The sequence below is a fragment of the Thioclava sp. PTB-PU3-1 genome (assembly GCF_055666785.1).
Map to the genome: position 1 here is coordinate 333,735 of NZ_JBVNVL010000003.1, position 109,858 is coordinate 443,592.

Genomic DNA, 109,858 nt, shown 5'->3' on the forward strand with positions numbered 1-109,858 from the left:
CGGGCGGGGCGCAGCATCTGCTCAAACGCGCTGGCGTCAGCCTGATCGCGGTGGACGAGGCGCATTGCGTCAGCCAGTGGGGCCATGATTTCCGCCCCGACTACCTGCGTATCGGTGAGCTGCGCCGCAGCCTTGGCGTGCCGCTCGCGGCCTTCACCGCGACCGCCGACGAAGAAACCCGGACCGAGATCGTCACGCGCCTGTTCGACGGGCAGCCTCCCGAGAGCTTCCTGCGCGGCTTCGACCGGCCGAATATTCATCTGGCGTTCTCGCCCAAGGATCAGCCGCGCCAACAGATTCTGCGCTTCGCCTCGGCGCGCAAAGGGCAGTCGGGCATCGTCTATTGCGGCACGAGGGCGAAGACCGAGGCTCTGGCCAAGGCGCTGAGCGAGGCCGGGCATCTGGCCTGTCACTATCACGGCGGGATGGAGGCCGATGACCGCCGCGCCGTGGAGACCCGTTTTCAGCAGGAAGACGGGCTGATCGTGGTGGCGACGGTGGCCTTCGGGATGGGCGTCGACAAGCCCGATATCCGCTGGGTCGCCCATGCCGATCTGCCCAAAAGCATCGAGGCTTACTATCAGGAGATCGGCCGCGCCGGTCGCGATGGCGCTGCCGCCGAGACGCTAACGCTTTACGGGCCCGACGACATCAAGCTGCGCCGGAGCCAGATCGACGAAGGGCTCGCCCCGCCCGAGCGCAAGGAGGCCGATCACGGACGTCTGAACGCGCTGCTGGGTCTGGCCGAGGCGACCGAATGCCGCCGGGTGAAACTGCTGCGTTATTTCGGCGAAGAGGCCGCGCCCTGTGGCCATTGCGATCTGTGCGATACGCCGCCCGAGCTGTTCGACGGGACCGAGGCCGTGCGCAAGGCGCTGTCGGCTGCGCTGCGCTCGGAAGAGCGGTTCGGCGCGGGGCATCTGATCGAGATTCTGCTGGGCTCGCAGACCGACAAGATCAAGCAATGGGGCCATGACAAGCTGCCGACCTACGGGGTCGGGCGCGATCTGAGCCGCCCGCAATGGCAGGCGGTGTTCCGGCAGATGATGGGGCATGACCTGATCCGCCCCGACGCGGCGCGGCACGGCGCGCTGGTGATGACCCAGACCGCCCATCCGATCCTGCGCGGCGAGCAGTCGATCACCCTGCGCCGCGATCTGGTGGCGAAGGCGAAGACCAAGCATGTCGTGCGGACGCTGGTGAGCGACGACGACGCGCCGCTTCTCTCGGCGCTGAAGGCGAAGCGGCGCGCGCTGGCCGAGGCGCAGGGCGTGCCCGCCTATGTCGTTTTCACCGACCGCACCCTGATCGAGATGGCCGAGAAACGCCCCGGAACGCTCGACGAGATGGCCGGGATCAGCGGTGTCGGTGCGAAGAAGCTGGAAAGCTACGGCACCGAGTTTCTGGAGGTGATCGCGGGCGCGGTGGAAGAGATGCACCCGCTGCGCCGCAAGCTGGCAGGCTCGACCGAGGGGGAGATTTACGACCGTCTGGCCGACGCGCAGCGAAATCTCGAACGCGGCGCGGACGGCTATGATCGCCCGCTCTCCTGTTCGGCCTCGACGATCCGCAAGATCGCCGAGACGAAGCCGCGCTCGCGCGATGACCTCGCCCGGATTTCGAACCTGCCCGAGGCGAAGCTCGACCGCTTTGCCGAGGCGTTTCTGGCGGTGCTGGCCGACTACCGCTAAACAAGTTGGTCGATCGCGGGGGGGCGCGCATCTGCGGGGCGGTCCGACAGGATGCGTTCAGTAATCTCACGCTTTTTCAGTGGTTTGGTCAGGTAGTGGTCGATCCCGGCGGCAAGGATGCCCTCGCTGTCGCCCTCCATCGCATGGGCGGTAAGCGCGCAGATCGGCACGTGGTCGGCCCCTTCCGCGGCCCGGATTTTGCGCGCCGCCTCGCGCCCGTCCATGCCGGGCATCGAGATGTCCATGAAGATCAGATCGGGTTGGAAGCTGCGCCACAGCGCGACCGCCTCGTGGCCGTTATTGGCGAAGCGCAGATCGATATCGAGATCTTTCACCATCTTGGAAAAGACCAGCTGATTGGTGCGGTTATCCTCGGCGGCGAGAACGCGCATCGCGCGCCGCTCGGTCAGCTCTGGTGGCGGGCCGGGGGGCGGCGGATCAGGCGTGGCCTCGGCCGCCCGCGACAGGTCCTGCAATGCACAGAACAGTTCCGAGCGCAGCACCGGTTTTTGCAGGCAGCCGGTGATACCCTCGGCCATCGCGGTCTTCGCAGCCTCGGGATCGGAGCTGAGCAGCAGGATCGGCACGTCGCCCCCATCCGCCCGCAGCCTCTGCGCCAGCGCGACCCCGTCGAGCGCGGGCATTTGGTGATCGGTCAGGATCACGTCGAAGGCGCTGCCATCCTCGATCACCTGCAACGCCTCCTCGCCGGAGCGGCAAAGCGTCACCTCCAGCCCGTAGGTCTGCAACTGCCGCTCCAGAATGACGCGATTGACCAGAAGATCGTCGACCACCAGCGCCGCGCGCAGCGTGATCGGCGGGGAGGGGGCGTCGATCGGCTCGACCGGTTCGGCGCGGGGCAGTACGATCTTCAGGCCGAAACACGAGCCTTCGCCAAGCGCGCTGTCCACCCAGACCTCGCCGCCCATCAGCTCCACCAGTTGGCGGGTGATCGCGAGGCCGAGGCCTGTGCCTTCGAATTTTCGATTGGTCTCGGCCTCGACCTGATTGAACTCGCCGAAGACGTGATCGAGCAGCTCGGGCGCGATGCCGATGCCGGTGTCTTCGACGGTGATGTGCAGCTCGTAATGACCGGCCTCGCGTTCGACCCCCACGACGCGGGCAAGGACGTGACCGGCATCGGTGAATTTCACCGCATTGCCCAGAAGGTTGGTCAGGATCTGCCGCATCCGCCCGGGATCGGCCTCGAACCGGGTGGGCAGGAACAGATCGTAATCCACCAGCAGCTTCACCTCGCGGTCCTTGGCGGAGGGCTGCAACAGCACCATTACCTCGTGCAGGCAGCGTTCGAGATCGAAGGGTTCGGGGTAAAGCCGCATCCGCTCCGCCTCGATCTTCGAGTAATCCAGCACGTCGTTGATGATGGTCAGAAGCGCCTCGCCCGAAGACCGGATGGTCTCGGCGAACAGGCGCTGTTCCTCGGTCAGATCGGTCTCGGCCAGCAGGTCTGCCATGCCCACGACACCGTTCATCGGCGTACGGATCTCGTGGCTCATATTGGCGAGGAAGGCGGATTTCGCGCGGTTCGCCGCCTCCGCCCGGTCGCGGGCCTCGCGCAGTTCGACCTCGCGCGCGACGGCGCCGGTGATGTCCTGCGCGAAGGTGACCAGATCGCCCTGCGCGCCCCATGTGTCGTTGAGCCGGAACCAGCGGCCATCCTGCGTGCGCAGCTCCATCGGGGGGATCTCGGTGCGGCGGATGCGTTCGCACATCTCGAAATGCCAATCGAGCGGGTCGCGCCCCTGCAGGTCGAAGAAGCCGCTTTCTGCCGCGATGCGCGTCACCTCGTCATAGGAGACGCCGGGACCGATCGCGATTTCCCCTTCGAAGAAGGCCAGAAACAGTTCGTTGGCGGCGACGAGGCGCAGGTCGCTGTCGAAGACCGCGAAGCCGTCCGAGATCGAATTGACCGCATGCCAGAGCCGCGCCTGCGCGATCTGGGCGAGCGAATTGGCCCGCTCGAGATCGTTGCGCACGCGGCTGTTCTCGCCCAGCAGGGTTTCGCGTTCGCTGAGCGCACGGGCGAGGCCCTCGCGCTGCTCCACCACCTGATCAGAGAGCATTCGCGCGTGCTGGGCCAGCTTCTGGTTGGCGGCGAAAAGCTCCTGGCGCTTCTGCTCCAACAGCTTTTCCGCCGCGAGCCGTCCGCGGCGTTCCTGTGCCAGTTTCTCTGCGATCGCCTTGTGCATGGACGCGGCAAAGCCCCCCGTATGGTCCGGGAGGCAGAGTTGCAGTGCTGCGTGAAAGGCGGGTTAACCGCGATGAGGGGCGGGCGGGAAAATCCCTAAATTGCTATGGATTGCCCGCTCGCTTGACCCTCAAAGACCGGGTCTCAGAGACGCTCGATCGACAGCGCGATGCCTTGGCCGCCACCGATGCACATGGTGACGAGGCCGTGCTTGCCGCCGGTGCGCTCCAGCGCGTGCAGCGCCTTCACGATCAGGATCGCGCCGGTCGCGCCGACCGGGTGACCGAGCGCGATCGCTCCGCCATCGGGGTTCACCTTCGACGCATCCAGCCCCAGCTCGCGCGAGACGGCCAGCGCCTGCGAGGCGAAGGCTTCGTTGCTCTCGATCCAGTCGAAATCGGAGGCCTGCATGCCGGTCTTTTCCAGCAGCGCGCGCACGGCGGGGATCGGGCCAAGGCCCATCACCTCGGGGCGCACGCCCGCGATGGCGTAGCCGGTGATCTTGGCGCGCGGGGTCAGACCCGCCTCTTTCGCGGCCTCTTCGCGGGCCAGAACCAGCGCCGCCGCACCGTCATTGATGCCCGAGGCGTTGCCCGCCGTGACCGAGCCGTCCTTCTGGAAGACCGGCTTGAGCGAGGCGAGCTTCTCGAGGCTCGTCTGTTTCGGGTGCTCGTCGGTGTCGAAGACGGTCGTGCCCTTGCGCGTGGTGATCTCGACGGGGGCGATCTCTTCCTTGAAGTGACCCTCGGAGATCGCTTTCGCCGCGCGCTCCTGGCTTTCCATCGCGAAGGCGTCCTGCTCTTCGCGCGAGATCGAACACTCGGCGGCCACGTTCTCGGCGGTCACGCCCATATGGCCGGTGCCGAAGGGGCACGACAGCGCGCCGGTCATCATGTCGAGCATCTTCGCGTCGCCCATCTTCTGACCGAAGCGCGCGGCGGGCAGGATATAGGGCGATTTGCTCATCACCTCAGCGCCGCCGGCCAGGGCGAAATCGGCATCGCCCATCATCAGCATCTGCGCCGCCGAGATGACCGCCTGCACGCCGGAGCCGCAAAGGCGGTTCACGTTCATCGCGGGCGTGCCGACCGGGACGCCTGCATTCACCGCCGCCACGCGGCTGAGATACATATCGCGCGGTTCGGTGTTGATGATATGGCCGAAGACCACCTGACCGATCTTGTCCGCCGAGACGCCCGCCCGCGAGATCGCCTCTTTCGAGACATGGGTGGCGAGGTCGATCGGCGCGAAGCCGGACAGCGTGCCGCCGAACGTGCCGATAGGCGTGCGGGCGCCGGAGAGAATGACGATACCGGTCATGGGTAGCCTCCAATGTTTGGGTCGGCGCGAGGGTAGCGAATGGGCTGAACCCGCGCCAGCAGGGCCAAGCGGTTATGACGAGACGTCATTTGGCCGGGCGGTGGGTTGAAACTCTCGGCCAAGGGGACACATTCTAGAAAACGAATATGACTAGGAGGCCGACATGACTGCCAACCCGATCGTCAAAGGGTTCTGGGATAAACCCACCGGAAGCTGGCAATACGTCTTTCACGACCCCGATACGATGAAGGGGGCCGTGGTCGATCCGGTCTGGGATTATGACCATCAGGCGGGTGCCACGACGCTGGGCAACGCCGAGAAAATCCTCGATTACGTCAAGGCCGAGGGGATCGACGTGGAGTGGGTGCTCGATACGCATCCCCATGCCGACCACTTTTCTTCCGCCGTCTGGCTGGCCGAGAAACTGGGCGCGAAGCGCGGCATCGGCGAGCGCGTGCGCAAGGTGCAAAGCCTCTGGGCCGAGATCTACAACACGCCCGAGCTGCCGCAGGACGGGCGGCAATGGGATCACCTGTTCGCCGAGGGCGAGACGTTCAGGATCGGCAATCTCGATGTGAAGGTGATGCTGTCGACCGGGCACACGCTGGCCTCGATCACCTATGTCGTGGGCGATGCGGCCTTCGTGCATGATACGCTGATGCAGCCCGAAAGCGGCACGAGCCGGGCGGATTTCCCGGGCGGCTCTGCGGCCGAGCTGTGGGATTCGATCCGGGCGATCCTCGATCTGCCCGCCGAGACGCGGCTGTTCATCGGGCACGACTATCCCGGCGAGGGCAAGGAGCCGCAGACTGGCGCGACCGTGGCCGATCACCGCAAGCGCAACAAGCACGTCAAGGACGGCATCACCCGCGAGGAGTACATCAAGACGCGTGAAGAGCGCGATGCGACCCTGCCGCTGCCGAAGCTGATGCTGGCTGCGTTGCAGGTGAATATCCGCGGCGGGCGCAAGCCCGAGGCCGAGGGGGACGGGCGGTCCTACCTGAAAATCCCGCTCGACTATTTCGAGCCGCGGTAACGCTCAGCCGCGCGGCAGCTCCGCCCGGCCTTCGGGCGTCAGAAGCCACGCGTCGCGGCCTTCGATGACTGCTGTCGAGAGCGGGTGGCCATAGCCCGCACCGGAATCGAGATTGAGGCGGTTTCCGTAATGGGTGGCCGCCTTGATATTTGTATGGCCATGCACGATCAGCGCCCCGTGGTCGCGTGGATCGGTCAGGAAGGGTTTGCGGATCCACAGGAGGTCATCCTCCACCTGATCCTCCATAGCCACGCCGGGGCGAATACCCGCATGAACGAAGATCGCCTCGCCGCGGGGGAAATAGGCGGGCTGTCCCGCGAGCCAGTCGCGATGGGCCTGCGGGATGGCGGAAAGTTCCTTCGCGACCTCGTCGAGGGGGCGGGTGAACGCGTCGGAGATGCCGTAGCTTTCCAGCGTCGCCTCGCCGCCGACGCGCGGATTGAGATAGGAGACCTCCGCGCTCAGGATCGGATCTTCGGTATAGGGATCGTCGAGGAAACCGAGGAACATCCGGTCGTGATTGCCGCGCAGCACGATCCAGTTCTCGCCGTTTTGCTGACCTTTCATCAGGTAGTCGATCACTCCGGCAGAATCCGGCCCGCGATCGACCAGATCGCCGACATGCACGATCGGGGCCTCTGTTTCGCCGCAGGCCGCGCGATCCGCTGCGATCAGCTCATGCGCGTGCTTGAGCTTGTCGAGATGTCCGTGAATGTCGCCGATCGCATAGGTGCGCATGCCTGTCCCTTCCAATGAAAAGGCCCCCCGCGCGCGGCGGAGGGCCCGGATTCAACCGTTCAGCTAGATCAGCCGAGGACGAATTCCAGCGGTTTGACCTGCTTGAAGCCACCCGAGGTTTTCAGCGCGTCGACCACGTCCTGGCCGACGGCCTCGTCGACATAGGCGATCGCGATCGCTTCGCCGCCCTGCTTCGAACGACCCAGAGTGAAGTTCGCGAGGTTCACGCCCTTCTCGCCGAGGATCGTGCCGAGTTTGCCGATGATGCCGGGCACGTCGTCATTGGTGGTGTAGAGCATGTGCTCGCCCACTTCGGCGTCGATGTTGATGCCCTTGATCTGGATGAAGCGCGGCTTGCCATCCGAGAACACGGTGCCCGCGATCGAGCGTTCCTTGCTTTCCGAGACGACGGTGACCTTGATGTAGCCCTCGAAGATACCGGTCTGGTCCTGAGAGGTGGTCGAGATCTGGATGCCGCGCTCTTTCGCGATGACCGGGGCGGAGACCATGTTCACGTCCGGCTGGCTGGCTTTCAGGATGCCCGAAACCACGGCGGCGTCGAGCGCCTTGAGGTTCATCTCGGACGCCACACCGTCGAAGGTGATGTTGATCGCCTTGATCGCATCCTCGGTCATCTGACCGATGAAGCCGCCGAGGTGCTGGGCGAGTTTCACCCACGGGCCCATGACTTTCGCCTCTTCGGCGGTCATCGAGGGCATGTTGAGCGCATTCTCGACCGCACCGTCCAGCAGGTAGTTCGACATCTGCTCTGCGACTTGCAGGGCGACGTTTTCCTGCGCTTCGGTGGTCGAGGCGCCGAGGTGCGGCGTGCAGACCACGTTCGGCAGGCCGAAGAGGACGTTATCCGTCGCCGGTTCCTCGGCGAAGACGTCGAAGGCCGCGCCCGCGACATGGCCCGACTTGATGAGATCGGCCAGCGCCTGCTCGTCTACCAGACCGCCACGCGCACAGTTAATGATACGCACACCGGGCTTGGTTTTCTGCAGGTTCTCTTTCGAGAGGATGTTGCGGGTCGAATCCGTCAGCGGCACGTGCAGCGTGATGAAATCGGCGCGGCGCAGCAGCTCGTCCAGCTCGACCTTCTCGACGCCCATGTTGGCCGCCTTCTCTTCGCTCAGGAAGGGGTCATAGGCCACGACCTTCATCTTCAGGCCGCGCGCGCGGTCGCAGACGATGCCACCGATATTGCCCGCACCGATCACGCCGAGGGTCTTGGCGGTCAGTTCGACCCCCATGAATTTCGACTTCTCCCATTTGCCGGCCTGCGTCGAGGCATCGGCTTCGGGGATCTGGCGCGCGACCGCGAACATCATCGCGATGGCGTGCTCGGCGGTGGTGATCATGTTGCCGAAGGGCGTGTTCATCACGATCACGCCTTTCTTGCTCGAGGCTTCCTTGTCGACATTGTCGGTGCCGATACCGGCGCGGCCGACGACTTTCAGGTTGGTCGCGCTTTCGAGCAGTTTCGCCGTGACCTTGGTGGCCGAGCGGATGGCGAGACCGTCATACTTGCCGATCACCTCGGCGAGCTTTTCCTTGTCCTTGCCGAGCGAGGGTTCGAAATCGACCTCGATGCCACGGTCGCGGAAGATCTGGACGGCGGTTTCCGAGAGCTTGTCGGAGACGAGAACCTTGGGGGCCATGTCTGGGCTCCTTGAATTTTCAGAATATCGGGAAAGGACGGGCCCGGAGGCCCGCCAATCTGTTACGGATCACGCGTGCGCGGCGATCTCGGCCTCGAAGGCGTATTCGACCCAAGGCATCAGCGCCTCGACATCCGCCGTCTCGACGGTGGAGCCGCACCAGATGCGCAGGCCCGCCGGGGCGTCGCGATAGGCGCCGAGATCGAGGCCCACGCCTTCGGCCTCAAGCCGCTTCGCGACGGCTTTGGCGAAGGCTGCGCCGTCCTTGATGCGATCGTCGGTGAACTTCACGCAGACCGAGGTGGTCGATGCGGTCGCCGGATCATTGGCGAGGTTCGCGATCCACGGCTTCGCGGCGCAGAAATCCCAGACGACTTTCGCGTTGGCATCGGCGCGGTCGATCAGGCCTTTCAGCCCGCCCACCGATTTCGCCCAGTTCAGCGACACGAGGTAATCTTCGACGCAGAGCATCGAGGGGGTGTTGATCGTCTCGCCCTTGAAGATGCCTTCGTTCAGCTTGCCGCCCTTGGTCATGCGGAAGATTTTCGGCAGCGGCCAGGCGGGGGTGTAGTTTTCCAGACGCTCGACAGCGCGGGGCGACAGGATCAGCACGCCGTGACCGCCTTCGCCGCCCAGCACTTTCTGCCAGGAGAAGGTGGTGACATCGAGCTTGTCCCACGGCAGGTCCATCGCGAAAGCGGCCGAGGTGGCGTCGCAGATGGTCAGGCCTTCACGGTCCGCCGGGATCGCATCGCCATTGGGAACGCGCACGCCCGAGGTGGTGCCGTTCCACGTGAAAACCACGTCGGTGTTGAAGTCGATGGTGGAGAAATCGACGATATCGCCATAGTCGGCGGTCTTTGTCTCGGCCTCGATCTTGAGCTGCTTGACCACGTCGGTCACCCAGCCCGCGCCAAAGCTTTCCCAAGCGACCATCGTCGCCTTGCGCTCGCCCAACAGCGACCACATCGCCATTTCGACGGCGCCGGTGTCGGAGGCGGGGACGATCCCGATGCGGTAATCGGCGGGCACGCCCAGAATTTCGCGGGTGGTGTCGATCGCCTCTTTCAGCTTCGCCTTGCCGATAGCGGCACGGTGCGAACGGCCCAGCGGCGCGTCATTGAGCATGTCGAGGGAGAAACCGGGGATCTTCGTGCAGGGGCCCGAAGAAAAACGCGGGTTTGCCGGCCGCGTAGCCGGAGCTTGAATAGCCATTGCTGGTATCCTTCCAGATATATGCCCTTCGTTGGGGAAGGGTGTCCCGCCGCCGCAGATACGCTCGCGCCCGCTCTGGTGCAAGGAGAATTTTTGGTCTAATGCGCCGCATCAGGTCACGGATACGACATTTGAACCGACATTCCCCAAGGAGCGCGCATGTTTACCGCCACGCTGATCGCTGACCCAAAAGAGGCCAATCTGGATCAAGGCACGCTGGATGCGCTTTGCGGTGCATGGGGCGGTGGCGCGGCGCGTTGGCTCAATCCGAATGTCGCGGCCGAGTTCATGGTGGACCGCGTGCCGTCGAATCGTTGGGAGGCCTGGGAGGGCCTGCAGGGGCTGGGCGTCGATCTGGTCGTGCAGCCCACCGAGGGACGTCGCAAGCAGATGCTGCTGGCCGATATGGACTCGACGATGATCCAGCAGGAATGCATCGACGAGCTGGCCGATGTGGCGGGCGTGGGCGAGCGGGTGAAAGAGATCACCGCGCGGGCGATGAATGGCGAGCTGGACTTCGAAGGCGCGCTGACCGAGCGGGTGGGCCTGCTGAAAGGTCTGCCCGAGAGCGTGATTTCCGAGGTGATCGAGAAGCGCATCAGCTTCATGCCGGGCGGGCACGATCTGGTTGCGACGATGAAGGCCAACGGCGCCTATTGCGCGCTGGTCTCGGGCGGATTTACGGCGTTCACCGGCTATGTCGCAAAGACGCTTGGGTTCGATGAGAACCGCGCGAACCTGCTGCTGGTCGAGGACGGCAAACTGACGGGCGTGCCCTCGCAGCCGATCCTCGGGCGCGAGGCCAAGGTTCAGGCTTTGCTGGAAATTTCGGAAAAGCTGAAACTAGATCACGCGCAGGTTATGGCGGTGGGCGACGGCGCGAATGATCTGGGGATGCTGAAGCTCGCCGGTGCGGGCGTCGCGCTGCATGCCAAGCCCTCGGTCGCCGCGGAATGCGACATCCGGATCAACTTCGGCGATCTAAGCGCGCTGCTCTACATTCAGGGCTACGCGGTCGAGGATTTCGCCTGACCACCCTGCCAGACTTCGGTCAGGCGCCAGTCGTCATCGAAATGCACCAGATCCCCGGCGAAGCCCGGCGCGATCCGACCCACCGGCGCGCCGATTGCCTCTGCCGGGATGCGGCTTGCCATCGCGAGCGCCTGTTCCGGTGATACGCCGACGGTCTCGATCATGAAACGCACCGCCTGCGGCAGCGACAGATCGGCCCCGGCAAGCGTGCCATCCTCCAGCCGCAGCGCCCCGTCACGGCGCAGGATGCGGCGGCCGGCGAGATCGAACTCCATCAGATCGGACCCGGCGCAGGCCATCGCGTCGGAGACGAGGAAGACCTCGCCCTGCCGTTTCGCCGCCAGAGCCAGCCGGATCGTCTCGGGATGCACATGGATTCCATCCGCGATCAACCCGACGGAGACCGGCTGCGACAGCGCCGCGCCGACGAGGCCCGGCTCGCGACTGCCCAGCTGGCTCATCGCGTTGAAAAGATGCGTGACCATCCGCGTGCCCGCCGCGATGGCCTCCTGAGCCTCCGCAAAGCTGCACTCGGAATGGCCGAGGCTGACGACGATCCCGGCCTCGGACAGCCGCGCGATCTGCTCGGGCGTCGCATTGGCGGGCGAGAGCGTCACGATCAGCGTAGGCAGCCCGGTCTTCGCCTCGAGCAGCGTCTCGATGTCTTCCTCGTCCAGCGGGCGGATGCAACCGGGCGGATGGCATCCCGGACGCTTGGGGTCGAGATGCGGGCCTTCCAGATGCAGCCCGCCGAATCCCGGAACGCGCGTCACGGCGGCGATGCCTGCCGCCAGCACCGTCTGGGTCGCGGCGCGGGTATCGGTGATCAGCGTCGGAAGGATCGTGGTCGCGCCGAGATGGGCATGCGCGGCGCAGATGGTGGAGATCGTCTCGAGCGTCGCGTGCCCGCCGAGCATCACGCCGCCCCCGCCATTCACCTGCAGATCGACGAGGCCGGGCGCGAGCGTGCCGCCCGGAAACTCGACAACCTCGCCCTCGGGCATCTCCGCGATCGGACACAGCGCCGAAATTCGACCCTGTTTCAGCACAATCGCATGGTTTTCATGGAAGGCGGTGCCGTCGAAAACGCGCGCGCCCGTCAGGATCAGCTTGTCCAAAACGCATCCTCCATCGCCAATGCCAAGGCGCCGTCGAGCGCGTTTCCTTTCGCGGCCCGCTGCGGCCAGTCACTCAGCGCAAGACCTTGCCCAAGCCCGCCGAGCCACGTCACCGGAAGCGGCTCCTCGGGCTGTAACAGCGCAATCGCCGCGCGGATCTCGGCCTGCGCCGCATCGCGCACGGCCACGGCGGCGGGGTCGGTCGATTGCAGGATACGCGGCGCGAAGCGCGCCCAATCGGCGGGGGTCGCGTCGAGGCTGAAAGCGATCAACCCGTTTCGCCCATCCATCTCTTCGAGCAGTTCGCGCAGGAGCGGCGTCACCGGGCAGAACCCGTCGAGCGCACGCCCCGCCCGCATCCCAAGCGCCCGGCCGATCCACGCGCCCGAGCCCTCATCGCCCAGCCGCAAGCCCCAGCCGCCGATGGCGTGCTGCTGCCCGTCCACCTGCCGCGCGAAGAACGAGCCGGTGCCGATGGCCGCGACGATCCCGTCCTCGGGCCCCAGAGCACCGCGCACCGAGGTCGTCACGTCCTGCACGACGCGGGCCGGGAAAGGCAGTTCGGCGGCCAAGGCCTCTGCGGCGGGCGCATGGTTCGCCCCCGCCAGCCCCAGCACCGCGCGAATCTCGCGCGCGTCGATAGTGCCCATCGCGGTTTCGATGGCGGTGAAGATGTGATGGCGCGCCTCGTCATAGTCCGAGGCGATATTCGCAGGGCCTGACTCGCCACGCCCGATGACGCGGCCAGAACCGTCGGCAAATACCGCCCGGCACCCGCTGCCTCCGCCATCGACTGCAATGAAATGCATCCCCGCCTCCGTTTTGTGCGTAACAGTGCCAAATAGCGGCCCCGAGAGAAAGCGCGTAACGAAATCCGCGCGCGAAACGACTTGGGGAAAGATCGCATCGCCTCTATCACTGGGGCGTGACCCACGGGAGGACCATGCGCAAACCTCTGATATTCCTTGGCCTGATCGCTTTGGCGGTGATCGCGGCCTTTCTGGTGGCCGATCCCGACCCCGAGCGGCTGCGCGCCCTGCGCGACAGTCTCGCCGCGTGGCGCGAGGCGCATCCGCTGGCGTTGCCCATCGGGTTCTTCGTCACTTACGTCGTGGTGACGGCGCTGTCGCTGCCCTTCGCGGTCTGGCTGACGCTGCTGGGTGCCGCGCTTTTGGGGTTCTGGCAGGGGCTGGTGCTGATCTCTTTCGCGTCTTCCATCGGGGCGCTGCTGGCCTTTCTGGTCGCGCGCTACCTGATGCGCGACTGGGTGCGCGGGCGGCTTGGCCCGCGGCTCGCGAAGATCGAGAAAGGGGCGGCGCGCGACGGCGAGTTCTACCTGTTCTCGCTGCGCCTGATCCCGGTCGTGCCGTTCTTTGTCATCAACCTCGCCTTCGGGCTGACCCGGATGAAGGCGTGGAAATTCTATGCCGTCTCGCAGCTCGGCATGCTGCCGGGTACCGCCGTCTATGTCGCGGCGGGCGCGCAACTGGGCGATCTGAACAGCCTGTCGGGGATCGTCTCGCCGGGGCTGCTCGGTGCCTTCGCGGCGCTGGCGGTGTTTCCCTGGGTCGCGCGCGCGGCGCTGCGGGTCTGGGCACGCAAGCGGGCCTATCGCGGCTATGAACGCCCGGCCAAGTTCGACCGCAACCTGATCGTGATCGGCGCAGGCGCGGCGGGGCTGGTGGCCTCTTATGTCGCGGCGCAGGCGAAGGCGAAGGTGACGCTGGTGCAGGAAGGCCCGATGGGCGGCGATTGCCTGAATTTCGGCTGCGTGCCGTCGAAGGCGCTGATCGCCTCGGCTCGGGCCGCGGGCGTGGCGCGCGGCTCCGAGGCGCTTGGCGTGCGCGCGGATGTCTCGGTCGATTGGCCGGTCGTTACGCAGCGGATCTCCGAGGTGATCGCGCAGATCGCGCCGAATGATTCCGTGGAGCGCTATGAGGGCTTGGGCGTCGAGGTGATCGAAGGTCATGCGCGGCTGGAAGACCCGTGGACCGTGCGTGTCGGCGATGAGCACCTGACGACGCGCGGGGTGGTTCTCGCGACCGGCGCGGCCCCGGTGATCCCGCCGATCGAGGGGATCGGATCGGTCGAGCCGCTGACCTCGGACACGCTTTGGGAGACGCTCGCCGCGATGCCTGCGCCGCCCGAGAGAATGGTGATCCTCGGCGGTGGCCCGATTGGCTGCGAGATCGCGCAGGCGTTGGCACGGCTTGGCGCGGGCGTCACCGTGGTCGAGGCGGCGGAGCGGCTGTTGATCCGTGAAGATACGGAGGCCTCGGACGCCATCGCGGCCGCGTTGAGCGCCGATGGGGTCGACCTGAAGCTTGGGGCGAAGGCGATCCGTTTCGGGCAGGATGATAGCAAGTGGCTGGAACTGGAGGACGGCTCGAAGATCGAATTCGACACGCTTCTGGTCGCGGTCGGGCGAAAGGCGCGGCTCGAAGGGTTCGGGCTGGAGGAACTGGGCATTCCAGAGAACAAGGTGATCGAGACGAACGACTACCTCGAAACCCTCATGCCCAATATCTACGCCGCAGGCGATGCGGCAGGGCCGTTGCAGCTGACCAATGCCGCAGGTCATCAGGGCTGGATCGCGGCGGCGAATTCGCTGGCCTCCCCCTTCTGGCGATTCAAGGCTCATTCCGCGCCGATCCCGCATGCGGTCTTCACCTCGCCCGAACTGGCACGGGTGGGGATGACGGCTGCGGAAGCCGAGTCCGAGGGCGTGCATCACGAGGTCACGACCTATCCGCTTGGCGATCTCGACCGCGCACTTGCCGAAGGGGCGGGGAACGGCTTCGTGCGGATCGTCACCGTGAAGGGCTCCGACAAGATCCTTGGCGCGACGGTCTGCGGGGCGCATGCGGCGGAGGTGCTGGCGGAGTTCGCGCTGGCGATGCGGCACGGGCTGGGCTTGGGCAAGATCCTCTCGACGCCGCATATCTACCCGAGTTGGTCCGAGGCCGCGAAGAACGCCGCCGGGCGCTGGCGGCAGGCCCATGTGAACCCGCGCACGCTGCGAATCGCCGAGCGCTTCATGGCATGGAGGCGCGGATGATCGACGCTGCTCTCCTGCCGCTGCAACGTGCAATGATGCAGCCCCCCGCCGAGGCGCTGGCCGCGCGCGGTATCCGCGCCGATCAGGTGACGGTGGCGGGTTTCGCGCTGGGCCTTCTGGCGATCCCGGCGCTGGCGTTCCATGCCTATTGGCTGGCGCTGGCGCTGATCCTTATCAACCGGATCGCGGACGGGCTCGACGGGGCCATCGCGCGGATCAAGGGGCCGACCGATCGCGGGGCGTTCCTCGATATCGCGCTCGATTTTCTGTTCTACGCGCTGATCCCGGTGGGCTTCGCGCTGGCCGATCCTGCGCGCAACGCGCTGGCGGCGACCATCCTGATCGCGGCCTTCGTCGGCACCGGGTCGAGCTTCCTCGCCTTCGCCTCCATCGCCGCCAAGCGCGGGATGAGCACCGATGCCTATCCGACCAAAGGCATCTACTACCTCGGCGGGCTCACTGAGGGGGCCGAGACGATCCTGTTCTTCTCGGCGATCTGCCTGTTTCCGCAGGCCTTCCCGATCCTCGCGGGCCTCTTCGCCGTCGCCTGTTTCGTGACCACCGTGACCCGCTGGCTTATGGGCTGGCGGGCGTTTTCCTGAAATTGGAGAAAGTATGAAATCCCTGTTTGTCGCCCTCGCCGTCGCGCTGCCGCTCGCATCCCCCGCCTTCGCCGACTGGGCGCAGACGAAGGCCGAGGCGAAGGGCCAGACGGTCTATTTCAATGCCTGGGGTGGCGATCCGCGCACCAACGCGTTTATCGATTGGGTCTCGGATCAGATGCAGGAGAAATACGGCGTCACGGTCGAGCAGGTGAAGCTGTCCGACACCGCCGAGGCGGTCTCGCGCGTGCAGGCCGAGAAGGCGGCGGGTCAGGATGAGGGTGGGGCGGTGGACCTCATCTGGATCAACGGGCCGAACTTTCTGGCGATGAAAGATGCGGGGTTGCTGCACGGGCCGTTCGTTTCCGATCTGCCCAATGCGAAATATCTCGACCTGTCCGAAGGCTCGGCGGCGACGACCGATTTCACCGTCCCGACGGAAGGGTACGAGAGCCCGTGGCGGCTTGCGAAATTCGCCTTCGCCTATGATGCGGAGCGGGTGAGCGATCCGCCGAAGGATATGGCGGGGCTTCTGGACTGGGCAAAGGCGCATCCGGGCCGCTTCACCCACCCCAACCCGTCGAATTTCATGGGGGCGAGCTTCCTCAAGCAGGCTTTGGTCGAGCTGGCGCCCGACCCGGCGGCGCTGTCGCAGCCCGTGACGGATGAGGCTTATGCCAAGGAAACCGCGCCGCTCTGGGCGTGGTATGATGCGCTGCGCCCGCTGATGTGGCGTGAAGGCAAATCCTTCCCCGAGAATGAGAGCGCGCAGGCGCAACTGCTGGCCGATGGCGAGGTCGATTTCGCGATGTTCTTCGATCCCGCCGCGCCGGCTGCGATGATCGAGCAGGGCGTTCTGCCGCCTTCGGTCCGCGTCTGGGTGCCTGAAGGCGGCACGATCGGGAATATCTCCTACGTCGCGATTCCCTATAATGCCGCGCATCAGGCGGGGGCGGAACTGGTCGCGAATTTCCTGCTCGATCCGGCCACGCAGGCGCATATGCAGGATATCCGCGTGCTGGGCAGTTTTTCGGTGCTCGATCCGGCAAAGCTGGATGCCGATGCGAAACAGGCCTTCGCCGATCTGCCCACCGCGCCCGCGCTGCCGACGCTGGAGGAGTTGGGCCCGACGCTCCCCGAGCCGCATCCGAGCTGGATGACCAAGCTCACCGAGGACTGGGCGCAGCGCTACACGAAGTGAGGTTCCGATGCGGCTCGCCGGGGCGATCCTGACGCTGGTGATCGGCGCGCCGGTATTGCTCGGCGCGGCGCTGACGCTGGCGACCGGTTTCGGCTGGCAGCCGGGGCTGGGGCGGGTCGCGCTGGGCCTTGGCGGGTTTGTTGAGGCACTGGCCGCGCCTGGTATCCTCACCTCGCTGCGGCTGACATTGGTGACCGGCCTAGGGGCGGCGATGCTGTCGCTCGCGGCCTCGATCCCGCTGGCACGTTGGCTGGTGACGCGGCAATCGGCGTCGCGATGGCTGACGCCGCTGCTGGCGGTGCCGCATGCGGCGCTGGCGATCGGGCTGGCCTTTCTGATCGCGCCCTCGGGCTGGGTCGCGCGGTTGATCTCGCCCTGGGCGACTGGCTGGGATCTGCCGCCGCAGATCGTGACGTTGGGCGATCCGTGGGGGCTGTCGCTGATCCTCGGGCTGATGCTGAAAGAGGTGCCGTTCCTGACCTTGATGACGCTGGTGGCCGCGGCGCAGCGCCCGGTTGTCGAGCAGATGGCGGCAGGGCGTGCGCTTGGCTACGCGCCGGGCCGCGTCTGGGCGCGGATCGTCTGGCCGCAGCTGTACCCGGCGCTGCGGTTGCCGGTGCTGATCGTGCTGGCCTTCTCGCTGTCGGTCGTCGACATGGCGCTGATTCTCGGGCCGTCGAACCCGCCGACGCTGGCGGTGCGCATCCTGCGGCTCTACGGCGCGCCCGATCCCGCGCAGGCGGTGCCCGCCTCGGCGCTGGCGGTGATCTTGCTGGCAGTGATGGGGGTGAGTGCGGCGCTTTGGATAGGGGGCGAGCGCGCGGTGGCACGGCTGGGCAAGGCAATGATCCGCAACGGGCATCGCGGCGTGTCGCGGCGAAACTGGAGCGGCGCTGGCCTGATCGGGGCGGGAGGGCTGCTGGCGCTTGGATCGCTTGGCGCGTTGATCCTGTGGAGCCTCGCGAGCTTCTGGCGTTTTCCCGATGCGCTGCCCGCTGATCTGACCTTCAAACGCTGGGCGAGCGCCGACTGGGCGGGGCCCGCGCTGACCAGCCTGACGCTTGCGCTCGTCTCGACCGCGCTGGCGCTGATCCTCGCGATGCTCTGGCTGGAAAGCGAAGATCGCTCCGGCAAGCGCCTGCCGCTTGGCGCGCTGATCGTACTGCCGCTTCTGTTGCCGCAGATCGGGTTTCTGCAGGGGTTGACCACCGGGTTTCTCTGGCTTGGCCTGCCGCCGGGGCCGGTCGCGGTGACATGGGCCGAGCTGCTCTTCGTCTTTCCCTACGTGATGATCGCACTCTCCGGGCCGTGGCGCGCGCTCGACCGGGCGCATCTCGCCAGTGCGGCGAGCCTCGGGGCTGGGCCGACGCGCCGGCTGCTGCGGATCAAGTTGCCGATGCTGCTGGGTCCGATCTGTGCGGCGGCGGCGATCGGGGTCGCGGTGTCGGTCGCGCAATATCTGGCCGTTCTGCTGCCCGGCGCGGGGCGCGTGCAGGCGCTGGCCACGGAGGCCGTGGCGCTAGCGTCCGGGGCGGATCGACGGCTGGCCGCGATCCTTGCGCTGATGCAGGCGGCGCTGCCATGGGTGGGTTTCGCGCTGGCGCTCGCGGTCCCGGCATGGTGGCATCGCAACCGGCGCGGCTTGCGCGGAGGAGTGGCATGAGCCTTGAGTTGATCGATCTGAGCCTGACCGCGCCCGGCGCCTCCGCCCCGCTCTTCGCGACGCTGTCGCTGGTCGTGGCGCCCGGAGAGACCGTCTGCCTGATGGGGCCCTCCGGGATCGGCAAGTCGAGCCTGCTCGCTCATATCGGCGGCCATCTGCCGCGTGAGTTCACGGCTTCGGGCGATGTCCGGCTCGATGGCGAAAGCGTCACGCATCTGCCCGCCGAGAAGCGCGGCATCGGGATGCTCTTCCAGCAGGCACAGCTTTTCCCGCATCTCTCGGTGGGCGACAATCTGACCTTCGGGCTGTCGGTGCAGGTGAAGGGCAAGGCGGCCCGGCGCGCGGCGGTGGAGGCCGCGCTGGAACAGGCCGGGCTTGCAGGCATGGCGGATCGCGACCCGGCGACGCTATCGGGCGGGCAGCGCACCCGCGCGGCGCTGATGCGCACGCTGCTGGCGCGGCCCCGTGCGGTTCTGATCGACGAACCCTTCGCCGCGCTCGATGCGGAGTTGCGGGCCGAGATCCGCAGCTTCACGCTGCAGCATCTCCAAGCCGAGCGTATCCCCTGCCTCATGGTCAGCCACGATCCGGATGACGGCGCGGCTGCGGCGCGCCGGATCGCGTTGGGCTGAACCCCGCGCAGCCGCAATGCGGCGAAACCCGGCAGACTTGCGCGATGAGGGCGCTGAGGCTATTTCCAAGCGCATGATTTTTGCTGTCGGACACCGCTCGTCACGTCTTTTGAAGCCCCTCGCCCTCGCGCTGGGGATGACCGGTTTGCTGGCCGCCTGCCAGCCGACGGCCTTCGGCACGGTGCAGGTCGCCAAGGCTCGCACCACGCTGGCCAATGGCGCGTTGACGGTGGCGGCGCCGAAAGGCTGGTGCATCGATCCGAAAAGCCTGCGCAATTCCGGCGCGGGGGGCTTTGCGCTCTTTGGCAATTGCGCGGCGATCTCCGGCAATGCCGAGGATGCCCATGCACCCGAACCCGCGCTGCTGAGCGTCACGGTCGGGCCGCCCGCCTTGGAGGATGGCTCCGGCAAGCTGTCGCAGGACCGGCTCAAGAAGATTGGTGATTTCTTCCATTCCGAAATCGGGCGCGCGGCGCTGTCGCGCTCCGGCGAAGCCGCTGACGTGACGATCAAGGGCACCGATATCTCGAATGGTACATTGCTGCTGCGGGTCGAGGATCGCTCCGGCACGGGCGGACCGCCGATTGCGAAGACCTACCTGCGGGGCGTCACGGCGCTTGGCGGGCGGATCACGGCGCTGTCGGTGATGCCGCTGAAGGAAGGCGAAATGAGTTATGTCCAGCAGCGGCAATTGCTCGAGACATTCATCGCCGCGATCCGCGCCGCGAATTGACGTCTCCAGACGACGCGCAGTTACCTTCCCGGTCGAAACCCGGAACGTGATGAGTTCGTGCGGAAATTCCCCCTTTCTCGCAACCCGATGATAAGGAATAACTGCTGTGATGCCGCAAGTGGCACCGGCAGGCGGGAAAGAAGGGCAGCACATGGCAGGACGGAACGGCGGATCGCTGTTGCAACGGATTGCCGAGCGACGCAGCTTGCGGCGCTGGCGCGATGCGGCGTCCAAGGTCCCTGCATTGGATCCGGAGGGGCTTCGCGGTTTGCGCGCACGGGCGCGTGCCCTGCGCAACGAAGTCGACACGGTGCTGCGCGCGACCGAGCAGCGGCTGACGGCCTTTCCCGGCGATAGCTCTGTGCGCAAACCATCGGGCAGCGATTGGGCGTGGCGACCGACGCTGTGGCGCGTGAAGGCGCATCCGCATGGCATCGCGGGGGCGCAAAGCCGCGCCAAGCTCGGCGATGACCTCACCCTGTTCCATGACTGTCCGCGCTCCGAGATCACGCTGCGCCAGATCCGCAATACGAAAGGCGAGACGCTCGCGCCGTTCGGGCTGCGGCTCGATGTGCTGCGGTTCGAAGGGTCGTTCCTGTCGCTGGTGCTCGACCTGCCCGACGCGGCGCTTGGCGGGCTGCAGCTCAACCATCTCATCCGGCTGGAGATGCAACTGGAGTGCGAGCGGGAGCTGGAAGTGTTCTGCCGCCTCAACATCAAGCACGGCCCCAATTCGGAGCAGCTGGTGCGCGAACTGCCCCATGGCGACGGCGCGCGCTCTGTCGAATTCGATTTGGCCTATACGCGGATGAACGAACGGCGGCTGGAGAAGGCGTGGGTCGATCTGATTTTTGAAAACCCACGGATGAACGAGGTGGTGATCCGCGATCTCACCTTCGCGCGCTACCCGCGCGCCGAACTGTGACGGAGGCGAGGATGCTGGACAGCACGCGGATCAAGGCAGGGCGCTGGGAAGCGGTGAGCCATGAGAAAGAGGCGCCCGATCTGGAGGTGCGCCATCAGGGCGAGGTGCTCGAAGGGTTGTCGGTCAGCGGCGCGCCCGGCGACTGGCGCATCGCGCAGCCGATCCCGGCGGAGTTGCTGAGCGAGGGGGTGCTAACCTTCCTCGTCTGCCGCAAATCGGATGGCGAGGTGATCGACCGCTTCTCGCTGGTCGCGGGCGCGCCGCTCGCGGGTGATCTGCGCGCCGAGATCGACCTGCTGCGCGCCGAGCTGGACATGCTGTCGCGCGCCTTCCGCCAGCATTGCGCCGAGAGCGAAAGCTGAGCATTTCACGCGCGCCCCTCGCGCGCGGGCGCGCGCACGCGTAGAAAGAAGACCTAATCGTCGAGCAGTTTGGCGACCGCCCGCAGCTCGAATTTCTGGATCTTGCCGGTCGACGTCTTCGGCAGTTCCGAGAACACCACGCGCTTGGGCGTCTTGAAGCCTGCGAGCCGCGCGCGGCAGAACTTGATCAGTTCTTCTTCGGTCGCCTCCTTGCTCTCCTTCAACTCGACGAAGGCGCAGGGCACCTCGCCCCAGGTCTCGTCCGGCTTGGCCACGACCGAGGCGAGCGACACCGCCGGATGGGCGCAGATCACGCCCTCCACCTCGACCGAGGAGACGTTCTCGCCGCCCGAGATGATGATGTCCTTCGCGCGGTCGGTGATCTTGATGTAGCCGTCGGGATGCATGAAGGCGATGTCGCCCGAATGGAACACGCCGCCCTCGAAGGCCTCGCGCGTCGCCTGCGGGTTCTTGAAATAGCCCTTCATCACCATGTTGCCGCGGAAGACGATCTCGCCCAGATGCTGCGCGTCGCGCGCGACCTCCTTGCCCTGATCGTAGACGGTGACTTTCTCGAGCATCGGCATCGAAACCCCGGTGCGCGCCTTCAGGTCGGCACGCGCCTCGCCTTCGGTTCCCTCCCAGGAAGGCTTCCAGGTGCATTCCACCGCGGGGCCGTAGGTTTCGGTCAGGCCGTAGACCTGCGTGACGTTGAAGCCCAGCGGCTCGATCGCGGCCAGCGTCGAGGCGGGCGGGGGCGCACCGGCGGTGAAGACCTCCACCACATGATCGAAAGCGCGGCGATGTTCGTCCTTGGCGTTGATGATGGTGTTCAGCACGATCGGGGCGCCGCCGAAATGCGTCACGCCATGATCGGCAATCGCGTCGTAGATATTCTTCGCAGTTACGTCCCGGCAGCCGACGACCGTGCCGCCCATCATCGGGATCATCCAGCTATGGGTCCACGAGTTGCAATGGAACAGCGGCACGATGGTCAGCAGCACCGGATAGAGCTGCATGCGCCACGAGATCGCATTGGCCTGAGTCGAGAGATAGGCGCCCCGGTGATGATAGACGACGCCCTTGGGCTTGCCGGTCGTGCCGGAGGTGTAGTTGAGCGCGATGCTCTCCCATTCGTCCTCGGGCATGATCCAGGTGAACATCGGATCGCCCTCGGCCACCAGCGCCTCGTATTCGAGGTAATGCCCGGTCGGCTCGAACCCGTGCTCGGGGTCGGCGACCTCGATGATCTGGGGCGCGGAGCCCTTCATTTTCTTCACGGCTTCTTCGGCCACCGGCAGGAAGGCCACGTCGCAGAGCACGACCTTCGCGCCGCCATGCTCGAAGATATAGGCGACGGTATCGACATCGAGCCGGGTGTTGATCGCGTTGAGCACCGCACCACAGGCGGGCACGCCGAAATGCGCCTCGATCTGGGGCAGGGTGTTGGGCAGGATCGTCGCCACCACGTCGCCGGGCTTCACGCCGCGTGCCTTGAGGGCGGAGGCCAGCTGACTCACGCGCGCGTGGTAATCAACGTAATTATAAGAGCGGCTGCCGTAGATCACCGCCGGTCGCTCGGGGAAGACCTCCAGCGCGCGGTTGAGATGCGACAAAGGTGTAAGCGGTGCGTAATTCGCCGCGCATTTCTCCAGACCCGTCTCGTCGGCAAGCCAGCCCATGAAATCCTCCACGTAAATTGTCCGGGCATCTTCAGGCGGCATCGCGAGAAAGGAAAGAGGATTTGCATCATCTTTCGTCACAGCTAGTGTCGCGCGCATGATCGTTTCGCATGGCCGTCGCTACATCTTCGTTCATATCCCGAAGACGGGCGGCACGGCGCTGACGCTCGCGCTGGAGAACCGCGCGATGGCGGATGATCTGCTGATCGGCGATACGCCCAAGGCGCGGCGGCGCAAACGCAGGCTGGAAGGGTGCGAGACCCGGGGGCGGCTTTGGAAGCATTCCACGCTGTGCGACGGGCTGGGGCTCTATAGCGAAGACGAGGCGCGCGCCTATTTCACCTTCACGCTGGTGCGGAACCCGTGGGACCGGGTTGTCAGCTACTACCATTGGTTGCGCGAGCAGCGGATGGCGCATCCCGCCGTGGCGTTAGCAAAGTCGCTCAGCTTTTCGGACTTCCTTAACCATCCGCACACGCAGGCCTCGCTCGCGGCGGCCCCCTATGGCAGCTACATGCGGTTGCCGGACGGGGAGGAGATTTGTGACCTCTATATTCGCCTCGAAGATGTAGAGGCCGATGCCGCCCCCCTCGCGTCACATCTCGGTTTTTCCGTGACTCCCCTCGCGAGATGCAACATCTCCGAGCGGAAGCGCAACTGGCGCGGGTATTTTTCAGATTTCGACGCTGAAGTGGTTTCGAAACTCTGTGCCGAGGACATCGCGCGGTTCGGTTACCGATTCTAAATTTTCGCGCAATTGCAATTTGCGACGCAATTTGGGCGATTCTCACGGGTCTGTGAGCGCACCCCTATCCAAAAAGATAGGTCAAACGCGCGAACCCCTATCCAAAAAGATAGGTCAATCACGGGTCCGTGAGCAACTTACTGTCCGAAAGTATAGGTTTGCCACATTTCGGTCACCTTTCGGCCCCGGAAACTCCCCAGGAATCAATTGATCTAGGTAGGACGAAGAAATGGCCTCGCCGACTTTCAGAAGGAAGACCGACATGACCCGCAGTGCAACGACGACTTGGAACGACGATTGCGCCTTTGATTCCGCTCTGGCGGGCGCAACCTCCGGGCGAGTGCTCGATAACGGGGCTGCTTCGGGGATCGTTGCCGGAACGCGAATCGCGACCGCTATGGGCTGGCGCCCGGTGGAAGCAATTGCGGTTGGCGACATGGTCATGACCTTCGACAGTGGCCTGCGTCCCGTCGTGGACGTCAAGCGAACTCAACTCTGGCTCGGTCACGGGCGTTGCCCGGACCATCGCAAGCCGCTCGCCGTGCCGGTCGGCGCGTTGGGCAACAAAACCCCGATGCTGCTTTTGCCTGAACAGAACATGATGGTGGAAAGCGACATGGCTGAGGCAATTTACGGTGACCCCTTCGCCGTAATCCCTGCCTCTGCTCTTGAAGGCTATCGTGGGATCGATCGGATTACACCCCACCGTCCGATCGACGTGATCGTGCTGGAGTTTGAGGAGGAGGAGATCGTCTACGCAAATGGTTCTGGCATGGTCCATTGCGGTTCGGTCAACAGCCACCGGCTTGAAGCACTCTTCGACGATGATGCAGGCCCGAACTACGAGACGCTGTCGCTTGAAATGGCACGCTCGATCGTTGCAGGGCTCATCGACGAAGATCTGACCGCGCACGCTTACGCGGCAGAGTGATAGCCCGGCCTGATTCCCTCCTGATCAACTGACAGGCCGAACGCCGCACCCATGACCAGGGTGCGGCGTTTTCCTTTGTCTTGGAGACAGGTGGGAGGCGGGCGTTGAAGTGCCTCCCGGCCATAGAAAAACGCCGGGGCCTTTCGGTCCCGGCGTTCTGGTTTCTCTGGCGCTGTGGGATCAGGCGGCTTTCGCGGCCTGACCTTCGCCGTAGCGACCGTAGAAGGTCTCGCCCGAGGCTGCGATGTCGCGCAGCAGAGCCGGGGCCTCGAAGCGCGGGCCGTATTGTGCGGTGAGCGCCTCGCAGATCGTGACGGCCTTGCCTGCGCCGAGGATGTCGAGCCAGCTGAACGGGCCACCCGACCACGGGGCGAAGCCCCAGCCGAGGATCGCGCCCACGTCACCCTCGCGGATGTCTTCCAGCACGCCCTGCTCGAAGGCACGGACCGCTTCCAGCACCTGCGCCATCAGCAGGCGATGCTGGACGTGATGCACGTCGGGCTGCTCGTCGGCGCGCGGGAACTTGGCGTCGAGACCTTCCCAGAGGCCCTGACGTTTGCCCTTCTCGTCATAGTCGTAGAAGCCCGCGTTCGACTTGCGGCCCATCCGGCCTTCGTCGGCCATCCAGAACAGCACGTCATCGACCGCCTCATCGGGATAGGCATCGCCCATCGCCGCCTTGGTGGCCTTCGCGATCTTCACGCCGAGGTCGATCGAGGTCTCGTCCACCAGCTGCAGCGGCCCCAGCGGCATACCGACCATCGTCGCGGCATGTTCGACCAGCGTCGGGTTCACCCCCTCGGCGACCATGCGGATGCCCTCGTTGATGTAAGGGATGATGCAGCGGTTGGCGTAGAAGAAGCGCGCGTCGTTGACCACGATCGGGGTCTTGCGGATCTGGCGCACGAAATCGAGCGCTTTCGCCACGGCGACCGGGCCGGTCCCGGCGCCCTTGATGATCTCCACCAGCATCATCTTGTCGACGGGCGAGAAGAAGTGGATGCCTATGAACTGCTCGGGGCGCGCGCTGGCCTTGGCCAGTTCGGTGATCGGCAGGGTCGAGGTGTTGGTCGCGAAGATCGCGCCCTGCGGGATCACGGCTTCGGCCTTCTTGGTGACCTCGGCTTTGACGCCCGGATCTTCGAACACCGCTTCCACGATCAGGTCGCAGCCCTCAAGCGCGGCGTAATCCGTGGTCGCGTTGATCAGGCCCAGCGTCTTCGCCTTGCCTTCCTCGGTGACCTTCTTGCGCGAGATGCCCTTGTCGAGGATGCCCTCGGAATAGGATTTCCCGCGATCGGCGGCCTCCTGGCTGTTGTCGATCAGAACGACCTCGATACCGGCCTTGGCCGAGACATAGGCAATGCCTGCGCCCATCATGCCGGCGCCGAGGATACCGACCTTCTTCACCTTCTGGTCCGACACGTCGGGACGGTTCGCGCCCTTCTCCAGCGCGCCCTTGTTGATGAAGAGCGAGCGGATCATCGAGGTCGACGACGGGTTCAGCAGCACATTGGTGAACCAGCGCGCCTCGATCTTGATCGCCTGATCGAAGGGCACGAGCGCGCCTTCATAGACCGCCGACAGAAGCGCCTTGGCCGCCGGATAGACGCCTGCGGTCTTGCCATGCACCATCGCGGAGGCCCCCACGAAGGTCATGAAGCCCGCCGGGTGATAGGGCGCGCCGCCGGGCATCTTGAAGCCCTTCGCGTCCCACGGTTTCACCAGATCGGCGTCTTTGGCGTTCAGCACCCATTCCTTCGCGGCGGCCAGCGGATCCTCGACGACCTCGTCGATCAGGCCTGCGGCTTTCGCCTTCTTGGGGTCCGAGAGCTTGCCTTCCAGCAGGAAGGGCGCCGCCGCCATCGCACCGAGCTTGCGCGAGACACGGGTGGTGCCGCCGCCGCCGGGGAAGATGCCGACCATGATCTCGGGCAGGCCGATCTTGGCCTTCGGATTGTCCGCGACGAAGGTGCGGTGCGTCGACAGCGGCAGCTCCAGACCGATGCCGAGCGCGGTGCCGGGGATCGCGGTTGCGATCGGCTTGCCGCCCTTGTTGGTCTTCGGGTCCATGCCGGCGCGCTCGATCTTGCGCAGGACATGGTGCATCTGCATCACGCCGTCGAAGATCGCCTGAGCGCCGCCTTCGCGCATCTCCGCGATGACGTTGAGATCCATGCCGCCCGCGAAATCGGGCTTGCCGGAGGTGATGACGACGCCTTTGCATTTGTCATCCGCCAGCGCCTTGTCGATGAAGCTGTCGAGGAGCGCGAAGCCCTCCATGCTCATCACGTTCATCGACTTCTCGGGCACGTCCCAAGTGATGACGGCAACGCCGTCGCTGCCAAGTTCGTATTTGAAATCAGCCATTTGTTCCTCCCTCACACGCGCTCGATGATGGTCGCGGCGCCCATGCCGGACGCAACGCAAAGCGTGGCCAGACCGGTGTTCAGGTCGCGGCGTTCCAGCTCGTCCAGCAGCGTGCCGATGATGATCGCGCCGGTGGCGCCGAGCGGGTGGCCAAGCGCGATCGCGCCGCCATTGACGTTGACCTTGTCGGCATCGACCTGGAAGGCCTGCATGAAGCGCAGCACGACCGCGGCGAATGCCTCGTTCACCTCGAACAAGTCGATATCCGAGATCGACATGCCCGAATCGGCGAGGATCTTCTCGGTCACCGGAACCGGGCCGGTCAGCATGATCGTCGGATCGGTGCCGATCTTCGCGGTGGCACGGATGCGCGCGCGGGGCTTGAGGCCATGCGCTTCACCGAATTCCTTGTTGCCGATCAGCACGGCGGCGGCACCGTCCACGATACCCGAGGAGTTGCCGGCGTGGTGGACGTGGTTGATGTGATCGAGATGCGGGTATTTCAGCATCGCGACCTTGTCGAAGCCCGGCATCACCTCGCCCATCTCCTTGAAGGAGGGCTTGAGGCCGCCGAGGCTTTCCATCGTCGTGCCCGCCCGCGGGAATTCGTCGTGGTCGAGGATGGTCAGACCGTTCTGGTCCTTCACCGGGACGATCGACTTCGCGAAACGGTTGTCCTTGATCGCCTCTGCTGCACGGCGCTGCGATTCCACGCCGAGCGCGTCGACGTCTTCGCGGCTAAAGCCGTATTCGGTCGCGATGATATCGGCCGAGATGCCCTGTGGGACGAAGTAGGTCTTCATCGCGAGCGACGGGTCCACGGCGATTGCTGCGCCGTCCGAGCCCATCGCGACGCGGCCCATCATTTCGACGCCGCCTGCGATATAGCCCATGCCCGCGCCGCCGCGCACCTGGTTGGCGGCGAGGTTCACGGCTTCCATGCCGGAGGCGCAGAAGCGGTTGATCGACAGGCCGGGAATGCGCTCGTCGAGATCCGACAGAAGCACCGCCGAGCGCGCAAGGCAGCCGCCCTGCTCCATCACCTGGGTCGCGTTGCCCCAGATCACGTCCTCGACCGCGTGGCCTTCGAGGTTGTTACGCTCGGCCACCGCGTTCAGCAGCCGCGCCGACAGCGCGACCGAGCTGACCTCGTGCAACGAGCCGTCCTTGCGGCCCTTGCCCCGCGGGGTGCGGGCTGCGTCATAGATATAGGCTTCCGTCATGGTTCCTCCTCACGCCCGGTCGGAAGGATTGCCGGGCATCAAATCATAGGGGTGTTTCCAACCGGGCAGGGCGGCGATGCCATCCAGCCAGCGGTCGATATTGGGGAATTCCTTGCGGTCGAACCCGAAGGGCTCGGGGTAGTAGAGGTAACCGCAGCAGGCGAAATCGGCCAAGCTGGGCTGGTCGCCGACGACCCAGTCGCGGCCGTCCATATGCTTTTCCAGCGTCTTGATCGCGGTCAACACGCGGCCCTTGAGCCAGCCGATCGCCTCTTGCGGACGCTTCTCTTCGGGCAGGAAGTTCATCAGGAAGCGCAGGCCGCCTTGCTGGCCCGAGCCCTTTTGCGCATCCCAGAACATCCAGCGCAGCATCTCGTTGCGATCCTCGGCGAGGAATTTGCCGGTCTGCTCCGCGATATGAAGCTGGATGACGCAGGATTGCGACAGGGTCAGGTCGCCCTCTTTGAAGACGGGTGCTTCGGCCATTTCGTTCAGCGACTGATACTCGGCGCTGCGCGCCTCGCCGTTGAAGAAATCGACATAGACAGGCTCCCAGTCGTAGCCCGCCAGTTCCATCGTCAGCGCCGCCTTGTAGGCGTTGCCAGACTCTCCGAAGCAATAAAGTTGTGCCGCCATTCGCTGCGGTCCTCCCTGATCACGGGGCCAATCTGACCCCTAAGTGACGCGAACGTAAGCCCCTCATGAGCATTTCGCCGCAACGTCATTCCAGCACGACGTCGCGTCCAACGCGAGGGAGAGGGCGACGTTCCGTCGCGAGAGGTGAACGGACGTGAACGGAAAGCGTGGAAAAAGCGAGCGTCGAGGTGCGGTTAGCGCACCGCTTCCATCGTGCCTTTGGGAAACTCGATGCCTTCGAAATCGGGGTAGACCTTGCGCAGAACCGCGATCTGCGCCGGGCTGTCGATGCGCACGAGATACCATTCCTCGCCGTCTTGCAGCGCCAGCGTGGTATTGGTCGAGCGCACCTTGCCCATATCGGGCACCTCCATCACCGTCGAGGTCGGAATCTGCGCATAGGCCCGGCCCGAAGACGTCTCTCCGGTCTTCATCGCGGCGATGTTCATCTCGAAATCGTCGATCGTCACCGAGGCCATCGCGTCGTTGATCTGCTTGCGCATGATGTCTTCGAGCTGCTCTTTCGGCACGCCCGTCTGATCCGCGATCGCCTGCATCATCTTCGGCGGCACCGTGTCGAAAAAGACCGAGTAATCCTTCGCATCCACCGCCTTGGTGAAACCCGCGACTTCCTGCGTCACCGCGTTGCGATCGGCGGCATCGAACGCGAGCGCAGGCAGAGCCGAGAGGGAAAGGGACGCGACAGCGAAAGCGAGAGACAGGCGGGTCATGGATGTCCTTTCGAAATCAGGCTTTGCGCTCGCCAAGCTCGGCCTTGAACAGCCGCAGGCGGTGGTTGAGATTTTCCTCGTGGGTGACGGAGTTGAAATGCTCGAACAGAAAGGTCAGCGCCTCGTCGGGCGTGATTTCCGCCTCCTGCGCGAAGCGGTTGAGTCTGCGATAGGCGTCATTGGTCATGGCGACGGGAAAGCGACGGGTCAGGCGCAGGCGTTTGGGCATTCAGGCTCCGGGGCAATGTGGCGCGGGAAGGCGCGTCAGGTTGCGCGCAGCTTAGGAAGAAACCTGCGCGCTGGCCAGACCGCCGGTGCCTTGGGTTCGTGCATGGGAATCGCCCCTAGAGGTCGTCCCAATCGCTCAGCCCGAGCTTGTTCTTGCGGTGGATCTGCCACAGCGCCATCAACGCGCCAAAAGCGAGCGCCGAGATCACCAGCGTCACCAGATGCGGCGCGAAGGACATGCCCTCAGTCGCGCTCAGCAGGTGGTCCACCAGAAGCTGCGCGACCGCGAACCCGGCTGCGAAGATCAGCAGGTTCTGCTTCCAGTCGAGATAGGGAATCGGGCGCGGCTCGAAGCCCAGCCAATGCAGCACCCGCGCGCCCATTGGCGGCCGGGTCGAGCGGAACACGCCCCGCGCCCGCAGCTCTGCGAGAGCGGCGTCGTAACGGCGGTTGGTTTCTGCATTATCGAGATACATGACGGCGGGACTCGGTGGGAATCGTCTCTGGTTGGAGATTCCGAGGGTAGACCCGCGCGGCCGCAAAACAATCGTCCGGCGCTACACTTCGCCTGACATGGCGGTGATTGAAAATTGAAACGGCGGGCCGAGGCCCGCCGTTCATTCTCGTTTGATCCGTTCGACTTAGAACTGGTCGTCGGCGAGCGCCATGACCGGGTCCGCGCCGGTCTCGATCCGCGCGAGGTGCATCGCGCAGGCCGGAAGCTGACGCGCCATGTAGTAGCGGCCGGTGGCGATCTTGCCCTCGTAGAAGGCGGTGTCCGACGCCCCGTTGTCGAGCGCGGTGAAGGCGGCTCTCGCCATCCGCGTCCACATCAGGCCGAGGCAGACATGACCCATCAGATGCATGAAGTCATAGCTGCCCGAGAGCGCCGCGTTCGGGTTCTTCATGCCGTTTTGCATGAAGAACATGCCCGCCGTCTGAAGCTGCTTGGAGGCATTCTTCAGCGCGTCGGTGAAGGGCTTCATCCGCTCGTCATCGTCATGCGATTTGCACTCGGCTTTGACCATCTCGAAGAAGGCCATGACGTGCTTGCCACCGTCGGCGGCCAGCTTGCGGCCCACCAGGTCGAGCGCCTGAATGCCGTTCGCGCCCTCGTAGATCATCGCGATGCGCGCGTCGCGCACATGCTGCGACATCGGCCAATCCTCGGTATAGCCGTGGCCACCGAAAACCTGCTGCGCGGAGACGGCAGTCTCGAAGCCCTTGTCGGTCAGGAAGCCCTTGATGACCGGGGTCATCAGCGAGATCAGACCTTCGGCCTCGGCGTCGTTGAGCGCATGCGAGCGGTCGATCAGATGCGCACCCCAGAAGGTGAAGGCGCGGGCGCCCTCGACGAAGCTCTTCTGATCCATCAGCATCCGGCGCACGTCCGGGTGCACGATGATCGGATCGGCGGCTTTCTCGGGTGCTTTGACGCCGGTCACGTCGCGACCCTGCGTGCGGTCCTTCGCGTAAGCCACGGCTTCCTGATAGGCAGCCTCGGCCACGGCGTAGCCCTGAAGGCCCACGCCGAGACGCGCTTCGTTCATCATCGTGAACATCGCGCGCATCCCCTTGTGGAGATCGCCCAGCAGCCAGCCCTTCGCGCCGTCATAGTTCATGACGCAGGTCGCGTTGCCGTGGATGCCCATCTTCTCTTCGAGCTTGCCGACCGAGAGCGAGTTGCGCTCGCCCAGCGAGCCGTCCTCGTTGACGAGGAATTTCGGCACGATGAAGAGCGACACGCCCTTGGTGCCTTCGCCACCGCCCGGCGCTTTCGCCAGCACGAGGTGAATCACGTTATCCGACAGGTCGTGGTCGCCTGCCGAGATGAAGATCTTCGTGCCGGTGATCGCGTAGGAACCATCGTCCTGCGGCTCGGCCTTGGTGCGCATGAGACCCAGATCGGTGCCGCAATGGGGCTCCGTCAGGTTCATCGTGCCGGTCCAGTCGCAGGTGACCATCTTCGGCAGATAGGTCTGCTTCTGCTCGTCCGTGCCGTGGGTGTGGATCGCCGAATAGGCGCCGTGGGTCAGGCCCTGATACATGTTGAAGGCCATGTTGGCCGAGACGAACATCTCGCCCACCGCGCAGTTGAGCAGATAGGGCATGCCCTGACCGCCGAACTCGGGATCGCAATCGAGCGCGGTCCAGCCGCCCTCTTTCATCGCCTCGAACGCCTTGTCGAACCCTTTCGGCGTGCGGACCACGCCGTTTTCGAGCACGCAGCCTTCCTTGTCGCCCACCTCGTTCAGCGGGGCCAGCACCTCGGACGAGACCTTCCCGGCCGCATCCAGAACGGCCTCGGTGAAGTCGCGGTCCATTTCCTCGTAACCCGGCACATCCGAATTCGAGACTTTGAGCAGCTCATGCAGCACAAACTGCATGTCCTTGGTGTTGGCGATAAAGCTCGACATGGTTCGCTCCCTTTAGTCGTCTTCGCGGATCAGGCCGCGTCGTCGTGGCGCGCCTTCTCCAGTTCCTTCTCCGCCCACTCGATCTGACCGGCCAGTTCGTCGATCGCCTGACCCAGTTCCTCGCGTTGGCGCGTCATTTCCTCCAGACGTTGCTGTGCGAGCTTGATCGTCTCGTTCAGCTGCGTCTTCTGCTTGTCGCCCATCTCGTAGAGGTCCAGCAGCTGGCGGATATCCTCCAGCGAAAACCCGAAACGTTTGCCGCGCAGGATCAGTTTCAGCCGGGCGCGATCGCGTCGCGTAAACAGCCGCTTCTGTCCCTCGCGAATGGGAAACAGCAACTCCTTGCTTTCGTAGAACCGCAGGGTGCGCGGGGTCACCTCGAAGGCGTCGCACATCTCGCGGATCGTCATTACTGTGTCGGTCATACTCTCTGCCTCGCGTTTCCTTTGCGTAATGCGACGCGGCAAATCGTCTGCCTGCAGCCACATTACAAGACTTCTTTACGTTCGCGTCACCGTAACGTGGCGTCACGAATCCAATGACGTAATGTCAGGGAATTTTTACCGTACGGTAAAGCAAGTTTCTTTCTTCGAAACTCGCCATAATCGTCAAGCTCACAAGGCGCTCTCACGACCTCGCTGACGTTAAGGAATGCATTTCAGGGTCAAGAATCAAGTGTGTCCCGAACCTGATCACGCAATTGTCGGAGGTCGTCGATAGCCGCGTCCAATTCTTCACGCTGCTGCGTCAATACGTCAAGCTGCCGATCGGCAAGTTCGACCCAGACGCGGTTCTGCTCTTCGGTGCCTTGCTGATCGTAGATCATGAGCCACTGGCGCAGTTCCTCAAGCGAGAAGCCAAATCGACGCCCGCGCAGGATCAACGTCATCCGCGCGACCTCGCGCGGGCCGTAATAGCGTGAGCGGCCTTCCTTCTGGGGATTGAGAAGCTCGATATACTCGTAATAGCGCAGCGTGCGCGGGGTCACGTCGAACCGCTCGCACATCTCCTTGAAGGACAATAAGTCTGACATCTATTCGGCCTCCCGATCCGGGCGAGAAGCTAGCGCGCCGGGCTGCAAGCTGCAAGCAATGCCGCCCGCGACCCGGCGCGCTTCAGCTTAGAGCTCGATCGCTTTGAGTATCTCGGGTTCGATGACATCCACCCCCGGCAAGCCGTCGATGAGCGGCTGGGCCGATTGCTCCAGCGCATCGAAAGTCTTGTAGTGGCAGGGGATGACGGTCTTGAAGTTGAAATACTTCTTCGACGCCCAGGCCGCGCGCTTCATGTCCATCGTGAAATGGCCGCCCGCTGCGAGGATGCCGATATCGGGATTATGCAGTTCGCCCATCCATTCCATGTCGGCCATGATGTCGGTGTCGCCGGTGACATAGATCGTGTGTCCCTCGGCTTCGATCATGAAGCCCGCGGGCTGGCCTGCATAGACCGGGTCGCCGCCCTTGTAATCGATCGAGGCCGAATGGGTCGCGTTGACCATCGTAACCTTCGCGCCGCCCAAATCGACCGTGCCGCCTTTGCCGAAGCCGACGGTTTCGACCCCCTCGGCGCCAAGGATGATCGACAATTCGTGAATGCAGTAGATCGGAATGCCCAGTTCCTTCGCGATCGGCACCGCATCGGAGGCGTGATCGCCATGGCCATGGGTCAGCAGAAGATGCGTCGCGCCTTCGATCGCTTCGCTGCGCTTATCGTCCGGAAAGACCGGCGAGCCGGTCAGGAACGGGTCGAGCAGGATCACCGCATCGCCGGTTTCGATGCGGAAGCCGGAATGGCCGAGCCAAATGACTTTCATATGGGTTTCCTCCGTTAGGCACTTCGATTGTGACAGGGTGACGTATCAGCACTGTGCAGGTTCCAAGATTAGCGCGCAAATTCGCGTGTGACAGGGCAGGGGCCCGCTGATGCGGGGCGCGGCGCTTGAAAGCCCCAGTGGCTCGGGCTAAACCGCCTTCCAAGACAAGCGGAGAAGCACATGTCCATTGATATCGACACCGCCCGCAAAGTGGCGCATCTGGCCCGGATCCGGGTGCCCGAAGACCATCTGCCCGAGCTCGCGCAGGAGCTTTCCAGCATCCTGACCTTCATGGAGCAGCTGGGCGAGGTCGACGTCGAGGGCGTCGAGCCGATGACCTCCGTGACGCCGATGCGCCTCAAGCGCCGCGTCGACGAGGTGACCGATGGCGGTTATCCCGAGAAAATCCTCAAGAACGCACCCGATGCCCGTGAGGGCTTCTTTGCCGTGCCGAAGGTGGTCGAATGAGCCTGAACAAACTGACGATTGCCGACGCGCGCGACGCGTTGAAAAAGGGCGATGTGACCGCGGTCGAACTGACCGAGTCCTGCCTGAGCGAGATCGAGGGTGCTGGCGCGCTGAACGCCTATGTGCACAAGACCCCCGAGATCGCGCTGGAGCAGGCCAAGGCCGCCGATGCCCGCATCAAGTCGGGCGATGCGCCCGCGATGTGCGGTATCCCGCTGGGCATCAAGGATCTTTTCGCCACCAAGGGCGTGGCGACGCAGGCCGCGTCGAACATCCTCGACGGGTTCAAGCCGGAATACGAATCCACCGTCACGCAGAACCTGTGGGATGCGGGCGCGGTGATGCTCGGCAAGCTGTCGATGGACGAATTCGCGATGGGCTCGTCGAACGAGACCGCCTGCTACGGTCCCGCCGTGAACCCGTGGAAGATCGACGACCGGAAACTGACGCCGGGCGGCTCCTCGGGCGGTTCCGCTGCCGCCGTGGCTGCCGATCTGTGCCTTGCCGCGACCGGCACCGATACCGGCGGCTCGATCCGCCAGCCCGCCGCCTTCACCGGCATCGTCGGCATCAAGCCAACCTATGGCCGCGTCTCGCGCTGGGGCGTGGTGGCCTTTGCCTCCTCGCTCGATCAGGCGGGCCCGATGACCAAATCGGTGCGCGACGCGGCGATCATGCTGGGCACGATGTGCTCGCACGATCCGAAGGATTCGACCTCCGCCGATATTCCGGTCCCGGATTTCGAGGCGGCGCTGACCGGCGACATTCGCGGCAAGAAGATCGGTATCCCGAAGGAATACCGCATCGAGGGCATGCCCGCCGAAATCCAGAAGCTCTGGGACGACGGCATCGCGATGATGAAAGATGCAGGCGCCGAGATCGTCGATATCTCGCTGCCGCATACGAAATACGCGCTGCCCGCCTATTACGTTGTGGCCCCGGCGGAAGCCTCGTCGAACCTCGCGCGCTATGATGGCGTGCGCTACGGTCACCGCGCCAAGCTCGCGGCGGGCGAGGGCATCGTCGACATGTACGAGAAGACCCGCGCCGAAGGCTTCGGCCCCGAGGTGCAGCGTCGCGTGATGATCGGCACCTATGTGCTGTCGGCTGGCTTCTACGACGCCTATTACAACCGCGCCCGCAAGGTCCGCGCGTTGATCAAGCGCGACTTCGAGCAGGTCTTCGCGCAGGGCATCGACTCGATCCTGACGCCCGCCACCCCGTCGGCCGCTTTCGGGCTGGGCGAGATGGACGGCGCCGATCCGGTCGAGATGTATATGCAGGACGTGTTCACCGTGACGGTGAACCTTGCGGGCCTTCCCGGCGTTTCGGTGCCGTGCGGGCTGGACAGCAAGGGGCTTCCGCTGGGGCTGCAACTCATCGGGCGGCCCTGGGAAGAGGGCGATCTGCTGAACCACGCCCATGTCCTCGAACAGGCCGCAGGCTTCTCGGCCAAACCGGAGAAATGGTGGTAACATGAAACAGGCACTCGCGACCCTCGGCGGCGTTCTGGCCCTCTCGGGCTGTATCTCTTCGATCCCCGACAGTGGCCCCGAGGCCCGTCGCGAGGCCGAACTGCGCGGCCAGCCCATCGTGCCGCCTTCGGCGCAGAGCGTTCTGCCGACCGACAATGGCACGACGAACCCCGACGCGCCCGGCGCTCCGCTGAACGCGACCGGCACCGCGATGCCCGGCACGACCAATGCGCTCTCTGCGCCGACGATCGACGCTGGCGGCACCATTGGCGACGACCCGTCGACCTCGGCCTCCAGCTCGAATGGCGGCGACAATAGCGGCGCTGCGATCGGGGCCGATGCGATGGCCGCACTGCAGCAGACCGACGCGTCGAACAGCACCGCCGGGTCAAGCACCACGGCCAGCTCGCCGGGCTTCGACACCACCGCGTCGAGCAGCCTCGCCACTGCGCCGGTCACGCAGAACACGATCAGCAATCAGGACAGCTCGGGCCCGAACCTCGCCGCCTATGCGCTGTCGGTGTCGAACCGGCCGGGTGATTCCGTCTACAAGCGGTCGGGCATCAAGCTGACCTCCGCGAGCAAGGCTTGCGCAAAATACACGTCCGCCGATCAGGCGCAGCGCGCCTTCCTCTCGGCGGGCGGTCCGCAGAAAGACCGGCTGAACCTCGATCCCGATGGCGACGGTTTCGCCTGCGGTTGGGATCCGACGCCGTTCCAGCAAGCGCGTCAGTGAGCGCCGACTGGCCCTCGCCCAATTACGGCCCGCGCCGCGATGGGGCGGTGCCGGAGCTTATCGTCATCCACTACACCGCGATGCGGTCCTGCGAATCTGCACGCACGCGCCTATGCCTCCCCGAGGCGGAGGTCTCCGCGCATTGGCTGATCGGTCGCGATGGCTCGGTCGAGCAGCTCGTGCCCGAAGAGATGCGCGCCTGGCATGCAGGCTTGGGGAGCTGGCAGGGTCTGGGCGATGTGAACTCGCGCTCCATTGGGATCGAGCTGGACAATGAAGGCGACCGTCCGTTCCCCGAGCCGCTGATGGCGTCACTGGAAGAGCTGCTGCCGCAGATTATGCGCCGCTGGGCAATCGCGCCGGAAAACGTCATCGGCCATTCGGATTTCGCGCCCGAGCGCAAGATCGACCCGGGGCCGCGTTTCGATTGGCAGCGCCTCGCGCGGCAGGGCCTGGCGATCTGGCCTGAGCGTGGCACTGCTGCACCCGTGGTGGACGCCGAGAGCTTCCTCGCGCTGGCCTCGAGCCTTGGCTACCCGGAAGCGCCGCTCGCGACGATCCTGCCCGCTTTCCGCCTGCGCTTCCGTCCGCGCCATGAGGGGCCGCTGGATACGGTCGATATGGCACTGGTCGCCGATCTGGCGATGCGCTTCGGCGCGGATGGCGGGGCGTGGCGATCGAGTTGAGGTCGGGGAGGGGGCTCTACCCCCACTCCCTCCGGGAGCCCCCCGAGATATTTCTTCCAAGCCGAAGAGGTGATCAGAGCGCGGCGGCGAGCCGGGTGCCCTGATCGATGGCGCGTTTCGCGTCGAGTTCCGCCGCCACATCCGCGCCGCCGATCACATGCGGGGTGCGGCCCGCCGCGATCAACGCATCGGCCAGCGAGCGGTCCGAGAGTTGGCCCGCACAGAGCACGACCGTATCGGCCTCGATCAGCGTCGGGTTCTCGCGCGCCTCGCCGAAAGTGACATGCAGCCCCTCGGCAGTGATCTTCTCGTAATTCACGCCGCCGATCATTTTCACGTCCTTCATATGCAGCGCCGCGCGGTGAACCCAGCCCGTGGTCTTGCCGAGGCGGCGGCCGAGCTTTTCCTTCTTGCGCTGCAGCAGCGTGACCTCGCGGGCAGGGGTTTCGGGCTCGGGTTTGGTCAACCCGCCCGGAGTCTGCGCCGGATCGCCGACGCCCCATTCGCGCTTCCATTCTTCCAGATCCAGCGTCGGGCTGTCGGTGACGGTCAGGAATTCGGCCACATCGAAGCCGATGCCGCCCGCGCCGATTACCGCGACGCGTTTGCCGGCGGTGACGCGGCCTTTGAGGATGTCGATATAAGTCACGACCTGCCCGCCCTCGGTCGGGATTTCCGGGTCGCGCGGCTGCACGCCGGTCGCGATGATGATCTCGTCGAAGGGCGCGAGCAATTCGGGCGTGGCGTCGGTCTCCAGCTTCACCGTCACGCCGGTCTTCTCGATCATGGTCTTGAACCAGTCGGTGAGGCCGTGGAACTCTTCCTTGCCGGGGATCGAGCGGGCCATGGTGAGCTGTCCGCCAAGTTCCGAGGCGCGGTCGAACAGGGTCACGGCATGGCCGCGCTCGGCCGCGGTGATCGCCGCAGACAGGCCCGCCGGGCCCGCGCCGACGACGGCGATGGATTTTGGTGCTTCGGTTTTCGTGATGACGATCTCGGTCTCATGCGCGGCGCGCGGATTCACGAGGCAGCTCGAGACCTTGCCCTGGAACGTGTGGTCCAGGCAGGCCTGGTTGCAGGCGATGCAGGGCGCGATCTCGGCGGCGCGGCCCTCTTTCGCCTTCACCACGAAATCCGCATCGGCGAGGAAGGGGCGCGCCATCGACACCATGTCGGCGCAGCCCTCGGCCAGGACGCTCTCGCCGATTTCCGGCGTGTTGATCCGGTTCGAGGTGATGACCGGGATCGAGACCTCGGGCTTGAGCCGACCGGTGAGCCAGGTGAAGGCCGCGCGCGGCACCGACGTCACGATGGTCGGCACCCGCGCCTCGTGCCAGCCGATGCCGGTGTTGAGCATCGTGGCGCCTGCCGCCTCGACGGCCTTGGCGAGCGTGACGACCTCTTCCCAGGTCGAGCCGTCGGGGATCAGGTCGATCAGCGAGATCCGGAAGATCACGATGAAATCGGGGCCGACCGCTTCGCGCACGCGCTTGACCACTTCGACGGGCAGGCGCATCCGGTTCTCGAACGAGCCGCCCCAACCGTCTTCGCGCTTATTGGTGTGGCGCACGAGGAACTGGTTGAGGAAATAGCCCTCGGAGCCCATCACCTCGACGCCGTCATAGCCCGCCTCGCGGGCGCGCGCGGCGGCGGTGGCAATGTCGGCGATCTGCTTCTCGATCCCGGCTTCATCGAGCTCTTTCGGCGGGAAGGGGGAGATTGGCGATTTGATAGCCGACGGGGCCACACAATCGGGGCCATAGGCGTAGCGGCCCGCATGGAGAATCTGCATTGCGATCCGGCCACCGGCTTCGTGGACGCGGTCGGTGATGATCTTGTGATGCGCGATGTCCTCGGGGGTGAACAGACCCGCCGCGCCGGGGAACACGCCGCCTTCGTTATTGGGGGCCATGCCGCCCGTCACCATCAGCGCGACACCGCCGCGCGCGCGCTCGGCATAGAACTCGGCCACCGCATTCCAGTCGCCGCGCTCTTCGAGATTGGTGTGCATCGAGCCCATCAGTACGCGGTTCGGCAGCGTCACATGGCCCAGATCGAGCGGCGTGAAGATATGCGGATATTGGCTCATGTAACCCTCCCTGATTTGGCCCGCACTCTGCGGCGCGAGGCCAAGCTTGTCACGTCAAACGCGGCGTCAGAGCGAAAGCGCCACCGTTTCGCAGGGATCACCAACCTGCGGGATTCTCTCCGATTGTTACCCTCGTATTGTCGCCGCGAAGTCTAAATTGCGCCCGATTTCGTGCCGATAAGCGGGAAATAAGAAACAGAAATTACAAGCCGAAGGGTGTTTGGGATGGATCGCCTGACTGAAATGGAAGCCTTTGCCACCGTTGTGGACCAAGGGGGCTTCACCGATGCGGCCAAGAAGATGGGCATCTCCAAATCGGCTGTGTCGAAACACGTCTCGGCGTTGGAGGCGCGCCTCGGCGCACGTCTTCTGAATCGCACCACCCGTCGCGTTTCGCCGACGGAAATCGGGCTGGCCTATTACGACCGCGCGCGCCGTGTTCTCAACGATGCGGGCGAGGCCGATGCGCTGGTCACGTCGATGCAGACGGCGCCGTCTGGGCTGCTGCGCATCTCGGTCGCCACCGATTTCGGTGTGAACCTTCTCTCGCCCGTTCTGGGCGAATTCCTGCAGGAATTCCCCGAAATCACCGTGAATATGGTGCTGAACAATCGATACGTCGAACTCATCTCCGAAGGGTTCGACATGGCGATCCGCGTCGGCGAACTGGAGGATTCGAGCCTGCGCGCGCGCAAGCTGACCGAGACCTCGCGCCGGATGATCGCCTCGCCGGACTACTTCGCGAAATTCGGTCGCCCCGAGCGGATCGACGATCTCAACGACCACAAGCTGCTGCATTATTCCAACCAGTCGGCGGGCAATGTCTGGAAGCTGACCGCGCCTTCGGGCGAGCGGCGCCAGGTCCGCTCGGCGGGCTGGCTGACGGTCAATGACGGTCAGTCGTTGCTGCATGCTGCCACGGCCGGTCTGGGGATCGCTTACCTGCCGTCCTTCCTTTACGCCGATGCGATGCGCGAAGGGCTGGTGGAAGAGGCGATGCCCGATCTGCCGATGGAGACGCTGGGCATCTACGCGATCTATCCGCCGGGCCGTTTCACCCAGCCGAAAGTGCGCGCCTTCATAGATTTCCTCGCCAAGACCTTCGCCGAGAAGGGCCCCGACAACTGGTGAGAGCGAACTCCCTCCCGCGCCGGGCCATTCCGCCAGCTGGCGCTAACTCCGGGTCGAGGTGAGAACCGCTTCGACCCGTCTGTTTTTCTCGCGCCCCTCTTTGGTCAGGTTGCTTGCGCGCGGGGCGAGGAAGCCCGCCCCCTCGGCGCTGACCTGCGACGCCGCGACCCCGTAATCGCCGACCAGCTTCTGCCGTGCCGATTGCGCGCGTTTCTTCGACAGCGCGATATTGGCCGCAAGCGAGCCCACCGCATCGGTATGACCCACCAGCATCACCTGAAAATCGGGATTGGCCTTGAGGAACTCGGCCAGTGCTTGCAGCGAGGCGAAATCGCCAGAACCTAGCGCGGAGGCCCCGGACGGAAAGTCGAGATCGTCGAGCGCGACCGAGCCCTGCGCCTCGAGCGTCTGCGCAAGCGCGGAGGGGGCAACTGCCGGCGCATCGGCGCGCGGCAGAATCGGCGCGGTTTGCGGCGGGGCGAGCGGATCGTCGGGCTGAGCAGGCGTGACGTCCTGCACCCGCATCTCGGTTACCTGAATGAAGCCCGACTCGGACGAGCGCGACACGGTGATTCCGAAGTAATCCGACCCTTTGCGCGCCGCGATATAGCGGAAGTCGCCCAGATCGACATGCATCGCGGGCTCTGACAGCAGGTCGAGCGCGTAGCGGAAATCAAAGCCGCCGCAGGCCTGCGTGTCGCATTCATAGAGGATGTCGTAGCCCGCCTGTTCGAGCTGGTCGCGCAGCGGGGCGAGGATTTGCAGTGTCGTGTTCTGATTGGCCCGCAACTGATAGGCGGTGTCGGAGCGCGCGCCTTCCAGATCGCGGGTCTCGAGCTGACCGTCCTGCCACGGCCCGACCGCCAACTGGTAGCTGGTGGCGGGGCTCGTTTCCTGCGCGGATTGGGTGGCGCCTGCGGGCAGTGTCAGGTCCGCCGATGCGGCCAGCGCCGCGTGGGACAGGGGGGCGGCCAGCAGACCGGCGAGGAGAAGGGACGCCCGGCCGGTCATGCGGCCTCCGGCGCGCGGCGATAGTGATACTGCGCGCGCACTTCCATGCCGAAGCTCTTGGCAAGCCCGTTCGAGGCATCGTTTTCAAATGTCGTGATCATCTCGAACCGCTCGGCCCCGGCCTCGGCGGCCCAGCGTGCGCCCTCATGGATCATCTCGCGCGCGAGGTTCATCCGGCGATATTGCGGCGCGACCGCGAGCGCATGGAGCATCGCGGCCCCTTCATAAACAGCGATATAGGCAACGCCTGCGGCCCGGTCTTCCTTGCGGCCGAGAACGCAGGTTTTCGGCACCTCGGCGCGATCCATGATCGCTTGGCGCTCGGGTCCGACATCGAGCTCGGTCCAAAGGTCGCGGGCGATCTGCAGCGGCGGCCAATGGGCGAAAGCGGTCACGGGCGGCACCTCGCCCTGCATCACGGCGATCGGAGCCGACCAGATCCGCACCGGATCATAGGATTCGTAGCCGCGCGCCTCCAGAACCGCATCCAACGCCTCGTCGCCCGCGCGGATCATGAAGCGCGGACGCTGGCCCAGGGCGCGATGCGCGGCTTCGGCGGCCGGAATGTCGGCCTGCTCGAGCGGCACTTCCAGCGTCGCGCAGCTGACGCGCGACCCGCCACCTTGCCCGTCGCGGATCAGAAACCCGCCCGCGCGGCGATATTCGGCTGCGGGCCAGGTCGCGTCGATGATCGCATAGGCGTCGATCATGTGCCCTCCGGGAAGGCGGTCTTCAGCTCGGCGAAGCCCGCGTCGACCTGAACGGGATCGGTGCCGCGCAGCACGAGATTGGTGCCGTAACGGCCCTCCTGCACGAAGGGGTAGGAGCCGATCGAGAGGTCGGGATAGCGACCCGCCAGCGCGCGCAGATCGTCGGCCACCGAGGATTCCGCGCGCAGCACCTGCAGGCTGCGCGAGATCATCGGCGCGCCGCCGGTGAGCTTCGGCAGAAGCCCCTCGACCATCGCCTGAAAGATGTTCGGCACCCCCGCCATCACGTGGACATTGCCCAGCGAGAAGCCCGGCGCGGCAGAGACCGGGTTCTCGATCAACACCGCCCCGTCGGGGATCCGCGCCATGCGCAGCCGCGCGGCGGTGAACTCGGTGTCGCGGGCTGCGTAATGCGCGGCGAGGATCGCCTTGGCATCCTCGCGCACGTCGAGCTTGGCCCCCATCGCCTCGGCCACCGCATCGGCGGTGATGTCGTCATGGGTCGGGCCGATTCCGCCGCTCGTAAAAAGGTGATCATGGGCTGCCGAGAGCTCCCGCACCGCGGCCACGATCACGTCATTGTCGTCCGGCACCACGCGGATTTCGCGGCAGGTGATTCCGCGCTCGACCAGCTGTCCGGCCAGATAATGCGCGTTTCCCTCGCGGGTGCGCCCCGAGAGGATTTCATCGCCGATGATCAGGATCGCTGCGGTGGGATTTGGCATCTGTGAGGCTCCTTTCGACTTGGTATAGGGCGCGGAACGGGGCGCGAAAAGCCCGGGCACTGGCCAAGCCCCGCTTTTGTGACTATCTAAAGGCCGAAACCCTTAAGGAGCAGACCGTTGGACGATACTCAGGGCCGCACCACGAAGGACGGAATCCGGATCTACGATCAGAGCGATTTTGCGGGAATGCGCGCCTCCTCGCAGGTGACGGCGCAGATCCTCGACGAGGTCGCCGATCTGGTGGAGCCGGGGGTCACGACCGCAGCACTCGACGCCTTCATCGAACGCCGCGTGGGCGAGCTGGGCGCCACCTCGGCGACCATCGGCTATCGCGGCTATCAGCACGCGAGCTGCATCTCGGTGAACCATGTCGTCTGCCACGGTATCCCGGGCGACAAGAAGCTGAAGGACGGCGATATCATCAATATCGACGTGACCGTGATCCTCGACGGCTGGTTCGGGGACAGCTCGCGCATGTATGTCGCGGGCAATCTGAGCCGCAAGGCCGAGCGTCTGATTCAGGTTACCCATGACTCGCTCATGGTCGGCATCGAGCAGGTTAAGCCCGGCAACACTTTTGGCGATATCGGTCATGCGATCCAGAAATTCGTCGAAAGCAACCGCATGTCGGTGGTGCGCGATTTCTGCGGCCACGGCGTGGGCAAGGTGTTCCACGCGCCGCCGAACGTGCTGCATTACGGGCGCGCAGGATCCGGAGCGATGCTGGAAGAGGGCATGATCTTCACGATCGAGCCGATGGTGAACCTCGGCCGCCCCGAGACCAAGGTTCTGGCCGACGATTGGACCGCCGTGACGCGGGACAAATCGCTGTCGGCGCAGTTCGAGCATTCGGTGGGTGTGACCGCCGATGGCTGCGAGATCTTCACCACCTCGCCGGCGGGGCGTTTCCACCCGACCTGGCGCTAAGGTTCAGGCGTTAGTGGGGGCTCTGCCCCCGCTGGCTGCGCCAGCCCCCCGGGATATTTCCGCCAAGCCGAAATTTAAGGGTCGAGGCCGATGAGCCGCGGCACCTGGGCCATGTCGGTGAACAGTTCCGCGCCTTCCGCCGCGAGCTTCGGATTGTCGCCTTTCGGAGAGTAGCCGAGGCAGCGCATGCCTGCGTTTTTCGCCGCGCGCGCGCCGGTGGCGCTATCCTCGATCACCACGCAAGCCTTCGGGTCAGCGCCCAGATGGCGCGCGGCATGGATGTAGAGATCGGGCTTCGGCTTGGGCAGTCCCATGTCCTGACCCGAGAACAGCAGCCCTTCGAGCCGCGTGCGAATATCCGGGTGCTGCCCGAGCGTCGCCTCCATCTTCGCCTGCCGCCCGTTCGAGCCGACCGCGAAGGGAATTCCCTCCGCATCGAGCCGGGCGAGAAGGCGCGGGATGCCCGGTATCAGTTCGGTGCCCTCGCGCAGCCGGGCGTAGAGCCCCTCGTAATAGCTGTCGACCCAGCCTTCGGGCAGATCGGCCCCGTGCTCGCGGCCCCATTGATAGACATTCTCGATGGTGGAGCCGATGAAGGCCTCTTCCAGTTCGGAGATCGTCTTATGCACGCCGTAGCGGGCGAATTCTTCCTGAATCAGGTCGAAGGTCGCAGGCTCGCTGTCGACGAGCACGCCGTCGCAATCGAACAGGACGGCATGGGGGATCTTCGGGTGGTTTGTCATTCAGGCATCCGGGCAAGGGTTACGAGCGTGTCGCCATAACGGCGCTGGTCGAGCTGTTCGAGGGCGGCGGGCAGGATCGGCGGGGTGTTCTCTTCCCAAACGATCATCGCGCCCGGAGCGATCCATCCATTCTCGAGGCAGGAGGCGAGGGCGCGTTCGCCCAGCCCCATCCCATAGGGCGGGTCGAGGAAGATCAGATCGTAGCCGGGGCCGCGATTGGGGCCCATGTTGGTTGCATCGCGCCGCCAGACATCGGTGACGCCCATCGCGCGCATCGCCTCGATATTGCGGCGCAGAAGTGCGCGGGCGGCTGTGCCGTCATCGACGAAAGCCACGCGGGCCGCGCCGCGCGACAGAGCTTCCAGCCCCAGCGCGCCGGTGCCTGCGAAGAGATCGAGCACCCTCGCCTCGGGCACCGGATTGCCACGCCCGCCATTCGTCAGCAGGTTGAAGATCGACTCGCGCACGCGATCGGTCGTGGGGCGCAGATGCGCGTCCACGTCGCCTGCACCCACATCCGCCAGTTTCAGCCCGCGTTTCGCCCCACCGATAATTCTCATTTCATCAGGGCTTTCAGCTCTGCCGTGGTCTCGACCGCTTCGGGCGTCACGGGCTTGCCCGCTTCGATGAGGCGCTTGCCGACCATGTAGGCGCGCGCATCGTTGATTGCGTCCACCGCGATCAGGCGGCCTGCGCGGAAATACCAGAAGCTGCTGCCGTCATCGTGGCGGCTGACGACCTGATCGTAGCCCGCATTGAGCCCGGCGATCTGCAGCTTCGCGTCGAACTGATCCGACCAGAACCACGGTTTGGGCGCGTAGGCGCGCTCCGCGCCCAGCATGTTCGCGGCCACCAGCTCGCCCATGTCGATCGCGTTGCCGACGGATTCCAGGCGGATACGTCCTTCGGCCCCGGGGAAGGAGGCGCAATCGCCCGCCGCCCAGATATGGGGCGCGGAGGTGCGGCCCTGCGCGTCGGCGGCGATGCCGTTTTCGCAATGGATACCGGCTTCGCGGGCGACCTCTTCGTCGGGGGTGATGCCGATGCCGACGATCACGAAATCGGCGGGCAATTCGCGTCCGTCCTCGAGGATTGCGCCGGTGACGGTCTCCTCGCCGGTCAGTCGCGTCAGGCCAACCCCTTCGAGGATTTCGACGCCGCGCTCGCTGTGCAGCTTGCGGATCGCGTCTGCGGTTTCTTCGCAGGCGACCCGGCCGAGGATGCGCGGGGCGGCTTCGACCAGCGTGACCTCGAGGCCGAGTTTGCGCGCGACCGCCGCTGCTTCCAGCCCGATATAGCCGCCGCCGACCACTACGAGCCGTTTGCCTTCTGTGAAATGGGGCTGCATCTGGTCGACATCCGCGAGGTTGCGCACGGTGAAGACATTGCCCAGATCGCCGCCGATCGCCGCGGGCAGACGGCGCGGCGTGGCCCCGGTGCAGAGCGCGAGTTCGGAATAATCGAGCGTCTCGCCATCCGACAGGGTGACCGTCTGCGCCTCGGCATCGATCGCGGTGACGGAGGTGCCGAGCCGCAGCGTGATGTCGTTCTCCTGCCACCAGTCGGGGGCGCGCAGCGTCAGGCGCTCCAGCTCCATCTCGCCCAGCAGATAGGCTTTCGACAGGGGCGGACGCTGGTAGGGCTGAATGGGCTCCGAGCCGATCACGGTGATCGCACCGTCATATTTCAGCGCCCGCAGTTTCGCGGCCATGGAGGCTGCGGCCTGTCCCGCGCCGACGATCACTATTCCGCTCATAACTTTCTCCACTGGCCCGGCTCGCGCCTGACCCTATATCGACGGGCGGAACAAGTGCAACGCGAACAAATCGGAGCTTTCTATGACCTTAACGACCGGCGACGTACTTCCCGGCGCGACTTTCCTCGCCGTGGGCGATGAAGGGCCGCAACCCGTGAGCCTCGGCGACAAGATGAAGGGCCGCAAGATCGTGATCTTCGCCGTGCCGGGCGCCTATACCGGCGTCTGCACCACCGCGCATGTGCCCAGCTTCATCCGCACCAAGGACCAATTCGCCGAAAAGGGCGTGGACGAGATCATCTGCGTCTCGGTCAACGATCCCTTTGTCATGCAGGCTTGGGGCGAGGCAACGGGCGCGACCGATGCAGGGCTGACCATGCTGGCCGACCCGGAAGCCGCCTTCACCCAGGCGATCGAGATGGACTTCACCGCGCCGCCCGCGGGTCTCATTAACCGCTCGAAGCGCTACGCGATGCTCGTCGAGGATGGTGTGGTCAAGCACCTGAATGTCGAGGAAAGCCCCGGCACCTGCGAAGCCTCGGCAGGCGAGGGGCTTCTCGCGGAACTCTGATCCGCCGCCCTGACAAAATGAAAACGCCCGGCCAAGGAGCCGGGCGTTTTTCGTTCAGTCTTTGTCTTTTTCGACCGGCTCGGTCAGTCGCATCACCGGGCGTCCGATATCGCGGTCGACCTCGGCCACGCCCTCGGCCAGCGAATCCAGCGCGCCGGCCAGTTCGATGTCGAGGACACTGACGCCACCGCAGTCATGGGTCGTCAGCGTGATTTCGAGCTTGTTGTAGACGTTGCGCCAGTCGGGATGGTGATCCATCTTCTCGGCGCAGAGCGCGGCTTGGCTCATGAAGCCCCACGCGGCGGAGAAATCCTTGAACAGAAGCCGCTTGATCAAGGCATCCTGCCCATCGGCCGCGCGCCATCCGGTATCTTCAAGCGCGTTCAGCAGCGCTTTGCGTTCCTCGGGTTCGAGCTTCGATGTCATCGCTTACTCCCTGATGCGTTAAGCTGGCCCGCAGCCTTGCAGCAGCGGGCCGCCAGTTCAAGCGGCGCCGCTTTCGCGGGTCACGCTGCGGGTCTCGATCTTCGGCACCTGCACCACTTCGAGCGTGCGGGTGGGGAAGGGGATGCCGATGCGGTTCGCGTCGAACTCCACCTTGATCTTGCGGGTATATTCCGCCTGAAGTCCCCAGAAATCTTCCGTCTTGGCCCAGACGCGGAAGGTGAAATCGACCGAGCTGTCGCCCAGTTGCTTCACGCGGATCACGGGCGCAGGCTCCGGCAGGGCGCGCGGATCGGAGAGCGAGATATTCTCCAGCACTTCCTGCGTTTTCTTCAGGTCCGCGTCATAGGCGACGCCGATGGTCAGATCCATCATCCTCGTCGGGTTGGCGGAGAAATTGGTGATCGCGCTCGACCAGATGTCGCTGTTGGGCACGATGATCTGGATGCCGTCATAGGTCGTCAGCACCGTGTAGAAGAGCTGGATCTCGGTCACCGTGCCGCTTTCCGAGCCCGCCGCGATGAAATCGCCTTGGCGGAACGGGCGGAACAGGATGATCATCACGCCCGCCGCGAGGTTCGACAGTGTGCCTTGCAGCGCGAGACCGATAGCCAGACCGGCGGCACCGACAAGGGCGGCCAGCGAGGTCGTCTGAATGCCGAAGCGGTTGAGGATGAAGATCACCCCGATCGCGAGGATCAGGTATTTCACCATATTGCCGAGGAAGCCGAAGAGCGTGTCGTCCAGCCGTTTGTAGCGCTGCGATAGCGCCACGATGCGTCGTTTGGCCCAGGCCGAGATCGCCATCGCGACCAGCAGGATCACCAGCGCAGCCACCACATTCACCGCAACCATGATGGCCGCATCGATCCGATCCTGCGTCAGCCATGCGCTGACATCGGTCAGGTCATTGAAATTCATTCATCGCTCCCGTCATACGTCCTTTAACACTGCTACTTATCACGCCTGCTCATCGCTGCCACCCGAGGGGCTCCGGAACGGCCCCATTTCGGTAAGTATCTCGATATCTTCGTCCACGGCGGCGCGTTCGGCCTCCAGATACTCCGCGACCGCCCCGCGCAGACCTTCATGGCCGATCCAATGCGCCGAATGGGTGGCCACGGGCAGGTAGCCGCGCGCCAGCTTGTGTTCGCCCTGCGCCCCGGCCTCGACGCGGCTCAGCTTGTGCGCGATCGCGTAATCGACCGCCTGATGATAGCAAAGCTCGAAATGCAGGAAGGGGTGATCCTCGATGCAGCCCCAGTATCGCCCGAACAGAGCATCGCGCCCGATCAGGTTCAGCGCGCCCGCAATCGGGCGGTCTCCGTTCATCGCCAGCACAAGAAGCACGTCCTCGCGCATCTCGTGCAGAAGGTCGAAGAAGGCGCGGCTCAGATAGGGGCGGCCCCATTTCCGCGCGCCGGTGTCCTGATAGAACCGCCAGAACGCATCCCAATGCTCGGGTCGTATATCGTCGCCAGTCAGCTGCACGATCTCGCCACCGAAAGCCTGCGCCCGCTGGCGTTCCTTGCGCAGCGTCTTGCGCTTGCGCGAACTCAGATCGCCAAGGAACTGCTCGAAGCTCTCGTAATCGTCGTTGAACCAGTGGAATTGCTGCCCGAGCCGCGGCAGCCAGCCCGCCTCGGCGGCAAGCTCCGCCTCGTCCTCGGTGCAGAAGGTCATATGGACCGACGAGACCCCGGCCCCTTCCGCGATCTGAGCCATCCCGGCCAGCAGCGCGCGGCCCCCGGCCTCTTCCAGCCCCGGCAGAACCAGCAGACGCCGCCCGGCCACGGGGGTGAAGGGCACCGCGCATTGCAGCTTGGGGTAATAGCGCCCGCCCGCACGCTCGAACGCATCGGCCCAGCCGTGATCGAAGACATATTCGCCCTGGCTGTGCGATTTCACGTAGAGCGGCGCGACGCCGATCACCCGATCGCCCATCCGCGCCACAAGATGCCGTGCGTCCCAGCCCGTGCCCGGCCCGACCGAGCCGGAGGCCTCCAAGGCCGCAAGAAACCGATGCGTGGTGAACGGGTCGAACGCCCGCTCCCCATCCCCGATTTCGGGGCAGGCGCAGGCGTTCCAGTCTTCTTCACTTATTTCGGAAATATCCGAATAAAGCGTGATTTCAACGCTTTGATCCATTTTATCCCGGGTGGTTAGGCCATCCTTTGCCTGAATCTGTACCCTGAGCGCGCGGCGTCAAGCCGGAAGCGCCGAGAGGTAGCCCTCGAAGGTCACGTTATCGGCCACCCGACGCGCCAGTGCCTCCTCGTCGACCGAGCGGATCGTCCAGCACAGAACCGGCACGCCGAGCGATTTCAGCTCGGTCACTCGCAGCGCGTTCAGGTCCTTCGCCTCATGCGAGATGAAGGCCGCGCCGACACGCTCGAAATCGGGAATATGGCGCAGCTCGTCGCCGCGCGCTGCGGGCAGCAGCGCCCAGTCATTGGGCTGATAGGCCGAGGTCGTCAGCCCGACCGGAACGCCCGGGGCCAATTCGCCGAATGCCGCCACCGCATGCGGATTGAAGGACATCACCGCAACCGGGCCTTCATAGTCGCGCAGCAACAGCGCCGTCGCCTCTTCCAGCGGGCCGATCTGCTGACCGAGCGCACCGTCCTGATCCTTGATCTCGACCAGAAGCGGCACCTGACCGTTCACGATCTCCAGCACTTCGGCGAGGGTCGGAATGCCCTCCTGCGTCCCGCTCAGATGGATCGCGCCGAGCTCTGCCGACGTGCGCTGGCGTACCGGGCCGCGCTCTGCGGTCAGCCGGTCCAGCGCGTAGTCGTGAAACACCATCGGCACGCCATCGGCCGAAAGTTGCACGTCGATTTCGATCCCGTAGCCCGCCGCGATAGCCGCACGGATTGCGCCACGGCTGTTTTCGGGACGGCCGAGCGTGTAGTCGTGCAGCGCCCGATGCGCGATCGGAAGCCGGAGAAAATCAGGATGCAATGCCATCACGCGACCTCGAAAATCGCCTCGATTTCGACCGCGACGCCCATCGGCAGCGAGGCCGCCGAGACCGCGGAACGCGCGTGACGCCCCGCATCACCGAAGACCTCGACCATCAGGTCCGAACAGCCGTTCACGACCTTGGGCTGATCGGTGAACTCAGGCGTCGAATTCACGAAGCCCACCAGCTTCACCACGCGGAGCTTGTCGAGATCACCAATGGCCGCTTTCGCCTGCGCGATCAGCGCCAGCCCGCAGAACCGCGCCGCCATCGCGCCCTCTTCGACATCCATCCCGTCGCCGAGCTTGCCGCGGATCAGCCCCTCGGGCCCGTTCGAGATCTGTCCCGAGACGAACAGTTGATTGCCGGTGCGCACGAAGGGCACGTAGTTTGCCGCCGGGGCCGGGGCATCGGGAAGGTGAATTCCCAGCTCTTCGAGACGTGCTTCGATCTTGGCCATTGCGCCCTCCATGAAATTTCGCGGCGAGGCTAGGCGCGCGCCTGTTTCCCCGCAAGCTGATTCGCGTCTCTTCTTCTTGATCGAAATATCCCGGGGGCGCGATAGAGCGGGGCAGCGCCCCTCGCCGTTATGCGACCAGCGCCTCGGCCTTCTTCAGGTCGACCGATACCAGCTGGCTAACGCCTTGCTCTTGCATCGTCACCCCGAACAGACGGTCCATCCGCGCCATCGTCACCGCGTGGTGGGTGATGATCAGGAAGCGCGTATCGGTGCGCCGCGTCATCTCGTCGAGCAGGTCGCAGAAGCGCGTCACGTTGGCGTCATCGAGCGGCGCGTCGACCTCATCGAGCACGCAGATCGGGGCGGGGTTGGCCATGAAGACCGCGAAGATCAGCGCCATCGCGGTCAGCGTCTGCTCGCCGCCCGACAGCAGCGACAGCGTCGATAGCTTCTTGCCCGGCGGTTGGCACATGATCTCGAGACCGGCCTCCAGCGGGTCGTCGCTTTCGACCAGTTGCAGGTTTGCCGAGCCACCGCCGAAGAGGTGGGTGAACAGCGTGCGGAAATTCTCGTTCACCTGCTCGAACGCGGTCAGAAGACGCTCGCGCCCTTCGCGGTTCAGGCCCGAAATCCCGGCGCGCAGCTTGCGGATCGCCTCTTCGAGATCGGATTTCTCCTGCACCAGCGCGTCATGCTCTTCCTGCACCTCGCGGGCGTCTTCTTCGGCGCGCAGGTTCACCGCACCAAGGCTCTCGCGGAGCCGCTTGAGCCGGTTCACTTCCGCGTCGAGCTTCTCCGCGTCGGGCATCTTCTCGGGATCGGCATCAAGGCTTTTCAGAAGATCCTGCGGCGACTTCTCGGTCTCCTCCAGAATACGTTCGGCGGCATAGGCGACGGTTTCGCGGGCCGCATCGACGCGGGCTTCGGCGCGGGCGCGGGCTTCGCGCGCCTCACCAGCCAGACGTTCGGCCTCGCGTTCGGCCAGCTGCGCCTCGCGCAGGGCGCTTTCCGCGCTGGAAAGCTTGTCCGACGCCCCGGCCTGACGCGCTTCGGCGGTGGCGATGGCCTCCGACAGCTCGGCGCGTTTCGCGGCCAGTTCCTCGGGCGCGGCGGAGGCGTCTTTCAGCTCTGCCTCGCTCTCGATCTTGCGGGTTTCCAGCTCGGCAGAGCGTTTCTCGGCGGTCTCCAAGCGGTGCCGCCAGCCCGAGATTTCCTTGGTGATCTCCTGCCGACGCTTCAGTCGCGCTTCGCCTTCCCGACGGATTTCGTCATGGGCGGAGCGCTTGGTCATCATCGTCATCCGCGCCGCTTCGACGGTCATCTTCACCGCCTCGACGTCGCCGCGCGCGGCGTCCAGATCGGGCAGGGAGGATTGCGCATTCTCCGCCTCGCGCAGCGCCATCCGCGCGCTGCCAGCCTCTTCCTCGTGGCGGGCGACGGCAAGCTGGGCGCTTTCCAGCTTCGAGCTGGCGATGGAGCGATCAGCCTCGGCGCGGCTGAGAGCGCGGCCCGCTTCGGCCAGACGGCGATCGGCATCGCGGCGCGCCTCGCGGGCGGCGGCATCGGCGCGGGTGGCCTCTGCCAGCGCGGCGGTCAGCGCCTCATGGGCGGATTTCGCGCCCGAAGCGCGCGCCTCGGCCTCTTCCAGATCGCGCTTCAACTCCACCAGACGGTTGAGCTGTTGCAAGCGCAATGCGGCGGCGGTCGGCGCATCCTCGGCACCGGCGCGATAGCCGTCCCAGCGCCACAGGTCGCCCTCAGTCGAGACGAGGCGCTGGCCGGGGGCCAGTTGATCCTGCAGCCGCACACCCTCATCGTAATCTTCGACCAGACCGATCTGCGAAATCCGGCGGACCAGCACATCGGGCACATCGACATGGGCCGAGAGCGGCTCGACACCGACGGGCAGGGGCTGCGGCGCGGGATAGTCGGGCAGGGCTTGCCAGCCGGTCGCGTCATCCTCGCCGACTTCCGGCGCGCGCAGGTCATCGGCGAGCGCGGCACCAAGCGCCGCCTCGTAGCCGCGATCCACCCGGACGCGGTCGAGAATTTGCTGACCGTTGGAGGCTTCGCGCTCGACCAGACGCGCGAGCGCCGACACCTCGGCCCGCAACGCCCCCGCTTCGCCCTCGGCTTCCGAGCGCGCCGCCCGGGCCGCGCTTTCGCGGCCCTGCGCCTCGGCGCGCGCGTCATCGGCTTGGCCAAGCGCTTCCTCGGCGGCTTCGGCGGCGGCTTGCGCCTGTGTCTGTGCACCTTCGGCCGCCTCGAATTCCGTATTCGCCTTCGCAAGCGCAGCAGCAGCGGTTTCGGCGGCTTGCTTCGCCTGCGCCGCGGCGGCTTCGGATTTCTCCGCCGTCGCGCGGTTGTCGGTGACGAGGCGCTGCGACGACTGGTGGCGGGCAGCGAGCCGCGCGACATCCTCGGTCAGCTCCGAAAGTTGCGCCTCGCGCTCCTGCAAAATCTGCGCGGCCTCATGGGCGGCATCGACCGCGGCGGCCAGCTTGTCTTCATGCCCCTCGGAGGCTTTCGCGATCTGCGCCTGCTCCCATTCGAGCCGCCCGATCGTCTCGCCCGCATCGCGGTTGAGACCCGCTTCGCGCTCCATGTCGCGCACGAGCTGCTCGATCCGGGCTTTCAGCGTCTCGATCCGCGCGATCGCCTGATCTTCCTGATCCGAGAGCGCGTCGCGCTGCACGGTGAGCCGTTGCAGGATCGCGCCCGCGATGGCCTCTTCCTCGCGCAGCGGCGGTAGCGCGTCTTCCTTGCCCTGCCGGGCCTTTGCCGCCTCGCGGGAGGCTTTCTCGGCCTGCGCGGCCCCGGCGACCTTCTCGCGATGCGCCTCTTCCGCCGTGGTGCGGGCCAGGTCGGCCTCGCGCCAGCGGCGATACAGCAGCATCCCCTCGGCGCGGCGCAGCTCTTCGCCGATGGTGCGGTAGCGCGCGGCCTGGCGCGCCTGCCGGGCGAGGGTGGCCAGTTGCGAGGCGAGCTGCTCGATCACGTCGTCGACGCGGGTCAGGTTCTGTTCGGCGCCGTTCAGCTTCAACTCCGCTTCGTGGCGGCGCTGATAGAGGCCCGAGATCCCGGCCGCTTCCTCGAGGATACGGCGGCGGTTCTTCGGTTTGGCGTTGATCAGTTCGGAAATCTGGCCCTGCCGCACGAGCGCGGGCGAATGGGCGCCGGTCGAGGCGTCGGCGAACAGCATCTGCACGTCGCGGGCGCGCACGTCCTTGGAGTTCACCTTATAGGCCGAGCCTGCATCGCGGGTGATCCGGCGCACGATCTCCAGCCCGTCGCTGTCGTTGAACCCCGAGGGCGCGAGCCGCTCGGTATTATCGATCTGCAGCGCGACTTCCGCGAAATTGCGCGCGCCCCGCGACGAAGCGCCCGCGAAGATCACGTCTTCCATCCCGCCGCCGCGCATCGCCGAGGGGCGGTTCTCGCCCATCACCCAGCGCAGCGCTTCCAGGAGGTTCGACTTGCCGCAGCCATTGGGTCCGACGACGCCGGTCAGCCCGTCATGGATCACGAGATCCGTGGGGTCCACGAAGCTCTTGAAACCGTTGAGACGAAGCCGAGAGAAGCGCAATTGCCGAACTTTCCGAATCTGACTGAGTTCTGAGAAGTGTCCGTAGAGCAGGCCTGCGAGTCAATGGAAAGACACCGCATCTGGCGATGATGGGACTGTTATCCACAATATATTGGCGCATTCTTGCGCAGGTATCGGGGGTGCGAGATGCCCGCTGGCGCAGTCGAGTATGCACCTCCGCTGTCTTTTCCTTTTGATCGCGGAGGCTTAGCATCAGGTGCGTCCCAAGGAGCCGACCGATGATCCCAGCCCTGTCCCTGATCCTCGCCTGCCAACTCGCTGGCGAGATACTGTCCCGCGCCTTGCAACTGCCGCTTCCCGGCCCGGTTCTGGGGATGATCTTCCTGCTGATCGCAATGAGCGTCTCAGGGAAGGTGCAGCAGATCGTGCGCCCCACGGGTCAATTCGTGTTGCAACACCTGTCGCTTCTCTTCGTGCCTGCGGGCGTTGGGATCGTCGCCCACCTCGGCGCATTGCGCGAGCATGGGGTGGGGCTGGCGGTGGCGCTGGTGGTGTCGACGATGTTGGCGATCGTGGTCGGGGCGGCGGCCTTCGTCGCGGTGGCGAAGCTGACCCGGAGCGACGTCGATGACTGATCCGTTCAAGCTCTGGTCCTATCTTTCCTCCGAACCGCTCTTGTGGCTGTGGGCGACGCTAATCGCCTATTGGATCGGGGATACGATCTTCAGGCGCGTGAACCGCAGCCCCTTCGCCAATCCGGTGATGATTGCGGTGGTGATCCTCGGCGCGGTGCTCCTGATGACCGGCACGCCCTATCAGCGCTATTTCGACGGGGCGCAATTCGTGCACTTCATGCTGGGCCCAGCGACGGTCTGTCTCGCGGTGCCGCTGCATGCGAACCTGCCGAAAGTGAAACGCGCCCTGCTACCGATCGCGGCGGGGCTGGTCGCGGGGTCGGTCACGGCCATCGTCTCGGTGCTGGCGATTGCGAAGGCGATGGGCGCGGGGCCGGAACTGCTCGCCTCGCTCGCGCCGAAATCGGTGACGGCCCCGGTGGCTATCGGGATTTCGCAATCGCTTGGTGGCGAGCCGTCGCTGACGGCGGCGCTGGTGATCCTCACTGGGATGATCGGGGCGATCACGGTGACGCCAATGCTCAACCTGCTGGGCTTTCGCGACTGGCGGGCGCGGGGCTTCGCGGTGGGTGTCGCGGCGCATGGGATCGGCACGGCGCGCGCCTTTCAGGTGCATGAGACTGCAGGCGCGTTTGCGTCCATCGGCATGGGGCTGAACGCGGTGCTGACCGCTTTCCTCGCGCCGGTGGTGCTGAGCTACTTCGGTTAATCGACTTCCGTCAGTATTGGCGCGGCGGGCGCGCCTTGTAGACCGGAAGCTTCCAGCCGAAACGCAGCGATCCGGCCCGCAGCGCAAAGGTCACGCCGCCGCAGATCAACAGCGCGATCAGCGTGTCCGCCCCGAGCGCCGTTGCGATCACCGCGCTCATGGCCCCGGCAAACGCGCAGGACAGATACAGCTCGCCCTGTTTGAGAACCAGCGGCACCTCGTTGCAGACCACGTCGCGCATCAGGCCGCCGAACGTGCCGGTGGCGATGCCCATGATCAGCACGATCACCGGCCCATGCTCCAGCCGCATCGTGATCGCGACGCCTGCAGGCACTGCCACCGCCAAGGCGCAGGCGTCGAGCCACAGCAGCGCGCGGTAGCGGCTTTCCAGAAGATGCGCGGTGAAGAAGACGACCACCGCCGCCCCCGCCGCGATCAGCACATAGGTGGGATCGCCGACCCAGAAGACCGGGTCGCGGCCCAGAAGCAGATCGCGCAGCGTGCCGCCGCCGATAGCGGTCAGCGCGGCAATGAAGATGAAGCCCACGAGATCGAGCTGCTGGCGCGAGGCGACCAGCGCCCCGGTCAGCGCGAACACCAGCACCGAGGCGTAATCCAGCGCCGCGCCCAAGGGAAACTCCCCCAGCCAGTCGGGCAAGGCGGTCATTTTTGCTTGGCCGGTTTGAAGGGCTCCATCCCGGCGCGGGCCAACTCGTCGGCGCGCTCGTTCTCGGGGTGGCCCGCATGGCCCTTGATCCATTCCCACGTCACGTGGTGGCGGCGCTGCGCCTCGTCGAGCCGCTGCCAGAGATCGACATTCTTCACCGGCTTCTTCGCCGCGGTTTTCCAGCCGTTGCGCTTCCAGCCGTGGATCCAGCCGGTGACGCCGTTCTTCACGTAAGCGGAGTCGGTGGTGATCGTGATCGCGGTGTCGCGGGTCAGGGTCTCGAGCGCGTTGATCGCGGCCAGAAGCTCCATCCGGTTATTGGTGGTCTCGGCCTCGCCGCCCTTCAGCTCGCGCTCCTTGACGACGCTGTCGCCGTCCATCGCGCGCATCAAGACGCCCCAGCCGCCGGGGCCGGGATTGCCGCTGCAGGCGCCATCGGTCCATGCGTAAAGCTCAGGCATCGAGACCCACATAGCCGTCGAGTGCTGCGATCCGGTCGAGCCAGCGGCGCAGTGCCGGGAAGGGCTCGAGATCATAGCCGCCGCGCGTGTCGGCGGTATGGGTGTAGGCGTAAAGGCAGATGTCGGCGAGGCTCATCGTGTCGCCTGCGAGCCAATCGGCCTGCTCCAGCCGCTGCTCCATGATGCCCAGCAGGACATGGCCGCGCACTTCCAGCGCGTCGAGCGTCTCCTGCGTGCGCTCATGGGCACGATGCAGATAGCACAGGATCGCAGCGCGCACGGCGATGACGCCCTCATGCTGGTTCTGCTCCCAGAACATCCACGACAGCATCTGCGCGCGGGCGAAGCGGTCCTCGGGGATAAAGCGCGAGCCCTCGCCGAGATAGGTCAGGATCGCGTTGGATTCCGCTAGGACGCGCCCGTCGTCGAGATGCAGCGCCGGCGCCCGACCGAAGGGCAGCGCGCCGCTTTCATGAGCCTCGGCCAAGGCGCCGGTGTCATACTCGACATCGATCTTGTCGTAGCTCTGGCCCAGCAGCGCCATAAGCAGACGCACCTTGTAGCTGTTGCCCGAGGAGGGCATCGAATAGAGCTTCATATCGTTACGTCCTCACAAGCGCGATCAGGCAGGCGACGACGACGACGGTCAGGCCGATGCGCAGTTTGAGCCACCAGCGTGGTGTGTGGCCGAATTTCTGGAACAGCCAGTCGAGCGGCAAGAGCGCGAGGAAGCCCAGGATCAGCACGAAATTCACCGGCATCCCGAGCGCCACGAAGGCGATGAAGAAGATGACCGGAGCGACGGCGAGGAAATAGCCGGTCTCCCATTCCGCGCTCGCGGCGAAACCCCATAGGCTGCCTGCCATGAAGCAGAAGATCATCAGGCCATAGGCGAGCACCGCCACGCGCGGATCGGCCACGAAGGCGAATTGCCCGGTTTGCACGACCAGCACGCCCCAAAGGAACGGGATCAGCCCGGCAAGGCCAAGGAGCAGCGCGCCGCCGGGGATTTTCGGGCCGATTTCGCGCATCACGACGCCTCTCTCAGCACGCGGGGCACCTTGAATTCGATGTCCTCGCGGGCGGTTTCGATCTGGTCGACGGTCAGGTCATAGCGCTGGCGGAAGGCGTCGATCACCTCGTCGATCAGCACTTCCGGCGCGCTCGCGCCCGCGGTCACGCCGACCGTCTGAACACCGTCGAGCGCGCGCCAGTCGATATCCGCGGCGCGTTGAACCAGCTGCGAATAGGCACAGCCCGAGGCTTTGCCGACCTCGACCAGACGGCGCGAGTTGGACGAGTTCGGCGCGCCGATCACGAGCAGCGCGTCTATCTGATCGGCCATCGCCTTCACCGATGCCTGACGGTTGGTGGTGGCGTAGCAGATGTCTTCCTTGGCGGGGCCGACGATCTTCGGGAACCGGTCCTGCAGCGCGGCCACTATCGCCGCGGTGTCGTCGACCGACAGCGTCGTCTGGGTGATGAAGGCCAGCCGATCGGGATCGCGCGGCGTGATCTTGGCCACGTCCTCGACCGTCTCGACCAGCAGCACTTCGCCATCGGGCAACTGCCCCATCGTGCCCAGCACTTCCGGGTGGCCCGCATGGCCGATCATGACCATCTGCAGCCCCTCGTTCGAGTGCCGCTCGGCTTCCTTGTGGACCTTACTCACCAGCGGGCAGGTTGCGTCGACATAGATCATCTTGCGCCGCGACGCCTCGGCAGGCACCGATTTCGGCACGCCGTGGGCCGAGAAGATCACCGGCCGGTCATCGGGGCATTCGTCGAGCTCTTCCACGAAGACCGCGCCTTGGTCGCGCAGGCTGTCGACGACGTATTTGTTATGGACGATCTCGTGGCGCACATAGACCGGTGCGCCCCATTTCTCGATCGCCATCTCGACGATCTTGATCGCCCGGTCGACGCCCGCGCAAAAGCCGCGCGGGGCTGCCAGATAAAGGGTCAGGGAGGGTTTCATCGCGCGCTCCTTTGTTCGGGTTCAGACCTAAAGCCCCGTCCGCCTCGCGTCCAGAGGCGATCAGCTTGCGAGTTTGATCGCTTCCGCCGTCAGCCAGGCAAGCACCGCGTAGCGCCCGGCCTTGGCCACGAAGACCAGCGGAATGAAGAGCCACAGCGACATGCGCAGGATGCCGGAAATCAGGCAGATCAGATCGCCGCCGGGCGCCCAGCTCAGCAACAGCAGCCCGATCCCCCAGCGCTCGAACCAGCGATGGCCGCGCGCGAGCTGTGCCTCAGTGGCGGGGAACCATTTGCGGTCTTTCCAGTGGGTGACGCCCAGTCCGATCACGTAGGTGACGAGCGAGCCGATCGTGTTTCCCACGGCGGCGATGAGGATCATCAGCCAGATATTTTGGGTGCCAAGCGTCTGCAGCGCGACGAATACGAGCTCCGACTGGAACGGGATCGGCGTCGCCGCCAGAAGCGCCGAGACGAAGAGGCCAAAGAGGGAAACGTTTTCGAGCATCAGGCCTTCCGCAATGACAAAGGGCGCGCAGGTGATCTGCACGCCCCTTCAAGCACGAATTACGGGTCGCGTCAGGCCCCGGATCAGCTGTCGTCGCCGTTCTCGTCCTCGCGCGGCTCACGCGGCGGGCGACCGATCACTTCGCGCAGCGCGTCGAGTTCGATGAAATTGTCGGCCTGACGGCGCAGCTCGTCGGCGATCATCGGCGGCTGCGAGCGGATCGTCGAGACGACCGAGACGCGGCAGCCCTGACGCTGAAGGCTTTCGATCAGCGGGCGGAAATCACCATCGCCGGAGAACAGCACGATATGATCGAGGCGCGGTGCGAGTTCCATCGCATCGACGGCCAGCTCGATATCCATGTTGCCCTTCACCTTCCGGCGACCCATGGAATCCGTGTATTCCTTGGCCGGTTTGGTGACCATCGCGAAGCCGTTGTAATTCAGCCAATCCACGAGCGGTCGGATCGGCGAATATTCTTCACTCTCCAGAAGAGCGGTGTAATAGAAGGCGCGGACGAGTTTGCCGCGACGTTCAAATTCTTGTCTCAACAGCTTGTAATCAATATCAAAGCCAAGCGCCTTGGCGGCCGCATAGAGATTAGATCCGTCAATGAACAGGGCGAGCCGTTCGTCCTTGTAGAACATACAGTCCTCTTGCACAGGTAGGGTGGACCAGTTCGCGCAGGTGCCGATACGGAAAGTATAGCCGCATCAATTGTGTTGCACAGGCGGGGAGGGCCGACCAGATTTATCTAGGACATATCGCATTTCGCGAGGGAAACGGAATCTGTCTTTATGGACACTAACTATTTGGTCGCTTTCGGGGCGAATCTACCAAGCCAATTCGGGTCTCCTCGCACTACGCTCTGCGCCGCGATCGAGCGGCTCGAGCAATTGGGGTTTTCCTTGGTTGCCGCCAGTCGGTTCTGGTCGACGCCTGCCGTTCCCGAAGGGTCCGGTCCCGATTTCGTGAACGCTTGTTGCAAAATGCGAAGCAGTTTGCAACCGCGCGATGCGCTCGCGCAACTTCATGGAGTCGAAGAAGAATTTGGCCGTGTGCGGGAAGGTCGTTGGAGCGCGCGTGTTGTCGATATCGACCTGATCGCCTCGGAGGATCGGGTTCTGCCGGATCGCGAGAGCTTTCTGCGCTGGAAAAACCTTCCGCCAGAGGCGCAGCAGCGCGACGCCCCGACCGACCTGATCCTGCCGCATCCGCGCTTGCAGGACAGGGCCTTCGTGCTGATTCCCCTTGCCGAAATCGCACCGCTCTGGCGCCACCCGATCACGGGCGACAGCGTGATGGAAATGCTCGCCGCCCTTCCCGAGGCGGAAAAAACCCCGATTTCCCCTCTGTAACGTGGCCAAAACCCTGCGGACGGGCCGGATGGGCGCTTGTGTTTCTGCACTGCAAAGCCTAAGTAGGGCCCTCAATCCGAGTTCTTCTGGAGAGATTCATGGCCCGCGTGACGGTTGAAGATTGCGTTGACAAGGTTCCGAACCGCTTCGAGCTGGTAATGCTCGCTTCGCATCGTGCCCGCGAAATCGCTGCTGGCGCTCCCCTCACGGTCGAGCGTGACAACGATAAAAACCCCGTCGTCGCTCTGCGCGAAATCGCCGAGGAGACCCAATCGGCCGAGGATCTGCGTGAGCGTCTCATCGAGAGCAACCAGACCCAGATCGAGGTCGACGAGCCCGAAGAGGACTCGATGGCGATGCTCATGGGTGGCGAGAGCCCCGATCGTGCCGTCGAAGACGACATGAGCGAAGAGCGTATGCTGCGCGCGCTGATGGACGCGCAGGGGCGCGAGTAATCCACTGATTGGCTGGAACGAGCGCGAATGATCGACGTCGAAGACCTGATCGCGCTCGTCCGCAATTATAATCCCAAGACCGATGCGGATCTGATCCGGAAGGCCTATGCCTACGGAAAAGGCATGCATGAAGGGCAGTTCCGGCATTCGGGCGAGCCCTATTTTTCGCATCCCGTCGCGGTGGCGGCGATCCTGACCGAGCAGCGTCTGGACGATGCGACGATCGTCACCGCCCTTTTGCACGACACGATCGAAGACACGCGCTCGACCTATGGCGAAGTGTCCGAGATGTTCGGCGAGCAGATCGCCGAGCTGGTCGATGGCGTCACCAAGCTGACCAACCTGCAACTTTCGAACGCGGCCTCGAAGCAGGCGGAGAACTTCCGCAAACTGTTCATGGCGATGTCGAAAGACCTGCGGGTGATCCTCGTGAAGCTCGCCGACCGTCTGCACAACATGCGCACGATCCGTTCGATGCGGGCCGAGAAGCAGGCGCAGAAAGCGCGCGAGACGATGGAGATCTACGCGCCGCTCGCAGGCCGGATGGGTATGCAATGGATGCGCGAGGAGCTTGAAGACCTCGCCTTCAAGGTGCTCAACCCCGAGGCGCGCACCTCGATCATCCGCCGCTTCGTCAGCCTGCAGAAGGAAACCGGCGATGTGATCCCGAAGATCACCGCCGACATCCGCGCGCTGCTCGAAGACGAGGACATCGACGCCGACGTCTTCGGTCGCGCGAAGCGGCCCTATTCGATCTGGCGCAAGATGGAGGAGAAGCAGCTCACCTTCTCGCGCCTGTCGGATATCTACGGCTTCCGCGTCATTACCCGCACCGAGATGGATTGCTACCGGGTGCTGGGCCTGATCCACCACCGCTGGCGCGCGGTGCCGACCCGGTTCAAGGATTACATCAGTCAGCCGAAGACCAACGGCTACCGCTCGATTCACACCACCGTTTCGGGGCGTGACGGCAAGCGCGTCGAGGTGCAGATCCGCACCCGGCAGATGCACGAAGTGGCCGAGGCGGGTGTCGCTGCGCACTGGTCCTATCGCGATGGCGAGCGGGCGCAGAACCCCTTCGCGGTCGATCCGGCGAAATGGCTCGCCTCGCTCAGCGAGCGGTTCTCGGACCCCGATGGCGACGGCGATCACGACGAGTTTCTCGAGAACGTCAAACTCGAGATGTATTCCGATCAGGTCTTCTGCTTCACCCCGAAAGGCGATGTGGTGAAGCTGCCGAAAGGCGCGACCCCGATCGATTTCGCCTATGCGATCCACACGCGGATCGGCAATAGCTGCGTCGGTGCCAAGGTCGATGGCATCCGCGTGCCGCTCTGGACCCGACTGAAGAACGGCCAGTCGGTCGAGGTGATCACCGCTTCGGGCCAGCGTCCGCAGCTGACCTGGCTCGATATAGTGGCGACCGGGCGCGCCAAGGCCGCGATCCGCAAATCGCTGCGCGAGGAAGATCGCGACCGCTTCATCAAGCTGGGTCAGGAACTGGCGCGGGTGGCCTTCGAGCATGTCGGCCGCCGCGTGACCGACAAGGCGCTGCGCACGGCCGGCAAGGCGCTGGGGATCGGCGATCAGGACGAGGTTCTCGCCCGGCTCGGCTCTGCGGAACTGGCGGCCTCGGATGTGCTCGACGCGCTGTATCCCGAGCTCGCCCAACGCCGCGAAGGCACCGAGATCGAGCCGACCCGCGCCGTTCTGGGACTCGGCGCCGATCAGAGCTTCCGCCGCGCCGATTGTTGCCAGCCGCTGCCGGGCGAGCGCATCGTCGGCATCACCTATCGCGGCAAGGGCGTCGTGATCCACGCGATCGATTGCCCCGCGCTCGAAGAGTTCGAGGATCAGCCCGAACGCTGGGTCGATCTGCATTGGAAGACCGGGCAACACCCGCCCGCCTACACCGCGACCCTGAAGGTCACGATCTCGAACGATGCGGGCGTGCTGGGACATATCTGCACATTGATCGGCCAGCAGAAGGCAAATATTTCGGACCTCGACTTTGTGGAGCGCAAGCCGGACTTCTATTCGGTTCTCGTCGAGGTCGAACTGTGCGATGCAGAACATATGCATCGCCTGCTTACCGCCTTGGAGGCGGAGAGCGACGTGGCACAGGTGGAGCGGATCAGAAACCTGTCGCGCAAACCCTGACGCACACGGCGCAGGGGGGAGAAAGGACGGCGGCGTGGTCTTCAGACGACGCGAAAAACGGGGGGTTTGGGCCAACCTGCGCGAGGCGATCTGGCCGCGTTCGGGCTGGTCCCGCGCTTTCCAATACGTCAAGCACAGGGTCAACCGGCTTCCCGACCGACCGCACCGGATCGCGCGTGGCGTCTGGGCCGGGGTTCTGGTCTCGTTCACGCCGCTTTTCGGATTTCACTTCGTCAGCGCCGCGGCCGTGGCCTGGATCATGCGCGGCAATATCCTCGCGGCGATCCTTGCCACCTTCTTCGGCAACCCGGTCACCTTCCCGATCATTGCGGTCTTCTCGACGAAACTGGGGCACAAGATCCTCGGCGACCGGCTTGATCATGGCGGGGAACCGGAAAGCCTGCTGCAGACCTTTCAGGCCGCGAGCCACGATCTGCTGCATAACTTCTGGGCGATGTTCACCCCCGAACATGCGGAATGGAGCGGGCTGGAGCGGTTCTTCACCGATGTCTGGCTGCCCTATCTGATCGGCGGGATCGGACCCGGCGTGATCGCGGCGACGATCTGCTACTACGTGTCGCTGCCCATAATCACAGCCTATCAGAACCGGCGCCGCAGCAAGCTGAAGGCGCGGCTGGAGAAGATGCGGGCGAAGATCAAGCGCGAGGAACGCGCGGCGGCGGAGAAAGCAGAGAACTCCGAAGACTGAGTAGGGCTCAGGCCTGCGCTTCGCCTGCGCCCGCTTCGCTCAGCGCATAGCCGCGGCGCTGCGCCCGGCGACGAAACCGCTCCGCCGCATGGACTGCGTCGCGCAGGTTGGAGAACCACCGCAGACAGGACGCGCCGGTCTGGCCCTGCAGGCCCCATTCGCGCAGCACGGTATATTCTCCGAACAGGTTGTCGGAGACTTCCACGCGATAGAACCGTCGCGACGTCGGCGTGTGAAGAAGGAGGTTGAGCATGGCAGTGCCCCTGTATCCCGATTTCGTGAAGTGAATCAGAGCGGGGCGGTTTTGGCCAGCGAAAAGAGGTTAACGCTTTGATGTCCGCGCTAAAGGCGGTGTCGTCAGCTCCAGCGGACCTCGCCCAGAAAGATATAGCCCGCGCCGTATATCGTCTTGATAAGGCGTGGGTTTTTCGGGTCTTCGCCAAGCTTCGTGCGCAGCCGCGAGATCCGCACATCCATCGCCCGGTCGAAGCTTTCGCCTGCCGCACCGCCCAAGCTTTCCTGCATCTGAGCGCGGGTGATCAGCCGGTTCGGACTTTCCAGAAACAGCCGCAGCACTTCGCCTTCGGCATGGGAGAACGAAGTCTCGGCCCCATCCTCCGCCACCAGCAGATAGCGGTCGAAATGGGCGGTCCAGCCTGCAAAATGGGCGGTTTGCGCTTGCGCCGGGCCCTCGCTGCGTCCCTTGCGCAGGCGCGCACGGATGCGGGCCACGACCTCGGCCGGATCGAAGGGCTTGATGATGTAATCATCCGCGCCAAGTTCCAGCCCCGTCACCCGGTCCTGCACCTGCGCGCGGCCCGAAATGATGATGATCGCGGCGCCCGATTCCAGCGCCAGCCGATGCACCAGCGCCAGACCGTCGCGATCGGGCAGGCCAAGATCGACGAGGCAGACATCGGGCGAGGAGCGCTTCAATCCGGCTTCGAACTCGGTCGCGCGGCCGTAGCAGGTCGTGCGGAACCCGGCCTCTTCGAGCGCGTCGGAAAGCATCCGGCGGATTTCGGGCTCGTCGTCGAGGATCGCGACAAGGGGATGGTCGGCACTCATCGAGGCACTCCCGCAAGCAGCGCCGCAAGCTGCGCGGCGGTAAAGGGTTTCTGAAGGACCGGGCAGGGGGCCTGCGCGCGCAGCGCATCGCCCGGCGGCAGCGAGGTCATCAGGATCATGGGAACCTGATTGCGGATTTCGCGGGCAAGATCCACCCCGCTGCGCGGCCCCGGCAGCTGGATATCCGACAGGACCAGCGCGATATCGGGCAGGTTCAGAAGCGCCTCGGCCTCGGCGATCGTGCCCGCCTCGACGACCGTGTGATCCATCGCCCGCAGCATGTCGCGGGTGCTGGCGCGAATGTCCTCGTCATCCTCGACCAAGAGCACCATCATCGGCTCGGCTTGGCGGGCGGCGGGTTTCAGCGGCAGGCGCATCGTGACGCGCGCGCCGTCTTCGGTATTGGCCAGCCGCAGCGTGCCGCCCGCGAGCTTGGTCTGGTCATAGACCATCGACAGGCCGAGCCCGGAGCCCTCATTGCCCTTGGTCGTGAAGAACGGATCGAGCGCATGTTCGAGCGCCTCATCCGAGAACCCGCCGCCCTGATCGGTCACGGCGATCTCGACCCATGTATCGCGCACCGCACGCGCCTCGATCCGGATCGTGCCGCCCTCGCCTCGCATCGCGTGATTGGCGTTCAGGATCAGGTTCAGCAGGCTGTCCTGCAACGGGCCGGGATCGAGCAGGATCGGGTCTTTCAGATCGCAATTGTCGAAATCGAGCGTCACCGGACCATGGAGCGTTGGCCCCGCCATCGCGGCGAGATCGTCGAAGAGATCGTCCAGCACGACGGCCTGCGGGCGCAGCTCGCGCGGGCCCGAGATCGCGGCGATCCGGTCGAGAAGGGTGCCGCCGCGCCGCGCCGCTCCCAGGGTCGCCCGGATCGCGTCCTGCGCGTCGGCGGGCAGCCCCTCCATCCGTTCGAGCCGCCCCTGCAGGCCGAGGATGATCGTCAGCAGATTGGCGAAGTCATGCGCGAGCCCCGACGACAGCTGCGCGGCCAATTCGCGCTTCGCGGATTGCGCGAGCGCCGCGCGGGCCTGCGCCTCATGCGTGACGTCGGTGGAGAGGATGTAGACCCCGCTCACCTCGTTCTTGCTGGCAAGATCGGGCGTCAGCGCGACGCGGATGCGCCGGCCCGATGGGTCATGCGTGATTTCGACGACGCTCGCCTCGCCCGCCAGTGCGCGCCGAAAGCCGGGGGTGATCTTGCGATAGGTCTCGGGGCCGAGCGCCTCGCTCGCGTGGTGGCCGACCGCATTGGCGAGCGATCCGGGCATCACGGTCGACAGGCGCCGGTTGGAAAAGGTGTAGATCAGGTTGCAATCGACGCGCGCGATATGGGCGGGCATCATCTCGGTCACCTGCCGCGTGCGAGCTTCGGTGATCGCCAGCTGGCGCGAGGTTTCCTCCAGCGCCATGTTCGTCGCCGCAAGTTCCCGGTTCGCCGCCGCCAGCGCCTCGGCATGGTCGAGCAGCTGGTCTGACAATTCCTCGGACCGCGCGCGCAACAGCGCCTCTTGCCGCTTCACCGGCGTGATATCGGTATAGACCGTGACCCAACCGCCCTCGGGCAGCGGCGCGCCTTCGACCGAGATCGTGCGCCCGTTCGCCCGCTGGCGCTCCATGTAATGGGCCTCGAAGGCGCGGGCGGTCTCGACCCGTTCGCGGACGGCGGCCTCGATATCGTCGACCTCGCCATATTCGCCCCGCGTCACGAGGAAGCGAATCGTGTCCTCGAAGGTGGTGCCGGGCTGGGTCAGTGTGTCGGGCAGGTCGAACATCAGCTGATATTGCCGGTTCGACACGGCCAGCCGCAGATCGCTGTCGAAGATCGACAGCGCCTGTCCGATTAGGTTCAGCCCCGCCTGTGTCAGCCGCTCGCGGCTTGTTTCGCTCACCTCGCCCCTCCCACTCCTTGGCTTTTGCTACCACCGGCAGGCGGCGCGGCAAAGCGTGTTTCGCTGCGCAGCGAAGCGGTAAGAATTCGTTACAATCACGAAAAGATCACGAAAACTTTGACATGGACTGTCGAGCCATGCCGAACTGTGCGCGGAGGAGCGCCCGGGGCGGTCGAGGGACGCCGGACATACCGGCGCGAGGGAGGAAAATTTGGCTGACGCAGTCGCGAAGGGGCAGGAGTCTGCCCAATCGATTCCTGCGCTTTTGGCGCGGAACGTGGCCCGATATGGTGGCTACCCCGCCTATCGCGAAAAGGAATTCGGGATCTGGCAGAGCTGGAGCTGGGCCGAAGCGGCCGAGGAAATCCGCGCGATGGCGCTGGGCTTCCTGAGCCTCGGCGTGGAACGGGGCGATTATATCGCCATCATCGGACGCAACCGCCCCATGCATTACTGGTCGATGGTCGCGGCGCAGATGTGCGGCGCGATTCCGGTGCCGCTCTATCAGGACGCGGCGGCCGACGAGATGGCCTATGTGATGGAGCATTGCGGTGCGCGCTTCGTCGTCTGCGGCGATCAGGAGCAGGTCGACAAGATCGTCGAGATCGAGGACCGCATCCACGCGATCACCCATGTCACCTACACCGACAAGCGCGGCATGCGGAAATACGACCATTCGCGCATGAACGCGCTTGAGGACGTGCAGGCCGAGGGCCGCGCGGGCCATTCGCGCTACGAGGCCGAGCTGGACAAGCGCATTGCCGAGCTGACCTATGACAGCACCTGCGTGATGCTCTACACCTCGGGCACGACGGGCAAGCCGAAGGGCGTGGTCCTGTCGAACCGCAACATCATCGAGACCGCCAAGGCGTCCTCGGAATTCGATCACCTGAATCATAATGACGAGGTTCTGGCCTACCTGCCGATGGCATGGGTGGGCGATTTCATCTTCTCGATCGGGCAGGCCTATTGGTCGGGCTTCACCGTGAACTGCCCGGAAAGCCCCGAGACGATGATGATCGACCTGCGCGAGATCGGGCCGACCTATTTCTTCGCGCCGCCGCGGGTCTTCGAGAACCAGCTGACCTCGGTGATGATCCGCATGGAAGATGCGGGCAAGCTGAAGAAGAAGCTGTTCGACCACTACATGAAGGTCGCGCGCGAAGTCGGTCCCGACATTCTCGACGGCAAGCCCGTCAGCTTCGGCAAGCGGATGTCCTATGCGCTGGGCAATTTCTTCGTCTATGGCCCTCTCAAGAACACGCTGGGTTTCTCGCGCATTCGCGTCGGCTACACGGCGGGCGAGGCGATCGGGCCGGAGATCTTCTCCTTCTACCGTTCGCTCGGGATCAACCTGAAGCAGCTCTACGGTCAGACCGAGGCTTCGGTTTTCATCACCCAGCAGCCCGATGGCGAAGTGCGCGCCGATACGGTGGGCGTGCCGTCCCCGGGCGTCGAGGTGAAGATCGCCGACAATGGCGAAGTCTTCTATCGCAGCCCCGGCACCTTTGTGGAGTATTACAAGAACGCTGAGAGCACGGCGTCGACCAAGGACCCGGAAGGCTGGGTCGCCACCGGCGATGCGGGCTTCTTCGAGGAAGACACCGGGCATCTGCGGATCATCGACCGCGCGAAGGACGTGGGCAAGATGGCCGACGGTCGCCTGTTCGCGCCGAAATATGTCGAGAACAAGCTGAAGTTCTACCCCTCGATCCTCGAGGCGGTGGTGTTCGGCGCAGGCAAGGACCGTTGCACGGCCTTCATCAATATCGACCTCACTGCGGTCGGCAACTGGGCCGAGCGCAACAACATCTCCTACGCCTCCTACCAGGAGCTTGCGGGCCATCCGCGCGTCTATGAGATGATCCGCGAGCATGTCGAAGAGGTGAATGAAAGCATCGCCGAAGACCCGATGCTCTCGGGCTGTCAGGTTCATCGCTTCCTGATCCTGCACAAGGAACTCGACGCCGATGACGGCGAGATGACCCGCACTCGCAAGGTGCGTCGCAACGTGATCGCCGAGAAGTTCAACGACCTGATCGAGGCGCTCTACGACGGGCGCGACGAGATCTACACCGAAACGGAAGTGACCTACGAGGACGGGCGCAAAGGCTCGATCAAGGCGACGCTGAAGATCGCCGACGCGAAGGTCGTGGCCCCGAAACAGATGGCGGAGGCGGCGGAATGAAAGACATGAACGAAGGTTACGTCACCGCCGACGGCCGCCAGATCGGCGGGGTCATCATGGAGATGAAGAACATCACGCTGCGCTTCGGCGGTGTGGTGGCGATCAAGGATATCTCCTTCGACATCCGCGAGGGCGAGATCCGCGCGATCATCGGGCCGAACGGCGCGGGGAAATCCTCGATGCTGAACGTCATCTCGGGCTTCTATATCCCGACCGAGGGCGAGGTGTTCTACAAGGGCATCAAGCGCGGGCCGATGAAGCCTTATCAGGTCGCGCGTCTCGGCATCGCGCGCACCTTCCAGAACATCGCGTTGTTCGACGGCATGTCGGTGCTCGACAACATCATGACCGGACGGCTGACCCATATGAAGAAGGGTCTCATGTCGCAGGCGGGCTGGTGGTGGACGGGTGCCGCCGCTGAAGAGCACGAGAACCGCGAGAAGGTCGAAAAGATCATCGACTTTCTCGAGATCCAGAATATCCGGAAAACGCCGGTGGGGCGTCTGCCTTACGGCCTGAAGAAGCGGGTCGAGCTGGCGCGTGCGCTCGCCGCCGAGCCGAAGATCCTTCTGCTCGACGAGCCGATGGCCGGGATGAACGTCGAAGAGAAAGAGGACATGAGCCGCTTCATCCTCGACGTGAACGACGAGTTCGGCACCACCATCGTCCTTATCGAACACGATATGGGCGTCGTGATGGACCTCTCCGACCGGGTCGTCGTGATGGATTACGGCAAGAAGATCGGTGACGGCACGCCCGACGAGGTGCGCAGCAATCAAGACGTGATCGACGCCTATCTGGGGGTGGCCCATGACTGAGACCATCCGCATCGCAACTCAGACATCGGAGGCGCGTCATGCCTGATATCGTTCTCTATGCCGCCGAGGTGACGCTGAACGGCCTGATGGCAGGGGTGCTCTATGCGCTCGTGGCGCTGGGCTTCGTGCTGATCTTCAAAGCCTCTGGCATCTTCAACTATGCGCAGGGCGTGCTCGCGCTCTTTGCCGCGCTGACGCTGGTCGGCATCCAGAAAGGGCAAGTGCCCTTTGCCCATCTCATCAACGCGATGACGGGCAATCACTACACGAATTTCCCGTGGGAGGTTCCGGCAATCGTCGCGATCCTGCTGGCGGCGGCCGTGATGGTCGTGCTCGCGATCATCATCGAGAAAGTGGTGCTCAAGCATCTGGTGAACCAGGCGCCGATCATCCTCTTCATGGCGACGATCGGGATGGCCTATTTCCTCGAAGGTTTCGGGGACGTGATGTGGGGCTCTGACATCAAGACGCTCGACGTGGGCCTGCCGCAGGGCATCAACGAGACCATCGACACCGTCACCTTCAACATGTTCGGCTACGGCTTCTTCATCGACAATCTCGATATCGTGGCGGCGATCGTCGCGGTGCTGCTGGTGTCGGCGCTGACCGTGTTCTCGCAATACTCCAAGCAGGGCCGGGCGCTGCGCGCGGTGGCCGACGATCACCAGGCCGCGCTGTCGGTCGGGATCTCACTGCGCTTCATCTGGATCCTCGTCTGGTCCATCGCGGGCTTCGTGGCGCTGGTCGCGGGCATCATGTGGGGCTCTAAATCGGGCGTGCAGTTCTCGCTGTCGCTGATCGCGCTCAAGGCGCTGCCGGTGCTGATGCTGGGCGGCTTCACCTCGATCCCGGGCGCCATTGTCGGCGGTCTGATCATCGGTGTGGGCGAGAAACTGTTTGAACTGCTGATCGGGGCCCCCTTCCTGGGTGGCGCGACCGAGAACTGGTTCGCCTATGTCCTCGCGCTCGTCTTCCTCGTGTTCCGGCCGCAGGGCCTGTTCGGCGAGAAGATCATCGAGAGGGTCTGACCGATGATCACGACGCTTTCACGCCACGGTGAAAAATTCCTTGATCGAGCCGCAGGGGTGCGACAAGCTGCCACATGTCGTGGCGTCAAGGGGAGGGGAGCCCAGTGTCGTCGCGCTGATGTGACGATCATTGGGAGGACCGTTACCGATGAAGACCTGTGCAACCGTGTTCACGATTGGCTGGGGAGCCGCGCTGGCATTCGGATGGATCGCGCTGGCCGCGCCGCCGGAAGAACCGACCACCTTGCAAACACTGAATATCGTGCTGGCCGCCTTGGGGGCGGGAGCCGGGCTCTGGGCCTGGGTGAGGATCCGGCGCGGCAACTGCTGACGGGAGACGACGCGCTCTCCCTGACGAAAGGGAGAGGCTGATGTTTTACCGCGAAGCAGGTGATTTCAAGACATCCTACCGGGAGGACAGTCAGACCTTTCCGATCAAGTTCGACCGGCTGCGCTATTATGCAGTGCTGGTGGTCGCCTTCGGGATCGTTCCGCTGTTCATCAACGACTACTGGGCGAACGCGGTCGCGGTACCCTTCCTGATCTACGCCATCGCGGCGATCGGGCTGAATATCCTCGTGGGCTATGCCGGGCAGGTGAGCCTTGGCACCGGGGGCTTCATGGCAGTGGGCGCCTATGCCGTCTACAAGCTGATGACGGCCTTCCCCGACATCAACATCTTCTTCCACGTCATCATCGCGGGGTTCATCACCGCCGCCGTCGGCGTGATCTTCGGCCTGCCGAGCCTGCGCATCAAAGGCTTCTACCTCGCGGTGGCGACGCTGGCGGCGCAGTTCTTCCTCGTCTGGCTCTTCAACAAGGTGCCGTGGTTCTACAACTACTCGGCCTCGGGTCAGATCAACGCGCCCGAGCGCACCGTCTTCGGCGTCTTCGTGACCGGCGCGCAGACCTCGGCGATGGCGAAATACATGTTCTGCCTGGTGATGCTGACGCTGGTGGCGCTGGTCGCGCGGAACCTGACGCGCGGCACGGTGGGGCGCAAATGGATGGCGATCCGCGACATGGATATCGCCGCCGAGATCATCGGGGTGAATCCGCTGACGACGAAACTGTCGGCCTTCGCGGTCAGCTCCTTCTTCATCGGCATCGCCGGCGCGCTGTTCTTCGCGGTCTATCTGGGCGCGGCAGAAGTGGGCGAAGCCTTCGGCATCCAGAAATCGTTCCTGATCCTCTTCATGGTGATCATCGGCGGTCTGGGCTCGATCTTCGGCTCGTTTGCGGGGGCGGCGTTCCTCGTGCTGCTGCCGGTCTTCCTGAAGAACGTGCTCGTCGGCACGCTCGGTTGGCCCACGGACCTCGCCGCGCATATCGAACTGATGATCGTGGGCGGGCTGATCGTGGCCTTCCTGATCGCGGAACCGCATGGCCTCGCGCAGCTCTGGCGCGTCGCGAAAGAGAAACTCCGGCTTTGGCCCTTCCCGCACTGACGGCCGGGCCGCCCAACACAAAGAACCGGGACACGCCCGGCGCAACACTCGAACATTCTGGGAGGAGAACCGAATGAAGAAGACCCTAACCGCACTGGTCGCGGCGGCGATGACGCTGACCACGGCCCCGGCTTTCGCCGAACTGGTGGTGCCGAACCTCAGCTATCGTACCGGGCCCTATGCCGCGAACGGCATTCCCTATGCCGATGGCTTCAACGACTATTTCACCCTGCTCAACGAGCGTGACGGCGGCATCGGCGGCGAGATGGTTGCCACTCCCGAATGCGAAACCGCCTATAACACCGAGAAGGGCGTGGAATGCTACGAGTCGACCAAGGGCGAAGGCGCGCTGGCCTATAACCCGCTCTCGACCGGCATCACCTATCAGCTGATCCCGAAGGTCACCGCTGACGGCATCACGCTCTACACCCCGGGCTACGGCCGCACCTCGGCTGCGAACGGCAAGGTGTTCAAGTGGGTCTTCAACTTCCCGGCCAACTACTGGGATGGCGCCTCGGTCGCGATCAAACACATCATTGATCAGGAAGGTGGCGACATCAGCGGTAAAAAAATCGCGCTGGTCTATCACAACTCCGCCTATGGCAAGGAGCCGATCCGCACGCTCGAAGAGCTGGCCAAGAAGCACGGTTTCGAGCTGTCGACCCTGCCCGTCGACCACCCCGGTCAGGAGCAGAAGTCGCAATGGCTGCAGATCCGTCGTGACAAGCCCGACTATGTCCTGATGTGGGGCTGGGGCGTCATGAACCAGGTCGCCATCCAGGAAGCCGTGAACATCCGCTTCCCGATGGATCACTTCATCGGCGTCTGGTGGTCGGGTTCGGAGAACGACGTGGCTCCGGCAGGCGACAAGGCCTCGGGCTACAAGGCGCTCTCGTTCCACGGCACCGGCATGGACTACCCGGTCTATGCGGACCTCAAGCAATATGTCGTCGATGCCGGCAAGGCGTCGGGCGCAGGCGATCAGGTCGGCACGATGCTCTATTCGCGCGGCATGTACGCGGCGATGATCATCTCGGAAGCGATCCGCAAGGCGCAGGAGATGGCCGGCAAGTCGAACGTCAACGCCGCTGAAGTGCGCGACGGTTTCGAGAACCTCGACCTCACCGAAGCCCGTCTGGAAGAGCTCGGCCTGCCGAACTTCGCCCAGCCGATCAAGGCAAGCTGCGAGAACCACGGGGGCCCCGGCTCCGCCAAGGTCTTCCAGTGGGATGCCGGTGCGAAGAAGTGGAACGAAGCCTCTGACTGGATCGAATCCGACAAGGACGTGCTGAACCCGCTGATCGAAGAAGATTCCGCAGCCTTCGCTTCGGAAAACAACATCACCGACCAGTGTAACTGATCGAAAACGGCCTCCGGCGCGCGCCGCCGGGGGCCACCCCAACGTCCCGGAGAGAACCATGCTCGACGCTTCGAAAACCGATAACACCCTTCTAGAGGTCAACAATATCGAGGTGATCTACAATCACGTCATCCTCGTGCTGAAAGGGGTGAGCCTGAGCGTGCCCAAGGGCGGGATCACCGCGCTTCTGGGCGGCAACGGCGCGGGCAAGACGACGACGCTCAAGGCGATCTCCAACCTGCTCAAATCCGAGCGCGGCGAGGTGACGAAAGGCTCGATCACCTATCGCGGCGAACGGGTGCAGGACGGCTCCCCCGCCGATCTGGTCCGCAAGGGCGTGATCCAGGTGATGGAGGGGCGCCATTGCTTCGAACACCTGACCGTCGAGGAAAACCTGCTGACCGGCGCCTATACCCGCAAGGACGGGCGCGCCGCGATCCAGGCCGATCTCGAGATGGTCTACGACTACTTCCCGCGCCTCAAGGAGCGCCGCAAATCGCAGGCGGGCTATACCTCGGGCGGGGAGCAGCAGATGGTCGCGATGGGCCGCGCGCTGATGAGCCGCCCCGAGACGATCCTGCTGGACGAGCCTTCGATGGGTCTCGCGCCGCAGCTGGTGGAGCAGATCTTCGAGATCGTGAAATCGGTCAACGAGAACGAGGGCGTGACCTTCCTTCTGGCCGAGCAGAACACCAATGTCGCGCTGCGCTACGCCCATTACGGCTACATCCTCGAGAGCGGCCGCATCGTGATGGACGGTCCCGCAGCCGAGCTGCGCGAGAACCCGGACGTGAAGGAATTCTACCTCGGCATGTCCGACGAAGGCCGCAAGAGCTTCCGCGACGTGCGCAGCTATCGCCGCCGCAAGCGCTGGCTGGCGTAACGGTAACTTACTGATTCAATTGAATTGCTGCGCAGCATTTTGGGCGCGGAATAGGAGCGGTTTGTCCGCTGAATGGAAAGGGTCGAGAGATGCGCGAACATTTCGACGAATTGGAAACCCGCAGCGCCGACGCGCGTGAGGCCTCTCTGGCGGAGTGCCTGCCGGCGCTGATTGACGCGGCGATGAAGGCTCCCGGGATCGCGGCGCATCTGCAAGGCGTAGACCCGAGCGCGATCACCTCGCGGGAGGCGCTCGCGAAGCTGCCGGTGCTGCGCAAGTCCGACCTCGGGGCCGCGCAGAAAGGCGCGCCGCCCTTCGGGGGGCTGGTCACGAAACCCGCCCATGCCTTCGCGCATATCTTCCAGTCGCCCGGCCCGATCTACGAGCCCGGCGATACCAGCCACAACTGGTGGCGGCTGGGGCGTTTCGTCCATGCCGCAGGCGTCGGTCCCGGCGATATCGTGCAGAACTGCTTCGGCTATCACCTCACCCCCGCGGGCATGATGTTCGAGAATGCCGCGCGCACGGTCGGCGCCGCCGTTCTGCCCGCAGGCACCGGCCAGACCGAACTGCAGGTGCGCGCCGCCGTCGATATCGGCACCACCACTTACGCGGGCACGCCCGATTACCTGCGCATCATTCTCGAGAAGGCCGAAGAGATGGGCGAGGCGCTGAAAATCACCAAGGCCACCGTGTCGGGCGGCGCGCTCTTCCCGAGCCTGCGTCAGGATTATGCGGATCGCGGCATCGCCTGCCTGCAATGCTACGCCACCGCCGATCTGGGCAATATCGCCTATGAGAGTTCCGCGATGGAGGGGATGATCGTCGACGAGGGCGTGATCGTCGAGATCGTCCGCCCCGGCACCGGCGATCCGGTGGCCCCCGGCGAGGTTGGAGAAGTCGTCGTGACCACGCTCAATCCCGACTACCCGCTGATCCGTTTCGCCACCGGCGACCTCTCGGCGGTGATGGAAGGCGTCAGCCCCTGCGGACGCACCAATATGCGCATCAAAGGCTGGATGGGCCGCGCCGATCAAACCACCAAGATCAAGGGCATGTTCGTCCGTCCTGAGCAGGTCGCCAGCTTCGTCTCGGCCCATGCAGAGGTGCAAAAGGCCCGTGTCATCGCCACCCGTGACGGCGAGATGGACGTGATGACCGTGCAGATCGAAACCGAGGCCGACGATCCCGCCCGCTTCGACGGTGGTATCCGCGAGGCGCTGAAGATGAAGGGCGTGATCGAACTGGTGTCGCCCGGCTCTTTGCCCAATGATGGGAAGGTCATCGACGACCAGCGCAAATACGACTGAGGAACCGCGCGCGCACTCGAGGGGTTTCTCCGGAAAGAGAGTGGAGGACCCCATGCGTAAACTTCTTCTGACAGGCGCCGCGATCGCGGCGCTTGGCCTTCCCGCCCATGCCGCCGATCTGGCGCTGGTGCTGGGCAATTCCGATTATCAGCGGATCGACGATCTTCGCTCGGGCACTGCCCTGACCGATAGCGAGGCAAAGCTGCAGACGGCGGGCTTCTCGGTGCTGATCGAAGATGATGCCGACGCGGCCGAAATCCGGTCCCGCTTCCGCGACTTCGTGACCCGCGCGCCCGAGGTCGAGCGGCTGGTCGTGGCGCTGTCGGGTCGTTTTGTCCATTCCGACGGCGAGACGTGGTATCTGCCAGTCGACGCCCGCGACACCTCGCTGCCCGAAGCGGTGAGCGAGGCGCTGCCGCTGTCTGCGGTGATGACCGTGCTCGCCGCCCATCCGGGGCGCGCTGTGCTGCTTCTCGGCGCTGCGGACGATGAGGGCAACGGCCAGGGCCTGACCCAGCCGGGGATCGGGACGCTCGACATTCCGCAGGGCGTGACCGTGCTGCGCGGCAGCCCTAAGGATGTCGCCAGCCTCATGTCGGGCAACCTGACCGAGCCCGGCGCTTCGCTGATGCAGTCGGCGCAGTCCGAAGACCTGCGCGCGAGTGGCTACATGCCGCGGGATTTCGTACTTGTCACCGAGCCGACGGGCAAGAAGCCCAGCCCGGTGAAAACCCCCGAGGCTGACCCGTCGGCCCCGTATTGGGACATGGCGCGATCCGAGGACACGATCACCGCCTATCAGCTCTATCTCGACCGCTATCCGAATGGCACCAATGCCGCTCAGGCGAAGCAGCGTATCCAGCAACTGCGTGACGAGCCTCAGCGGCAAGCGAAGGCTGCGGAAGAGGCGCTGAACCTCAGCCGCGATCAGCGTCGCGAGGTGCAGCAGAACCTGACGATCTTAAAATTCGACCCGAAAGGCGTCGATGGTATCTTCGGGCCCGGCTCGCGCGGGGCGATCGCGCGCTGGCAGAAGGCCAACGGCTTCGACGACACCAGCTATCTGACCCGCGCCCAGCTGACTGCGCTCTCGGCGCAGGGTGAGAAACGCGCCGCCGAGCTGAAGGCCGAGGCCGAGGCCCGTCAGGCCAAGATCGATCAGCAGGACCGCGCCTACTGGGAGCAGACCGGCAAGGCGGGTGACGAGGCCGGGCTGCGCGCCTACCTCAAGAAATATCCCGACGGGCTGTTTGCGGAACTCGCGCAGGAGCGGCTCGACAAGATCGAAGCGGATCGCCGCGATGAAGCGCAGTCGGCCGATCGCGCCGATTGGGACGTCGCACGCAAGGCCGACACCATCGCTAGCTACCGCGATTATCTGGCAAGCCGCTCCGACCCGGCCTTCAAAGCCGAGGCCGAGGCACGCATCGCCGAGCTGCAGCAACAGAATCAGCAAAGCGACGCGATGGACGCGGCCGCCGCGAAAGAGGCCGCCCTCAACCTGCCCGGCGTCGCGAAATCGCTGGTGGAGCAACGCCTTGCTCAGATGGGTCTCAAGCCCGGCAAGGTCGACGGTGTGTTCGACAAGGATACGCGCCGCGCGATTCGCCGCTATCAGACCGCGGGCGGGCTGGAAGCCACCGGCTATCTCGATCAGGCCACCGTGGCGCAGCTTCTGGCCGGGGCGATCGGCGCGCGCTAAGCGCCGATCCCTCTCAGCCTCAGATCGCTGAACAAAGGAAAAGGCCGCGCCGGGAAATCCCTGGCGCGGCCTTTATTCGTTTCGGCTCGGCTGCCTCAGCCCTGGCGGGCTTTGAAGCGCTTCTGCGTCTTGTTGATCACGTAGACGCGGCCTTTGCGGCGCACGACCTGGCAATCGCGATGACGCTGCTTGAGCGAGCGGAGCGAGTTGCGGACCTTCATCGGCCTTCTCCTGTATCGCGGCGCGCGGTGCGCCTTGAAAAACGAATGCCCCGGGCTTGCAAGCCGGGGGCGGTGAATAGATGGTGGGCGGTACTGGGATCGAACCAGTGGCCACTACGATGTCAACGTAGTGCTCTACCGCTGAGCTAACCGCCCACACCCGTGCGATCCCGTTTGATGCCTTTGATTCGCGCTTGCGGCTAGGCCGCGAAGGGAACCGAAAGGCGCGGTGTCGCGTCGGTCTGGGGGTCTATATAAAGAGTCGAAACGGCTTTCAAGAGGGTTTTGGCGTGAAAGCGTTCCAGTGTAAGATATTAGGCGATCATAAGAGGTTTCATGTCCGACAGCCCAGCCCTTTTGCCGCCGTTCCGGCTGGTTCGCCCCAAGGCGTTGCGGACGGCTGCAGTCTTCGCCTCGCCCCATTCCGGTGCGCAATACCCGCATAGCCTGCAGGAACGGGCCGTTCTGGACATGCTGCGCCTGCGGTCTTCCGAAGATGCTTTCGTCGATGAGCTGCTGGCGGACGTTCCGCGATTCGGCGCGCCGCTTCTCTGCGCGCAGTATCCGAGGGCCTGGGTCGATCTCAACCGGGCGGAGGACGAACTTGATTCGGCGCTGATCGCCGGGCTAGACCGGGCGCATCCGGGGCCGCGCGTCGCTGCCGGTCTTGGGGTGATTCCACGTGTGGTGTCCGGTGCGCGGGCGATCTATCGCGGCAAGATCCCGATGATCGAGGCCGAGGCGCGGATCAACCATGTCTGGCGGCCCTATCACGCGCAGCTCGAGGCGCTGATGGCCGAGGCGCATGGGGCTTTCGGGCAGGCGATTCTGCTCGATATGCATTCGATGCCCTCCGAGGCTCTGGCCGCGACCGGGCCGCGCCGCGCGGAGATCGTGCTTGGCGATCGCTACGGCACCAGCGCCGACCGGGAGATCGTGCGCGAGATCGAACTGATCTTCGAAGGCGAAGGGCTGAACGTGGCGCGCAACAGCCCCTTTGCCGGGGCCTATATCACCCAGCGCTACGGGCATCCGCGCGAGGGGTATCACGCGATCCAGATCGAGATCGACCGCGCGCTCTACATGGATCAGCACCGCATCGCGCCGAACGAGAATTTCAATGCGTTCGCAGCGCTGATGAGCCGGGCGGCGCGTCAGATCGCCGATCTCGGGGCACATCCGCTGCGTCACGCAGCGGAGTAAGTCACTCCCCGTCCCAGCCGCGCCCGTTGCGGATCGCATCCGCCCCGAATCGCGCCCGGATCGCATCTTTCGCCCGCTCCGCGGTTGCGCGTTTGCCCGCGTAAGGATCGAGCAGGTCGCCCGCCGGATCGCGCCCATCGGCTGCCGTGAGGTCGGAAAACCCGATCCCGATCAGACGGTAGGCCTGCCCCTTCGGCAGCTTGTCGAACAGCGTCTCGCCCGCGCGATAGAGCGTGTCGGCCAATTGGCTGGGCTCCTCCAGCCGGGTCTGCCGGGTCACGGTCGCGAAATCGGCCTTTTTGAGCTTCAGCGTCACGGTCCGCCCCGCCAGATCGCGCGCCTTCATCCGGGCCGAGACCTTCTCGGCCAGATGCCACAGCTTGCCCATCAGCGCCTCGCGATCGGCGATGTCGGTGTTGAAGGTGGTCTCGTTCGACACCGATTTCATCGGCGAGTCGGGAGAGACGCGCCGCGCATCGAGACCGCTGGCCAACTCAAAGAGCCGCCGCCCCGACGCGCCGAAGCGGTCCTCCATCCGCGACAGCCCCGCGCGGCGGATATCGGCGAGCGTGCGGATGCCCGCGCGCCCCAAGGCCGAGCGCGTCGCCGCCCCCACGCCCCAAAGGATCGACACCGGCTTGTCGCGGAGAAACTCTTCCGTATCGCCGCGCCCGATCACCGAAAACCCGCGCGGCTTGTCGAGATCCGAGGCGATCTTGGCGAGAAACTTGTTATGCGAAAGACCGACCGAGGCCGTGACCCCGATCTCCGTCTCGATCTCGCGCGCAAGCCGCGCCATCAGGAGCGCGGGCGGCGCATGATGTAGCCGCTCCGTCCCGCCCAGATCGAGAAACGCCTCGTCGAGCGAGAGCGGCTCGATCAGCGGCGTCAGCTCGACCATCTTCGCCCGGATCTCGCGCGAGACGCTGGCGTAATGCTCCATCCGCGGTTTGATGATCACCGCATCGGGGCAAAGCTTGCGCGCCTGATACATCGGCATGGCCGAGCGCACGCCGGAGATTCGCGCGATATAGCAGCAGGTCGTCACCACCCCACGCGTGCCGCCGCCCACGATGACCGCCTGCGAAGACAGTTCGGGATTGTCGCGCTTCTCGACCGAGGCGTAGAAACTGTCGCAGTCGATATGTGCGATGGGCAGGTCGAACAGCTCCGGATGCGCCACGATCCGCGCCTTGCCGCAGGCGGGGCAACGCTTCGGCGCCTCGTCAAAACTCTTCAGGCAATGGCGGCAAAGGGCGGGCATGGGGACTCGATCCGGGGAATATCCCCTAGATACTCCTTCTTCCTCTTGGCGGAAATATCCCGGGGTGAATTGGCGTAGCCAAGAGGGGCAGCGCCCCTGACGCTGACGAAAAAGGGGCGGATCGCTCCGCCCCTCTCAATCGGTTTTCAGCTAGGTTTAGTGCAGCGGCACGCCATCGGCAGGCTTCGTGCCCCCCAAAGGCGCGCTGTGGCCGCCGACGATCAGGCCGTTCGGGCCCGCCGTCACCTCGACCGTCGCACCGTCCATGATCTCGCCGCCAAGGATCGCCTCGGCCAGCGGGTCCTGCAGCGAACGCTGGATCACCCGCTTCAGCGGACGTGCGCCATAGACCGGGTCGTAGCCCGCATCGGCGAGCCACTTGTGGGCCGACTCGTCCAGCTCCAGCGTGATCTTGCGCTGTGCCAGACGTTTCTCCAGCCGCTTGAGCTGGATCTCCACGATCCCGTCCATGTTCTCGCGGTTCAGGCGATCGAAGATCACCATCTCGTCGAGACGGTTCAGGAATTCGGGGCGGAAATGCGCCCGCACCGCATCCATCACCTGACGCTTGGCCTCGCCCGCATCCGTGCCTTCCGGCAGCTGACTGAGCGCCTGAGAGCCTAGGTTCGAGGTCAGCACGATCAGCGTCTGCTTGAAGTCGACCGTGCGGCCCTGACCATCGGTCAGCACGCCATCGTCGAGCACCTGCAGCAGCACGTTGAACACGTCCGGGTGCGCCTTCTCGACCTCGTCGAACAGCACGACCTGATAGGGACGCCGCCGGACCGCTTCGGTCAGAACGCCACCCTCGTCATAGCCGACATAGCCCGGAGGGGCACCGATCAGCCGCGCCACGGAGTGTTTCTCCATGAACTCGGACATGTCGATCCGCACCATCGCCTGATCGTCGTCGAACAGGTAATTCGCGACGGCCTTGGTCAGCTCGGTCTTACCCACACCGGTCGGGCCGAGGAAGAGGAACGAGCCCAGCGGGCGGTTCTCGTCGTTCAGCCCCGCACGCGCACGGCGCACGGCGTTCGACACGGCGGTGATCGCCGCATCCTGACCGACGACGCGCTTGTGCAGCTCGTCTTCCATCTTCAGCAGCTTCTCGCGCTCGCCCTCCAGCATCTTCGAGGTCGGAATGCCAGTCCAGCGTTCGACCACTTCGGCGATCTGCTCGGGGCGCACCGATTCCTCGACCATCAGCTCCTCGCCTTCGGCCTCGTCGGCTGCCGCGAGTTGCTTCTCGAGGCTCGGGATGATGCCGTAGCTCAGCTCGCCCGCGCGGGCGAGGTTGCCTTCGCGCTTGGCTTGATCGAGCTCGGCCCGGGCCTTGTCGAGCTGCTCTTTGAGGTTGCGACCCGATTCCAGCTTGTCCCGCTCGGCCTGCCATTTGGCAGTCATTTCCGAAGCGCGATCCTGCAGATCGGCCAGTTCCTTCTCGAGCTTCTCGAGACGGTCCTTCGACGCGGTGTCGTCCTCTTTCTTCAGCGCTTCCGCTTCGATCTGCATCTGCAGGATCTGACGGTCGAGCGCGTCGAGTTCCTCAGGCTTGCTGTCCACTTCCATGCGCAGACGCGAGGCGGCCTCGTCCACGAGGTCGATTGCCTTGTCGGGCAGGAAGCGGTCGGTGATGTAGCGATGCGAGAGCGTCGCAGCCGAGACCAGCGCCGAGTCGGAGATCTTCACCCCGTGGTGGAGTTCGTATTTCTCCTTGATACCGCGCAGAATCGAGATCGTGTCCTCGACCGTCGGCTCCTCCACCATCACAGGCTGGAAACGCCGGGCCAGAGCCGCGTCCTTCTCGACATATTTGCGGTATTCATCGAGCGTTGTGGCGCCCACGCAGTGCAGCTCACCACGGGCCAGCGCCGGTTTGATCAGGTTCGCCGCATCCATCGCGCCATCGGATTTCCCGGCACCCACGAGCGTGTGCATCTCGTCGATGAAGAGGATGATCTCGCCCGCAGCGGCCTCGATTTCCTTGAGGATCGCTTTCAGACGCTCTTCGAATTCACCGCGATATTTCGCACCGGCGATCAGCGCACCCATGTCGAGTGCGAGCAGCCGCTTGTCGCGCAGCGATTCCGGGACGTCCCCGTCGATGATACGCAGCGCGAGGCCTTCCGCGATCGCGGTCTTACCCACGCCAGGCTCACCGATCAGAACCGGGTTGTTCTTGGTCCGACGGCTCAGCACCTGCATGGTGCGCCGAATCTCGTCATCACGACCGATGATCGGGTCGATCTTGCCTTGCTCGGCAGCTTCGGTCAGATCGCGCGCGTATTTCTTGAGCGCCTCATAACCCTCTTCGGCCGAGGCCGAATCCGCCGTGCGGCCTTTGCGCAGATCGTTGATCGCGGCGTTGAGCTTCTGCGCCGTCACCGCGCCCGCATCGAGCGCATCCTTGGCCCGCGTGTTCACCATGGCCAGAGCCATCAGCACACGCTCCACCGGGACGAAGCTGTCGCCCGCTTTCTTGGCGATCTTCTCGGCCTCGTCGAGCACGCGCACGAGGCTCTGCTCGACATAGACCTGCCCGTCGCCGCCCGACACTTTCGGCAGTTTCGACACCGCCAGATCGACGGCTTCGAGCACGCGGGCAGGCTCGCCGCCGGCGCGCTTGATCAGATTGGCCGACAGCCCCTGATCGTCATCCATCAAAGCCTTCAGAAGATGCTCGGGCACCACACGTTGATGACCCTCGCGCATCGCGATCGTCTGCGCGGCCTGAAGGAAACCGCGAGACCGCTCCGTGAACTTCTCCATGTTCATCGGCATTCTCCTTTTTTAAAGCCCCCGGGATGTGTCTGGCCCTGAATAGGCGCCGTCCTGACCGGGTCTCGTTTTGAAAAATGGGATGTGGCGCATCCCGCTTCAAGAGCTTTATGGCGACCATTTCGCCGCAGGTGGAAACCAAAACGCAAGGTTTAGCGTTTACGCAAGGACACCCATGCAGGAGGCTCCGAGGATGCATCATGCCAGCGCCACGCGCATCGCGCGCCTGATTTACAACGCCGCGCAGCGCCGTTTCGAGGCGGTCGTTGAATTCTTCACCCCCGGGATCGCGCAGCCGCTGCGGGTGCCCGTTCGGGTCGAAGCCAGCCCGAATATTTCGCATCGCCAGCTTGCCCGCGCGCTGACCCGCGAAGCGCAACGTCGTGGCATCGGCGGGCTGTGATCCCGCGAACGGCTTGACGTAGCGGTGATTGATCCGCATCAGGGGGCGATCTTGAAAAGGAGCGTCCCGCGATGACCGACATGACCCTGCCCGCCGACGACCGTCTCATCGTCGCCCTCGACGTGCCGAGCGCCTATGAAGGCCTCGTGCTGGCGAACCAGCTGGGCGACTCGGTGTCCTTCTACAAGATCGGTCTGGGAATGCTCACCGGCGGCGGCCTCGCGCTGGCCAGCGAGCTGAAGCAGGATCAGGGCAAGCGCATCTTCCTCGATATGAAGCTGTTCGATATCGGCGCGACGGTCGAGAACGCAGTGCGCGGGCTGGCGCAGTTCGATCTCGACTTCCTGACCGTGCATGGCGACCCCTATGTGGTGAAGGCCGCCAAGGAAGGCGCCGCTGGCACCGATCTGAAAATCCTCGCCGTGACGATCCTGACCTCGCTCGACCGCGAGGACCTGAACGGTGCGCTGATCAAGGATGGCGCGATCAGCGACCTCGTTGCGGAACGTGCAGGCCGAGCCTTCGAGGCCGGTGCGGATGGCGTGATCGCCTCGCCGCAGGAAGCCGCGATGATCCGCGCGCTGCCCGAGGCGGAGGGCCGTCTGATCGTGACGCCGGGCGTGCGTCCCACCGGGGCCGATCTCGGCGATCAGAAGCGGATCGCGACTCCGGCAGCGGCGGTGGGCGCAGGTGCTGACCATATCGTCGTCGGCCGTCCGATCCACCGCGCGCCCGATCCGCGGGCTGCGGCGGAAGCGATCCTCAAAGAACTGCAGGGCTGATTAGCGTCTCTTACTGACCGTCGCCGCCTGTCGCCGGGCCGCTCGTCTTCGAGTCGGGCGCCACGTCGACCTTCGCGGCGTTCGGGTCGGACATCTGCTGCTCGCTCGGCGGATCGGTGGCGGCGTCGTCACCCCCGTCGATCGGCGTATCGGCAACGAGCCAGACCACGACACCCAGTGCCGCGACCAGCGCAACCAGGGTGAGTATCAGGCCGCCGATACTGCTCTGTCGGTTCGAATCCTTGGCCATTCTTGCTCGCCTCTTCGCTTTGATCCCTCGGTAAAGGAAACGCGAGGCTCTGACCTGCGTTCCTCCTCCCGTCATCAGATAGGCGGAGCATGGCGCAAAATGAAACGGCGCCCCGCAGGACGCCGCTTCACTTGCACGTGATCTGCGGAAGCGGGATCAGTTCGAGCCGCCGCTTTGCGTGGTGGCCTCAGCCGACGCGCCGCTCGTGTCGGTGCTGCCGCTGTCGCTGGCTGCCGCATCGCCCGAGGCGTCGGCGCTCGACGAATCCGCCGGGGCTGCGTTGTCGTTGTTCTCGATCGTCACCGAGGTTGCGCTCGCATCGCTCTCGGTGGGCGCAGTGCTGGCGCTTTCGTCCCCGGGCGACATCATGAGCCAAAGAACGATGCCGAGGGCGACGACGACCGCGCCCAGAACAAAATAGATGCCACCCAGACCCGAGCGTTCGTGATTATGCGTGTCAGACATGATGATCTCCTGTCGATTTTCATCTCTCTGTATTGGCGAGAGAACATCGATAGGCCGCTTCCAGTTCCCGCGATGCGCGGGAAGTCGCCGGCAGCGGTTTCGTCACAGGTCTTCAGTTCTCGTTGATGTCGTCATGCCATTGCTTCACCTGACCGCGCCGCACGCCCATCAGTTTGCGTAGCGCGAGCCATGCAATGATCGACAGAACCGCGAAGGTGATCAGCGTGATCGGCACCGAGTTTCCGACGATACCGATCCAGATCAGCCCGCCGGTGATCACCGCCCCGATCGAGAAGCCGAGGAAGATGAAGCCGGGAATGATCATCTCGGCTCCGCCCAGAACCAGACCGGCCAGAACCCAGACCCACGGAAGTTGCCAGAGGTCCATCACGCTTTCCTCAGAAGCTGGAAGGCGTCGGTGAAGGCCTCGAGGGCTGCGGCAGGCAGGATCACGGTCTGCTTGCCTTCGCCCTTGGCAACTTGAGCCAACGCGTCGACCTGTTTCAGCGCGACCTGATATTGCGCGGCTTCCAGGCCGTTCTTCGCAATCGCCAGCGCGACGACTTCCGTGGCATAGGCTTCGGCATCGGCAGAGATGCGGCGGGCTTCGGCCTCTTTCTGTGCCTGGAACAGCTGCGCTTCGGCGGCGAGTTCGACCGCGCGCTTCTTGCCCTCGGCCTCGGTCACCTGCGCCCGGCGCGCGCGCTCGGCATTGAGCTGTTGCAGCATCGCGGCGCGGGTCGCCTCGTCGAGATTGACGTCGAGAATCTCGGCGCGCGTCACCTCGATCCCCCAATCATCGACCATCACGGCGACCTGTTCGCGGACCTTCTCGATCAGGCGGGCGCGGTTCGATTGCACCTCGTCGAGCTCGATCACCCCGATCTCGGAGCGCACGATCCCCGCCACTGTCGTTGCGATCGCGGCGTCGACATCGCGGATGCGGTAGACGGTCTTTTCGGGTTCGGTGATCCGGTAGAAGACCGAGGTTTCGACCTTCACCAGCACGTTGTCAGCGGTGATCGCGTCCTGCATCGCGTTGGGCAGCTGGCGCTCGAGGATCGAGATCTTGTGCGGCACCCGGTCAAGGAAGGGCACGATGAAGTTGATGCCGGGACCGAGCACCGCGCGCAGCCGCCCGAAGCGCTCCACGACATGCTTCTCGGATTGCGGCACGATCCGCACGCCGAGGAAGACCGACAGGATCAACAGAACCGCGACGGCGATCATCACGATATCGCTGCCGGTTAGGGAATTAATGAAATACATCTGGGCCTCGACCTTCTGAACTCACACTTGATTACCGGGAAAGACGCGCAAGGCGAGCAGCGTCAGCACCACGAGCACGGCCCAGCCCCCGGGCCGTGAGATGAGCCAGACCGCGAGCGCGAAGCCGATCCCGAGGATACGACTGCTCGCGGTCGCGAGAAAGCCGAACAGCACGCCCATCAGGCGAATTCCATCAAATTGGGGGTCATCGACTGCTCCTTGTGGTTTTTCCACAAGTTTGCCGCAACTTCCGCGATTTGGGAAGGCTGTTGCGCTCAGCCTAGGCGTGCAGGCAGGCGCAGGCCGCGCAATACGTCGGCGCCGGACATCGGACGCTTGCCCGGGCGTTGGGCTTCGAGAATTTCCAGCGCGCCGGTGCCGCAGGCGATGGTAAACCCGTCGAGGATCTCGCCCGGTGCGCCGCTTCCCTCCGCCGGGGCCGCGCGCAGCAGCTTGATCCGTTCACCTGCGATTTCGGTCCAGGCGCCCGGGAAGGGCGAGAGCCCGTTGATATGCCGGATCACTTCATCGGAGGGACGCGTCCAATCGACCTGCGCCTCCGCCTTGTCGATCTTCGCGGCATAGGTGACGCCATCCTCGGGCTGCGGCTGCAGGATCAGCGAGTCGATCTCGGACAGCGCGTCGAGGATCAGCCGCGCGCCCATCGCGCTCAGCCGGTCATGCAGCTCGCCGGTGGTCTCGGTCGCGCCGATCTCGGTCGCTTCGCGCAGCAGAACCGGCCCGGTATCGAGCCCGGCCTCCATCTGCATGATGCAGATGCCCGTCTGGCTGTCGCCGGCCATGATCGCCCGGTGGATCGGGGCCGCCCCGCGCCAGCGCGGCAAAAGCGAGGCGTGGATATTCAGGCAGCCCTTCGCGGGCGCATCCAGAATGGCCTGCGGCAGGATCAGCCCGTAAGCCACCACGACTGCGATATCGGCGTTCAGCGCGGCGAAGGCCTCGCGATCATCGGGGGCTTTGAAATTCCGCGGGGTGCGCACTTCAATCCCCAGTTCCTCAGCCTTGGCATGAACCGGAGAGGGGCGCTCTTTCTTGCCGCGCCCGGCGGGACGGGGCGGCTGGCTATAGACGGCGACAACCTCATGCGCGCCGGCCAGCGCCTCCAGAACGGGGACGGAGAACTCCGGCGTTCCCATGAAGATGACGCGCATCGCTTAGCCTTTCGCGAGTTTCTTCGACTTCTGCACCAGCATCTTGCGGCGCAAGGGCGAGAGATGATCGACATACATCTTGCCGTTGAGGTGGTCGATCTGGTGCTGCACGCTCGTCGCCCAGAGGCCCACGAAATCGCGGTCCTCCATTTCGCCGTCCTCATTGAGGAAGCGCACCGTCACCGCGCGAGGCCGCTCGATCGGGGCGGAAATACCCGGCAGGTTGGGCGAGGCCTCTTCATGCTTGCGCATCTGCACCGACGCATGAAGCACTTCCGGATTCGCCATCCGCACAGCCTGACCGCGCTTGTCGGATGCGTCGACCACGGCGAGCCGCATCATGATGCCGATCTGGGGTGCTGCAAGCCCGACGCCGGGCATCGCATCCATCGTCTCGACCATGTCGTCCCAGATCATCCGAACGGTCTCGGTGATCGTCTCGACCGGCTCGGCGGGGCGATGCAGGCGGCGGTCGTCATAGGGGATGAAGGCGCGCGAAGCCATCAGAGGATCGGATCCTTGGCGGCGCCCGCACGGGCCCGCTCGCGCTTGAGCTTCTCCATCTTGCGGGTGATCATCTTGCGCTTCATCGGACCGAGATAGTCGATGAACAGCTTGCCGTTGAGGTGGTCGAACTCGTGCTGCGCGCAGGTCGCCCAGAGCGCGTCGAACTGTTCCTCATGACTTTGCCCGTCGAGGCCGAGCCACTTCATCCGCACTTCGGAGGGGCGCGTCACCTCGGCATATTGATCCGGGATCGACAGGCAGCCTTCCTCGTAGACATTGGTCTCTTCCGAGGTCCAGCTGATCTCGGGATTGATCAGAACCATCGGCTCGGGGGCCGCTTCCTTGTCCTTCACGCAATCCATCACGAAGATCCGCTTCATCACGCCGACCTGCGGCCCGGCCAAGCCGATGCCGGGCGCGTCATACATGGTCGCGAGCATGTCATCGGCGAGCTTGCGGATCTCGTCGTTAACTTCGGGTACCGGCTCGCAGACCTTTTTCAGGCGCGGATCGGGATGGATCAGGATCGGTCGTAGCGTCATGGGCAGGGATTTAGGCGAAGCAATGCGTCTGTGCAATGGCGGCGGTGATTGTGCCAGTGACAAAACGCCGTTTGTAACCCGGCTTTGCTTTTGCTCAGATGCGCCCAATCCGACCAGAGAGAGGCCTAGATGAGCAAACCCGACTTCGACGAAATCATCGACCGCGTAGGCACCCATTCGCAGAAATGGGACGGGATGGAAAAGTATTACGGGGTTTCGCCGGAAGACGGGATCGCGATGTGGGTCGCGGACATGGATTTCCGCCCGCCCACCTGCGTGCAGCGCGCGCTCGAGGATATGGTCGCGCAGGGTATCTATGGGTACTGGGGCGGCGAGGACGAGTACCGCGCCGCAATCCAGTGGTGGATGCGCGAGCGCCACGGCTGGGAGATCGAGCCGGACTGGATCTTCACGACTCACGGTCTGGTCAACGGCACGGCGCTCTGCGTCGATGCCTATACCGACCCGGGTGATGCGGTCGTTCTGATGACGCCGGTCTACCATGCCTTCGCGCGGGTCATCCGTGCGGCCGGGCGCGAGGTGCGCGAATGCCCGCTGAAACTGGTCGATGGCCGCTACGAGATGGATTTAGACGCCTGGGACGGGCTGATGACGGGGGCGGAGAAAATGCTCGTCCTCTGCTCGCCGCATAATCCCGGCGGGCGCGTCTGGACCCGCGCGGAGCTGGAAGCCACGGCGGCGTTCGCGAAGCGCCACGGGCTGGTGTTGGTCTCGGACGAGATTCACCATGACATCGTGATGCCGGGCGAAACCCATATCCCGATGGCGAATGCCGCGCCCGATCTGCCGCTGGTGATGATGACGGCCACCACGAAGACCTTCAACATCGCGGGCACGCATACGGGCAACGTCATCATCTCGGACCCGGATCTGCGCGCCCGATTCGCGACGCGGATGGCAGCATTGGGGATCTCGCCCAACAGTTTCGGCATCGCGATGGCGACGGCGGCCTACAGCCCCGAGGGGGCGGCGTGGGTCGATGAGTTGAACGCCTATCTCGATGAGAACCGCCGGATTTTCGATCAGGGGATCGCCGAGATCCCGGGGCTGCATTCGATGCCGCTCGAAGCGACCTATCTCGCTTGGGTCGATTTCTCCGGCACCGGAATGGAGCCCGAGGAATACAAGTCGCGTGTTCTGAAGGACGCGAAGATCGCGGTGAATTTCGGGGCGACTTTCGGTGCGGGGGGAGAAAAATTCCTGCGCTTCAACCTCGCCACGCCGCGGGCGCGGGTGAGCGAAGCGGTGGAGCGCTTGCAAGCCGCCTTCTCTGATCTGCAATGAAAAAAGGGCCGGTTTTCCGGCCCTTTCCTTTGAAATCTCGGTCTCGCTCAGATCTTCGTCAGGTAGCCCGACAGCGTCGGCCCTTCCTGCGCGAAATCGAGCGCCGCGCGATCGCTGACGGGCGTTTCGCGCTTCACCGTGCAGATCAGTTCGTTCCCCTGAATTTCCGAGGCCACGATCAGGCAGGTCGCGACGTGCTTGGGTCCGTCATAGAGATCGACATGGCCGCGTAGATGCGAGACCTCGTCGGCATCCAACGCGAAGCCACCCGGCACCCGGCGCAGCACCGGCCAGATCTGACCGCCTGCGAGAACACGCAGGCGTGCCTTTTTCGCCGCATCGCGTTTCTGCGCGGCGCGCAGTCCTTCAAGGACCTCCTTAGGCAGGAATTCCATGACATCCTCCAACAGCTTCCCCGTGATCCATGCTGATCACCTCAATGTAAAAAGCAAGTTAACCATTCAGACGATCCGATTCTGCGGCTGCAAAGAGTGCTGAAATTGCAACGGCTTGCATGGCCGCCGCATCGGGTTGTCGCGCTGGGCCGCGCGAGATAGCGTCGAGGGTGACCGCGCAACCCGGAGGCTCTCATGCGTAAAGCTCTGCTCACCCTGACCCTCGCTCTCTCGCCCATGTTCAACGTCGGTATTGCCCATGCCGAGTGCGGCGGTAGCTGGTCCGGTTTCGTGTCCGGGATTCGCAGCGATCTGCAGGCGGCTGGATTGAACGCGCAGCAGGCCAATGCGTTCCTCGCCGGTGCGCAGCAGAATCAGGCGGTGTTGCGGGCGGACCGGGCGCAGGGGGTGTTTCGCAAAACCTTTCTCGAATTCGCGAGCGCGGTGATCAGCAAGAACCGGATGGTGAACGGGGCGAAGAACGCCAAGCGTTATGCGAAAACCTTCGACCGGATGGAGCAGACCTACGGCGTCTCGCGCGGGGTGCTGCTGGCCTTCTGGGCGCTCGAGACCGATTACGGCGCAGTGCAGGGCGATTTCAACACGCGCGATGCGCTGCTGACGCTGGCCCATGATTGCCGCCGGCCCGAGCTGTTCCGCCCGCAAGTGATTGCCGCCGGGGAGCTGTTCCGGCGCGGCGATTTCGATCCCAAGCGAACCACCGGTGCCTGGGCGGGAGAGATCGGGCAGGTGCAGATGCTGCCCGAGGACATTCTGCACAACGGGGTCGATGGCGATGGCGACGGGCATGTTCGCCTGAAGACCTCGGCGCCCGATGCGCTGATGTCGGGGGCCAACATGCTGCGCGATATGGGGTGGCGCCCGAACGAGCCGTGGATGCAGGAAGTGACTGTGCCCAACAATCTCGATTGGTCCCAGACCGGGCTCACCACCGAATTGCCGGTCTCCGAATGGGCGGCGCGCGGCGTGCGTGCGCGGCAGGGGCAGCTTGCGCGCAATCTGCGCGGATCGCTCCTTTTGCCGATGGGGCGCAAGGGGCCCGCCTTTATCGTCTATCCGAATTTCCGTGTGCTGTTCGAATGGAACAAGAGCTTCGTCTACGTCACCAGCGCGGCCTATTTCGCCACGCGCCTCGAAGGGGCGCCGCGCCTCGATCCCGGCGCGCCCGAACCGGGGCTGAGCGTGTCGCAGATGAAGCGGTTGCAGGATAAGCTGGTCGCGAAGGGCTATGACGTGGGTGCGGTCGATGGCATCCTCGGCGCCAACACCCGCAACGCTGTCCAGAGCGCGCAAGAGAGGTTCGGACTGTCCGCGGATGGTTGGCCGACGCGCGCCTTGCTCGATCGGTTGTGACCGCGTCGGGGCGGGCGGTCACCCCGCTGCGCCGCCAAGTGCGAAGAAATCGAGAAACGGGCTGAGCAGGTAGCGGATCGGAGAGACCGGCGCGGTCTGCAGGAAAACCTCGGCGGGCATACCGGGCACGAGAAGCCTGCGTTCCTCCGCGTCGAGCTCGCCCATATCGAAGGTGATCCGCACTTTGTAATAGCTTGCGCCGGTCGCCGGATCGGTCAGCGTGTCCGGGGAGATACGCGTGATCGTGCCTGTCACGTCGCTCGAGATTCGCCGTGACAGTCCCGGAAAGCGGAGGATCGCAGTTTGGCCTGCCGCCACGCCGTCGATATTGGTCGGATCGACCTGCGCATTGATGATGAGCGGCCGCCCGGTCTCTACGATTGCCATCGCCATCTCCGCCGGGCGCAGCACCGCGTGTGCGCCGCGCAAGCGCACATCGTGCACCGTGCCGCTGACTGGCGCGCGTAGGGTGCGCCGCGCCAATTCGTGGCGCAGATGTGTGGTGCGGGCAGAGAGCTCGTTGGCGCGGGCATTGCTGGATTCGAGTTGCGACTCGATTTCCTCCCGGCGTTGCCATTGCAGCCGCGACGCGGTGAGCACCACGCCGCCGCTTTGCACCGTGAGCTGCGTTTTCTGGGCGCTCAACGCGCCGAGTTGTCGCTCCAGCGAGACCTGCTCGCGGGTGAGGGCGAGGATTTGCGCCGATGTGGCGAGGCCGCGATCCTTCAGCCGTTCGCGGAGGGCGAGTTCTTTTTCGATCAACCGCTCTTCGCGTTCCAGCGCCGTGACCTGCGCATCGAGCCCGTCGCGCTGCGCACGGATTTGCTGCAGCTGCCGCGCCATTTCGGCGCGTTGCTGAGCGAAGGACTGCTTGCGGGCTTCGAACAGGGAATTCTGCCCCTCGAGCAGATCGGTGACATCCGCGCGGAGCTTGGCCGCCTCCAAAAGCTGCCTCGGGTAAGGGACCGTGTTCGCGCCGTCCCGTTCGGCTTGCAGCCGCGCGCGCTGGGCCTGCAGGGCGAAATCCGAGGCTTCGACGATGGCCAGCTCGGTCCGGATGTCGTCCGAGGCAAGGCGCATCAGCACTTGGCCACGGGTGACGTGATCGCCGCTTTTGACATAAATCTGTTCGATGGTCCCGCCGGTCGGATGCTCGATCACATGGCGGGAGCTGTCGACTTCGATCCGTCCGGAGGCCTGGATCGATCCGGCGAGCCGCGTGACGGTGAGCCAAAGGGCGGATCCGATGAAGAGGGCGACGATCGCCGCGAGGCCGAAGCCGATCGGGACGCCATGTTGCGAAGGGGTGCAGCAGGTGCCCCCTTGCCCAGAATGGATGCAGGCGTCGCTCACGCGGCGCTGTCCGCGCGTGGAACCACGCGGGCCTTCGTGGCCGAGGCGATCATGCGCTTGAGAACGTCGTCACGCGCGCCGAGGGCGCGCTGCGCCCCGTGATCGAGTACGAGGATGCGTTCGCATTCGGCGAGCGCGCCGGGGCTGTTGGTCATCACGATCGCCGCGCCGCCGCGCGCCTTCAGATCGCTCAGCATCGTGTGCAGACAGGCCCCGCCATCTCCACTGAGCAGAAGGTTCGGCTCATCGAGAATAAGCAGGATCGGGTCGTGATAGAGCGCCCGCGAAAGCGCGACGAGCTGGCGCTGGCGATCGGAGAGCGAAGCCCCCTCGAATTCGATCGGTGTGTCGTAGCCCGCGGGCATTTTGAGAATCATCTGATGCGCGCCGGCGCGTTCGGCTGCGGCGATGACCCGGTCCATGTCGGGCGCGAGGTCGAGCCGGGCGATATTCTCGGCCACGGTGCCGGGGAAAAAGGTGACCGATTGCGGAAGGTAGCCGATCAGCCGCCCCAAATTGTCGCGGTCGTATTGATCCAGCGGCACCTCGTTGAGGCGGATCGTGCCTGAGCTTGGATGGGCGAAGTTGCACAGGCTGCGCGCGAGAACGGATTTGCCTGCGCCGAGCGGGCCGATCACCCCGAGCGCCTCGCCGGGTTCGAGCGAGAAGCTGATCATCTCGATTGCCGCTCGGTCGGAATTGGCGGGCCGGACGGTGATGTCTTCGACGGCAAGGCGCGCCTTCGGGCTCACCCACTCAGTGCCCTTTTGCGCGGCCGGGTGAGCGCCGAGCAGGGCCGCCAGCCGGTCGCGGGCGACGATGGCGCGCTGCCATTGCGTCCACCCGCCGACGGCAAGCTCGACCGGCGCGAGTGATCGCCCCATCAGGATCGAGGCGGCGATCATCGCCCCCGGGCTCAACTCGCCTTGCAGGACCAGATAGGCGCCAAGCGCCAGCATCGAGGTTTGCAGCAGCATCCGCAGTGCGCGCATCGAGGCATGGAAGCTGCCGCTGAGATCGGTGGCTCGAATCGCGTTGTCCATCGATTCATGCCGCGCTGCCTGCCAACGTTTGAAGCCGCTTTCGCGCATTCCGAGCGAAACGACCGTTTCGATCTGGCGGAGAAAATCGTTTCCGAGATACCGGGCTTTGTTTTCGAGCTGCGTGGTCTCTTCCATTCGCCCGCGCGTGACGAATTGCGTAGCGAGAGACAGCAGGATCAACGTGGCCCCTCCGGCGAAGGCCAGAGCGCCGAGCCACGGGTGGAACACAAACAGCACTCCGAGATAGAGCGGCGTCCAGGGCAGATCGAACACCGCCGCCGCGACCGGGGAGGCATAATAGCGCTGGACGATTTCCAGATCACGCAGGGCGTTGTTGGAGGATCGCTCCTGCGTGTTGATGGTGGCGTCGATGATGGCGGCGTCGAAGACGCGCCGCTCGAGGCCGCGCTGATGATCCGCCCCGATTCGGGCGAGCAGGCGACCTCGCGCCCAATCAATGACGCCCATCATCGTGAAGAGAAAGGCCACCAGCAGGAACAGGTTGATCAGCGTCGGCAAGGACCGCGCGGGCAGCACGCGGTCATAGACCTGCAGCATGAACAGCGGCCCCGCGAGAACGAGCAGATTGATGAAGGCCGCGAATATTGCGACCAGCACGAATTGCCTTCGTACCCGGCCTAGCAGCCGGGCCATCTCCCCTCGTCCTTTGACGATGTTGCGTTTGATGATGGCTTGATCGGTGTTGGAATATGGCATCGTGCTCTCCCCGCGATGACGGGCACTGATCGGAGCGCCGCGCTTGGCAAGGGTGATGCGAAGGCGCTGAACGGGGCGTTAATTTCGCCGCGCCTTTTCGCGTCAATTCGATCCATTTCTTCCGGAACTCCGGAGTTCTGAGCGACTCGCGTTGCGGCAAGACCGGATGCGCCCTATCTATTTCAGGACCTAAGCCGCAACGCAGGGGGGAGCGACTTTGGCGCAGGAATTAGAAAAGAGGGCCTCGGCGCGCATCGGCATGCGGTGGTCGGCGGTGGCTACGATGACGGCGCTTGCGCTGGGGTTGGCCGCCTGCGCACCTGCGCCGCCCGCGACCGGCATTCAGGATCCTTACGAGGCGGCAAATCGCAAGACGCATGAGTTCAACAAGAAGCTCGACTCGGCCTTCTTCCGCTCCGATTCGACCGATGGCAGTGGCCCCGGGCCGGTGACGAAAACGCTCTATAATGTCGGCAGCAATCTCAGCCTGCCGGGCAAAGTGCTCAACTCTCTGCTGCAAGGACGGCCCGAACCGGCGGTGAAGAACACTTTCCGATTCTTCATCAACTCGACGATCGGGCTGGGGGGTATCTTCGATCCGGCGGGGACGGATTTCTCGTTGCCCGAGACGGATACCGATTTCGGTGAGACGCTACATGTCTGGGGCGTGGGCGAAGGTAATTATCAGGAATTGCCGGTCTTCGGGCCGTCCACGACGCGTGATACAGTCGGGATGGTCGTCGATTTTGTGATCGACCCGCTGGGCGCGCTGCCCGACAAGGAGCGCATCGCCGCAGGGGCGCTACGCTTCGGCGGCAATGTCGCGAAGCGCAACATGTATGGCACCACTGTCGATTCGATCCTGTACGACAGTGCCGACAGCTATGCTCAAAGCCGGCTTCTGTATCTGCAGAACCGACGCTACGAACTCAATGGCGAGGAGGCCACCGATGCGAATGCCTACGATCCCTACGAAGACCTTCTGCTGCAATAGGCGGCAGGTTCTGGGCCTCGGCGCGGCGGGTCTGGCGGCGGCGATGGTGCCGAGTTCGGCATATGCGCTGACCGATGCGCAGGCGCGCGCGCTGATCCAGAAAGCGGTGAACGAGGTCAACGCGGCCATCGCCTCGGGGCGCACCGGGCCCGCGCTCTATGCGATGTTTGAACGGATTTTCGCGCGATATGCGGATGTGAACGTCATCGCGCGCTCGGCGCTGGGCGTGGCGGCGCGGCAGGCGAGCCCGGCGCAGCTTGCGGCCTTCACCAAGGCGTTCCAGGGCTACCTCTCGCGCAAATACGGCAAGCGGTTCCGTGAGTTCCAAGGCGCGAAGTTCCAGATTCAGGGCGCACGCCCGATCAAGACCTTCTACGAGGTGAAGACACTCGCGACCCTGCCGGGGCAGGCGCCGTTTGAGGTGCTGTGGCAGGTCTCGGATCGCTCTGGCAGCGACAAGTTCTTCAACCTGATCGTCGAGGGCGTGAATATGCTCGCCTCCGAACGGGCCGAGATCGGCGCGATGCTCGATCGGCGTCGCGGCAATATCAACGCGATGATCGAGGATCTGAAACGGGCGGGATAACCGGCGCGGGCTTCGGCCCTGCAGGGCACCACACCAAATGAAAAACGCCCGGACCATCGGTCCGGGCGTTTTCATTTTGTGGGTCGGGTCGCTCAGTTGCTGCCGAAGATGTTCAGCAACTCGTTGAGGATCGACTGCGACGGGTCGCGCCGCTGTCTTTGGGGCTGCTGCTGAGCGGGGGCTTGCCCCGCGCTCTGGCTTTGACCCTGAGACTGCTGTGCCGGCACCTGCCAGTCGCCCGGATGGGCCATGGGCAGCGGCTTGGGGTCTTCGCCGTTGAGCACACGCTTCATCGTCTCGTGGAAGATCTCGGCGGGCAGGCCACCCCCAGTCGTCCCTTTCAGCGGCGTGTTGTCGTCATTGCCCATCCAGACGCCGACCACGTAATCCGAGGTGAAGCCGACGAACCAGGCATCGCGCGCGCTCTGCGTGGTGCCGGTCTTGCCCGCGATCTCGTAGCCGTCGATGTTGGCGCGGCGACCGGTCCCGTGCAGCACCACCTGACGCATCATGTAGGTCAGTTCCTGCGCCGCTTTCTTCGAGATCACGCGCTCGCCGATCCCGCCGGGCTTACCGAAGAGCGGCTGGTCGTCGCCTTTCAGCGTCAGCGAGGTCAGGCCATAGGGCTGCACCGAAGAGCCGCCATTGAGGATACCCGCATAGGCCCCCGTCATGTCGAGCAGGTCCGATTCCCCCACGCCAAGCGCCACCGAGGGGAGGTTCGGAAGGTCCTGCGCGAAGCCGAACCCTTCCGCGACCTTGATGACATTCTCGCGCCCCACCGCTTCGGAGACGCGCACGGTCGCCACGTTCACCGAATGCTCCAGCGCCGTGGTCAGCGTGATCGGCCCCATGTAGCTGCGTTCGTAGTTGCGCGGGCTCCAATCGGGCGAGCCGGGCATCTTCACCGTGACCGGCGCGTCATCCACCATCGAATCCGGGGTGTAGCCCAGATCGAGCGCGGTCGCGTAGACGAAGGGCTTGAAGGTCGAGCCGGTCTGCCGCTGCGCCATGGTCGCGTGGTTGAACGCACCCGAGACCTTCGTGGCCCGACCGCCAACCATGCCGCGCACGGCACCATCGGCGCTCATCACGACGATCGCGGATTCGGCCTTCGAGCCTTTGGAGACCTTGTTGTCATAGACCGACTTCATCGCGTCTTCGGCCGCCGACTGGATGCGCTGATCGAGGGTGGTGTTGATGACCACATCCTCGGTCGTGTCGCGCGACAGGAAGTCGGGGATCGTGTCCATCACCCAATCCGCAAAATAGCCGCCCGCGCGCTTCTGGGCCGCCTGGCTCAGGGTGGCGGGGTTGTTCTTCGCGTCGAGATATTGCCGGTCCGTCAGGTAGTTTTGCTCATGCATGAGGCTGAGCACGGTCTCCGCCCGCTCCTGCGAGCGTTTGAGGCTCGAGGTCGGGGCGTAGTAGCTCGGGGCTTTCAGAAGGCCCGCTAGCATCGCGGCCTGCTGCGGATCGACATTGGCGGCCGAGATGCCGAAATAGCGCTCCGACGCGGCCTCGAAGCCGCGCGCACCCGCACCGAGATAGGCGCGGTTGAGGTAGATCGAAAGGATTTCATCTTTCGAGTATTTCAGTTCCAGCGCGAAGGCGTAGGGGACTTCCTTGATCTTGCGGCGCAGACCGCCCGAACGGCAGTCATTCTCATAGGCGGCTTCGTTCTTCCACTTCTTCGGGTCGAACTTCACGCCGAGGCACAGGAGCTTCGCGGTCTGCTGAGTGATGGTCGAACCGCCGTTGCCATCGAAAGGCCCGCGCCCTTCGCGCATGTTGATCGCCATTGCCGAGGCGATGCCGCGCGGCGAGATGCCGAAGTGATGGTAGAAGCGGCGGTCCTCGGTCGCGACCACGGCGTCGCGCAGATAGGGCGAGACGTTTTTCGCGTCGATCTGGCCGCCGAAGGTCTCGCCGCGCCAGGCGAAGACCTTGCCCTGATCGTCGAGCATCGTGACCGAGCCGCGGGTGCGGCCGTCGAGCAGCTTCGTGTAGTCGGGCAGGGTCGAGTAGAAATACAGCGTCGCTGCGCCCACCACGAGGGCGACGATCATCGCGAGCCGCCAGCCGACGCCCCAGACAACCCGCCAGATCAACCGAGCGAGGCCGATGATCAGACCGGTGATCGGCCCGTTGCGCCGCGGCGGCTTGCCTCGGCCGCCACTGCCGCCACCGCCGTTACCTCCACCCCGGCGCGCATTCTTGCGCGGCTTGGTGGGTTTCGATGCCTTGGGAGGCTGCTTCGACGAGGAATAGCGCTTGTCGGCCACGAGGCGCCCGCGCCCTCCGCCTTTCTGAGTCATCTGCCTGTTCCGCTGCCTGCGTTTTAATTGCGCGCAATCTACACGGGCCGACCCGAGATGTGCACCCGCGAAAAATCACGTTTCAGATTTGCAATGTGATTAAAAAAGCGGCAAAGCGCACAAATTGTGCAAATTTGAGCCAGAATCCGCTGAGGCTGCTACTCGGACGGAACCTCGTTTCCTTGTGTGAAAGGGGCACAGCGGGCCTTTTAACACCGTGCGATGTCACCAAGCGGGCATCGAAAGGGCTGAACAAGGAAGGGATGTCAGGTGAAACTCATCATTGCAGCAATCAAGCCGTTCAAGCTGGAGGAGGTGCGCGAGGCGCTCACCACCATCGGCGTGCGCGGAATGATGGTGACCGAGATCAAAGGCTTCGGTGCCCAGTCGGGTCACACGGAAATCTATCGTGGCGCCGAATACGCCGTGAACTTCGTGCCGAAGGTCAAGCTGGAGATCGTCGTCGCGGACGGCCTCGCCGACGAGGTTGTCGACACGATCATGAAAGCCGCGAAAACCGACAAGATCGGCGACGGCAAAATCTTCGTTCTCGATGTCGGGCAGGCGGTTCGCGTGCGCACCGGCGAATCCAATGACGACGCGCTTTAAGGCGCGACAGGGGGAAAGTAGGAAAATGAACAAGCTTTCGAAAATCACTGGCCTTGCGGTTGCGATGACCGCGGTGGCCCTGCCGGCGCTGGCGCAAGACGCCGCCCCGGTCGATCCGCCGGCCAATGAGATCGGCTTCATCCTGAACACCTTCATGTTCCTCGTCACCGGCTTCCTGGTGATGTGGATGGGCGCGGGCTTCTCGATGCTCGAGGCTGGCCTCGTGCGTTCGAAGAACGTGACCATGCAGTCGCTGAAGAACATCGCGCTCTTCGCGATCGCGGCGATCATGTACTACCTGATCGGCTACAACCTGATGTATCCGGGCGACGGCTGGTCGATCAACGGCGTGCTCGGTGCCTTCTCGACCACCTCGCTCGAGCCCGTTGGCGTCGGCGCGGATTCGGTCGACCTGACCTACGCTTCGGTCGGTTCGGACTTCTTCTTCCAGCTGATGTTCTGCGCCACCACCGCGTCGATCGTTTCGGGCACCCTGGCCGAGCGCATCAAGCTGTGGCCGTTCCTGATCTTCACCGTGATCCTGACGGGCTTCATCTACCCGATCCAGGCTTCGTGGAAATGGGGCGGTGGCTTCCTGGATGCCGATTTCGGCTTCCTCGACTTCGCTGGCTCGACCGTCGTGCACTCGGTCGGTGGCTGGGCAGCTCTCGCAGGCGCTCTGATCCTCGGCCCGCGTATCGGCAAGTATAAGGACGGCAAGGTCCAGGCTATGCCCGGTTCGAACCTGACGCTCGCCACGCTCGGTACCTTCATCCTGTGGCTCGGTTGGTTCGGCTTCAACGGCGGTTCGCAGCTCTACATGAACACCGTGGGCAACGTCGCCGATATCTCGCGCATCTTCGCCAACACGAACACGGCAGCTGCCGGTGGCGCGATCGCAGCGCTGATCCTGACCCAGATCCTCTACAAGAAGCCGGATCTGACCATGGTTCTCAACGGCGCTCTGGCTGGCCTCGTGTCGATCACGGCTGAGCCGCTGACCCCGAGCCTCGGTGCAGCGACCATCATCGGCGCGATCGGCGGTATCATCGTGGTCCTGCTGGTTCCGATGCTCGACAAGCTGAAGATCGACGACGTCGTGGGCGCTATCCCGGTCCACCTCGGCGCTGGTATCTGGGGCACGCTGGCTGTTCCGATCACCAACCCGGACGGCACCTTCTACGGCCAGATCGTTTCGATCATCATCGTCGGCATCTTCGTCTTCGTGGTCTCGGCAATCATCTGGTTCATCCTCAAAGCCGTCATGGGCATCCGCGCCCCGGCCGAGGACGAGATGATGGGTCTCGACAAGGCGGAACTCGGCATGGAAGCCTATCCGGAGTTCGTCAACTAAGACGCCGCATCCAAGACAAAGCGAAAGGCCCGGGAGCGATCCCGGGCCTTTTTCATTGCGTCTGGTGTCCGCTTACTCGGTGACCGGAGCGCCTTGCGGCTTTTGGCCGCCGCCGCTGTTCTGGTAATCCGGCTTGCGCAGGAAGAAGACCAGCGGGATGGCCGCCAGCGTGACCCACATCATGAACTTGAAGTCGTCCACGTAAGAGATCATCGCCGCCTGCTGCGTCGCAAGGTTGTTGAGCACCGTCAGGGCCGCTTCCCGCGACATGCCGCTCGCGCCGTTCATCACGCCCGAGAGGTTCTGCGGATTGATCGCAGAGACGATCTCGGAGTGGTTCACCGCGATATTGTGGGTGAGCAGCGCGGTCACGATCGAGATCCCGATGGACGAGCCGATATTGCGCAGAAGCGAGAACAGCGCCGTGCCGTCGCCGCGATATTCCGGGGCGAGCGTTGCGAAGGCCAGCGTCGAGATCGGCACGAAGACCGAACCCAGTCCGAAGCCCTGAATCACGCCCGAGATGATGATCCATTTTGGCCCCATCTGCGGCGAGAAGGTCGACATGATGTGCAGCGAATAGGCGGTTAAGGACAGCCCGACCACCACGAGGATGCGCAGGTCGATGACCTTCACCAACCGCCCGATCAGCAGCATCATGATCATCGCCCCCACGCCGCGTGGCGACATCACGAGGCCCGTCGTCAGCGTCGGATAGCTGAAGATGTTCGACAGCATCGGCGGCAGCAGCGCCAGCGAGGCGAGCAGGATGATCCCGATCACGAAGATGAACAGCAGCCCCATCGAGAGGTTGCGGTCGAGGAACATCTTCGGCTCGAGGAAGGGCTTCTTCGCGCTGAGAATCCACACGAGGAAGACCCAGAACCCGCTGATCGCGAGCGCGGCCTCGATCCAAATCTCGCGCGAGGCGAACCAGTCGAGATCGGACCCACGGTCGAGCATCATCTGCAGCGACCCGATCGCCACGGCCAGCGCCGCGAAGCCGAAGAAGTCGAAACCGATCTTCTTCTTGGGGGTCTCGGGCAGGAAGAAGGCGGAGCCCGCGATGGCGATCATCCCGAGCGGCACGTTGATGTAGAACACCCAGCGCCAGTTGATCACCTCGGTCAGATAGCCGCCCAGCGTCGGGCCGATGATCGGGCCGAGCATGATGCCCGCACCGAACATCGCCATCGCCTGCCCGTGCTTCTCGCGCGGATTGATGTCGAGCATGAAGTTCTGCGCGAGTGGCACGATGGCCGCACCGAACACGCCCTGCATGAGGCGGAAGATCACCATCACGTCGAGCGACCACGCGATCCCGCAAAGCATCGAGAAGACGACGAAGCCGATCACCGCGACCATGAAGATCTCCCGCCGCCCGAAGCGGTTGGCAAGCCAACCCGACAGCGGCGTCACGATGGCTGCGGCCACGATATAGGAGGTCAGCACCCAGTTGATCGTATCGCGCGACGCGCCGAGGTCGGCGCGCATGTCGGGCAGGGCCACGTTCGCGATGGTAGTATCGAGCACCTGCATGATCACGGCCAGCATCAGCGACGCCATGATCAGCGCGCGATGCGGCACGTTATGCGGGTCGATCCCCTTGGGTTGTTTGTCTGCGGCCTCGGCCATGACTTACTGCCCCTGATCGGTCGTGCCAGCGACTGCGGCCGAGCTGTTCGCCTTGTCGAGGATGCGCTTGTAACGCGGCTCCGAGGCGGTATCGACGGTGACGCTGGCCGACAGGCCTGCGCGCAGACCTTCGAGGTTCGCGCCTTCGTCGAGACGCAGGCGCACAGGCACGCGCTGGGTCACTTTCACCCAGTTACCGGTCGCGTTCTGTGCCGGAAGGATCGAGAACTCGGCCCCCGTGCCCGCGCCGACCGCATCGACCGTCGCGTGATATTCGCGGTCGGGGAAGGCGTCGAATTCGACTGTGGCCGACTGGCCCTCTTGCATATGGGTCAGCGCGGTTTCCTTGAAGTTCGCGATCACCCAGACGTCGCTGGTATCGACCAGCGTGAAGAGGCTGGCGCCTGCACCGACCATCTCGCCCGCTTTGAACGAGGAGGCCTGGTAGATGATGCCATCGGTGGGCGCATCGACCTCGGTCTGCGAGAGGTTGTACTTGGCGTCATTGACCGCCGCGATCGCCGATTTCACCGAAGGGTGCTCGTCCACCTGAATCTCGGGATTGCCGTTGAGCGCAACCTTGGCCGACGCCACTTTCTGCTTGGCCGCGGCCAGCGTGTTCTGCGCGGCTTGCGTCGCCGTGCGCTGCTGGTCGAGCGCCTGCTGCGTCGTGGTGCCGGATTTGATCAGCTTTTCCTGACGGTCGAGCTGTTTTTTCTCATACTCGGCGTTATCCGCCGCCTGTTTCTCGTCGGCGAGCGCAGCCTTGTAGGAGGCGCGAAGCTGTTCGACCTGAAGGCGGGCCTGCGACAGTGCGGCCTCTGCCTTGGCCAGCGCCAGCTCGTAGGGTTTCTTGTCGAGCTCGAAGAGCGGCGTGCCTTTTTTCACATGCTCGTTGTCATGCACGAACACCTTGGTCACGCGGCCCGAGATTTGCGAGGCCACGGGAATCCGCGCCATCTGATAGTTGGCGTTCTCGGTGCTTTGCGAGCCACCGGCGCTCAGCCAGTACCACGCGCCGCCCAGTACGATGAGGGCAGGCACGAGAATAAGGAGCCAGAATTTCGGCCCCTTCTTCTGTTTCGGTTGGTTTGCCGCGCTGTCCGCGGTCGGGTTCTGGTCACTCATGATTTGTCTCTGACGTGGAGGAGGTGTCTTCGGAGAGGTTACGGATGATCGCCCGCAGGGTGTTCAGTGCGGTCGCGACTTCGTCATCGCTCAGCCCGGCCAGTGCCTGCTCGTAGATGTCATCCGCGATGGAGCGCGCATTCTCGAACGCGTTGCGCGCCTTGGCCGAGGGATGCACGAGCTTGACGCGTCGATCATTCGGATCAGGTTTGCGGCAGACCCAGTCGGCTTCTTCCATGCGGTCGACGAGGCGCGAGACCGAAATCGGTTCGATTTCGAGCAGCTCGGCCAGCCGGGCCTGCGCCAGCGCGCCCTCCTTCTTGAGGTAGACGAGCAGTCGCCATTGCGCGGTCGTCAGGCCGAACTCGTTGGCGCGTGCCTCGAAGCGACGGCGGATCAACCGCGTCGCGTCGTGCAGGAGAAAACCTAGGCTCTGATCGGGCATCCGGGGCTCCGTTGAAATTAAAGTAAGCCTCTATATTATGAGCCTGCTTATTATTTCAAGTGCGCAATGCGGAAAAATCCGCCAAGAAAAACGGCGGCCCGAGTGGACCGCCGTTTCGAATTTTCGTGTTGTCGGAAGCGGTTAGACGCCTGCGTCGATCAGCGCGCGGGCCAGAAGCGGCACGCTGTTTTTGTTCAGGCCCGCGATGTTGATACGCGAGTCGCCGACCATGTAGATCGCGTTGCCTTCCTTCATCGCAGCGACCTGCTCGGGCGTCGCACCAAGGCGCGAGAACATGCCGCGGTGCTCTGCCACGAAGTCGAAGCGGTCGGAGTTGGACAGCTTGCGCAGCTCGTCGGCGAGTTGCTGGCGCAGCTCCAGCATGCCGGTGCGAACCTCTTCCAGCTCGGCTTCCCAATCGGCGCGCAGCTCGGGATCGGTGAGCACGCGGGTGACCAGCGCCTGCCCGTGATAGGGCGGGAAAGAGTAGGTCTGACGGTTGAGATAGGCGAGGTTGCCCTGAACGGTTTTCTTGGTCTCTTCCGAGCCTAGAACCATCAGGCAGCCGGTGCGCTCGCGATAGATGCCGAAGTTCTTCGAGCACGACGCCGCGATCAGCACTTCCGGCAGACGCTCGGCGATCAGGCGGGTGCCTGCCGCATCCGCTTCAAGACCGTCCCCGAAGCCCTGATAGGCGAGGTCGATCATCGGCACGGCGCCGGTCTCAGCCAGCAGATCGGCGACCTTGCCCCATTGCTCGAGCGTCAGGTTCGCGCCGGTCGGATTGTGGCAGCAGCCGTGCAGCAACACGATGTCGCCTTCCTTGGCACCCTTCAGGTCTTCCATCATCGCGTCGAAATCGACCGAGCGGGTCTCGGCATCGAAATAGCGATAGGTTGTGAAGTCCTGATTTATGAATTTCAGGATCGAGAGGTGGTTCGGCCAGGTCGGATCGGAGACCCAGATCTTGGTGCCGGGGTTCGCGATGCGGGCAAGCTCGAAGCCCATGCGGCAGGCGCCGGTGCCGCCCACGGTCGAGAGGCACGCCAGACGATCGGCCGGGTAGCCCTTGCCCAGAACCATCTCGGCCATCGCCGCGTGGAATTCCGGCTGGCCGGCGAGGCCCGCGTATTTCTTCGTGGTCTCATTGTCCCAGACCTGCTTTTCCGCCTTGTGGATGGCGCGCATGATCGGGGTTTCGCCTTCGGCGTTCTTGTAGACGCCGACGCCGAGATCGACCTTCTGGTCGCGCTCATCGGCGCGGTATTCTTCCATCAGCGCGAGGATCTTGTCCGGCGCCTGCGGCTTGAGATTGTTCAGCATTATGCTTCTCCCGTTGCGACCTTGAGGTCGTTATACATGCCCCATTCCGACCAGGACCCGTCATAGAGTGACCAGTCGGACTTGCCGATCAGTTCGAGCGCGAGCGACAGGATCGCGGCGCTGACACCGGAGCCGCAGGTCGTGATCGCGGGCTTCGACAGGTCGACGCCGGCGGCCTCGAACAGGGCCTTGATCTCTTCTGGGGATTTGAAGGTGCCCTCGGGGGTCAGCAACTCGCCGAAGGGCAGGTTGCGCGAGCCGGGGATATGACCCGAACGCAGCCCCGGGCGCGGCTCCGTGCCGTTGCCGAGGAAGCGTTCATTCGGGCGCGCGTCGATGATTTCGTGATCGCCGAGCTTGCTGGCATGGGCGACCTGCGTGACGTCCTTCACCAGACCGGGGTGGCGTTGCACCGTCATGTGACGGTCGCGCACCATCGGCGGCATGTCTTCGAGCGGGCGGCCTTCGGCTTCCCATTTCGGCAAACCGCCGTCGAGCACCGCCACATCCGTCTTGCCCATCAGGCGGAAGGTCCACCACACGCGCGGCGCGGAGAAGATCGAGTGCTGATCGTAGATCACGACCTGATGGCCGTCGCCGACGCCCATCGCGCGCATGCGGCTGATGAACTTCTCGGGCGGCGGCGCCATATGCGGCAGGTCCGAGCGGTTATCGGCGATATCGTCGATGTCGAAGAAGCGCGCACCGGGGATGTGCTTGGCGTCATAGGTCGCCTTCGCATCCCGCTCCATCTGCGGCAGGAACCACGAAGCGTCCAGAATGCGCAGGTCGGGGTCCTTCAGATGGGCAGCAAGCCAATCCGTCGATACGAGCGTTTTCGGGTCATCCATCGTCATGCGCCTCTTTTGCCGGTCGGGATTGCTTAGACTCAGCGGCGCGCAAGACGCAAGGGCAGGGCGGGTAAATCCGCCCCGTGTCCCTAGTAATTCTGCTTCAGAAGGCGCTGTTTCTGGCGGTTCCAGTCGCGTTTCGCCTCGGTTTCGCGCTTATCGGCCTGCTTCTTGCCCTTCGCGATCCCGATCAGGACCTTCGCGATGCCCTTCTCGTTGAAGTACATCTTCAGCGGCACGATGGTCATGCCCTCGCGCTGGGTCGCGTTCCACAGGCGCGCCAATTCGCGCTTGGAGACGAGCAGCTTACGCTTGCGCCGCTCCTCATGGCCGAAATGCGTGGCCTGGTTGAGGCTCGCGATATAGGAGTTGATCAGCCACAATTCGGCATCCTCGACCGAGGCGTAGCTCTCGGCGATGTTCGTCTGACCGACGCGCATCGATTTCACCTCGGAGCCTTGCAGCACGATGCCCGCCTCGAGGGTGTCCTCGACGGCGTAGTGATAACGTGCCTGCCGGTTCTCGGCGATCAGCTTGGAATTGGGGTCTGAATGCTTTGCCATAGTCGCATCGAGATAGGGCAGGCAAGCGGCTCTGTCTAGTGCGGCACCGCTACGCTTGACGCCCGTGCAGCGGCGCGAAATAGCTAGGGCAGGAGGAAACGCCCATGATCATCCAGATCGCCATCGGTTCGGTGATGATGCTTCTGACCGTTTGCATCGCCGCGCTCAGCGCCTGGGCGATCGAGGCGACGTTCTCGCGGCTGCACTGGTGGATGCTGCGTGAGCCGCACCGCCCGAAGCTGATGCTGATGGTCGTCGTCGCCGCTCTTTGGGCCTTGGCGATGGTCACGGCGGGCGTCTGGCTCTGGGCCTTCTGCTTCCGCATCCTGGGCGTGTTCAACACGATGGAGCAGTCGGTCTATTTCTCGCTCGTGAGCTTCACCACGCTGGGATACGGCGACATCCTGCTTTCGCATCAATGGCGCATTCTTGGCGGGATGGCGGCGGCGAACGGGCTGCTGAATGTGGGGCTTCTGACCGCGCTGCTGGTCGAGGTGATCCGGCATGTGCGCAAGAGCCAGCTGGAGGCCCGGGCCGAGCGCGGCGCGAGCTGAGCTGCTGTGCTCGCGCGCGCGGGTGCGCACGCGAGCTATATATCCGTCAGTCGAGCATCAGTGCGTCTTTGACGATCCCGGTCAGCATATCGGTGACCGGCTGCATCGACTCTTCGTCATAGGAGCGGAAGCCCACCGTCACGTGATCCGTGTCCTCGGGCGTCTGGTAGACGAAGATCGTGTAGGGGCAGTACTGGAAGTTGGTGATATCCGCCTCCATCACCTCGCGCGACGTCTGCGCCGAGCAGAAGGAGAATACGTCCGCGCCGGTGAACAGCGTCTTGGTGCTGCCGACCGCGTCTTTCGTGCGCTCCAGCATGTCACCGGTATGGCTGACGTGATCCACCACGAGCCCCGCGCCGATGATTGCGTTCTGCACTGCGAAGGTGACGTTGTCGAAGGTGTCTTCGGTGGTCCAGGTATGGGCGTCCCCGGCCGTTGCCGCGCTCGCCCCCACTGTGATGACCGCCGCGAGTGCGGCGCCGATGAAGCGTTTCATCTCTCTCTCCCTTGTCTCCCGATCGGACGACTTTGCGCCGTCCGTTGATCCAGTCTCGATACTGGCGCGTATTTTTATACGTGCCTAGAGGTAACAATGTCGCTGTAAGCTCCGAAGTGTAAGCGACGGGCACCGCCCCATATGTAGGGGCAGAGAGGAGATTTCCATGCGCAAGATAAGACCGAACGATCCGAGCTGGGCCGATGTGACGCCGAAGGCCGACTTCCTGAACCGCCGCCAAATCATGGCAGGCGCGGGGGCCATGGCGCTTGGCTCGATTGCCGGGCCCAGCTTTGCCAGCATCGACGCCAAGCCCTCGAAATTCTCGACCGACGCCAAGCCGAACACCCTCAAGGAGATTACCTCCTACAACAACTTCTACGAATTCGGCTGGGACAAGTCGGACCCCGCGCAATATGCGGGCCAACTGGTCACCGACCCGTGGTCGATCGAGATCGACGGGATGGTCGACAAGCCCGGCTCCTATCCGCTCGACGATATCCTCAAACCCGTGACGCTCGAGCAGCGTATCTATCGCTTCCGCTGCGTGGAGGCATGGTCGATGGTCGTGCCGTGGATCGGGTTCGAGTTGTCCAGCCTTCTGAACCGCGTGGGCGTGCAGCCGTCCGCGAAATACGTGGCCTTCCAGACGCTCTACCGTCCCGAGCAGATGCCGGGTCAGAAGCAGGGCGGTATCGACTGGCCCTATGTCGAGGGGCTGCGCATCGACGAGGCGATGAACCCGCTGACCATTCTGGCGACCGGTCTCTATGACGAAGAGATGCCGAACCAGAACGGCGCACCGGTCCGCCTGATCGTGCCGTGGAAATACGGCTTCAAATCGATCAAGAGCATCGTGAAAATCTCGCTGACCGATAAGCAGCCGCCGACGACGTGGAACCAACTGCAGCCGCGCGAATACGGCTTCTATGCCAATGTGAACCCGAAAGTGGATCACCCGCGCTGGTCGCAGGCCACCGAACGTCGCGTGGGCGCGGGCCTCTTTGCAGGCCGTCAGGAGACGCTGATGTTCAACGGCTACGGCGACGAGGTCGCGCAGCTCTACAAGGGCATGGACCTCGCGAAGTATTACTGATGATCAGCGCAACCCTCTCCGCCCCGATCAACACCGCGCTGCGTCGTGTGCCCAGCTGGGCCGTCTATCTGGCGGGGCTGATCCCGCTGGCATGGGTGGTCTGGCTGACACTGACCGGCGGCATCGGCGTCGATCCCGTGAAAGCGATCGAGCATCGGCTGGGCAAGATCGCCCTGTGGTTCCTGATCGGCGGGCTGGCCATCACGCCCGCCCGCCGATTCCTCGGTATTAACCTGATCAAGTATCGCCGCGCGATTGGCTTGCTGGCCTTCTTCTATGTGGCGCTGCACCTGATCGCCTGGGTGGTGCTGGATATGGGGATGCTCTGGGCACAAGCCGCGGCGGATCTCATCAAGCGCCCCTACCTCTTCTTCGGCATCACGGCTTTTGTGCTGCTGATCCCCTTGGCGGTGACGTCGAACAACGCCTCGATCCGCAAGTTGGGGAAAAACTGGCGGCGGGTTCACATGCTGGTTTACCCGGCGGTGGCGCTCGGCGTGATTCACTACCTCTGGCAGATGAAGGTGATTTCCAGCGAGGGTTGGCTCTGGCTTGGTGTCTTCGTTGCGCTGATGGCTATTCGATTCCGTACGTTTCGCTGGTGACTCGGTTGGTTTGGTTTGCTGCCCTTGGGGCATGGTCCTCAGGAGGTTTCGCGGGGGTGGGTGATTTGCGCAAGATTCTTCCCTGCGGTGGTTCGGGGTGAATTGGGTGCATTTGCGGTGGTGTTGAAAGCGTAGCGATTTCAGTGGTTTGGTGAGTTCTTTCGAGAAAAGTGACAGTTTTTCGAAAAAGGCACTTGCGACTCCCGGGAGTGATCCGTAAATACCGCCTCACCGAAGCGGCACACACCGCAACGGGGCGCCGGAAGGGATCGCAAGAGACTGAAGGCGAAGGAAATTTTGGAGATACGGTTGGCAGGCGCGCCCCAAGGGATTGAGGCGAGGCCGGTTGATTTTGTCTCCGCGCTCTTTGACATTGATAGATATCTGAAGAGATATGCGGGCGGTTTGGTCGATGATCGATGCGGACCGGAGCATATCGGCTCTCTAGCTTTCGGGCGATGATGAGAGTGTCAGCTTCACTGTTTGGC

At 64.4% G+C, this 109,858-nt stretch carries 110 protein-coding genes and 1 tRNA gene (1 of these 111 running past the window's edge); 47 read left to right on the forward strand and 64 right to left on the reverse strand.

Annotation, left to right across the window (positions count from 1 at the left end; translation table 11 throughout):
* On the forward strand, positions 1 to 1,691 hold the 3' portion of the coding sequence (gene recQ / locus ACZ7GB_RS11380) for a DNA helicase RecQ (protein ID WP_472158748.1). Its footprint begins 373 nt before the window's first position; the window shows 1,691 of its 2,064 coding nt (coding positions 374–2,064); the start codon falls outside the window, past its left edge; the stop codon is at positions 1,689 to 1,691.
* On the opposite strand, the gene ACZ7GB_RS11385 is transcribed toward recQ, so the two are convergent.
* The gene (locus ACZ7GB_RS11385) at positions 1,688 to 3,901 is read right to left on the reverse strand and encodes a response regulator (protein WP_472158749.1); all 2,214 of its coding nucleotides are present in this window, start codon (positions 3,899 to 3,901) and stop codon (positions 1,688 to 1,690) included. The two genes, recQ and ACZ7GB_RS11385, sit on opposite strands and share 4 nt — an antisense overlap.
* A 143-nt stretch (positions 3,902 to 4,044) precedes the next feature.
* Positions 4,045 to 5,220, reverse strand: coding sequence for an acetyl-CoA C-acyltransferase family protein (locus tag ACZ7GB_RS11390; protein ID WP_472158751.1), 1,176 nt, complete (start codon positions 5,218 to 5,220; stop codon positions 4,045 to 4,047).
* A gap of 163 nt (positions 5,221 to 5,383) precedes the next feature.
* Between ACZ7GB_RS11390 and ACZ7GB_RS11395 the strand changes: the two genes are divergently transcribed.
* Positions 5,384 to 6,256, forward strand: a complete 873-nt coding sequence (locus ACZ7GB_RS11395) for an MBL fold metallo-hydrolase (protein ID WP_078550876.1) — start codon at positions 5,384 to 5,386, stop codon at positions 6,254 to 6,256.
* Positions 6,257 to 6,259: 3 nt separating this feature from the next.
* Here the strand turns inward: ACZ7GB_RS11395 and ACZ7GB_RS11400 are convergent, their stop codons facing one another.
* The 3 genes from ACZ7GB_RS11400 to ACZ7GB_RS11410 form a co-directional block, all read right to left on the reverse strand.
* Entirely contained in the window at positions 6,260 to 6,994 is a 735-nt protein-coding gene (locus ACZ7GB_RS11400) for a metallophosphoesterase family protein (protein WP_472158752.1), read from the reverse strand.
* 68 nt (positions 6,995 to 7,062) lie between these two features.
* The gene (gene serA / locus ACZ7GB_RS11405; RefSeq protein WP_078522305.1) at positions 7,063 to 8,658 is read right to left on the reverse strand and encodes a phosphoglycerate dehydrogenase; all 1,596 of its coding nucleotides are present in this window, start codon (positions 8,656 to 8,658) and stop codon (positions 7,063 to 7,065) included.
* A gap of 69 nt (positions 8,659 to 8,727) precedes the next feature.
* Positions 8,728 to 9,873: a phosphoserine transaminase gene (locus ACZ7GB_RS11410; RefSeq protein ID WP_472158754.1), complete on the reverse strand. Its 1,146-nt coding sequence runs from the start codon at positions 9,871 to 9,873 to the stop codon at positions 8,728 to 8,730.
* 159 nt (positions 9,874 to 10,032) lie between these two features.
* Between ACZ7GB_RS11410 and serB the strand changes: the two genes are divergently transcribed.
* A complete protein-coding gene (serB, locus tag ACZ7GB_RS11415; RefSeq protein ID WP_078550872.1) occupies positions 10,033 to 10,905 on the forward strand; it encodes a phosphoserine phosphatase SerB in 873 nt (290 codons plus the stop codon).
* Here serB and nagA read toward each other — a convergent pair.
* Both nagA and ACZ7GB_RS11425 read right to left on the reverse strand, forming a co-directional pair.
* Entirely contained in the window at positions 10,881 to 12,023 is a 1,143-nt protein-coding gene (gene nagA, locus ACZ7GB_RS11420) for an N-acetylglucosamine-6-phosphate deacetylase (protein ID WP_472158755.1), read from the reverse strand. The genes serB and nagA overlap by 25 nt on opposite strands.
* Positions 12,011 to 12,832, reverse strand: coding sequence for a glucosamine kinase nucleotide-binding domain-containing protein (locus ACZ7GB_RS11425; protein WP_472158756.1), 822 nt, complete (start codon positions 12,830 to 12,832; stop codon positions 12,011 to 12,013). Before ACZ7GB_RS11425 ends, nagA begins: the two co-directional genes overlap by 13 nt.
* Positions 12,833 to 12,966: 134 nt before the next feature.
* Here ACZ7GB_RS11425 and ACZ7GB_RS11430 point away from each other — a divergent pair, with 134 nt between their 5' ends.
* From ACZ7GB_RS11430 to ACZ7GB_RS11465, 8 genes are all read left to right on the forward strand, one after another.
* Entirely contained in the window at positions 12,967 to 15,081 is a 2,115-nt protein-coding gene (locus tag ACZ7GB_RS11430) for an FAD-dependent oxidoreductase (RefSeq protein WP_472158757.1), read from the forward strand.
* Positions 15,078 to 15,683 carry a CDP-alcohol phosphatidyltransferase family protein gene (locus tag ACZ7GB_RS11435; RefSeq protein WP_078541666.1) on the forward strand — a complete coding sequence of 202 codons (606 nt, stop codon included), beginning with the start codon at positions 15,078 to 15,080 and terminating at the stop codon, positions 15,681 to 15,683. Before ACZ7GB_RS11430 ends, ACZ7GB_RS11435 begins: the two co-directional genes overlap by 4 nt.
* Before the next feature lie 13 nt (positions 15,684 to 15,696).
* Positions 15,697 to 16,884 (forward strand): ABC transporter substrate-binding protein, encoded by a 1,188-nt coding sequence (locus ACZ7GB_RS11440; protein WP_472158759.1) that lies wholly within the window; start codon positions 15,697 to 15,699, stop codon positions 16,882 to 16,884.
* A 7-nt stretch (positions 16,885 to 16,891) separates the two neighbouring features.
* A complete protein-coding gene (locus ACZ7GB_RS11445) occupies positions 16,892 to 18,547 on the forward strand; it encodes an ABC transporter permease (protein ID WP_472158760.1) in 1,656 nt (551 codons plus the stop codon).
* Positions 18,544 to 19,179, forward strand: a complete 636-nt coding sequence (locus tag ACZ7GB_RS11450; protein WP_472158762.1) for an ATP-binding cassette domain-containing protein — start codon at positions 18,544 to 18,546, stop codon at positions 19,177 to 19,179. Before ACZ7GB_RS11445 ends, ACZ7GB_RS11450 begins: the two co-directional genes overlap by 4 nt.
* A gap of 136 nt (positions 19,180 to 19,315) precedes the next feature.
* Positions 19,316 to 19,912, forward strand: coding sequence for a hypothetical protein (locus ACZ7GB_RS11455; RefSeq protein ID WP_472158763.1), 597 nt, complete (start codon positions 19,316 to 19,318; stop codon positions 19,910 to 19,912).
* Between the two features lie 151 nt (positions 19,913 to 20,063).
* Positions 20,064 to 20,837 (forward strand): DUF6478 family protein, encoded by a 774-nt coding sequence (locus tag ACZ7GB_RS11460; protein WP_472158764.1) that lies wholly within the window; start codon positions 20,064 to 20,066, stop codon positions 20,835 to 20,837.
* An 11-nt stretch (positions 20,838 to 20,848) separates the two neighbouring features.
* Entirely contained in the window at positions 20,849 to 21,199 is a 351-nt protein-coding gene (locus ACZ7GB_RS11465; RefSeq protein WP_472158766.1) for a hypothetical protein, read from the forward strand.
* Between the two features lie 53 nt (positions 21,200 to 21,252).
* On the opposite strand, the gene ACZ7GB_RS11470 is transcribed toward ACZ7GB_RS11465, so the two are convergent.
* The gene (locus ACZ7GB_RS11470) at positions 21,253 to 22,881 is read right to left on the reverse strand and encodes an AMP-binding protein (RefSeq protein WP_472158767.1); all 1,629 of its coding nucleotides are present in this window, start codon (positions 22,879 to 22,881) and stop codon (positions 21,253 to 21,255) included.
* Positions 22,882 to 22,978: 97 nt separating this feature from the next.
* Here ACZ7GB_RS11470 and ACZ7GB_RS11475 point away from each other — a divergent pair, with 97 nt between their 5' ends.
* Positions 22,979 to 23,626, forward strand: coding sequence for a sulfotransferase family 2 domain-containing protein (locus ACZ7GB_RS11475; RefSeq protein ID WP_472158768.1), 648 nt, complete (start codon positions 22,979 to 22,981; stop codon positions 23,624 to 23,626).
* A gap of 262 nt (positions 23,627 to 23,888) precedes the next feature.
* Positions 23,889 to 24,557, forward strand: a complete 669-nt coding sequence (locus ACZ7GB_RS11480; RefSeq protein WP_158522193.1) for a Hint domain-containing protein — start codon at positions 23,889 to 23,891, stop codon at positions 24,555 to 24,557.
* Positions 24,558 to 24,737: 180 nt separating this feature from the next.
* On the opposite strand, the gene ACZ7GB_RS11485 is transcribed toward ACZ7GB_RS11480, so the two are convergent.
* From ACZ7GB_RS11485 to ACZ7GB_RS11530, 10 genes are all read right to left on the reverse strand, one after another.
* On the reverse strand, positions 24,738 to 26,927 hold the full coding sequence (locus tag ACZ7GB_RS11485) for a 3-hydroxyacyl-CoA dehydrogenase NAD-binding domain-containing protein (protein WP_472158770.1): 2,190 nt from the start codon (positions 26,925 to 26,927) through the stop codon (positions 24,738 to 24,740).
* Between the two features lie 11 nt (positions 26,928 to 26,938).
* A complete protein-coding gene (locus tag ACZ7GB_RS11490) occupies positions 26,939 to 28,150 on the reverse strand; it encodes an acetyl-CoA C-acetyltransferase (protein WP_078550857.1) in 1,212 nt (403 codons plus the stop codon).
* Between the two features lie 9 nt (positions 28,151 to 28,159).
* Positions 28,160 to 28,786 (reverse strand): glutathione S-transferase family protein, encoded by a 627-nt coding sequence (locus ACZ7GB_RS11495; protein WP_078522323.1) that lies wholly within the window; start codon positions 28,784 to 28,786, stop codon positions 28,160 to 28,162.
* A gap of 194 nt (positions 28,787 to 28,980) precedes the next feature.
* Positions 28,981 to 29,517 (reverse strand): hypothetical protein, encoded by a 537-nt coding sequence (locus ACZ7GB_RS11500; RefSeq protein ID WP_472158772.1) that lies wholly within the window; start codon positions 29,515 to 29,517, stop codon positions 28,981 to 28,983.
* A gap of 16 nt (positions 29,518 to 29,533) precedes the next feature.
* Positions 29,534 to 29,746: a hypothetical protein gene (locus tag ACZ7GB_RS11505; RefSeq protein WP_078522325.1), complete on the reverse strand. Its 213-nt coding sequence runs from the start codon at positions 29,744 to 29,746 to the stop codon at positions 29,534 to 29,536.
* Positions 29,747 to 29,861: 115 nt separating this feature from the next.
* The gene (locus tag ACZ7GB_RS11510; protein ID WP_078522326.1) at positions 29,862 to 30,221 is read right to left on the reverse strand and encodes a DUF6404 family protein; all 360 of its coding nucleotides are present in this window, start codon (positions 30,219 to 30,221) and stop codon (positions 29,862 to 29,864) included.
* Between the two features lie 165 nt (positions 30,222 to 30,386).
* Complete coding sequence (locus ACZ7GB_RS11515; protein ID WP_472158773.1) at positions 30,387 to 32,162, reverse strand: acyl-CoA dehydrogenase C-terminal domain-containing protein; 1,776 nt, start codon at positions 32,160 to 32,162, stop codon at positions 30,387 to 30,389.
* Between the two features lie 29 nt (positions 32,163 to 32,191).
* Positions 32,192 to 32,587, reverse strand: a complete 396-nt coding sequence (locus ACZ7GB_RS11520; RefSeq protein WP_078522328.1) for a MerR family transcriptional regulator — start codon at positions 32,585 to 32,587, stop codon at positions 32,192 to 32,194.
* A gap of 239 nt (positions 32,588 to 32,826) precedes the next feature.
* Complete coding sequence (locus ACZ7GB_RS11525; protein ID WP_078522329.1) at positions 32,827 to 33,195, reverse strand: MerR family transcriptional regulator; 369 nt, start codon at positions 33,193 to 33,195, stop codon at positions 32,827 to 32,829.
* Positions 33,196 to 33,282: 87 nt separating this feature from the next.
* The gene (locus ACZ7GB_RS11530; protein WP_472158775.1) at positions 33,283 to 33,975 is read right to left on the reverse strand and encodes a metal-dependent hydrolase; all 693 of its coding nucleotides are present in this window, start codon (positions 33,973 to 33,975) and stop codon (positions 33,283 to 33,285) included.
* Positions 33,976 to 34,155: 180 nt separating this feature from the next.
* Between ACZ7GB_RS11530 and gatC the strand changes: the two genes are divergently transcribed.
* The 4 genes from gatC to ACZ7GB_RS11550 are packed head-to-tail and all read left to right on the forward strand — an operon-like array spanning position 34,156 to position 37,340.
* Positions 34,156 to 34,443, forward strand: coding sequence for an Asp-tRNA(Asn)/Glu-tRNA(Gln) amidotransferase subunit GatC (gene gatC, locus ACZ7GB_RS11535; RefSeq protein ID WP_078570776.1), 288 nt, complete (start codon positions 34,156 to 34,158; stop codon positions 34,441 to 34,443).
* The gene (gatA, locus tag ACZ7GB_RS11540) at positions 34,440 to 35,918 is read left to right on the forward strand and encodes an Asp-tRNA(Asn)/Glu-tRNA(Gln) amidotransferase subunit GatA (RefSeq protein WP_083076279.1); all 1,479 of its coding nucleotides are present in this window, start codon (positions 34,440 to 34,442) and stop codon (positions 35,916 to 35,918) included. Before gatC ends, gatA begins: the two co-directional genes overlap by 4 nt.
* Before the next feature lies 1 nt (position 35,919).
* Positions 35,920 to 36,654: a hypothetical protein gene (locus tag ACZ7GB_RS11545; protein WP_472158776.1), complete on the forward strand. Its 735-nt coding sequence runs from the start codon at positions 35,920 to 35,922 to the stop codon at positions 36,652 to 36,654.
* On the forward strand, positions 36,651 to 37,340 hold the full coding sequence (locus tag ACZ7GB_RS11550; RefSeq protein ID WP_472158778.1) for an N-acetylmuramoyl-L-alanine amidase: 690 nt from the start codon (positions 36,651 to 36,653) through the stop codon (positions 37,338 to 37,340). Before ACZ7GB_RS11545 ends, ACZ7GB_RS11550 begins: the two co-directional genes overlap by 4 nt.
* Positions 37,341 to 37,413: 73 nt before the next feature.
* Here the strand turns inward: ACZ7GB_RS11550 and ACZ7GB_RS11555 are convergent, their stop codons facing one another.
* Positions 37,414 to 39,429, reverse strand: a complete 2,016-nt coding sequence (locus ACZ7GB_RS11555; protein WP_472158779.1) for an oxidoreductase — start codon at positions 39,427 to 39,429, stop codon at positions 37,414 to 37,416.
* 225 nt (positions 39,430 to 39,654) lie between these two features.
* Between ACZ7GB_RS11555 and ACZ7GB_RS11560 the strand changes: the two genes are divergently transcribed.
* On the forward strand, positions 39,655 to 40,560 hold the full coding sequence (locus ACZ7GB_RS11560) for a LysR family transcriptional regulator (RefSeq protein ID WP_152844707.1): 906 nt from the start codon (positions 39,655 to 39,657) through the stop codon (positions 40,558 to 40,560).
* A gap of 42 nt (positions 40,561 to 40,602) precedes the next feature.
* Here ACZ7GB_RS11560 and ACZ7GB_RS11565 read toward each other — a convergent pair whose 3' ends face one another.
* The 3 genes from ACZ7GB_RS11565 to ACZ7GB_RS11575 are packed head-to-tail and all read right to left on the reverse strand — an operon-like array spanning position 40,603 to position 43,006.
* Entirely contained in the window at positions 40,603 to 41,571 is a 969-nt protein-coding gene (locus tag ACZ7GB_RS11565; RefSeq protein ID WP_472158781.1) for an OmpA family protein, read from the reverse strand.
* Positions 41,568 to 42,281 carry a GNAT family N-acetyltransferase gene (locus tag ACZ7GB_RS11570; RefSeq protein ID WP_472158782.1) on the reverse strand — a complete coding sequence of 238 codons (714 nt, stop codon included), beginning with the start codon at positions 42,279 to 42,281 and terminating at the stop codon, positions 41,568 to 41,570. Before ACZ7GB_RS11570 ends, ACZ7GB_RS11565 begins: the two co-directional genes overlap by 4 nt.
* Positions 42,278 to 43,006 carry a competence/damage-inducible protein A gene (locus ACZ7GB_RS11575; RefSeq protein WP_347430257.1) on the reverse strand — a complete coding sequence of 243 codons (729 nt, stop codon included), beginning with the start codon at positions 43,004 to 43,006 and terminating at the stop codon, positions 42,278 to 42,280. The genes ACZ7GB_RS11570 and ACZ7GB_RS11575 overlap by 4 nt, the downstream gene beginning before the upstream one ends.
* Before the next feature lie 117 nt (positions 43,007 to 43,123).
* On the opposite strand from ACZ7GB_RS11575, the gene map reads away from it, so the two are divergent.
* On the forward strand, positions 43,124 to 43,933 hold the full coding sequence (map, locus tag ACZ7GB_RS11580; RefSeq protein ID WP_078550844.1) for a type I methionyl aminopeptidase: 810 nt from the start codon (positions 43,124 to 43,126) through the stop codon (positions 43,931 to 43,933).
* A gap of 74 nt (positions 43,934 to 44,007) precedes the next feature.
* Here map and ACZ7GB_RS11585 read toward each other — a convergent pair whose 3' ends face one another.
* Genes ACZ7GB_RS11585 through ACZ7GB_RS11595 form a run of 3 tightly spaced genes read right to left on the reverse strand, consistent with a single transcriptional unit; the run spans position 44,008 to position 46,432 of the window.
* A complete protein-coding gene (locus tag ACZ7GB_RS11585; RefSeq protein WP_472158784.1) occupies positions 44,008 to 44,676 on the reverse strand; it encodes an HAD family hydrolase in 669 nt (222 codons plus the stop codon).
* Complete coding sequence (gene rsmD, locus ACZ7GB_RS11590; RefSeq protein ID WP_472158785.1) at positions 44,673 to 45,236, reverse strand: 16S rRNA (guanine(966)-N(2))-methyltransferase RsmD; 564 nt, start codon at positions 45,234 to 45,236, stop codon at positions 44,673 to 44,675. The genes ACZ7GB_RS11585 and rsmD overlap by 4 nt, the downstream gene beginning before the upstream one ends.
* Positions 45,233 to 46,432, reverse strand: coding sequence for an NAD(P)/FAD-dependent oxidoreductase (locus ACZ7GB_RS11595; RefSeq protein ID WP_472158787.1), 1,200 nt, complete (start codon positions 46,430 to 46,432; stop codon positions 45,233 to 45,235). The genes rsmD and ACZ7GB_RS11595 overlap by 4 nt, the downstream gene beginning before the upstream one ends.
* Positions 46,433 to 46,514: 82 nt before the next feature.
* On the opposite strand from ACZ7GB_RS11595, the gene ACZ7GB_RS11600 reads away from it, so the two are divergent.
* Complete coding sequence (locus ACZ7GB_RS11600; protein ID WP_078522341.1) at positions 46,515 to 47,003, forward strand: peroxiredoxin; 489 nt, start codon at positions 46,515 to 46,517, stop codon at positions 47,001 to 47,003.
* 54 nt (positions 47,004 to 47,057) lie between these two features.
* Here the strand turns inward: ACZ7GB_RS11600 and ACZ7GB_RS11605 are convergent, their stop codons facing one another.
* The 6 genes from ACZ7GB_RS11605 to smc all read right to left on the reverse strand — a co-directional run bounded on the left by ACZ7GB_RS11605 (position 47,058) and on the right by smc (position 54,458).
* Positions 47,058 to 47,429, reverse strand: a complete 372-nt coding sequence (locus ACZ7GB_RS11605) for a 4a-hydroxytetrahydrobiopterin dehydratase (RefSeq protein WP_472158789.1) — start codon at positions 47,427 to 47,429, stop codon at positions 47,058 to 47,060.
* Between the two features lie 57 nt (positions 47,430 to 47,486).
* The gene (locus ACZ7GB_RS11610) at positions 47,487 to 48,368 is read right to left on the reverse strand and encodes a mechanosensitive ion channel family protein (protein ID WP_347430261.1); all 882 of its coding nucleotides are present in this window, start codon (positions 48,366 to 48,368) and stop codon (positions 47,487 to 47,489) included.
* Between the two features lie 39 nt (positions 48,369 to 48,407).
* Positions 48,408 to 49,595 carry a GNAT family N-acetyltransferase gene (locus ACZ7GB_RS11615; RefSeq protein ID WP_472158790.1) on the reverse strand — a complete coding sequence of 396 codons (1,188 nt, stop codon included), beginning with the start codon at positions 49,593 to 49,595 and terminating at the stop codon, positions 48,408 to 48,410.
* A gap of 57 nt (positions 49,596 to 49,652) precedes the next feature.
* Positions 49,653 to 50,417 (reverse strand): glycerophosphodiester phosphodiesterase family protein, encoded by a 765-nt coding sequence (locus ACZ7GB_RS11620; RefSeq protein ID WP_472158792.1) that lies wholly within the window; start codon positions 50,415 to 50,417, stop codon positions 49,653 to 49,655.
* Entirely contained in the window at positions 50,417 to 50,872 is a 456-nt protein-coding gene (locus tag ACZ7GB_RS11625) for a RidA family protein (protein ID WP_078541698.1), read from the reverse strand. Before ACZ7GB_RS11625 ends, ACZ7GB_RS11620 begins: the two co-directional genes overlap by 1 nt.
* A 127-nt stretch (positions 50,873 to 50,999) precedes the next feature.
* Entirely contained in the window at positions 51,000 to 54,458 is a 3,459-nt protein-coding gene (smc, locus tag ACZ7GB_RS11630; protein WP_472158793.1) for a chromosome segregation protein SMC, read from the reverse strand.
* A gap of 239 nt (positions 54,459 to 54,697) precedes the next feature.
* Between smc and ACZ7GB_RS11635 the strand changes: the two genes are divergently transcribed.
* Together ACZ7GB_RS11635 and ACZ7GB_RS11640 are read left to right on the forward strand one after the other, a co-directional pair.
* Positions 54,698 to 55,054: a CidA/LrgA family protein gene (locus tag ACZ7GB_RS11635; RefSeq protein WP_078602250.1), complete on the forward strand. Its 357-nt coding sequence runs from the start codon at positions 54,698 to 54,700 to the stop codon at positions 55,052 to 55,054.
* Positions 55,047 to 55,763 (forward strand): LrgB family protein, encoded by a 717-nt coding sequence (locus tag ACZ7GB_RS11640; RefSeq protein WP_083076251.1) that lies wholly within the window; start codon positions 55,047 to 55,049, stop codon positions 55,761 to 55,763. The genes ACZ7GB_RS11635 and ACZ7GB_RS11640 overlap by 8 nt, the downstream gene beginning before the upstream one ends.
* Before the next feature lie 10 nt (positions 55,764 to 55,773).
* Here ACZ7GB_RS11640 and ACZ7GB_RS11645 read toward each other — a convergent pair whose 3' ends face one another.
* The 7 genes from ACZ7GB_RS11645 to ACZ7GB_RS11675 all read right to left on the reverse strand — a co-directional run bounded on the left by ACZ7GB_RS11645 (position 55,774) and on the right by ACZ7GB_RS11675 (position 60,023).
* Positions 55,774 to 56,430: a trimeric intracellular cation channel family protein gene (locus ACZ7GB_RS11645; protein ID WP_078522350.1), complete on the reverse strand. Its 657-nt coding sequence runs from the start codon at positions 56,428 to 56,430 to the stop codon at positions 55,774 to 55,776.
* On the reverse strand, positions 56,427 to 56,891 hold the full coding sequence (gene rnhA / locus ACZ7GB_RS11650) for a ribonuclease HI (protein ID WP_472158794.1): 465 nt from the start codon (positions 56,889 to 56,891) through the stop codon (positions 56,427 to 56,429). Before rnhA ends, ACZ7GB_RS11645 begins: the two co-directional genes overlap by 4 nt.
* Positions 56,884 to 57,489, reverse strand: coding sequence for a glutathione S-transferase family protein (locus tag ACZ7GB_RS11655; protein ID WP_472158795.1), 606 nt, complete (start codon positions 57,487 to 57,489; stop codon positions 56,884 to 56,886). The genes rnhA and ACZ7GB_RS11655 overlap by 8 nt, the downstream gene beginning before the upstream one ends.
* 4 nt (positions 57,490 to 57,493) lie before the next feature.
* A complete protein-coding gene (locus ACZ7GB_RS11660; RefSeq protein WP_274962806.1) occupies positions 57,494 to 57,922 on the reverse strand; it encodes a DUF3429 domain-containing protein in 429 nt (142 codons plus the stop codon).
* Positions 57,922 to 58,869, reverse strand: a complete 948-nt coding sequence (ispH, locus tag ACZ7GB_RS11665; RefSeq protein WP_472158797.1) for a 4-hydroxy-3-methylbut-2-enyl diphosphate reductase — start codon at positions 58,867 to 58,869, stop codon at positions 57,922 to 57,924. The genes ACZ7GB_RS11660 and ispH overlap by 1 nt, the downstream gene beginning before the upstream one ends.
* Positions 58,870 to 58,929: 60 nt before the next feature.
* Positions 58,930 to 59,376, reverse strand: coding sequence for a YqaA family protein (locus ACZ7GB_RS11670; RefSeq protein ID WP_078606086.1), 447 nt, complete (start codon positions 59,374 to 59,376; stop codon positions 58,930 to 58,932).
* 83 nt (positions 59,377 to 59,459) lie between these two features.
* Positions 59,460 to 60,023 (reverse strand): LabA-like NYN domain-containing protein, encoded by a 564-nt coding sequence (locus ACZ7GB_RS11675; RefSeq protein WP_078522355.1) that lies wholly within the window; start codon positions 60,021 to 60,023, stop codon positions 59,460 to 59,462.
* A 165-nt stretch (positions 60,024 to 60,188) separates the two neighbouring features.
* Between ACZ7GB_RS11675 and folK the strand changes: the two genes are divergently transcribed.
* From folK to ACZ7GB_RS11695, 4 genes are all read left to right on the forward strand, one after another.
* Positions 60,189 to 60,734 carry a 2-amino-4-hydroxy-6-hydroxymethyldihydropteridine diphosphokinase gene (gene folK, locus ACZ7GB_RS11680; RefSeq protein WP_472158799.1) on the forward strand — a complete coding sequence of 182 codons (546 nt, stop codon included), beginning with the start codon at positions 60,189 to 60,191 and terminating at the stop codon, positions 60,732 to 60,734.
* Between the two features lie 98 nt (positions 60,735 to 60,832).
* On the forward strand, positions 60,833 to 61,189 hold the full coding sequence (gene rpoZ, locus ACZ7GB_RS11685; protein ID WP_078522357.1) for a DNA-directed RNA polymerase subunit omega: 357 nt from the start codon (positions 60,833 to 60,835) through the stop codon (positions 61,187 to 61,189).
* 27 nt (positions 61,190 to 61,216) lie between these two features.
* Positions 61,217 to 63,349, forward strand: a complete 2,133-nt coding sequence (locus ACZ7GB_RS11690; RefSeq protein WP_472158800.1) for a RelA/SpoT family protein — start codon at positions 61,217 to 61,219, stop codon at positions 63,347 to 63,349.
* Positions 63,350 to 63,383: 34 nt separating this feature from the next.
* Positions 63,384 to 64,058 carry a DUF2062 domain-containing protein gene (locus tag ACZ7GB_RS11695; RefSeq protein ID WP_078570797.1) on the forward strand — a complete coding sequence of 225 codons (675 nt, stop codon included), beginning with the start codon at positions 63,384 to 63,386 and terminating at the stop codon, positions 64,056 to 64,058.
* A gap of 7 nt (positions 64,059 to 64,065) precedes the next feature.
* Here the strand turns inward: ACZ7GB_RS11695 and ACZ7GB_RS11700 are convergent, their stop codons facing one another.
* The 3 genes from ACZ7GB_RS11700 to ACZ7GB_RS11710 all read right to left on the reverse strand — a co-directional run bounded on the left by ACZ7GB_RS11700 (position 64,066) and on the right by ACZ7GB_RS11710 (position 67,027).
* Positions 64,066 to 64,311: a WGR domain-containing protein gene (locus ACZ7GB_RS11700; RefSeq protein WP_078541711.1), complete on the reverse strand. Its 246-nt coding sequence runs from the start codon at positions 64,309 to 64,311 to the stop codon at positions 64,066 to 64,068.
* 104 nt (positions 64,312 to 64,415) lie between these two features.
* Entirely contained in the window at positions 64,416 to 65,126 is a 711-nt protein-coding gene (locus ACZ7GB_RS11705) for a response regulator transcription factor (protein WP_078541712.1), read from the reverse strand.
* Positions 65,123 to 67,027: a hybrid sensor histidine kinase/response regulator gene (locus ACZ7GB_RS11710; protein WP_472158802.1), complete on the reverse strand. Its 1,905-nt coding sequence runs from the start codon at positions 67,025 to 67,027 to the stop codon at positions 65,123 to 65,125. The genes ACZ7GB_RS11705 and ACZ7GB_RS11710 overlap by 4 nt, the downstream gene beginning before the upstream one ends.
* A 211-nt stretch (positions 67,028 to 67,238) precedes the next feature.
* Between ACZ7GB_RS11710 and ACZ7GB_RS11715 the strand changes: the two genes are divergently transcribed.
* The 9 genes from ACZ7GB_RS11715 to ACZ7GB_RS11755 all read left to right on the forward strand — a co-directional run bounded on the left by ACZ7GB_RS11715 (position 67,239) and on the right by ACZ7GB_RS11755 (position 77,764).
* The gene (locus ACZ7GB_RS11715; protein ID WP_152844728.1) at positions 67,239 to 69,215 is read left to right on the forward strand and encodes a long-chain fatty acid--CoA ligase; all 1,977 of its coding nucleotides are present in this window, start codon (positions 67,239 to 67,241) and stop codon (positions 69,213 to 69,215) included.
* Positions 69,212 to 70,033: an ABC transporter ATP-binding protein gene (locus ACZ7GB_RS11720; protein WP_078522363.1), complete on the forward strand. Its 822-nt coding sequence runs from the start codon at positions 69,212 to 69,214 to the stop codon at positions 70,031 to 70,033. Before ACZ7GB_RS11715 ends, ACZ7GB_RS11720 begins: the two co-directional genes overlap by 4 nt.
* Before the next feature lie 38 nt (positions 70,034 to 70,071).
* Positions 70,072 to 71,061 carry a branched-chain amino acid ABC transporter permease gene (locus ACZ7GB_RS11725; protein ID WP_078550810.1) on the forward strand — a complete coding sequence of 330 codons (990 nt, stop codon included), beginning with the start codon at positions 70,072 to 70,074 and terminating at the stop codon, positions 71,059 to 71,061.
* A 148-nt stretch (positions 71,062 to 71,209) separates the two neighbouring features.
* Positions 71,210 to 71,392 carry a hypothetical protein gene (locus tag ACZ7GB_RS11730; RefSeq protein WP_078541717.1) on the forward strand — a complete coding sequence of 61 codons (183 nt, stop codon included), beginning with the start codon at positions 71,210 to 71,212 and terminating at the stop codon, positions 71,390 to 71,392.
* Positions 71,393 to 71,432: 40 nt separating this feature from the next.
* On the forward strand, positions 71,433 to 72,509 hold the full coding sequence (locus ACZ7GB_RS11735; protein WP_078541718.1) for a branched-chain amino acid ABC transporter permease: 1,077 nt from the start codon (positions 71,433 to 71,435) through the stop codon (positions 72,507 to 72,509).
* Positions 72,510 to 72,582: 73 nt separating this feature from the next.
* Complete coding sequence (locus tag ACZ7GB_RS11740; protein ID WP_078522367.1) at positions 72,583 to 73,869, forward strand: ABC transporter substrate-binding protein; 1,287 nt, start codon at positions 72,583 to 72,585, stop codon at positions 73,867 to 73,869.
* Positions 73,870 to 73,927: 58 nt separating this feature from the next.
* Positions 73,928 to 74,752, forward strand: a complete 825-nt coding sequence (locus tag ACZ7GB_RS11745) for an ABC transporter ATP-binding protein (protein WP_078550806.1) — start codon at positions 73,928 to 73,930, stop codon at positions 74,750 to 74,752.
* Positions 74,753 to 74,841: 89 nt separating this feature from the next.
* Positions 74,842 to 76,062 carry a phenylacetate--CoA ligase family protein gene (locus ACZ7GB_RS11750; protein ID WP_078602242.1) on the forward strand — a complete coding sequence of 407 codons (1,221 nt, stop codon included), beginning with the start codon at positions 74,842 to 74,844 and terminating at the stop codon, positions 76,060 to 76,062.
* Between the two features lie 52 nt (positions 76,063 to 76,114).
* A complete protein-coding gene (locus ACZ7GB_RS11755; protein WP_472158804.1) occupies positions 76,115 to 77,764 on the forward strand; it encodes a peptidoglycan-binding domain-containing protein in 1,650 nt (549 codons plus the stop codon).
* Positions 77,765 to 77,859: 95 nt separating this feature from the next.
* Here the strand turns inward: ACZ7GB_RS11755 and ykgO are convergent, their stop codons facing one another.
* Complete coding sequence (ykgO, locus tag ACZ7GB_RS11760; RefSeq protein ID WP_038074920.1) at positions 77,860 to 77,985, reverse strand: type B 50S ribosomal protein L36; 126 nt, start codon at positions 77,983 to 77,985, stop codon at positions 77,860 to 77,862.
* 81 nt (positions 77,986 to 78,066) lie between these two features.
* Positions 78,067 to 78,141: transfer RNA gene (locus tag ACZ7GB_RS11765), tRNA-Val, on the reverse strand.
* A gap of 180 nt (positions 78,142 to 78,321) precedes the next feature.
* On the opposite strand from ACZ7GB_RS11765, the gene ACZ7GB_RS11770 reads away from it, so the two are divergent.
* Positions 78,322 to 79,188, forward strand: coding sequence for an N-formylglutamate amidohydrolase (locus ACZ7GB_RS11770; protein ID WP_472158805.1), 867 nt, complete (start codon positions 78,322 to 78,324; stop codon positions 79,186 to 79,188).
* 1 nt (position 79,189) lies between these two features.
* Here ACZ7GB_RS11770 and ACZ7GB_RS11775 read toward each other — a convergent pair whose 3' ends face one another.
* Both ACZ7GB_RS11775 and clpB read right to left on the reverse strand, forming a co-directional pair.
* Positions 79,190 to 80,452 (reverse strand): DNA polymerase IV, encoded by a 1,263-nt coding sequence (locus ACZ7GB_RS11775; protein ID WP_472158807.1) that lies wholly within the window; start codon positions 80,450 to 80,452, stop codon positions 79,190 to 79,192.
* 156 nt (positions 80,453 to 80,608) lie between these two features.
* On the reverse strand, positions 80,609 to 83,230 hold the full coding sequence (gene clpB, locus ACZ7GB_RS11780) for an ATP-dependent chaperone ClpB (RefSeq protein ID WP_078606054.1): 2,622 nt from the start codon (positions 83,228 to 83,230) through the stop codon (positions 80,609 to 80,611).
* Positions 83,231 to 83,426: 196 nt separating this feature from the next.
* Here clpB and ACZ7GB_RS11785 point away from each other — a divergent pair, with 196 nt between their 5' ends.
* The gene (locus ACZ7GB_RS11785) at positions 83,427 to 83,636 is read left to right on the forward strand and encodes a hypothetical protein (protein WP_078541724.1); all 210 of its coding nucleotides are present in this window, start codon (positions 83,427 to 83,429) and stop codon (positions 83,634 to 83,636) included.
* A gap of 80 nt (positions 83,637 to 83,716) precedes the next feature.
* On the forward strand, positions 83,717 to 84,418 hold the full coding sequence (gene pyrF, locus ACZ7GB_RS11790; RefSeq protein WP_078522415.1) for an orotidine-5'-phosphate decarboxylase: 702 nt from the start codon (positions 83,717 to 83,719) through the stop codon (positions 84,416 to 84,418).
* Positions 84,419 to 84,428: 10 nt separating this feature from the next.
* Here the strand turns inward: pyrF and ACZ7GB_RS11795 are convergent, their stop codons facing one another.
* The 8 genes from ACZ7GB_RS11795 to def (ACZ7GB_RS11830) all read right to left on the reverse strand — a co-directional run bounded on the left by ACZ7GB_RS11795 (position 84,429) and on the right by def (ACZ7GB_RS11830) (position 88,623).
* The gene (locus ACZ7GB_RS11795) at positions 84,429 to 84,668 is read right to left on the reverse strand and encodes a hypothetical protein (RefSeq protein ID WP_078522374.1); all 240 of its coding nucleotides are present in this window, start codon (positions 84,666 to 84,668) and stop codon (positions 84,429 to 84,431) included.
* Positions 84,669 to 84,824: 156 nt separating this feature from the next.
* Positions 84,825 to 85,133, reverse strand: a complete 309-nt coding sequence (locus ACZ7GB_RS11800) for a flagellar basal body-associated FliL family protein (protein ID WP_078522375.1) — start codon at positions 85,131 to 85,133, stop codon at positions 84,825 to 84,827.
* Positions 85,134 to 85,245: 112 nt separating this feature from the next.
* Positions 85,246 to 85,521: an NfeD family protein gene (locus tag ACZ7GB_RS11805; RefSeq protein WP_078550788.1), complete on the reverse strand. Its 276-nt coding sequence runs from the start codon at positions 85,519 to 85,521 to the stop codon at positions 85,246 to 85,248.
* Entirely contained in the window at positions 85,521 to 86,363 is an 843-nt protein-coding gene (locus ACZ7GB_RS11810) for an SPFH domain-containing protein (protein ID WP_414717993.1), read from the reverse strand. The genes ACZ7GB_RS11805 and ACZ7GB_RS11810 overlap by 1 nt, the downstream gene beginning before the upstream one ends.
* A gap of 60 nt (positions 86,364 to 86,423) precedes the next feature.
* Positions 86,424 to 86,582: a hypothetical protein gene (locus tag ACZ7GB_RS11815; RefSeq protein ID WP_165756939.1), complete on the reverse strand. Its 159-nt coding sequence runs from the start codon at positions 86,580 to 86,582 to the stop codon at positions 86,424 to 86,426.
* A 95-nt stretch (positions 86,583 to 86,677) separates the two neighbouring features.
* Positions 86,678 to 87,574: a methionyl-tRNA formyltransferase gene (gene fmt / locus ACZ7GB_RS11820; RefSeq protein WP_472158809.1), complete on the reverse strand. Its 897-nt coding sequence runs from the start codon at positions 87,572 to 87,574 to the stop codon at positions 86,678 to 86,680.
* Positions 87,575 to 87,577: 3 nt separating this feature from the next.
* Positions 87,578 to 88,078, reverse strand: a complete 501-nt coding sequence (gene def / locus ACZ7GB_RS11825) for a peptide deformylase (RefSeq protein WP_078522379.1) — start codon at positions 88,076 to 88,078, stop codon at positions 87,578 to 87,580.
* Positions 88,078 to 88,623, reverse strand: a complete 546-nt coding sequence (gene def / locus ACZ7GB_RS11830) for a peptide deformylase (RefSeq protein WP_075775430.1) — start codon at positions 88,621 to 88,623, stop codon at positions 88,078 to 88,080. Before def (ACZ7GB_RS11830) ends, def (ACZ7GB_RS11825) begins: the two co-directional genes overlap by 1 nt.
* A gap of 129 nt (positions 88,624 to 88,752) precedes the next feature.
* Here def (ACZ7GB_RS11830) and ACZ7GB_RS11835 point away from each other — a divergent pair, with 129 nt between their 5' ends.
* The gene (locus ACZ7GB_RS11835) at positions 88,753 to 89,928 is read left to right on the forward strand and encodes a MalY/PatB family protein (protein WP_472158810.1); all 1,176 of its coding nucleotides are present in this window, start codon (positions 88,753 to 88,755) and stop codon (positions 89,926 to 89,928) included.
* Positions 89,929 to 89,975: 47 nt separating this feature from the next.
* On the opposite strand, the gene ACZ7GB_RS11840 is transcribed toward ACZ7GB_RS11835, so the two are convergent.
* On the reverse strand, positions 89,976 to 90,323 hold the full coding sequence (locus tag ACZ7GB_RS11840; RefSeq protein ID WP_078570812.1) for a hypothetical protein: 348 nt from the start codon (positions 90,321 to 90,323) through the stop codon (positions 89,976 to 89,978).
* A gap of 195 nt (positions 90,324 to 90,518) precedes the next feature.
* Here ACZ7GB_RS11840 and ACZ7GB_RS11845 point away from each other — a divergent pair, with 195 nt between their 5' ends.
* On the forward strand, positions 90,519 to 91,697 hold the full coding sequence (locus tag ACZ7GB_RS11845; RefSeq protein WP_472158812.1) for a lytic murein transglycosylase: 1,179 nt from the start codon (positions 90,519 to 90,521) through the stop codon (positions 91,695 to 91,697).
* 18 nt (positions 91,698 to 91,715) lie between these two features.
* On the opposite strand, the gene ACZ7GB_RS11850 is transcribed toward ACZ7GB_RS11845, so the two are convergent.
* Positions 91,716 to 93,050 (reverse strand): HlyD family type I secretion periplasmic adaptor subunit, encoded by a 1,335-nt coding sequence (locus tag ACZ7GB_RS11850; protein ID WP_472158813.1) that lies wholly within the window; start codon positions 93,048 to 93,050, stop codon positions 91,716 to 91,718.
* A complete protein-coding gene (locus tag ACZ7GB_RS11855; RefSeq protein WP_472158814.1) occupies positions 93,047 to 94,747 on the reverse strand; it encodes a type I secretion system permease/ATPase in 1,701 nt (566 codons plus the stop codon). Before ACZ7GB_RS11855 ends, ACZ7GB_RS11850 begins: the two co-directional genes overlap by 4 nt.
* Positions 94,748 to 95,093: 346 nt before the next feature.
* On the opposite strand from ACZ7GB_RS11855, the gene ACZ7GB_RS11860 reads away from it, so the two are divergent.
* Both ACZ7GB_RS11860 and ACZ7GB_RS11865 read left to right on the forward strand, forming a co-directional pair.
* The gene (locus ACZ7GB_RS11860) at positions 95,094 to 95,804 is read left to right on the forward strand and encodes an MlaA family lipoprotein (RefSeq protein WP_472158828.1); all 711 of its coding nucleotides are present in this window, start codon (positions 95,094 to 95,096) and stop codon (positions 95,802 to 95,804) included.
* Positions 95,767 to 96,390 carry an MlaC/ttg2D family ABC transporter substrate-binding protein gene (locus tag ACZ7GB_RS11865; protein ID WP_472158815.1) on the forward strand — a complete coding sequence of 208 codons (624 nt, stop codon included), beginning with the start codon at positions 95,767 to 95,769 and terminating at the stop codon, positions 96,388 to 96,390. Before ACZ7GB_RS11860 ends, ACZ7GB_RS11865 begins: the two co-directional genes overlap by 38 nt.
* Before the next feature lie 92 nt (positions 96,391 to 96,482).
* Here ACZ7GB_RS11865 and ACZ7GB_RS11870 read toward each other — a convergent pair whose 3' ends face one another.
* Positions 96,483 to 98,708: a transglycosylase domain-containing protein gene (locus ACZ7GB_RS11870; RefSeq protein ID WP_472158817.1), complete on the reverse strand. Its 2,226-nt coding sequence runs from the start codon at positions 98,706 to 98,708 to the stop codon at positions 96,483 to 96,485.
* Between the two features lie 270 nt (positions 98,709 to 98,978).
* Here ACZ7GB_RS11870 and ACZ7GB_RS11875 point away from each other — a divergent pair, with 270 nt between their 5' ends.
* Complete coding sequence (locus ACZ7GB_RS11875) at positions 98,979 to 99,317, forward strand: P-II family nitrogen regulator (RefSeq protein ID WP_078522388.1); 339 nt, start codon at positions 98,979 to 98,981, stop codon at positions 99,315 to 99,317.
* A gap of 25 nt (positions 99,318 to 99,342) precedes the next feature.
* Positions 99,343 to 100,671: an ammonium transporter gene (locus ACZ7GB_RS11880; protein ID WP_172976213.1), complete on the forward strand. Its 1,329-nt coding sequence runs from the start codon at positions 99,343 to 99,345 to the stop codon at positions 100,669 to 100,671.
* Positions 100,672 to 100,743: 72 nt separating this feature from the next.
* Here ACZ7GB_RS11880 and ACZ7GB_RS11885 read toward each other — a convergent pair whose 3' ends face one another.
* The 6 genes from ACZ7GB_RS11885 to smpB all read right to left on the reverse strand — a co-directional run bounded on the left by ACZ7GB_RS11885 (position 100,744) and on the right by smpB (position 106,616).
* Positions 100,744 to 102,306 carry a DHA2 family efflux MFS transporter permease subunit gene (locus tag ACZ7GB_RS11885; protein ID WP_472158818.1) on the reverse strand — a complete coding sequence of 521 codons (1,563 nt, stop codon included), beginning with the start codon at positions 102,304 to 102,306 and terminating at the stop codon, positions 100,744 to 100,746.
* A gap of 3 nt (positions 102,307 to 102,309) precedes the next feature.
* A complete protein-coding gene (locus ACZ7GB_RS11890) occupies positions 102,310 to 103,434 on the reverse strand; it encodes an HlyD family secretion protein (protein ID WP_472158820.1) in 1,125 nt (374 codons plus the stop codon).
* On the reverse strand, positions 103,427 to 103,879 hold the full coding sequence (locus tag ACZ7GB_RS11895) for a MarR family winged helix-turn-helix transcriptional regulator (protein WP_078570821.1): 453 nt from the start codon (positions 103,877 to 103,879) through the stop codon (positions 103,427 to 103,429). The genes ACZ7GB_RS11890 and ACZ7GB_RS11895 overlap by 8 nt, the downstream gene beginning before the upstream one ends.
* 141 nt (positions 103,880 to 104,020) lie before the next feature.
* On the reverse strand, positions 104,021 to 105,202 hold the full coding sequence (locus ACZ7GB_RS11900) for an amino acid aminotransferase (protein WP_472158821.1): 1,182 nt from the start codon (positions 105,200 to 105,202) through the stop codon (positions 104,021 to 104,023).
* Entirely contained in the window at positions 105,202 to 106,053 is an 852-nt protein-coding gene (gene sseA / locus ACZ7GB_RS11905; protein WP_078570849.1) for a 3-mercaptopyruvate sulfurtransferase, read from the reverse strand. The genes ACZ7GB_RS11900 and sseA overlap by 1 nt, the downstream gene beginning before the upstream one ends.
* Before the next feature lie 89 nt (positions 106,054 to 106,142).
* The gene (smpB, locus tag ACZ7GB_RS11910; protein WP_083076202.1) at positions 106,143 to 106,616 is read right to left on the reverse strand and encodes an SsrA-binding protein SmpB; all 474 of its coding nucleotides are present in this window, start codon (positions 106,614 to 106,616) and stop codon (positions 106,143 to 106,145) included.
* A 104-nt stretch (positions 106,617 to 106,720) separates the two neighbouring features.
* On the opposite strand from smpB, the gene ACZ7GB_RS11915 reads away from it, so the two are divergent.
* On the forward strand, positions 106,721 to 107,170 hold the full coding sequence (locus ACZ7GB_RS11915) for an ion channel (RefSeq protein WP_078541739.1): 450 nt from the start codon (positions 106,721 to 106,723) through the stop codon (positions 107,168 to 107,170).
* A gap of 46 nt (positions 107,171 to 107,216) precedes the next feature.
* Here the strand turns inward: ACZ7GB_RS11915 and ACZ7GB_RS11920 are convergent, their stop codons facing one another.
* The gene (locus ACZ7GB_RS11920; RefSeq protein ID WP_078541740.1) at positions 107,217 to 107,669 is read right to left on the reverse strand and encodes a hypothetical protein; all 453 of its coding nucleotides are present in this window, start codon (positions 107,667 to 107,669) and stop codon (positions 107,217 to 107,219) included.
* A 166-nt stretch (positions 107,670 to 107,835) separates the two neighbouring features.
* Here ACZ7GB_RS11920 and msrP point away from each other — a divergent pair, with 166 nt between their 5' ends.
* A complete protein-coding gene (msrP, locus tag ACZ7GB_RS11925) occupies positions 107,836 to 108,765 on the forward strand; it encodes a protein-methionine-sulfoxide reductase catalytic subunit MsrP (protein ID WP_078602223.1) in 930 nt (309 codons plus the stop codon).
* Positions 108,765 to 109,370 carry a protein-methionine-sulfoxide reductase heme-binding subunit MsrQ gene (msrQ, locus tag ACZ7GB_RS11930; RefSeq protein ID WP_472158822.1) on the forward strand — a complete coding sequence of 202 codons (606 nt, stop codon included), beginning with the start codon at positions 108,765 to 108,767 and terminating at the stop codon, positions 109,368 to 109,370. Before msrP ends, msrQ begins: the two co-directional genes overlap by 1 nt.
* The last annotated feature ends 488 nt before the right edge of the window (positions 109,371 to 109,858 follow it).

Coding starts and splice junctions, on each gene's coding strand:
- ACZ7GB_RS11385 (WP_472158749.1), bottom strand. CDS start 3,901: ATGCACAAGGCGATCGCAGAGAAACTGGCACAGGAACGCCGCGGACGG.
- ACZ7GB_RS11390 (WP_472158751.1), bottom strand. CDS start 5,220: ATGACCGGTATCGTCATTCTCTCCGGCGCCCGCACGCCTATCGGCACG.
- ACZ7GB_RS11395 (WP_078550876.1), top strand. CDS start 5,384: ATGACTGCCAACCCGATCGTCAAAGGGTTCTGGGATAAACCCACCGGA.
- ACZ7GB_RS11400 (WP_472158752.1), bottom strand. CDS start 6,994: ATGCGCACCTATGCGATCGGCGACATTCACGGACATCTCGACAAGCTC.
- serA (WP_078522305.1), bottom strand. CDS start 8,658: ATGGCCCCCAAGGTTCTCGTCTCCGACAAGCTCTCGGAAACCGCCGTC.
- ACZ7GB_RS11410 (WP_472158754.1), bottom strand. CDS start 9,873: ATGGCTATTCAAGCTCCGGCTACGCGGCCGGCAAACCCGCGTTTTTCT.
- serB (WP_078550872.1), top strand. CDS start 10,033: ATGTTTACCGCCACGCTGATCGCTGACCCAAAAGAGGCCAATCTGGAT.
- ACZ7GB_RS11425 (WP_472158756.1), bottom strand. CDS start 12,832: ATGCATTTCATTGCAGTCGATGGCGGAGGCAGCGGGTGCCGGGCGGTA.
- ACZ7GB_RS11430 (WP_472158757.1), top strand. CDS start 12,967: ATGCGCAAACCTCTGATATTCCTTGGCCTGATCGCTTTGGCGGTGATC.
- ACZ7GB_RS11435 (WP_078541666.1), top strand. CDS start 15,078: ATGATCGACGCTGCTCTCCTGCCGCTGCAACGTGCAATGATGCAGCCC.
- ACZ7GB_RS11440 (WP_472158759.1), top strand. CDS start 15,697: ATGAAATCCCTGTTTGTCGCCCTCGCCGTCGCGCTGCCGCTCGCATCC.
- ACZ7GB_RS11445 (WP_472158760.1), top strand. CDS start 16,892: ATGCGGCTCGCCGGGGCGATCCTGACGCTGGTGATCGGCGCGCCGGTA.
- ACZ7GB_RS11450 (WP_472158762.1), top strand. CDS start 18,544: ATGAGCCTTGAGTTGATCGATCTGAGCCTGACCGCGCCCGGCGCCTCC.
- ACZ7GB_RS11455 (WP_472158763.1), top strand. CDS start 19,316: ATGACCGGTTTGCTGGCCGCCTGCCAGCCGACGGCCTTCGGCACGGTG.
- ACZ7GB_RS11460 (WP_472158764.1), top strand. CDS start 20,064: ATGGCAGGACGGAACGGCGGATCGCTGTTGCAACGGATTGCCGAGCGA.
- ACZ7GB_RS11465 (WP_472158766.1), top strand. CDS start 20,849: ATGCTGGACAGCACGCGGATCAAGGCAGGGCGCTGGGAAGCGGTGAGC.
- ACZ7GB_RS11470 (WP_472158767.1), bottom strand. CDS start 22,881: ATGGGCTGGCTTGCCGACGAGACGGGTCTGGAGAAATGCGCGGCGAAT.
- ACZ7GB_RS11475 (WP_472158768.1), top strand. CDS start 22,979: ATGATCGTTTCGCATGGCCGTCGCTACATCTTCGTTCATATCCCGAAG.
- ACZ7GB_RS11480 (WP_158522193.1), top strand. CDS start 23,889: ATGACCCGCAGTGCAACGACGACTTGGAACGACGATTGCGCCTTTGAT.
- ACZ7GB_RS11485 (WP_472158770.1), bottom strand. CDS start 26,927: ATGGCTGATTTCAAATACGAACTTGGCAGCGACGGCGTTGCCGTCATC.
- ACZ7GB_RS11490 (WP_078550857.1), bottom strand. CDS start 28,150: ATGACGGAAGCCTATATCTATGACGCAGCCCGCACCCCGCGGGGCAAG.
- ACZ7GB_RS11495 (WP_078522323.1), bottom strand. CDS start 28,786: ATGGCGGCACAACTTTATTGCTTCGGAGAGTCTGGCAACGCCTACAAG.
- ACZ7GB_RS11500 (WP_472158772.1), bottom strand. CDS start 29,517: ATGACCCGCCTGTCTCTCGCTTTCGCTGTCGCGTCCCTTTCCCTCTCG.
- ACZ7GB_RS11505 (WP_078522325.1), bottom strand. CDS start 29,746: ATGCCCAAACGCCTGCGCCTGACCCGTCGCTTTCCCGTCGCCATGACC.
- ACZ7GB_RS11510 (WP_078522326.1), bottom strand. CDS start 30,221: ATGTATCTCGATAATGCAGAAACCAACCGCCGTTACGACGCCGCTCTC.
- ACZ7GB_RS11515 (WP_472158773.1), bottom strand. CDS start 32,162: ATGTCGAGCTTTATCGCCAACACCAAGGACATGCAGTTTGTGCTGCAT.
- ACZ7GB_RS11520 (WP_078522328.1), bottom strand. CDS start 32,587: ATGACCGACACAGTAATGACGATCCGCGAGATGTGCGACGCCTTCGAG.
- ACZ7GB_RS11525 (WP_078522329.1), bottom strand. CDS start 33,195: ATGTCAGACTTATTGTCCTTCAAGGAGATGTGCGAGCGGTTCGACGTG.
- ACZ7GB_RS11530 (WP_472158775.1), bottom strand. CDS start 33,975: ATGAAAGTCATTTGGCTCGGCCATTCCGGCTTCCGCATCGAAACCGGC.
- gatC (WP_078570776.1), top strand. CDS start 34,156: ATGTCCATTGATATCGACACCGCCCGCAAAGTGGCGCATCTGGCCCGG.
- gatA (WP_083076279.1), top strand. CDS start 34,440: ATGAGCCTGAACAAACTGACGATTGCCGACGCGCGCGACGCGTTGAAA.
- ACZ7GB_RS11545 (WP_472158776.1), top strand. CDS start 35,920: ATGAAACAGGCACTCGCGACCCTCGGCGGCGTTCTGGCCCTCTCGGGC.
- ACZ7GB_RS11555 (WP_472158779.1), bottom strand. CDS start 39,429: ATGAGCCAATATCCGCATATCTTCACGCCGCTCGATCTGGGCCATGTG.
- ACZ7GB_RS11560 (WP_152844707.1), top strand. CDS start 39,655: ATGGATCGCCTGACTGAAATGGAAGCCTTTGCCACCGTTGTGGACCAA.
- ACZ7GB_RS11565 (WP_472158781.1), bottom strand. CDS start 41,571: ATGACCGGCCGGGCGTCCCTTCTCCTCGCCGGTCTGCTGGCCGCCCCC.
- ACZ7GB_RS11570 (WP_472158782.1), bottom strand. CDS start 42,281: ATGATCGACGCCTATGCGATCATCGACGCGACCTGGCCCGCAGCCGAA.
- ACZ7GB_RS11575 (WP_347430257.1), bottom strand. CDS start 43,006: ATGCCAAATCCCACCGCAGCGATCCTGATCATCGGCGATGAAATCCTC.
- ACZ7GB_RS11585 (WP_472158784.1), bottom strand. CDS start 44,676: ATGACAAACCACCCGAAGATCCCCCATGCCGTCCTGTTCGATTGCGAC.
- rsmD (WP_472158785.1), bottom strand. CDS start 45,236: ATGAGAATTATCGGTGGGGCGAAACGCGGGCTGAAACTGGCGGATGTG.
- ACZ7GB_RS11595 (WP_472158787.1), bottom strand. CDS start 46,432: ATGAGCGGAATAGTGATCGTCGGCGCGGGACAGGCCGCAGCCTCCATG.
- ACZ7GB_RS11600 (WP_078522341.1), top strand. CDS start 46,515: ATGACCTTAACGACCGGCGACGTACTTCCCGGCGCGACTTTCCTCGCC.
- ACZ7GB_RS11605 (WP_472158789.1), bottom strand. CDS start 47,429: ATGACATCGAAGCTCGAACCCGAGGAACGCAAAGCGCTGCTGAACGCG.
- ACZ7GB_RS11610 (WP_347430261.1), bottom strand. CDS start 48,368: ATGAATTTCAATGACCTGACCGATGTCAGCGCATGGCTGACGCAGGAT.
- ACZ7GB_RS11615 (WP_472158790.1), bottom strand. CDS start 49,595: ATGGATCAAAGCGTTGAAATCACGCTTTATTCGGATATTTCCGAAATA.
- ACZ7GB_RS11620 (WP_472158792.1), bottom strand. CDS start 50,417: ATGGCATTGCATCCTGATTTTCTCCGGCTTCCGATCGCGCATCGGGCG.
- ACZ7GB_RS11625 (WP_078541698.1), bottom strand. CDS start 50,872: ATGGCCAAGATCGAAGCACGTCTCGAAGAGCTGGGAATTCACCTTCCC.
- ACZ7GB_RS11635 (WP_078602250.1), top strand. CDS start 54,698: ATGATCCCAGCCCTGTCCCTGATCCTCGCCTGCCAACTCGCTGGCGAG.
- ACZ7GB_RS11640 (WP_083076251.1), top strand. CDS start 55,047: ATGACTGATCCGTTCAAGCTCTGGTCCTATCTTTCCTCCGAACCGCTC.
- ACZ7GB_RS11645 (WP_078522350.1), bottom strand. CDS start 56,430: ATGACCGCCTTGCCCGACTGGCTGGGGGAGTTTCCCTTGGGCGCGGCG.
- rnhA (WP_472158794.1), bottom strand. CDS start 56,891: ATGCCTGAGCTTTACGCATGGACCGATGGCGCCTGCAGCGGCAATCCC.
- ACZ7GB_RS11655 (WP_472158795.1), bottom strand. CDS start 57,489: ATGAAGCTCTATTCGATGCCCTCCTCGGGCAACAGCTACAAGGTGCGT.
- ACZ7GB_RS11660 (WP_274962806.1), bottom strand. CDS start 57,922: ATGCGCGAAATCGGCCCGAAAATCCCCGGCGGCGCGCTGCTCCTTGGC.
- ispH (WP_472158797.1), bottom strand. CDS start 58,869: ATGAAACCCTCCCTGACCCTTTATCTGGCAGCCCCGCGCGGCTTTTGC.
- ACZ7GB_RS11670 (WP_078606086.1), bottom strand. CDS start 59,376: ATGCTCGAAAACGTTTCCCTCTTTGGCCTCTTCGTCTCGGCGCTTCTG.
- ACZ7GB_RS11675 (WP_078522355.1), bottom strand. CDS start 60,023: ATGTTCTACAAGGACGAACGGCTCGCCCTGTTCATTGACGGATCTAAT.
- rpoZ (WP_078522357.1), top strand. CDS start 60,833: ATGGCCCGCGTGACGGTTGAAGATTGCGTTGACAAGGTTCCGAACCGC.
- ACZ7GB_RS11690 (WP_472158800.1), top strand. CDS start 61,217: ATGATCGACGTCGAAGACCTGATCGCGCTCGTCCGCAATTATAATCCC.
- ACZ7GB_RS11700 (WP_078541711.1), bottom strand. CDS start 64,311: ATGCTCAACCTCCTTCTTCACACGCCGACGTCGCGACGGTTCTATCGC.
- ACZ7GB_RS11705 (WP_078541712.1), bottom strand. CDS start 65,126: ATGAGTGCCGACCATCCCCTTGTCGCGATCCTCGACGACGAGCCCGAA.
- ACZ7GB_RS11720 (WP_078522363.1), top strand. CDS start 69,212: ATGAAAGACATGAACGAAGGTTACGTCACCGCCGACGGCCGCCAGATC.
- ACZ7GB_RS11725 (WP_078550810.1), top strand. CDS start 70,072: ATGCCTGATATCGTTCTCTATGCCGCCGAGGTGACGCTGAACGGCCTG.
- ACZ7GB_RS11730 (WP_078541717.1), top strand. CDS start 71,210: ATGAAGACCTGTGCAACCGTGTTCACGATTGGCTGGGGAGCCGCGCTG.
- ACZ7GB_RS11735 (WP_078541718.1), top strand. CDS start 71,433: ATGTTTTACCGCGAAGCAGGTGATTTCAAGACATCCTACCGGGAGGAC.
- ACZ7GB_RS11740 (WP_078522367.1), top strand. CDS start 72,583: ATGAAGAAGACCCTAACCGCACTGGTCGCGGCGGCGATGACGCTGACC.
- ACZ7GB_RS11745 (WP_078550806.1), top strand. CDS start 73,928: ATGCTCGACGCTTCGAAAACCGATAACACCCTTCTAGAGGTCAACAAT.
- ACZ7GB_RS11750 (WP_078602242.1), top strand. CDS start 74,842: ATGCGCGAACATTTCGACGAATTGGAAACCCGCAGCGCCGACGCGCGT.
- ACZ7GB_RS11755 (WP_472158804.1), top strand. CDS start 76,115: ATGCGTAAACTTCTTCTGACAGGCGCCGCGATCGCGGCGCTTGGCCTT.
- ykgO (WP_038074920.1), bottom strand. CDS start 77,985: ATGAAGGTCCGCAACTCGCTCCGCTCGCTCAAGCAGCGTCATCGCGAT.
- ACZ7GB_RS11770 (WP_472158805.1), top strand. CDS start 78,322: ATGTCCGACAGCCCAGCCCTTTTGCCGCCGTTCCGGCTGGTTCGCCCC.
- ACZ7GB_RS11775 (WP_472158807.1), bottom strand. CDS start 80,452: ATGCCCGCCCTTTGCCGCCATTGCCTGAAGAGTTTTGACGAGGCGCCG.
- clpB (WP_078606054.1), bottom strand. CDS start 83,230: ATGAACATGGAGAAGTTCACGGAGCGGTCTCGCGGTTTCCTTCAGGCC.
- ACZ7GB_RS11785 (WP_078541724.1), top strand. CDS start 83,427: ATGCATCATGCCAGCGCCACGCGCATCGCGCGCCTGATTTACAACGCC.
- pyrF (WP_078522415.1), top strand. CDS start 83,717: ATGACCCTGCCCGCCGACGACCGTCTCATCGTCGCCCTCGACGTGCCG.
- ACZ7GB_RS11795 (WP_078522374.1), bottom strand. CDS start 84,668: ATGGCCAAGGATTCGAACCGACAGAGCAGTATCGGCGGCCTGATACTC.
- ACZ7GB_RS11800 (WP_078522375.1), bottom strand. CDS start 85,133: ATGTCTGACACGCATAATCACGAACGCTCGGGTCTGGGTGGCATCTAT.
- ACZ7GB_RS11805 (WP_078550788.1), bottom strand. CDS start 85,521: ATGGACCTCTGGCAACTTCCGTGGGTCTGGGTTCTGGCCGGTCTGGTT.
- ACZ7GB_RS11810 (WP_414717993.1), bottom strand. CDS start 86,363: ATGATCGCCGTCGCGGTTCTGTTGATCCTGTCGGTCTTCCTCGGCGTG.
- ACZ7GB_RS11815 (WP_165756939.1), bottom strand. CDS start 86,582: ATGGGCGTGCTGTTCGGCTTTCTCGCGACCGCGAGCAGTCGTATCCTC.
- fmt (WP_472158809.1), bottom strand. CDS start 87,574: ATGCGCGTCATCTTCATGGGAACGCCGGAGTTCTCCGTCCCCGTTCTG.
- def (WP_078522379.1), bottom strand. CDS start 88,078: ATGGCTTCGCGCGCCTTCATCCCCTATGACGACCGCCGCCTGCATCGC.
- def (WP_075775430.1), bottom strand. CDS start 88,623: ATGACGCTACGACCGATCCTGATCCATCCCGATCCGCGCCTGAAAAAG.
- ACZ7GB_RS11835 (WP_472158810.1), top strand. CDS start 88,753: ATGAGCAAACCCGACTTCGACGAAATCATCGACCGCGTAGGCACCCAT.
- ACZ7GB_RS11840 (WP_078570812.1), bottom strand. CDS start 90,323: ATGGAATTCCTGCCTAAGGAGGTCCTTGAAGGACTGCGCGCCGCGCAG.
- ACZ7GB_RS11845 (WP_472158812.1), top strand. CDS start 90,519: ATGCGTAAAGCTCTGCTCACCCTGACCCTCGCTCTCTCGCCCATGTTC.
- ACZ7GB_RS11855 (WP_472158814.1), bottom strand. CDS start 94,747: ATGGCCCGGCTGCTAGGCCGGGTACGAAGGCAATTCGTGCTGGTCGCA.
- ACZ7GB_RS11860 (WP_472158828.1), top strand. CDS start 95,094: ATGACGGCGCTTGCGCTGGGGTTGGCCGCCTGCGCACCTGCGCCGCCC.
- ACZ7GB_RS11865 (WP_472158815.1), top strand. CDS start 95,767: ATGCCTACGATCCCTACGAAGACCTTCTGCTGCAATAGGCGGCAGGTT.
- ACZ7GB_RS11870 (WP_472158817.1), bottom strand. CDS start 98,708: ATGACTCAGAAAGGCGGAGGGCGCGGGCGCCTCGTGGCCGACAAGCGC.
- ACZ7GB_RS11880 (WP_172976213.1), top strand. CDS start 99,343: ATGAACAAGCTTTCGAAAATCACTGGCCTTGCGGTTGCGATGACCGCG.
- ACZ7GB_RS11885 (WP_472158818.1), bottom strand. CDS start 102,306: ATGGCCGAGGCCGCAGACAAACAACCCAAGGGGATCGACCCGCATAAC.
- ACZ7GB_RS11890 (WP_472158820.1), bottom strand. CDS start 103,434: ATGAGTGACCAGAACCCGACCGCGGACAGCGCGGCAAACCAACCGAAA.
- ACZ7GB_RS11895 (WP_078570821.1), bottom strand. CDS start 103,879: ATGCCCGATCAGAGCCTAGGTTTTCTCCTGCACGACGCGACGCGGTTG.
- ACZ7GB_RS11900 (WP_472158821.1), bottom strand. CDS start 105,202: ATGCTGAACAATCTCAAGCCGCAGGCGCCGGACAAGATCCTCGCGCTG.
- sseA (WP_078570849.1), bottom strand. CDS start 106,053: ATGGATGACCCGAAAACGCTCGTATCGACGGATTGGCTTGCTGCCCAT.
- smpB (WP_083076202.1), bottom strand. CDS start 106,616: ATGGCAAAGCATTCAGACCCCAATTCCAAGCTGATCGCCGAGAACCGG.
- ACZ7GB_RS11915 (WP_078541739.1), top strand. CDS start 106,721: ATGATCATCCAGATCGCCATCGGTTCGGTGATGATGCTTCTGACCGTT.
- ACZ7GB_RS11920 (WP_078541740.1), bottom strand. CDS start 107,669: ATGAAACGCTTCATCGGCGCCGCACTCGCGGCGGTCATCACAGTGGGG.
- msrP (WP_078602223.1), top strand. CDS start 107,836: ATGCGCAAGATAAGACCGAACGATCCGAGCTGGGCCGATGTGACGCCG.
- msrQ (WP_472158822.1), top strand. CDS start 108,765: ATGATCAGCGCAACCCTCTCCGCCCCGATCAACACCGCGCTGCGTCGT.